General features: G+C 73.2%; 104 protein-coding genes, 3 tRNA genes, 1 pseudogene and 1 riboswitch (2 of these 109 running past the window's edge). Of the genes and pseudogenes, 71 read left to right on the top strand and 37 right to left on the bottom strand.

Going from position 1 to position 113,366, the window contains the following annotated elements; translation table 11 throughout:
- The 12 genes and pseudogenes from dnaN to ABZW10_RS10480 form a co-directional block, all read left to right on the top strand.
- On the top strand, positions 1-600 hold the 3' portion of the coding sequence (gene dnaN / locus ABZW10_RS10535) for a DNA polymerase III subunit beta (RefSeq protein ID WP_355362494.1). 531 nt of this gene lie to the left of the window's left edge; 600 of the gene's 1,131 nt are visible here — the last part of the coding sequence; the start codon falls outside the window, past its left edge; the stop codon is at positions 598-600.
- Positions 601-790: 190 nt separating this feature from the next.
- Positions 791-1,687: pseudogene (gene gnd / locus ABZW10_RS10530) on the top strand (phosphogluconate dehydrogenase (NAD(+)-dependent, decarboxylating)); the annotation flags it as partial.
- Positions 1,688-1,730: 43 nt separating this feature from the next.
- Positions 1,731-2,864, top strand: coding sequence for a DNA replication/repair protein RecF (gene recF, locus ABZW10_RS10525; protein WP_355362492.1), 1,134 nt, complete (start codon positions 1,731-1,733; stop codon positions 2,862-2,864).
- 196 nt (positions 2,865-3,060) lie between these two features.
- On the top strand, positions 3,061-3,582 hold the full coding sequence (locus tag ABZW10_RS10520) for a DciA family protein (RefSeq protein ID WP_355362490.1): 522 nt from the start codon (positions 3,061-3,063) through the stop codon (positions 3,580-3,582).
- A 250-nt stretch (positions 3,583-3,832) separates the two neighbouring features.
- Positions 3,833-5,863, top strand: a complete 2,031-nt coding sequence (gyrB, locus tag ABZW10_RS10515; RefSeq protein ID WP_355362488.1) for a DNA topoisomerase (ATP-hydrolyzing) subunit B — start codon at positions 3,833-3,835, stop codon at positions 5,861-5,863.
- A 55-nt stretch (positions 5,864-5,918) separates the two neighbouring features.
- On the top strand, positions 5,919-8,525 hold the full coding sequence (gene gyrA, locus ABZW10_RS10510) for a DNA gyrase subunit A (RefSeq protein ID WP_355362486.1): 2,607 nt from the start codon (positions 5,919-5,921) through the stop codon (positions 8,523-8,525).
- A 158-nt stretch (positions 8,526-8,683) separates the two neighbouring features.
- The gene (locus ABZW10_RS10505; protein WP_355362484.1) at positions 8,684-9,409 is read left to right on the top strand and encodes a DUF3566 domain-containing protein; all 726 of its coding nucleotides are present in this window, start codon (positions 8,684-8,686) and stop codon (positions 9,407-9,409) included.
- A 278-nt stretch (positions 9,410-9,687) separates the two neighbouring features.
- Positions 9,688-11,082 carry a cyclopropane-fatty-acyl-phospholipid synthase family protein gene (locus ABZW10_RS10500; protein ID WP_355362482.1) on the top strand — a complete coding sequence of 465 codons (1,395 nt, stop codon included), beginning with the start codon at positions 9,688-9,690 and terminating at the stop codon, positions 11,080-11,082.
- Positions 11,083-11,098: 16 nt separating this feature from the next.
- A tRNA-Ile gene (locus ABZW10_RS10495) sits at positions 11,099-11,175 on the top strand.
- A gap of 140 nt (positions 11,176-11,315) precedes the next feature.
- Positions 11,316-11,699, top strand: a complete 384-nt coding sequence (locus ABZW10_RS10490; RefSeq protein WP_355362480.1) for a DUF6191 domain-containing protein — start codon at positions 11,316-11,318, stop codon at positions 11,697-11,699.
- 256 nt (positions 11,700-11,955) lie between these two features.
- Positions 11,956-12,084 (top strand): DLW-39 family protein, encoded by a 129-nt coding sequence (locus tag ABZW10_RS10485; protein ID WP_014137031.1) that lies wholly within the window; start codon positions 11,956-11,958, stop codon positions 12,082-12,084.
- Between the two features lie 190 nt (positions 12,085-12,274).
- Positions 12,275-12,347: transfer RNA gene (locus ABZW10_RS10480), tRNA-Ala, on the top strand.
- A gap of 72 nt (positions 12,348-12,419) precedes the next feature.
- Here the strand turns inward: ABZW10_RS10480 and ABZW10_RS10475 are convergent.
- Complete coding sequence (locus tag ABZW10_RS10475) at positions 12,420-13,091, bottom strand: DUF5324 family protein (protein WP_355362478.1); 672 nt, start codon at positions 13,089-13,091, stop codon at positions 12,420-12,422.
- Positions 13,092-13,389: 298 nt separating this feature from the next.
- Here ABZW10_RS10475 and ABZW10_RS10470 point away from each other — a divergent pair, with 298 nt between their 5' ends.
- Positions 13,390-14,301: a rhomboid family intramembrane serine protease gene (locus tag ABZW10_RS10470; protein WP_355362476.1), complete on the top strand. Its 912-nt coding sequence runs from the start codon at positions 13,390-13,392 to the stop codon at positions 14,299-14,301.
- A gap of 363 nt (positions 14,302-14,664) precedes the next feature.
- Here the strand turns inward: ABZW10_RS10470 and crgA are convergent, their stop codons facing one another.
- Positions 14,665-14,913 carry a cell division protein CrgA gene (crgA, locus tag ABZW10_RS10465; protein WP_355362474.1) on the bottom strand — a complete coding sequence of 83 codons (249 nt, stop codon included), beginning with the start codon at positions 14,911-14,913 and terminating at the stop codon, positions 14,665-14,667.
- A 120-nt stretch (positions 14,914-15,033) separates the two neighbouring features.
- Between crgA and ABZW10_RS10460 the strand changes: the two genes are divergently transcribed.
- From ABZW10_RS10460 to ABZW10_RS10440, 5 genes are all read left to right on the top strand, one after another.
- Positions 15,034-15,792, top strand: a complete 759-nt coding sequence (locus tag ABZW10_RS10460) for a DUF881 domain-containing protein (protein WP_355362657.1) — start codon at positions 15,034-15,036, stop codon at positions 15,790-15,792.
- Between the two features lie 74 nt (positions 15,793-15,866).
- Positions 15,867-16,046 (top strand): hypothetical protein, encoded by a 180-nt coding sequence (locus ABZW10_RS10455; RefSeq protein WP_355362472.1) that lies wholly within the window; start codon positions 15,867-15,869, stop codon positions 16,044-16,046.
- Between the two features lie 55 nt (positions 16,047-16,101).
- Positions 16,102-16,764, top strand: a complete 663-nt coding sequence (locus ABZW10_RS10450; RefSeq protein ID WP_355362470.1) for an aminodeoxychorismate/anthranilate synthase component II — start codon at positions 16,102-16,104, stop codon at positions 16,762-16,764.
- Between the two features lie 14 nt (positions 16,765-16,778).
- A complete protein-coding gene (locus tag ABZW10_RS10445) occupies positions 16,779-18,089 on the top strand; it encodes a class E sortase (protein ID WP_355362468.1) in 1,311 nt (436 codons plus the stop codon).
- A gap of 130 nt (positions 18,090-18,219) precedes the next feature.
- On the top strand, positions 18,220-19,026 hold the full coding sequence (locus tag ABZW10_RS10440; RefSeq protein WP_355362655.1) for a class E sortase: 807 nt from the start codon (positions 18,220-18,222) through the stop codon (positions 19,024-19,026).
- A gap of 248 nt (positions 19,027-19,274) precedes the next feature.
- Here the strand turns inward: ABZW10_RS10440 and pknB are convergent, their stop codons facing one another.
- The 6 genes from pknB to ABZW10_RS10410 form a co-directional block, all read right to left on the bottom strand.
- The gene (pknB, locus tag ABZW10_RS10435; RefSeq protein ID WP_355362466.1) at positions 19,275-21,443 is read right to left on the bottom strand and encodes a Stk1 family PASTA domain-containing Ser/Thr kinase; all 2,169 of its coding nucleotides are present in this window, start codon (positions 21,441-21,443) and stop codon (positions 19,275-19,277) included.
- Between the two features lie 261 nt (positions 21,444-21,704).
- A complete protein-coding gene (locus ABZW10_RS10430) occupies positions 21,705-23,162 on the bottom strand; it encodes a penicillin-binding protein 2 (RefSeq protein ID WP_355362464.1) in 1,458 nt (485 codons plus the stop codon).
- Positions 23,159-24,535: an FtsW/RodA/SpoVE family cell cycle protein gene (locus ABZW10_RS10425; RefSeq protein WP_355362653.1), complete on the bottom strand. Its 1,377-nt coding sequence runs from the start codon at positions 24,533-24,535 to the stop codon at positions 23,159-23,161. Before ABZW10_RS10425 ends, ABZW10_RS10430 begins: the two co-directional genes overlap by 4 nt.
- A 157-nt stretch (positions 24,536-24,692) precedes the next feature.
- The gene (locus ABZW10_RS10420; protein WP_355362462.1) at positions 24,693-26,339 is read right to left on the bottom strand and encodes a protein phosphatase 2C domain-containing protein; all 1,647 of its coding nucleotides are present in this window, start codon (positions 26,337-26,339) and stop codon (positions 24,693-24,695) included.
- Positions 26,340-26,392: 53 nt separating this feature from the next.
- Positions 26,393-26,947, bottom strand: a complete 555-nt coding sequence (locus tag ABZW10_RS10415; RefSeq protein ID WP_355362460.1) for an FHA domain-containing protein — start codon at positions 26,945-26,947, stop codon at positions 26,393-26,395.
- A 13-nt stretch (positions 26,948-26,960) separates the two neighbouring features.
- Complete coding sequence (locus ABZW10_RS10410; RefSeq protein ID WP_355362458.1) at positions 26,961-27,827, bottom strand: DUF3662 and FHA domain-containing protein; 867 nt, start codon at positions 27,825-27,827, stop codon at positions 26,961-26,963.
- Between the two features lie 417 nt (positions 27,828-28,244).
- Between ABZW10_RS10410 and ABZW10_RS10405 the strand changes: the two genes are divergently transcribed.
- A tRNA-Leu gene (locus ABZW10_RS10405) sits at positions 28,245-28,328 on the top strand.
- 101 nt (positions 28,329-28,429) lie between these two features.
- On the opposite strand, the gene ABZW10_RS10400 is transcribed toward ABZW10_RS10405, so the two are convergent.
- Positions 28,430-29,572, bottom strand: a complete 1,143-nt coding sequence (locus ABZW10_RS10400; protein WP_355362456.1) for a histidine kinase — start codon at positions 29,570-29,572, stop codon at positions 28,430-28,432.
- Positions 29,569-30,219 (bottom strand): response regulator transcription factor, encoded by a 651-nt coding sequence (locus ABZW10_RS10395; protein WP_355362651.1) that lies wholly within the window; start codon positions 30,217-30,219, stop codon positions 29,569-29,571. Before ABZW10_RS10395 ends, ABZW10_RS10400 begins: the two co-directional genes overlap by 4 nt.
- 359 nt (positions 30,220-30,578) lie before the next feature.
- On the opposite strand from ABZW10_RS10395, the gene ABZW10_RS10390 reads away from it, so the two are divergent.
- On the top strand, positions 30,579-32,348 hold the full coding sequence (locus ABZW10_RS10390; RefSeq protein ID WP_355362649.1) for a phosphatidylglycerol lysyltransferase domain-containing protein: 1,770 nt from the start codon (positions 30,579-30,581) through the stop codon (positions 32,346-32,348).
- 204 nt (positions 32,349-32,552) lie between these two features.
- Positions 32,553-33,323, top strand: a complete 771-nt coding sequence (locus tag ABZW10_RS10385; protein ID WP_355362454.1) for a hypothetical protein — start codon at positions 32,553-32,555, stop codon at positions 33,321-33,323.
- 198 nt (positions 33,324-33,521) lie between these two features.
- Here ABZW10_RS10385 and ABZW10_RS10380 read toward each other — a convergent pair whose 3' ends face one another.
- A complete protein-coding gene (locus tag ABZW10_RS10380) occupies positions 33,522-36,311 on the bottom strand; it encodes a SpoIIE family protein phosphatase (protein WP_355362452.1) in 2,790 nt (929 codons plus the stop codon).
- 243 nt (positions 36,312-36,554) lie between these two features.
- Between ABZW10_RS10380 and ABZW10_RS10375 the strand changes: the two genes are divergently transcribed.
- The 5 genes from ABZW10_RS10375 to ABZW10_RS10355 all read left to right on the top strand — a co-directional run bounded on the left by ABZW10_RS10375 (position 36,555) and on the right by ABZW10_RS10355 (position 42,284).
- Positions 36,555-37,736, top strand: coding sequence for a rhodanese-like domain-containing protein (locus tag ABZW10_RS10375; RefSeq protein WP_355362450.1), 1,182 nt, complete (start codon positions 36,555-36,557; stop codon positions 37,734-37,736).
- Positions 37,737-37,755: 19 nt separating this feature from the next.
- Positions 37,756-38,013 (top strand): hypothetical protein, encoded by a 258-nt coding sequence (locus ABZW10_RS10370; protein ID WP_355362448.1) that lies wholly within the window; start codon positions 37,756-37,758, stop codon positions 38,011-38,013.
- A gap of 61 nt (positions 38,014-38,074) precedes the next feature.
- On the top strand, positions 38,075-38,842 hold the full coding sequence (locus tag ABZW10_RS10365) for a DUF5819 family protein (protein WP_355362446.1): 768 nt from the start codon (positions 38,075-38,077) through the stop codon (positions 38,840-38,842).
- A gap of 173 nt (positions 38,843-39,015) precedes the next feature.
- Complete coding sequence (locus ABZW10_RS10360) at positions 39,016-40,131, top strand: HTTM domain-containing protein (RefSeq protein ID WP_355362647.1); 1,116 nt, start codon at positions 39,016-39,018, stop codon at positions 40,129-40,131.
- Between the two features lie 5 nt (positions 40,132-40,136).
- Positions 40,137-42,284 (top strand): FUSC family protein, encoded by a 2,148-nt coding sequence (locus ABZW10_RS10355; protein WP_355362444.1) that lies wholly within the window; start codon positions 40,137-40,139, stop codon positions 42,282-42,284.
- On the opposite strand, the gene ABZW10_RS10350 is transcribed toward ABZW10_RS10355, so the two are convergent.
- On the bottom strand, positions 42,281-42,937 hold the full coding sequence (locus ABZW10_RS10350; RefSeq protein ID WP_355362442.1) for a hypothetical protein: 657 nt from the start codon (positions 42,935-42,937) through the stop codon (positions 42,281-42,283). The genes ABZW10_RS10355 and ABZW10_RS10350 overlap by 4 nt on opposite strands.
- 104 nt (positions 42,938-43,041) lie before the next feature.
- Between ABZW10_RS10350 and ABZW10_RS10345 the strand changes: the two genes are divergently transcribed.
- Positions 43,042-43,695, top strand: coding sequence for a helix-turn-helix domain-containing protein (locus ABZW10_RS10345; protein ID WP_355362440.1), 654 nt, complete (start codon positions 43,042-43,044; stop codon positions 43,693-43,695).
- A gap of 5 nt (positions 43,696-43,700) precedes the next feature.
- Complete coding sequence (locus tag ABZW10_RS10340) at positions 43,701-44,465, top strand: TrmH family RNA methyltransferase (RefSeq protein ID WP_355362438.1); 765 nt, start codon at positions 43,701-43,703, stop codon at positions 44,463-44,465.
- Positions 44,466-44,498: 33 nt separating this feature from the next.
- Here ABZW10_RS10340 and ABZW10_RS10335 read toward each other — a convergent pair whose 3' ends face one another.
- The 4 genes from ABZW10_RS10335 to ABZW10_RS10320 form a co-directional block, all read right to left on the bottom strand.
- The gene (locus ABZW10_RS10335; RefSeq protein WP_355362436.1) at positions 44,499-45,857 is read right to left on the bottom strand and encodes a peptidoglycan-binding protein; all 1,359 of its coding nucleotides are present in this window, start codon (positions 45,855-45,857) and stop codon (positions 44,499-44,501) included.
- A gap of 234 nt (positions 45,858-46,091) precedes the next feature.
- On the bottom strand, positions 46,092-47,039 hold the full coding sequence (locus tag ABZW10_RS10330) for a pyridoxamine 5'-phosphate oxidase family protein (RefSeq protein WP_355362434.1): 948 nt from the start codon (positions 47,037-47,039) through the stop codon (positions 46,092-46,094).
- A 24-nt stretch (positions 47,040-47,063) separates the two neighbouring features.
- The gene (locus ABZW10_RS10325; protein WP_355362432.1) at positions 47,064-47,531 is read right to left on the bottom strand and encodes a VOC family protein; all 468 of its coding nucleotides are present in this window, start codon (positions 47,529-47,531) and stop codon (positions 47,064-47,066) included.
- 199 nt (positions 47,532-47,730) lie between these two features.
- Positions 47,731-48,753, bottom strand: a complete 1,023-nt coding sequence (locus tag ABZW10_RS10320) for a hypothetical protein (RefSeq protein WP_355362430.1) — start codon at positions 48,751-48,753, stop codon at positions 47,731-47,733.
- Between the two features lie 315 nt (positions 48,754-49,068).
- Here ABZW10_RS10320 and ABZW10_RS10315 point away from each other — a divergent pair, with 315 nt between their 5' ends.
- Entirely contained in the window at positions 49,069-49,635 is a 567-nt protein-coding gene (locus ABZW10_RS10315) for a CGNR zinc finger domain-containing protein (RefSeq protein ID WP_355362428.1), read from the top strand.
- A gap of 82 nt (positions 49,636-49,717) precedes the next feature.
- On the opposite strand, the gene ABZW10_RS10310 is transcribed toward ABZW10_RS10315, so the two are convergent.
- The 3 genes from ABZW10_RS10310 to ABZW10_RS10300 form a co-directional block, all read right to left on the bottom strand.
- Positions 49,718-51,211, bottom strand: coding sequence for an FAD-dependent monooxygenase (locus tag ABZW10_RS10310; protein WP_355362426.1), 1,494 nt, complete (start codon positions 51,209-51,211; stop codon positions 49,718-49,720).
- A gap of 141 nt (positions 51,212-51,352) precedes the next feature.
- Positions 51,353-53,053: a phenylacetic acid degradation protein PaaN gene (gene paaN / locus ABZW10_RS10305; protein WP_355362424.1), complete on the bottom strand. Its 1,701-nt coding sequence runs from the start codon at positions 53,051-53,053 to the stop codon at positions 51,353-51,355.
- 152 nt (positions 53,054-53,205) lie between these two features.
- Positions 53,206-54,474: a glycosyltransferase family 39 protein gene (locus tag ABZW10_RS10300; RefSeq protein WP_355362422.1), complete on the bottom strand. Its 1,269-nt coding sequence runs from the start codon at positions 54,472-54,474 to the stop codon at positions 53,206-53,208.
- 124 nt (positions 54,475-54,598) lie between these two features.
- On the opposite strand from ABZW10_RS10300, the gene ABZW10_RS10295 reads away from it, so the two are divergent.
- Complete coding sequence (locus ABZW10_RS10295; RefSeq protein ID WP_355362420.1) at positions 54,599-55,180, top strand: TetR/AcrR family transcriptional regulator; 582 nt, start codon at positions 54,599-54,601, stop codon at positions 55,178-55,180.
- A gap of 57 nt (positions 55,181-55,237) precedes the next feature.
- Here ABZW10_RS10295 and ABZW10_RS10290 read toward each other — a convergent pair whose 3' ends face one another.
- Positions 55,238-55,684 carry an Lrp/AsnC family transcriptional regulator gene (locus ABZW10_RS10290; RefSeq protein WP_355362418.1) on the bottom strand — a complete coding sequence of 149 codons (447 nt, stop codon included), beginning with the start codon at positions 55,682-55,684 and terminating at the stop codon, positions 55,238-55,240.
- Between the two features lie 163 nt (positions 55,685-55,847).
- Between ABZW10_RS10290 and pdhA the strand changes: the two genes are divergently transcribed.
- The 4 genes from pdhA to ABZW10_RS10270 all read left to right on the top strand — a co-directional run bounded on the left by pdhA (position 55,848) and on the right by ABZW10_RS10270 (position 61,041).
- The gene (pdhA, locus tag ABZW10_RS10285) at positions 55,848-56,987 is read left to right on the top strand and encodes a pyruvate dehydrogenase (acetyl-transferring) E1 component subunit alpha (RefSeq protein ID WP_355362416.1); all 1,140 of its coding nucleotides are present in this window, start codon (positions 55,848-55,850) and stop codon (positions 56,985-56,987) included.
- Positions 56,987-58,009, top strand: coding sequence for an alpha-ketoacid dehydrogenase subunit beta (locus tag ABZW10_RS10280; protein WP_355362414.1), 1,023 nt, complete (start codon positions 56,987-56,989; stop codon positions 58,007-58,009). Before pdhA ends, ABZW10_RS10280 begins: the two co-directional genes overlap by 1 nt.
- A 5-nt stretch (positions 58,010-58,014) precedes the next feature.
- On the top strand, positions 58,015-59,322 hold the full coding sequence (locus tag ABZW10_RS10275) for a dihydrolipoamide acetyltransferase family protein (RefSeq protein ID WP_355362645.1): 1,308 nt from the start codon (positions 58,015-58,017) through the stop codon (positions 59,320-59,322).
- A gap of 318 nt (positions 59,323-59,640) precedes the next feature.
- On the top strand, positions 59,641-61,041 hold the full coding sequence (locus ABZW10_RS10270) for a globin domain-containing protein (RefSeq protein ID WP_355362412.1): 1,401 nt from the start codon (positions 59,641-59,643) through the stop codon (positions 61,039-61,041).
- A gap of 59 nt (positions 61,042-61,100) precedes the next feature.
- On the opposite strand, the gene ABZW10_RS10265 is transcribed toward ABZW10_RS10270, so the two are convergent.
- Positions 61,101-61,628, bottom strand: a complete 528-nt coding sequence (locus ABZW10_RS10265) for an NUDIX domain-containing protein (protein ID WP_355362410.1) — start codon at positions 61,626-61,628, stop codon at positions 61,101-61,103.
- 328 nt (positions 61,629-61,956) lie between these two features.
- On the opposite strand from ABZW10_RS10265, the gene ABZW10_RS10260 reads away from it, so the two are divergent.
- Both ABZW10_RS10260 and ABZW10_RS10255 read left to right on the top strand, forming a co-directional pair.
- Complete coding sequence (locus ABZW10_RS10260) at positions 61,957-62,757, top strand: helix-turn-helix domain-containing protein (RefSeq protein ID WP_355362408.1); 801 nt, start codon at positions 61,957-61,959, stop codon at positions 62,755-62,757.
- A 215-nt stretch (positions 62,758-62,972) separates the two neighbouring features.
- Entirely contained in the window at positions 62,973-63,392 is a 420-nt protein-coding gene (locus tag ABZW10_RS10255; RefSeq protein WP_355362406.1) for an SsgA family sporulation/cell division regulator, read from the top strand.
- Positions 63,393-63,488: 96 nt separating this feature from the next.
- Here the strand turns inward: ABZW10_RS10255 and ABZW10_RS10250 are convergent, their stop codons facing one another.
- Entirely contained in the window at positions 63,489-63,863 is a 375-nt protein-coding gene (locus tag ABZW10_RS10250; protein ID WP_355362404.1) for a phage holin family protein, read from the bottom strand.
- Between the two features lie 99 nt (positions 63,864-63,962).
- On the opposite strand from ABZW10_RS10250, the gene ABZW10_RS10245 reads away from it, so the two are divergent.
- The 3 genes from ABZW10_RS10245 to ABZW10_RS10235 all read left to right on the top strand — a co-directional run bounded on the left by ABZW10_RS10245 (position 63,963) and on the right by ABZW10_RS10235 (position 65,440).
- Positions 63,963-64,280, top strand: coding sequence for a cupin domain-containing protein (locus tag ABZW10_RS10245; protein WP_344338921.1), 318 nt, complete (start codon positions 63,963-63,965; stop codon positions 64,278-64,280).
- A 36-nt stretch (positions 64,281-64,316) separates the two neighbouring features.
- On the top strand, positions 64,317-64,988 hold the full coding sequence (tenA, locus tag ABZW10_RS10240) for a thiaminase II (RefSeq protein WP_355362401.1): 672 nt from the start codon (positions 64,317-64,319) through the stop codon (positions 64,986-64,988).
- A 251-nt stretch (positions 64,989-65,239) separates the two neighbouring features.
- Positions 65,240-65,440, top strand: a complete 201-nt coding sequence (locus tag ABZW10_RS10235; RefSeq protein WP_350560494.1) for a DUF5326 family protein — start codon at positions 65,240-65,242, stop codon at positions 65,438-65,440.
- Positions 65,441-65,512: 72 nt separating this feature from the next.
- Here ABZW10_RS10235 and ABZW10_RS10230 read toward each other — a convergent pair whose 3' ends face one another.
- The 7 genes from ABZW10_RS10230 to ABZW10_RS10200 form a co-directional block, all read right to left on the bottom strand.
- On the bottom strand, positions 65,513-66,418 hold the full coding sequence (locus ABZW10_RS10230; protein ID WP_355362399.1) for an NAD(P)-dependent oxidoreductase: 906 nt from the start codon (positions 66,416-66,418) through the stop codon (positions 65,513-65,515).
- Between the two features lie 59 nt (positions 66,419-66,477).
- Entirely contained in the window at positions 66,478-67,602 is a 1,125-nt protein-coding gene (locus ABZW10_RS10225) for a cytochrome P450 (protein WP_355362397.1), read from the bottom strand.
- Positions 67,599-69,086 carry a class I adenylate-forming enzyme family protein gene (locus ABZW10_RS10220; protein WP_355362396.1) on the bottom strand — a complete coding sequence of 496 codons (1,488 nt, stop codon included), beginning with the start codon at positions 69,084-69,086 and terminating at the stop codon, positions 67,599-67,601. Before ABZW10_RS10220 ends, ABZW10_RS10225 begins: the two co-directional genes overlap by 4 nt.
- Positions 69,087-69,148: 62 nt before the next feature.
- A complete protein-coding gene (locus ABZW10_RS10215) occupies positions 69,149-69,889 on the bottom strand; it encodes a glycosyltransferase family 2 protein (protein ID WP_355362394.1) in 741 nt (246 codons plus the stop codon).
- Positions 69,886-70,899 (bottom strand): ketoacyl-ACP synthase III, encoded by a 1,014-nt coding sequence (locus ABZW10_RS10210; RefSeq protein WP_355362392.1) that lies wholly within the window; start codon positions 70,897-70,899, stop codon positions 69,886-69,888. The genes ABZW10_RS10215 and ABZW10_RS10210 overlap by 4 nt, the downstream gene beginning before the upstream one ends.
- 79 nt (positions 70,900-70,978) lie before the next feature.
- Complete coding sequence (locus ABZW10_RS10205) at positions 70,979-72,481, bottom strand: SPFH domain-containing protein (RefSeq protein ID WP_355362390.1); 1,503 nt, start codon at positions 72,479-72,481, stop codon at positions 70,979-70,981.
- 125 nt (positions 72,482-72,606) lie between these two features.
- Positions 72,607-72,813: a hypothetical protein gene (locus ABZW10_RS10200; RefSeq protein ID WP_350560485.1), complete on the bottom strand. Its 207-nt coding sequence runs from the start codon at positions 72,811-72,813 to the stop codon at positions 72,607-72,609.
- A 163-nt stretch (positions 72,814-72,976) separates the two neighbouring features.
- A riboswitch (TPP riboswitch) is annotated at positions 72,977-73,111 on the top strand.
- On the opposite strand from ABZW10_RS10200, the gene thiC reads away from it, so the two are divergent.
- The 9 genes from thiC to ABZW10_RS10155 all read left to right on the top strand — a co-directional run bounded on the left by thiC (position 73,107) and on the right by ABZW10_RS10155 (position 77,666).
- Positions 73,107-74,939, top strand: a complete 1,833-nt coding sequence (thiC, locus tag ABZW10_RS10195) for a phosphomethylpyrimidine synthase ThiC (protein ID WP_355362387.1) — start codon at positions 73,107-73,109, stop codon at positions 74,937-74,939. (Overlaps the previous riboswitch by 5 nt.)
- Positions 74,940-75,075: 136 nt before the next feature.
- On the top strand, positions 75,076-75,297 hold the full coding sequence (locus ABZW10_RS10190) for a type II toxin-antitoxin system VapB family antitoxin (RefSeq protein WP_355362385.1): 222 nt from the start codon (positions 75,076-75,078) through the stop codon (positions 75,295-75,297).
- The gene (locus ABZW10_RS10185; protein WP_355362383.1) at positions 75,294-75,713 is read left to right on the top strand and encodes a PIN domain-containing protein; all 420 of its coding nucleotides are present in this window, start codon (positions 75,294-75,296) and stop codon (positions 75,711-75,713) included. Before ABZW10_RS10190 ends, ABZW10_RS10185 begins: the two co-directional genes overlap by 4 nt.
- 15 nt (positions 75,714-75,728) lie before the next feature.
- Positions 75,729-75,908 carry a thiamine biosynthesis protein ThiC gene (locus ABZW10_RS10180; protein ID WP_355362381.1) on the top strand — a complete coding sequence of 60 codons (180 nt, stop codon included), beginning with the start codon at positions 75,729-75,731 and terminating at the stop codon, positions 75,906-75,908.
- A 98-nt stretch (positions 75,909-76,006) separates the two neighbouring features.
- Positions 76,007-76,525: a ferredoxin gene (locus ABZW10_RS10175; RefSeq protein ID WP_355362379.1), complete on the top strand. Its 519-nt coding sequence runs from the start codon at positions 76,007-76,009 to the stop codon at positions 76,523-76,525.
- A 45-nt stretch (positions 76,526-76,570) separates the two neighbouring features.
- On the top strand, positions 76,571-76,723 hold the full coding sequence (locus tag ABZW10_RS10170) for a hypothetical protein (RefSeq protein ID WP_355362377.1): 153 nt from the start codon (positions 76,571-76,573) through the stop codon (positions 76,721-76,723).
- Between the two features lie 110 nt (positions 76,724-76,833).
- Positions 76,834-77,064 carry an antitoxin gene (locus ABZW10_RS10165; RefSeq protein WP_355362375.1) on the top strand — a complete coding sequence of 77 codons (231 nt, stop codon included), beginning with the start codon at positions 76,834-76,836 and terminating at the stop codon, positions 77,062-77,064.
- Positions 77,061-77,468 carry a type II toxin-antitoxin system VapC family toxin gene (locus tag ABZW10_RS10160; protein ID WP_355362373.1) on the top strand — a complete coding sequence of 136 codons (408 nt, stop codon included), beginning with the start codon at positions 77,061-77,063 and terminating at the stop codon, positions 77,466-77,468. Before ABZW10_RS10165 ends, ABZW10_RS10160 begins: the two co-directional genes overlap by 4 nt.
- 45 nt (positions 77,469-77,513) lie before the next feature.
- Positions 77,514-77,666: a thiamine biosynthesis protein ThiC gene (locus ABZW10_RS10155; protein ID WP_355362371.1), complete on the top strand. Its 153-nt coding sequence runs from the start codon at positions 77,514-77,516 to the stop codon at positions 77,664-77,666.
- Positions 77,667-77,724: 58 nt separating this feature from the next.
- Here the strand turns inward: ABZW10_RS10155 and ABZW10_RS10150 are convergent, their stop codons facing one another.
- On the bottom strand, positions 77,725-79,017 hold the full coding sequence (locus ABZW10_RS10150; RefSeq protein WP_355362369.1) for an MFS transporter: 1,293 nt from the start codon (positions 79,015-79,017) through the stop codon (positions 77,725-77,727).
- A gap of 103 nt (positions 79,018-79,120) precedes the next feature.
- On the opposite strand from ABZW10_RS10150, the gene ABZW10_RS10145 reads away from it, so the two are divergent.
- Positions 79,121-80,131, top strand: a complete 1,011-nt coding sequence (locus ABZW10_RS10145) for a DUF5937 family protein (RefSeq protein WP_355362367.1) — start codon at positions 79,121-79,123, stop codon at positions 80,129-80,131.
- 136 nt (positions 80,132-80,267) lie between these two features.
- Here the strand turns inward: ABZW10_RS10145 and ABZW10_RS10140 are convergent, their stop codons facing one another.
- Positions 80,268-80,624, bottom strand: a complete 357-nt coding sequence (locus ABZW10_RS10140) for a VOC family protein (protein ID WP_355362365.1) — start codon at positions 80,622-80,624, stop codon at positions 80,268-80,270.
- Between the two features lie 113 nt (positions 80,625-80,737).
- Here ABZW10_RS10140 and ABZW10_RS10135 point away from each other — a divergent pair, with 113 nt between their 5' ends.
- A complete protein-coding gene (locus ABZW10_RS10135; RefSeq protein WP_355362363.1) occupies positions 80,738-81,523 on the top strand; it encodes an AraC family transcriptional regulator in 786 nt (261 codons plus the stop codon).
- 58 nt (positions 81,524-81,581) lie between these two features.
- Here the strand turns inward: ABZW10_RS10135 and ABZW10_RS10130 are convergent, their stop codons facing one another.
- Positions 81,582-82,007, bottom strand: a complete 426-nt coding sequence (locus tag ABZW10_RS10130) for a nuclear transport factor 2 family protein (RefSeq protein WP_355362361.1) — start codon at positions 82,005-82,007, stop codon at positions 81,582-81,584.
- Between the two features lie 155 nt (positions 82,008-82,162).
- A complete protein-coding gene (locus ABZW10_RS10125; RefSeq protein WP_355362359.1) occupies positions 82,163-82,558 on the bottom strand; it encodes a VOC family protein in 396 nt (131 codons plus the stop codon).
- A 219-nt stretch (positions 82,559-82,777) separates the two neighbouring features.
- Here ABZW10_RS10125 and ABZW10_RS10120 point away from each other — a divergent pair, with 219 nt between their 5' ends.
- Positions 82,778-84,085 carry a hypothetical protein gene (locus ABZW10_RS10120; protein ID WP_355362357.1) on the top strand — a complete coding sequence of 436 codons (1,308 nt, stop codon included), beginning with the start codon at positions 82,778-82,780 and terminating at the stop codon, positions 84,083-84,085.
- Between the two features lie 118 nt (positions 84,086-84,203).
- Here the strand turns inward: ABZW10_RS10120 and ABZW10_RS10115 are convergent, their stop codons facing one another.
- Both ABZW10_RS10115 and ABZW10_RS10110 read right to left on the bottom strand, forming a co-directional pair.
- Positions 84,204-85,337, bottom strand: coding sequence for a metallophosphoesterase (locus tag ABZW10_RS10115; protein ID WP_355362355.1), 1,134 nt, complete (start codon positions 85,335-85,337; stop codon positions 84,204-84,206).
- A 148-nt stretch (positions 85,338-85,485) separates the two neighbouring features.
- Positions 85,486-86,643 (bottom strand): LacI family DNA-binding transcriptional regulator, encoded by a 1,158-nt coding sequence (locus ABZW10_RS10110; RefSeq protein WP_078879728.1) that lies wholly within the window; start codon positions 86,641-86,643, stop codon positions 85,486-85,488.
- Positions 86,644-86,976: 333 nt separating this feature from the next.
- On the opposite strand from ABZW10_RS10110, the gene hisC reads away from it, so the two are divergent.
- The 7 genes from hisC (at position 86,977) to ABZW10_RS10075 (ending at position 95,209) form a co-directional block, all read left to right on the top strand.
- Positions 86,977-88,047 carry a histidinol-phosphate transaminase gene (gene hisC, locus ABZW10_RS10105; RefSeq protein ID WP_355362352.1) on the top strand — a complete coding sequence of 357 codons (1,071 nt, stop codon included), beginning with the start codon at positions 86,977-86,979 and terminating at the stop codon, positions 88,045-88,047.
- Positions 88,048-88,379: 332 nt separating this feature from the next.
- Positions 88,380-89,909 carry a biotin/lipoyl-binding protein gene (locus ABZW10_RS10100; RefSeq protein WP_355362350.1) on the top strand — a complete coding sequence of 510 codons (1,530 nt, stop codon included), beginning with the start codon at positions 88,380-88,382 and terminating at the stop codon, positions 89,907-89,909.
- On the top strand, positions 89,909-90,733 hold the full coding sequence (locus ABZW10_RS10095; protein ID WP_355362348.1) for an ABC transporter ATP-binding protein: 825 nt from the start codon (positions 89,909-89,911) through the stop codon (positions 90,731-90,733). Before ABZW10_RS10100 ends, ABZW10_RS10095 begins: the two co-directional genes overlap by 1 nt.
- Positions 90,730-91,941, top strand: a complete 1,212-nt coding sequence (locus tag ABZW10_RS10090) for an ABC transporter permease (protein ID WP_355362346.1) — start codon at positions 90,730-90,732, stop codon at positions 91,939-91,941. Before ABZW10_RS10095 ends, ABZW10_RS10090 begins: the two co-directional genes overlap by 4 nt.
- A gap of 16 nt (positions 91,942-91,957) precedes the next feature.
- Positions 91,958-92,557: a hypothetical protein gene (locus tag ABZW10_RS10085; protein WP_355362344.1), complete on the top strand. Its 600-nt coding sequence runs from the start codon at positions 91,958-91,960 to the stop codon at positions 92,555-92,557.
- A 295-nt stretch (positions 92,558-92,852) separates the two neighbouring features.
- Complete coding sequence (locus tag ABZW10_RS10080; RefSeq protein WP_355362342.1) at positions 92,853-93,611, top strand: response regulator transcription factor; 759 nt, start codon at positions 92,853-92,855, stop codon at positions 93,609-93,611.
- A gap of 20 nt (positions 93,612-93,631) precedes the next feature.
- A complete protein-coding gene (locus tag ABZW10_RS10075) occupies positions 93,632-95,209 on the top strand; it encodes a HAMP domain-containing sensor histidine kinase (RefSeq protein ID WP_355362340.1) in 1,578 nt (525 codons plus the stop codon).
- A gap of 12 nt (positions 95,210-95,221) precedes the next feature.
- Here the strand turns inward: ABZW10_RS10075 and ABZW10_RS10070 are convergent, their stop codons facing one another.
- A complete protein-coding gene (locus tag ABZW10_RS10070) occupies positions 95,222-95,911 on the bottom strand; it encodes a DNA-binding response regulator (protein ID WP_355362338.1) in 690 nt (229 codons plus the stop codon).
- Between the two features lie 57 nt (positions 95,912-95,968).
- Here ABZW10_RS10070 and ABZW10_RS10065 point away from each other — a divergent pair, with 57 nt between their 5' ends.
- Both ABZW10_RS10065 and ABZW10_RS10060 read left to right on the top strand, forming a co-directional pair.
- Complete coding sequence (locus ABZW10_RS10065; protein WP_355362336.1) at positions 95,969-96,850, top strand: aldo/keto reductase; 882 nt, start codon at positions 95,969-95,971, stop codon at positions 96,848-96,850.
- 97 nt (positions 96,851-96,947) lie between these two features.
- Positions 96,948-98,342, top strand: a complete 1,395-nt coding sequence (locus ABZW10_RS10060) for an EF-hand domain-containing protein (RefSeq protein WP_355362334.1) — start codon at positions 96,948-96,950, stop codon at positions 98,340-98,342.
- 6 nt (positions 98,343-98,348) lie between these two features.
- On the opposite strand, the gene ABZW10_RS10055 is transcribed toward ABZW10_RS10060, so the two are convergent.
- Positions 98,349-99,137 (bottom strand): nucleotidyltransferase domain-containing protein, encoded by a 789-nt coding sequence (locus tag ABZW10_RS10055; RefSeq protein ID WP_355362643.1) that lies wholly within the window; start codon positions 99,135-99,137, stop codon positions 98,349-98,351.
- A 369-nt stretch (positions 99,138-99,506) separates the two neighbouring features.
- On the opposite strand from ABZW10_RS10055, the gene ABZW10_RS10050 reads away from it, so the two are divergent.
- From ABZW10_RS10050 to ABZW10_RS10000, 11 genes are all read left to right on the top strand, one after another.
- The gene (locus ABZW10_RS10050) at positions 99,507-101,051 is read left to right on the top strand and encodes a cytochrome ubiquinol oxidase subunit I (protein ID WP_355362333.1); all 1,545 of its coding nucleotides are present in this window, start codon (positions 99,507-99,509) and stop codon (positions 101,049-101,051) included.
- 31 nt (positions 101,052-101,082) lie between these two features.
- Entirely contained in the window at positions 101,083-102,108 is a 1,026-nt protein-coding gene (gene cydB, locus ABZW10_RS10045) for a cytochrome d ubiquinol oxidase subunit II (protein ID WP_355362331.1), read from the top strand.
- Positions 102,109-102,112: 4 nt separating this feature from the next.
- Positions 102,113-105,604, top strand: a complete 3,492-nt coding sequence (gene cydD / locus ABZW10_RS10040; protein ID WP_355362329.1) for a thiol reductant ABC exporter subunit CydD — start codon at positions 102,113-102,115, stop codon at positions 105,602-105,604.
- A gap of 66 nt (positions 105,605-105,670) precedes the next feature.
- Complete coding sequence (locus tag ABZW10_RS10035) at positions 105,671-107,497, top strand: GAF domain-containing protein (RefSeq protein ID WP_355362327.1); 1,827 nt, start codon at positions 105,671-105,673, stop codon at positions 107,495-107,497.
- A gap of 233 nt (positions 107,498-107,730) precedes the next feature.
- Positions 107,731-108,153: a DUF1508 domain-containing protein gene (locus ABZW10_RS10030; RefSeq protein ID WP_355362325.1), complete on the top strand. Its 423-nt coding sequence runs from the start codon at positions 107,731-107,733 to the stop codon at positions 108,151-108,153.
- Complete coding sequence (locus ABZW10_RS10025) at positions 108,143-108,550, top strand: hypothetical protein (protein ID WP_355362323.1); 408 nt, start codon at positions 108,143-108,145, stop codon at positions 108,548-108,550. The genes ABZW10_RS10030 and ABZW10_RS10025 overlap by 11 nt, the downstream gene beginning before the upstream one ends.
- Positions 108,551-108,928: 378 nt before the next feature.
- Entirely contained in the window at positions 108,929-109,990 is a 1,062-nt protein-coding gene (locus tag ABZW10_RS10020) for a substrate-binding domain-containing protein (RefSeq protein ID WP_355362321.1), read from the top strand.
- A gap of 133 nt (positions 109,991-110,123) precedes the next feature.
- Positions 110,124-111,161 carry a substrate-binding domain-containing protein gene (locus ABZW10_RS10015; RefSeq protein ID WP_355362319.1) on the top strand — a complete coding sequence of 346 codons (1,038 nt, stop codon included), beginning with the start codon at positions 110,124-110,126 and terminating at the stop codon, positions 111,159-111,161.
- 43 nt (positions 111,162-111,204) lie between these two features.
- The gene (locus ABZW10_RS10010) at positions 111,205-112,245 is read left to right on the top strand and encodes a hypothetical protein (RefSeq protein WP_355362317.1); all 1,041 of its coding nucleotides are present in this window, start codon (positions 111,205-111,207) and stop codon (positions 112,243-112,245) included.
- Positions 112,246-112,364: 119 nt separating this feature from the next.
- Complete coding sequence (locus ABZW10_RS10005; protein WP_355362315.1) at positions 112,365-112,964, top strand: hypothetical protein; 600 nt, start codon at positions 112,365-112,367, stop codon at positions 112,962-112,964.
- A 239-nt stretch (positions 112,965-113,203) separates the two neighbouring features.
- A protein-coding gene (locus ABZW10_RS10000) for a hypothetical protein (protein ID WP_355362313.1) crosses the window boundary here: on the top strand, positions 113,204-113,366 show its beginning. It continues 2,600 nt past the right edge of the window; the window shows 163 of its 2,763 coding nt (coding positions 1-163); the start codon lies at positions 113,204-113,206; its stop codon lies beyond the right edge, outside the window.

Genomic DNA, 113,366 nt, shown 5'->3' with positions numbered 1-113,366 from the left:
GAGCTGCTGTGGAAGCCCGAGCAGGCCGACATCTCGGCCGTCGCGCTGGTCCCGGCCAAGACCCTGCAGGACATCGCGAAGTCCCTGGGCAGCGGCGACAGCGTCTCCATCGCGCTCTCCTCGGGCGGCGCGGGCGAGGGCCTGATCGGCTTCGAGGGCGCCGGCCGGCGGACCACCACCCGGCTGCTGGAGGGCGAGTTCCCGAAGTACCGCAGCCTGTTCCCGACCGAGTTCAACGCGATCGCGGCGATCCAGACCCAGCCCTTCCTGGAGGCGCTCAAGCGCGTCTCGCTGGTCGCCGAGCGCAACACCCCGGTCCGGCTGAACTTCGAGGAGGGCGTGCTCACCCTGGAGGCCGGCTCCGGCGACGACGCCCAGGCCACCGAGCGGATCGACGCCTCCCTGGAGGGGGACGCCATCTCGATCGCGTTCAACCCGGGCTACCTGGAGGAGGGCCTCAAGGCCATCGACTCCGCCTACGCCCAGCTGAGCTTCACCACCCCGACCAAGCCCGCGCTGCTCAGCGGCAAGGCCTCGGTGGACGCGGAGGCCGACGAGGCCTACCAGTACCTGATCATGCCGGTCCGCCTCTCCGGCTGAGCCGGCTCCGCTCCCGGGCCGGACCGGCCGCCACCGGTCCGGCCCGGGAGCCTTTGTCCACGGCTCCTTCCACAGCCCTGTGAACAAACCTGTGGAACCCTCCCCCGGTCGGCCCGACCACGAGGAGGCCCTTCCGCTCCAGCACGTAGGCTCAAGGAGGCGCGGCAACGGCGCCGCCCGCAGGGACGTCACCACAGGTAAGGATTTGGCTATGGAGCTCGGCCTCATCGGTCTCGGCAAGATGGGCGGCAACATGCGCGAGCGGATCCGCCGCGCCGGCCACACCGTCATCGGCTACGACCGCAACCCCGACATCTCCGACGTCGAGAGCCTCCAGGAGCTGGTCACCAAGCTGCAGGGCCCGCGCGTCGTCTGGGTCATGGTTCCGGCCGGCGCCGCCACCCAGGCCACCGTGGACGAGCTGGCCGAGCTGCTCTCCCCCGGTGACGTGGTCGTCGACGGCGGCAACTCCCGCTGGACCGACGACGTCAAGCACGCCGAGGCGCTGGCCGCCAAGGGCATCGGCTTCGTCGACTGCGGCGTCTCCGGCGGCGTCTGGGGCCTGGAGAACGGCTACGCGCTGATGTACGGCGGCGACGCCGAGCACGTGGCCGAGGTCCAGCCGGTCTTCGACGCCCTGAAGCCCGAGGGCGACTTCGGCTCGGTGCACGCGGGCGCGGTCGGCGCCGGCCACTTCGCCAAGATGGTCCACAACGGCATCGAGTACGCGATGATGCAGGCCTTCGCCGAGGGCTGGGAGCTGCTGGAGGCCGCCCCCGAGGTCACCGACGTCCGCGAGGTCTTCCGCAGCTGGCAGGAGGGCACCGTGATCCGCTCCTGGCTGCTCGACCTGGCCGTGCGCGCCCTGGACGAGGACGAGCACCTGGGCAAGCTCAAGGGCTGGGCCGCCGACTCCGGCGAGGGCCGCTGGACCGTCGAGGCCGCGATCGACCACGCCGTCCCGCTGCCGGCGATCACCGCTTCGCTGTTCGCCCGCTTCGCGTCCCGCCAGGACGACTCCCCTCAGATGAAGATGATCGCCGCGCTGCGCAACCAGTTCGGCGGTCACGCGGTCGAGTCGAAGTAGTCCCCGCAGTCCCACCCCCAGAAGGCGAGCGCAGTCCACCGTCATGCACGTCGCGCACCTGTCGCTCGCCGACTTCCGTTCCTACGCCCGGGCCGAGGTCTCCCTCGACCCGGGCGTGACGGCCTTCGTCGGGCCCAACGGCCAGGGCAAGACCAATCTGGTCGAGGCGGTCGGCTACGTCGCCACCCTGGGCAGCCACCGGGTCGCCACCGACGCCCCGCTGATCCGGCTGGGCGCCGAGCGCGCGGTGATCCGCACCTCGGTGGTGGACCGCGGCCGCTCCACCCTGGTCGAGCTGGAGATCACCCCGGGCAAGGCCAACCGGGCCCGGATCAACCGCTCCGACAACGTCCGCCCGCGCGACGTGCTGGGCCTGCTGCGCACCGTGCTGTTCGCCCCCGAGGACCTCGCCCTGGTCAAGGGCGACCCGGGGGAGCGGCGGCGCTTCCTGGACGAGCTGCTGACCGCCCGCGCGCCCCGGCTGGCCGGGGTCCGGCAGGACTACGAACGGGTGCTCAAGCAGCGCAACGCCCTGCTGAAGACCGCCGCGATGGCCCGCCGGGCCGGCGGCGGCAAGGGCGCCGACCTCTCCACCCTGGAGGTCTGGGACGGCCACCTGGCCCGGGCCGGCGCCGAACTCACCGCCTTCCGCCTGCAGCTGGTGGCCTCCCTCCAGCCGCTGGTCTCGGCCGCCTACGGACAGCTCGCCCCGGGCGGCGGGGAGACCGCGCTGGAGTACCGCAGCTCCTTCGAGGGCGAGCTGCCGAGCAGCCGCGAGCAGGCCGAGGAGCAGCTGCTGCAGGCGCTGCGGACGGCTCGCAAGCAGGAGGTCGACCGCGGCGTCACCCTGGTCGGCCCGCACCGCGACGAGCTGGTGCTCAAGCTCGGCCCGCTGCCCGCCAAGGGCTACGCCAGCCACGGCGAGTCCTGGTCGTTCGCGCTGGCGCTGCGGCTGGCGTCCTACGAGTTGCTGCGCGCCGACGGGGGAGAGCCGGTGCTGATCCTGGACGACGTCTTCGCCGAGCTGGACGCCGCCCGCCGCGACCGGCTGGCCGAGCTGGTGGCCGGCGGCGAGCAGGTGCTGGTGACCGCGGCGGTGGCCGAGGACGTGCCGAAGGCGCTGGCCGGCGCCCGGTACGCGGTCGCCGACGGTGCCGTCCAGCGCGTCACCGGCTGAACCGCGACCGCCCGGCGGCGCCCCTCCGCCCGGTCCCCGCCCGGCCGGCCCCTGCCCGCAGGGCTGTCGCCGGGGCGGCTCGTACACCCCGTGTCCGTACCCCCGGCGTGGCCCACCCGCGCCGCCGCGCGCCCGCCCGGCTCCCGTACGCTGGACGGCTCACCGTTGTCCACAGGGTGGGGATAAGGAGATCGCCGTGAGCGAGTCGGCGGAGCACCCCGAGCCGACCGGTGCCGACCTGGCGCGCTCGGCGCTGCGGGCGGCCCGGGCGCAGGCCCGCCAGCGCGGTGAGCAGGTGCGCGAGAAGCGCGAGGCGAAGCGGCACGGACTGCGCAGCGGGGCCCGCTCGGACGGCCGCGACCCGGTGCCGCTGGGGGCGGCGCTGACCCGGCTGCTGACCGAGCGGGGCTGGGAGTCCTCGGCCGCGGTCGGCGGGGTGATGGGCCGTTGGCCGCAGATCGTCGGGCCGGACATCGCCGCGCACTGCACGCCGACCGCCTACGACGACGAGGCCGCGGTGCTCACGGTGCAGTGCGACTCCACCGCGTGGGCCACTCAACTCCGTTGGCTGGCTCGGCAGTTGGTGGCCCGTCTGAACCACGAGCTGGGCCACGGCACGGTTCGCACCATCAAGGTGCTCGGCCCCGCCGCCCCGGTGCGCGGCTACGGCCGGCTGCGCGCCCCCGGCAGCAAGGGCCCCGGGGACACCTGGGGATAGGCCCGAGGGCTGCGGGGCGGAGCGGACCGTGATCCTCCGGAACCCCTGACGGCCCTGCCAGGCGGTCTGAGCCCCCCGGTCGAGTATCGGGACATGTCCCGAGGGGATTCAGGGCGGCATTTCTGCCCTCAGAGGCTGCCAAACGCCCATCGATGTCAGTCGTACCGGTAGACTGAAGGGCAAACACTGTTGCTAGTGGCAACCGAGTCGAAACGCCGTGGTCGCACGCCCGCCCGCAGAGGGAGCGGGGATGCGGCCCGCGCTGTGCCAGAGAGGGCGCTTCGTGGCCGATTCCGGCAACCCCAGCCAGACCCCAGACCAGACCGACCAGTCCGACAGGTCGTACGACGCCAGCGCCATCCAGGTGCTGGAGGGCCTCGACGCCGTCCGCAAGCGCCCCGGCATGTACATCGGCTCGACCGGTGAGCGAGGCCTGCACCACCTGGTGCAGGAGATCGTGGACAACTCCGTCGACGAGGCGATGGCCGGTCACGCGGACACCATCGACGTGTCGCTGCTGGCCGACGGCGGTGTGCGCGTGGTCGACAACGGCCGCGGCATCCCGGTCGGCATCATGCCGGGCCAGGGCAAGCCGGCCGTCGAGGTCGTGCTGACGGTCCTGCACGCGGGCGGCAAGTTCGGCAACGGCGGCTACGCGGTCTCCGGCGGTCTGCACGGCGTCGGCGTCTCCGTGGTGAACGCGCTCTCCACCCGGCTCGCGGTGGAGATCCACACCGACGGCCACCGCTGGACCCAGGAGTACAAGGCCGGCACCCCGACCGCCCCGCTGGCCCAGCACGAGGCCGCCGAGCGCACCGGCACCAGCGTCACCTTCTGGGCCGACCCGGACATCTTCGAGACCACGGTCTACTCCTTCGAGACGCTCTCCCGCCGGTTCCAGGAGATGGCGTTCCTCAACAAGGGCCTGACCATCAGGCTCACCGACGAGCGCCCCGAGCACGTCGACGAGGAGGGCAAGCCGCTCTCGGTCACGTACAAGTACGACGGCGGCATCGCCGACTTCGTCGCCCACCTCAACTCCCGCAAGGGCGAGGTCGTCCACCCCTCGGTGATCGACTTCGAGGCGGAGGACAAGGACAAGGCGATCTCGGTGGAGATCGCCATGCAGTGGAACTCCTCGTACACCGAGGGGGTCTACTCCTTCGCCAACACCATCCACACCCACGGCGGCGGTACCCACGAGGAGGGCTTCCGCGCGGCGCTGACCGGCCTGGTCAACCGCTACGCGCGGGACAAGAAGCTGCTCCGCGAGAAGGACGACAACCTCTCCGGCGAGGACATCCGCGAGGGTCTGACCGCGATCATCTCGGTCAAGCTCGGCGAGCCGCAGTTCGAGGGCCAGACCAAGGACAAGCTGGGCAACACCGAGGCGAAGACCTTCGTCCAGAAGGTCGTCCACGAGCACCTGAACGACTGGCTGGACCGCAACCCCAACGAGGCCGCGGACATCATCCGCAAGTCCATCCAGGCCGCCACCGCGCGCGTCGCCGCCCGCAAGGCCCGCGACCTCACCCGTCGCAAGGGCCTGCTGGAGTCCGCCTCGCTGCCCGGCAAGCTCAGCGACTGCCAGTCCAAGGACCCGGCCGAGTGCGAGATCTTCATCGTCGAGGGTGACTCCGCCGGCGGCTCGGCCAAGCAGGGCCGCGACCCGCGCATCCAGGCGATCCTCCCGATCCGCGGCAAGATCCTGAACGTCGAGAAGGCCCGGATCGACAAGGTGCTGCAGAACACCGAGGTCCAGGCGCTGATCTCGGCCTTCGGCTGCGGCATCCAGGAGGACTACGACGAGTCCAAGCTGCGGTACCACAAGATCGTGCTGATGGCCGACGCCGACGTCGACGGACAGCACATCCGCACCCTGCTGCTGACCCTGCTGTTCCGCTTCATGCGGCCGCTGGTCGAGGCCGGCTACGTCTACCTGGCGATGCCGCCGCTGTACAAGATCAAGTGGGGCAAGGACGACTTCGAGTACGTCTACTCCGACCGCGAGCGCGACGCCGTGATCGCGGCGGGCGTGGCCGCCGGGCGCCGGCTGCCGAAGGACGACGCGATCCAGCGGTTCAAGGGTCTCGGCGAGATGAACGCCGAGGAGCTCCGGGTGACCACCATGGACCAGGCCCACCGCCTGCTGCTCCAGGTCACCCTGGAGGACGCCGCCCGCGCCGACGAACTGTTCTCGATCCTGATGGGCGAGGACGTCGAGGCCCGCCGTTCCTTCATCCAGCGCAACGCCAAGGACGTCCGCTTCCTGGACGTGTGACGCCTGCCCGCAGGCCCCGCACGTACCAGTCCGCGTGAAAGGAAACTGACCACCAGTGGTCGACGACAACCGTCCCGAAGGCGAGCAGCCCGAGACCCCCGAGGCCGCCAACGCGGTCGCCCTGCGGATCGAGCCGGTCGAGCTCGAGACCGAGATGCAGCGCTCGTACCTCGACTACGCGATGAGCGTCATCGTCAGCCGGGCCCTGCCCGAGGTGCGCGACGGCCTCAAGCCGGTGCACCGCCGGGTGCTGTACGCGATGTACGACGGCGGCTACCGCCCCGAGAAGGGCTACTACAAGTGCGCCCGCGTCGTCGGCGACGTGATGGGCAACTACCACCCGCACGGCGACACCTCGATCTACGACACCGTGGTCCGCCTGGCCCAGCCGTGGTCGATGCGGATGCCGCTGGTGGACGGCAACGGCAACTTCGGCTCCCCGGGCAACGACCCGGCCGCGGCCATGCGCTACACCGAGTGCAAGATGGCGCCGCTGGCGATGGAGATGATGCGCGACATCGACGAGGAGACCGTCGACTTCGCGCCGAACTACGACGGCCGCTCGCAGGAGCCCACCGTCCTGCCCGCGCGCTTCCCCAACCTGCTGGTCAACGGTGCCACCGGCATCGCGGTCGGCATGGCCACCAACATCCCGCCGCACAACCTGCGCGAGGTCGCCTCCGGCGCGCTCTGGTACCTGGAGAACCCGGAGGTCTCCAACGAGGAGCTGCTGGACGCCCTGATCGAGCGGATCAAGGGCCCGGACTTCCCGACCGGCGCGCTGATCGTCGGCCGCCGCGGCATCGACGACTACTACCGCACCGGCCGCGGCTCGGTCACCATGCGCGCCGTCGTCGAGGTCGAGGAGATCCAGGGCCGGCAGTGCCTGGTGATCACCGAGCTGCCCTACCAGGTCAACCCGGACAACCTCGCGCTGAAGATCGCCGACCTGGTCAAGGACGGCCGGATCGCCGGCATCGCCGACGTCCGCGACGAGTCCTCCTCGCGCACCGGCCAGCGCCTGGTGATCGTGCTCAAGCGCGACGCGGTCGCCAAGGTCGTGCTGAACAACCTCTACAAGCACACCGACCTGCAGACCAACTTCGGCGCCAACATGCTGGCCCTGGTCGACGGCGTGCCGCGCACCCTGTCGCTGGACGCCTTCATCCGGCACTGGGTCAACCACCAGGTCGAGGTCATCGTCCGGCGCACCACCTTCCGGCTGCGCAAGGCCGAGGAGCGCGCCCACATCCTGCGCGCCCTGCTGCGCGCCCTGGACATGATCGACGAGGTCATCGCGCTGATCCGGGCCTCGGCGAGCGCCGACGCGGCCCGCACCGGCCTGATGGAGCTGCTCGCGATCGACGAGCTCCAGGCCAACGCCATCCTGGAGATGCAGCTGCGCCGGCTGGCCGCCCTGGAGCGCCAGCGGATCACCGACGAGCACGACGAGCTGCAGCGCAAGATCGACGAGTACAACGCGATCCTGGCCTCGCCGACCCGCCAGCGCGGGATCATCTCCGAGGAGCTCACCGCGATCGTCGAGAAGTACGGCGACGAGCGGCGCTCCACCCTCATCCCCTCCGACGGCGACCTCTCCATCGAGGACCTCATCGCCGAGGAGGACATCGTCGTCACGATCACCCGCGGCGGCTACGTCAAGCGCACCCGCTCCGACCTCTACCGCTCGCAGAAGCGCGGCGGCAAGGGGGTGCGCGGCGCCCAGCTCAAGCAGGACGACATCGTCGACCACTTCTTCGTGACGACGACCCACAACTGGATCCTGTTCTTCACCAACAAGGGCCGGGTCTACCGCGCCAAGGGCTACGAGCTGCCGGACGCCGGGCGCGACGCCCGCGGCCAGCACGTGGCCAACCTGCTGGCCTTCCAGCCGGACGAGCACATCGCCCAGGTGATGGCCGTCCGCACCTACGAGGACAAGCCCTACCTGGTCCTCGCCACCCGGGCCGGCCTGGTGAAGAAGTCCCTGCTCAAGGACTACGACTCCCCGCGCTCCGGCGGCCTGATCGCGATCAACCTGCGCCAGGACGAGGAGGGCCGGGACGACGAGCTGATCGGTGCCGAGCTGGTCTCCGCCGAGGACGACCTGCTGCTCGTCTCCAGGAAGGCGCAGTCGATCCGCTTCACCGCCACCGACGAGGCGCTGCGCTCCACCGGCCGCGCCACCTCCGGCGTCAAGGGCATGGCCTTCCGCGAGGACGACGAACTCCTGTCGATGAACGTGGTCCGTCCGGGCACCTTCGTCTTCACCGCGACCGACGGCGGCTACGCCAAGCGCACCGGTGTGGACGAGTACCGTGTCCAGGGACGCGGCGGCTACGGCACCAAGGCGGCGAAGATCGTCGAGGGCCGGGGCTCGCTGGTCGGCGCGCTCGTCGTCGACGAGACCGACGAGATCATGGCCATCACCCTGTCCGGTGGAGTGATCCGTACGAGGGTTTCCGAGGTTCGTGAAACCGGACGTGACACCATGGGCGTCCAACTGATCAACCTGGGTAAGCGCGATGCGGTCGTGGGCATGGCCCGCAACGCGGAGGCCGAGGACGAGGAGTCGGCGGAGGACGAGGTGGCGGGTACCGAGTCCACCGAGGTGGCCGAGGGTACGGGGACGGAAACGGGCGGGGACACCGCCCAGGCCTGACCTCGTACCGCGTCGGCCGGTACCGTCACGTCCGTACATCCGTACACGGCGTGGCGGTACCGGCCGCCGACCAGTTCCGGGCAATCCCGCCGGGCGCTGGATGACGAGTGACGAAGCAGGGCGGCGCGTCCGTCCTGGTGGGAAGTGCGGGAGGACCAGTGAGTGGAGCCACGGGTGCTGCGGGAGGCGCCGCCGGCGGCCGTCCGGGCGCAGCACAGGGCGGCGGGGGGTACGGCGGGCCGCAGCCGCCGGAGCACCCGGCCGCGTCCACCTCGCTGATGCCGCCGGTCGGCGGAGCGGGCCAGGGCGGTACGTACGGCGGTCAGACGCCTCCGCCGCCGGGGGCACCGGCACCGGGCGGCTTCTCGCAGCCGACCACCTACGCGAAGGGGCAGCCGACCCCGCCCCGGGGCACCCGGGTCGGCGGCGGCAACACCCCGCCCGGCGGGACGCCCGCCGCGGGCCCCCGCCGTCCGGCCGCCGCGCCGGCCTCCGGCGGCAGCCTGGGCCGGACCAGGAAGGCCCGGCTGCGGGTGACCAAGGCCGACCCGTGGTCGGTCATGAAGGTCAGCTTCCTGCTGTCGCTGGCGGTCGGGATCATCATCATCGTGGCGGCCGCGGTGCTGTGGATGACGCTGGACTCGCTCGGCGTCTTCGACTCGCTCGGCAAGACCCTGAAGGACGTCACCGGTTCGGACACCAACGGCGGCGGCGTGAACATCATGGACTACGTGGGCTTCGGCAAGGTGATGACCTTCACCTCGCTGATCGCCGTGGTCGACGTGGTGCTGCTGACCGCGCTGTCCACGCTCTCGGCGTTCATCTACAACGCGGCGGCCGGTTTCACCGGCGGCATCGAGCTCACCCTGGCCGAGGAGGACTGATCCCCCTGGCGTGACCCGGGATCAGTTCCCGCCGTGCGCGGGGGCCTTCCGTTCGCGGACGGAATCAGCGGGCCCCACCGGTTGTTGCAGCCGGTGGGGCCCGTCGGCATTTCGGGTGACAGCCGTCGGGGGCGGCGTGCCGCCCGGACGGGCCGGGGTCGCGGTGGGCTTAGCTGGGTCCGCTCGTTCCGCGTCACCCGGCCGGCGCAGGCCTCCCCGGTTCCCACCGGACGGGTCCGGGACGACTGCTCTCAGGCACGGCAGGACGGAGGCGCGCGATGGCGGAGCTCGCAAGGCGGCTGGTCGAGGCTCTGGACGGACTGCTGGGGGTCCCGGTGCCGCTGCGGGTGCGGGTCTGGGACGGCAGTGTCGCCGGACCGCCCGGTGCGCCCACCGTGGTGCTGCGCAACCGCCGCGCGCTGCGCCGGCTGCTCTGGCAGCCGGGAGAGCTGGGCCTGGTCCGCGCCTTCGTCTCGGGGGACCTGGAGGTCGCCCCGGACACCGATCTGTACGACGTGCTGCGGGCCGTGGCGCACTTCGCCGAGCGCCCGGAGATCCGCACGCTGCGGCTCGGCCCCGGCGACGTGCTGGGCGCCAGGGGCCGCCGGGCGGTGGGCGCGCTGCTGCGGGCCGGCGTGCTCGGGCCCGAGCCGGTGCCGCCGCCGGAGGAGGCCCCGGCGGGCCGCGGGCGGCTGCACAGCCGCGGTCGCGACCGCGCGGCGATCCACCACCACTACGACGTCGGCAACGACTTCTACGGCCTGGTGCTGGGCCCGTCGATGGTCTACTCGTGCGCCTACTGGGAGCCCGCCGCGAAGAGCCTGGAGGCGGCGCAGGAGGCCAAGCTGGACCTCATCTGCCGCAAGCTCGGCCTGCGGCCCGGGATGCGGCTGCTGGACGTCGGCTCGGGCTGGGGCTCGCTGCTGCTGCACGCGGCCCGGCACTACGGGGTGACGGCGGTCGGTGTGTCGATCTCCGAGGAGCAGGTCGCGCTGGCCCGGCGGCGGGTCGAGGAGGCCGGGCTGGCGGACCGGGTGGAGATCCGGCTCCAGGACTACCGGGAGATCCAGGACGGCCCGTTCGACGCGATCTCCAGCGTGGGCATGGCGGAGCACGTCGGCGAGGCCCAGTACCGCGTCTACGCGGAGGGCCTGTACCGGCTGCTGGTGCCCGGCGGCCGGCTGCTCAACCACCAGATCGCCCGCCGCCCCGACCACCCCGGCGAGCGGTACCGCCCCAGCCCGTTCATCAACCGTTACGTCTTCCCGGATGGCGAACTGTCCCCGGTCGGTTCCACCGTCTCCCGGCTGGAGGAGGCCGGCTTCGAGGTGCGCGACGTCGAGTCGCTCCGTGAGCACTACGGGCTGACCCTGCGTGAGTGGGTGGCCAATCTGGAGGCACACTGGACGGAGGCGGTCGGGCTGGTGGGGCGCGGCCGGGCGCGGGTCTGGCGGCTCTACATGGCGGCCTCCGCACTGGCCTTCGAGGAGAACCGGATCGGGGTCAACCAGATCCTCGCGGTGCGCACCTCCGTCCAGGGCGCGGCACACTTCCCGGCGACCCGCGCGGAGTGGCTCGCCGCCCGCGGCACCGCCTCCGACCTGCCCGTCCCGGAGGACCCCGCCGTGGGCCCGGCCGCAACGGATTTGGGGGATCGGGGATCGGTCCGCTAATCTTTCAGTGCGGCAAGGGGCTATAGCTCAGACGGTTAGAGCGCTTCCCTGATAAGGAAGAGGCCACAGGTTCAAGTCCTGTTAGCCCCACCACCGCGAAGGGCCCGGAGCATCGCTCCGGGCCCTTCGGCGTTTTCCGCCGGATTCCCGGAACCACCGGCGGCGGCCGGGTGTTCTACCGGTGGAGGCCGGGGCCCGCCCCGGCGGTGTCCGACGGTGGAGGCGGTGACCCGATGGGTCTGCTGTTCGCGATGACCATCCCCGGTCTGGTCTGCCTGCTGGTGGCGCTGGCGTTCATCGACCAGCTGGCGCTCCGGGCGCGCCGGTCGCGCCTGGTGCCGTGGCGGGGGACCGGCCGGGAGGGACAGATCTCGGCGACCGGCTTCGAGCAACTGCACGCGCAGTTCGCGGCCGGCAAGCAGCACCAGCTCGACGAACGGCAGAGCACCCTGATGCTGCGCGACGAGGAGGACGACGGGGCGCCGCCGCGCACCCGGGTGGACCTGGCGTCCGGGGTGGCGGTGGTGGTGCCGCCGGCGGGTTCCGCGCCCGCTTCCCCGCAGGCTCCACCGCCCGGTTCGCCGCCCGGTTCCCCGGCGGGTGGGCGGGAACGGTGACGGCTCTGCGGAGGCTCTGCGCCGGGCCGACCGTACGACAGGAGGTGTGGCGTCAATCCTCCGGCCGGACGGGTCGGTTGGAGGCAGCGGTCGCTGGTCACGATTGGGACACCGGTGTGTATCATCGGCCGCAAGGGCAGTCCGGCATACCGACCGCCCGTTCGTGCTCGTAACAAACCACGGACTCGTCGGCCCGATCGGAACGATCGGCGCACGGCTGCTGAGTCCGTCAACGCAAGAAGGACGAGGTCCCGCGGTGAAGAAGCTTCTCCTGGTCGCCCTGGTCGCCCTCGGCGGCTTCTTTGTCTACCGTCAGGTCCAGGCGGACCGCGCCGAGCAGGACCTGTGGACCGAGGCCACCGACCCGGTCCCGGCCGGTCGCTGAGGCCCCCGACGGTCTGACGATCGACAGTCTTCGGAGGCGCCGCGCGGCGCCTCCCGGGCCGGCCGGCCCGGTCGGGTGACCGGGTCGGCCGGAGGTTCCGGCCCCGCACGGCAGGAGTGCCGGGACCAGGCACCGGATTCGTGCCGGGACCGGGTACGCTAGTGCCCGGCGGTGCGTCCGGTGCCGCCCCGGGGCTTTAGCTCAGTTGGTAGAGCGCTGCCTTTGCAAGGCAGATGTCAGGAGTTCGAGTCTCCTAAGCTCCACAGTTCGGTCCACCACGCGTGGACGGCGATCGGCCGCTGACCTGAATCCTGGTCAGCGGCCGATCCGCGTTCTCAGTGCGGTTCGCGCGGGTCCCGCGGCTCGGAGCGGTCCTCGGTGGGCGTGTCGGCCGCGCCGGGGCCGCCGGCCTCCGGCGAGCCGTTCACCGGGGTGGCCGGGCCGGTGCCGGGGCCCGTGGCGCGGGCGTCGGCCGGGGGCTCCACCAGCCATTCCGGGTTGCTGCGGTGCCGCCACCACTGCCAGGTGGCGATGCCGCTGACGATCGCGATCACCCCCGCCACGGCCAGCCCCGTCGCCCAGCCGCCCCGGCACGACTTGCGGGCGTTGCGGGCCGCGAGATCGCTGATCTCCGCCGAGGTGACGTTGCCCCGCATGGCGGTCAGCGCGGCGGCGCCGCGGGTCTGGGCCTCGAGGGCGACCGGGCCGACGGCCGCGCGGGCCTCCTCGACGGCGTGCACGACCTTGGGGGCGACCGTCGAGCGCGCCCGGCAGGCCGCCCGGGAGGCGGAGTGGCGGGCGGCAAGGGCGGCCTCCTGGGTGCGGTGCAGGGCCTTCAGGGTGTTCTGCTGGGCCTCCGGCGGCAGGCTGGCGAAGGCGTGACCGACCTGGGGGGCGATGTGCCGGTCGTACTGGACGCGGACGGTGTGGGCGGCCTGGGAGGCCTGCTGCCGGGCGTTGTCCGCGAAGTTGCCGGCCGTTGCTCGGGCCGAGTCCAAAGGGGTCACGAGTCTCTCCTCCTGGTGGCGTCCTTTGTGCACATATCCACCTGAATGCTGATCATGCATCCGGATTTGTCCGGTGGCATGCCGGAGTGGGCCGGTGGTGGGGTGCGGTGGCCGGGGGCGCGGTGGCTGGGGGGTGCGGTGGCGGGCCGGCCGGCGGTGCGGCGGGCGGCGGTACCGGGCGGGGGCGAATGGGCCGTCCGGTCGGGGGTATGGCCGCAGTAGGCTGGCGGTTCCGGCGGGTCCCCGCCGGGAGCGCGTACGTGTCGTCGCAGCAAGTCGTGGCAGAAGGGGATAGCCGATGCTCCCGGACGAGCCGAGGCCGCCGATCGACCCGACCCCCGGCCCGGCGGGCGGCGGGAACGGGCTGTCCCGCTGTTACCGGCACCCCGAGCAGGAGACCGGCATCGGCTGCTCGCGCTGCGGCCGGCCGATCTGCCCGCAGTGCATGGTGAACGCCTCGGTCGGCTTCCACTGCCCGGACTGCGTCAGCGAGGGAGGCCGCCAGGTCCGGCGGGCGACCACCCGCTTCGGCGGACGCCCGGCCACCGACGGAGCGCTGGTCACCAAGGCGCTGATCGGCATCAACCTGGTGGTCTTCGTCCTCGCCGGCTACGTGCTCACGCCCTGGCTGGCCTTCGACCTCGAACTGCGCAGCTTCGCCCCCGACCACTACTACCCGTTCCCCTCCGGCGTCGCCGAGGGCCCGGGCCAGTGGTACCGGCTGCTGACCGCTGTCTTCCTGCACACCGCGCCCTGGCACATCGCCACCAACATGCTGGTGCTCTGGGTGCTGGGCCCGCAGCTGGAGGCGGCCCTGGGGCGGGTCCGCTTCCTCGCGCTCTACCTGCTCTCCGGGCTGGCCGGCAGTGCCTTCGCCTTCCTGCTGGCCGGCGACGGGATGCGCTCGCTGGGTGCCTCGGGGGCGGTCTTCGGCCTGCTGGGCGCGACCGTGGTGCTCTACCGCCGGGTCCGGGCCCCGCTCGGGCCGATCGTCGCGTTGCTGGTGTTCAACCTGATCGTCACCTTCTCGGTGCAGGGGATCGACTGGCGCGCGCACCTCGGCGGCCTGATCGCCGGGATGCTGACCGCGGCCGGCCTGATGTACGCCCCGCGGGGTCGCCGGGCGGCCGTCCAGGGGCTGACGCTGGCGGGGGTGGCCGGTCTGGTGCTGGCGATGGTGCTCGCCGGGACGGCCGCCTACGGCGGGTGAACCGCCGTCCCGGACCGTCCGCACGGGCGTCCGGTGTCCGCACGGTTGTCCACAGCATGTGCGGGGTTGTGCACAGGCTGTGCGAACGACCGGCCGTGAACGGCTGTTCTACGCGTGTCCTGCTGTGCGGATCCGGCCTTCGAGAGAAGGGCGCGCGGCGGTATGGAAAGCGCCCCCGGCGCGAGTTATCCACAGGCCCGAGTGACTTTTCCCCAGTGTGGATAACCATGTGGATAAGCGTGGTAATCGGATTACCGAGTGCGGAACCACGGCGGAAGCCCGCCGTCCGGGCACACCGGGACGCCGCCCCGGGTCGAGCCGTCCGGGGCGGCGGTGAAGGAGCTCAGGGCAGCAGCCCCGGCGTCACTTCCACTGGGTGGAGACGCCGAAACCCGCCGCGATGAAGCCGAAGCCCACCAGGATGTTCCAGTTCCGCCAGCTCTCCACCGGCCAGCTGCCGCTGGTCACGTAGTAGGTGACGATCCAGATCAGACCGATCAGGAACATCGCCAACATCAGCGGCGCAACCCAGCTGCGGCCCGAACTGATCTTCACCGTCGCCGTGGTCGGCGGGGTGTAGTCGGACTTCTTGCGGAGTCGAGACTTCGGCACGAGGAGCTCTCCTGTCGATGCGCTGTGACCGCGCAGGGGTTCACGGTGGTGTGGCGGCGTCCGTTAGCGTAGTGGTTCGGCGGGTCCGAAGGAGATAAGGGTACGGTGCCTAATTTGTCGATTCCCCCTCGGCCGGCCCGTACCCGCGCCTCCGGCACCCGAATTGTCGGACGTGCCCTGACCTGCGCCGTCTTCGCGCTCGCCGGACTGCTCTTCTACATCAGCGCGCAGACCGCGCGCGGCACCGACCTGCGCACCGACAACTCGCTCCTCAGCCTGTCCGACGTGATAAGGCAGCGCAGCGCGCAGAACCAGCAGTCCCAGGCCCAGCTCGCCGAGCTCCAGGAGCGGTCCCAGCAGCTCACCGGCCAGCAGGGCCGCAGCCCGGCCGACGCCGCGCAGCTCACCGCCCTGGAGCAGGCCGCCGCCCTGGACCCGCTCCAGGGCCCCGGCCTCACCGTCACCCTCAACGACGCCCCGCCGAACGCGACCGCGCGCATCCCCGGCGTGCGCGAGCCGGACGTCAACGACCTGGTCATCCACCAGCAGGACATCCAGGCCGTGGTCAACGCGCTCTGGCGCGGCGGCGCCGAGGGCGTCCAGGTGATGGACCAGCGGCTGATCTCCACCAGCGCCGTCCGCTGCGTGGGCAACACCCTGCTGCTCCAGGGCCGGGTCTACTCGCCGCCGTACGTGGTCAGGGCGGTCGGCCGGACCGACGCGCTGCGCGCCGCGGTGGAGGCGGACCCGACGATCCGCAACTACCAGCAGTACGTACAGGCGTACGGACTGGGCTGGAAGGTGCAGGAGAGCGGGGACCTCGCGCTGCCCGGCTACTCGGGAACGGCGGACCTCCGCGCGGCCACCGGCCAGCAGTAGAGCGGCGGGACACGCCTGGCAGCCGGGGCCCGGGGTCTAGTCTTGACCCCAGTCCGCTACGTCGAGGGAGCACCATGTACGGCTGGATCTGGCGTCATCTGCCGGGGAACACCCTGGTCAAGGCCGTCGTCTCGGTGCTCCTCGTGCTGGGGATCGTCTACCTCCTCTTCACGTACGTCTTCCCGTGGGCGGAACCGCTCCTGCCCTTCGGAGACGTCACCGTGGACGGAGACGGCGACGGCGCCGTCGGCTGACCCGGCGGCTCCGCCCCCCGCCCCAGTCCCCGCACCCACCGGAGAACGCGCGCCCATGACCTCCCGGCCGACCCCGCCCCGCATCCTGGTCGTCGACAACTACGACAGCTTCGTCTTCAACCTGGTCCAGTACCTCTACCAGCTCGGCGCCACCTGCGAGGTGGTCCGCAACGACGAGGTGACCGTCGAGCACGCGGTGCGCCGCGACGGCGACGCCGGTTTCGACGGGGTGCTGCTCTCCCCCGGCCCGGGCGCCCCGGAGGAGGCCGGCGTCTGCATCGAGATGGTGCACCACTGCGCGCGGATCGGACTGCCGGTGTTCGGCGTCTGCCTGGGCCTGCAGTCCATCGCGGTGGCCTACGGCGCCGTGGTCGGCCGGGCGCCCGAGCTGCTGCACGGCAAGACCTCGCCGGTCGAGCACGAGGACGGCGGGGTGTTCGCCGGCCTGCCCTCGCCGCTCACCGCGACCCGGTACCACTCGCTGGCGGTCGAGCCCGGCACCGTGCCGGACGAGCTGGTGGTCACCGCGCGCACCGGGAGCGGCGTGATCATGGGGCTGCGCCACCGCGACCTCGCGGTGGAGGGCGTGCAGTTCCACCCGGAGTCGGTGCTCACCGAGGGCGGCCACCGGATGCTCGCCAACTGGCTGGCCGAGTGCGGCGACCCGCAGGCCGTCGACCGGTCCGCCGGGCTCGCCCCGGTGATCGGCCGGGGCTGAGCGGGGTGACCGCGGTGCGTCCGGAGCGACGCCACCAGCCGGAGGCGGACCCGCAGGGCGGCGGCGCGTACCAGGGCGGGCCGTACCCGCAGCAGTACCCCCACCAGGGTCACCAGGACCCCCAGGGGCACCAGGACCCGTACGGCGGCCACCAGGACCCGTACGGCGGCCGGTACCGCGCGCCGGCGCCGCAGGACCCGTACGGCGGGCAGTACCCGCCGGGGCCGTACCAGCAGGGCCAGTACCAGGGGTACGACCCGTACCAGGAGCAGCAGCTCCGGCAGGGCGGCTTCATCCCCGCCCAGCAGGGCCAGGGCCAGAACCAGGGCTGGACGGGGCCGCAGGACGCCGAGGACGGCTGGGGCGTCTACGAGCAGGCCGCGCCCTCCGTGGCGCCCGAGCGGGCCGAGGAGACGCTCCGGCTGCACCTGGAGAGCCCCGACACGCCCGGAACGGAACGGGAGGTGCTCGCCGCCGCCGAGACGGTCACCATGGACGCGGTGGCCGCCGAACCGCAGCCGGCCGTTCCCGCCGGCGGGCGGGCCGAGCGCCGACGGGCCGCGCAGGGACGCGGACGGCGCCGCGCGGGCGCCCGGACCGCGGCCGGGGACCGGCCCCGGCCGAAGGAGTCGGCGGCGGTGGTCTTGGCCCGGTTCCTCGGCGAGCTGTGCATCACCCTCGGCCTGGTGATGCTGCTCTTCGTCTCGTACCAGCTCTGGTGGACCAATGTGCAGGCCGACGCGGCCGCCGACGGGGCCCGCAGCCAGCTGGAGGAGCAGTTCGACGCGGCCGCCCCGGCCCCGGCGGCCGGACAGCCGGCGCCGGATCCGGCCAAACCGGAGACGTTCGAGCCCGGCAAGGGCTTCGCGATCATCCATCTGCCGAAGCTCGGCCAGAAGTTCCCGATCGCCGAGGGCACCGCCAAGGGCGCGGTGCTCGACAAGGGCCTGGTGGGGCACTACACGGGCACCGGCATGCCGGCCGACAAGGCGGGCAACTTCGCGCTGGCCGCGCACCGCAACACCCACGGCGAGCCGTTCCGGCGGATCAACCAGCTCGGCAAGGGCGACAAGATCGTGGTGGAGACCGCGACCGCGTACTTCACCTACGAGGTCACCGGCGGCATCCCGGAGACCCCGCCGTCCAACGTGAGCGTGATCAAGCCGGTGCCGAACGGCGCCGGGTACAGCGGGGCGGGCCGGTACATCACGTTGACCACGTGCACGCCGGAGTTCAGTTCGAAGTACCGGCTGATCGTCTTTGGCAAGATGATCGAGGAACGGCCGCGCACCCAGGGCAAGCCGGCCGCCCTCACGGGAGGCTGACCGCGAGCGGGTTAGTAGCAAGGGGAGAGATGTGACCCAGGAGACCGAAGCGGTGGCCGAGGAGGCCTTCCCGGGGGCCGGGCCGGAGTCCGGGGACGGGCGTGGGCCGCGGCGCGGGCGGCGGCGGGCGCTGGCCGTGGTGGGGGTCTTCGGCGAGCTGCTGATCACCCTCGGCCTGGTGCTCGGACTGTTCGTCAGCTACTCGCTCTGGTGGACCGACGTGCTGGCGGACCGTTCCGCCGCCGCGGCCTCCGACCAGCTGCGCGACTCCTGGGCGGCCGGCGGACCGATCGCTCCCCCGTCCGGCGGCTCCGCCACCGCCGCCCCGGGCGACCCCGGCGTTCCCGGTGCCCCGGCCACCCCGGGCGATCCGGCGGCGGGCGGTGCGCAGACGGGAACCGGGGGCGGCTCCGGGTCGGGCGGCTCCGGTGGCTCCGGCGGGTCGACGGGCGCGGGGGTCGGCTTCCTGCACGTCCCCGCGATGGGCCGGAACTACCAGGTGCTGATCCGGATGGGCACCGACACGGACACCCTGGCCGAGGGCGTGGCCGGGGTCTACGAGCAGCCGTACCGCGCGGCGATGCCCTGGGACGCGTCCGGCAACTTCGCGCTGGCCGCCCACCGGGACGGCCACGGGGCGAAGTTCCACAACCTGGACGCGCTCAAGAAGGGCGACCCGATCGTCGTCGAGACCCGGGACAAGTGGTACGTCTACCGGGTCGACAGCACCCTGCCGGAGACCTCGAAGTTCGACACCGGCATCGTCGCCCCGGTGCCCAAGGGCTCGGGCTACACCGAGCCCGGCCGGTACATCACGCTGACCACCTGCACCCCGGTCTACACCTCGCGCTACCGGATGGCGGTGTGGGGGAGCTTGGTGCGGGTGGACGACATGGACGCCAAGCGCACCCCGCCCGCCGAGCTGCGGCGCGGCTGAGGGCCGCTGGGGCCGCCGAGGTCCTTGACCCGCGGAGGGCCCCAGGAAGCCCCAGGAAGCCCCAGGAGGCGCCAGGACTCCCCGGAGCCCCCGGAGCCCCCCGGAGGAACCCGCCGACACCCGGGAAGGCCCAGGAGGAACGCCCGAGGGCCCGTCGACACCGTCGACGGGCCCTCGCTGCTGTCCCGGAACAACTCACCCGGCCGGTCCCGCCCCGAGGGGCTCAGAACCAGGGGAGCCAGGGTGGCCTAGTTGTTGCCGTTTGGTCCCCCTTTGGTGTTCGAGGGGGTGGGGAGGCCGGGAATCCCGGGGAGGGTGGGTGTGTCGCCTCCTTTGGGCGGATCCACCGGCTTGGTCTGCAGCCCGACCGTGGTGTTCGGGTCCACCTGGGTCCCGGCCGCCGGGTTCGAGGCGATCACCGTGGAGTTCGGGTCCTGCGGGCCCTGGACGACGGTGTACTTCAGGCCCATGCCTTCGAGGGTCTTGATGGCTTCCCTGAGCACGACGTTCTGCAGCGGCGGGACGGAGACCTTCTCCGGCGCCTTGAAGATGGTCAGGGTGATCTTGGTGTTGGCCGGCTGCTTGCCGCCCGCGGGGTTCTGCGAGGCCACCGTGTTGACCTTGGCCGGGTCGTTGGTCTGGGCGGTCTTCGAGGAGTCCACCTGGAAGCCGGCGCTCGTCAGGGCGGCCTCCGCGGCCTCCTTCTGCTGGCCGACCACGCTCGGCACGTTGATCTTGGCCTTGCCCTGCGAGACGGTCAGCTTGACCGGGGCGGTCGGGTCGGCGCCGCCGCCCGCCGGGTCCTGCGCGATGACCTGGTCCAGCGGGGCGTTGTCGTCGTCCTTGTAGTCGGTCGAGACGTTGGCGAAGCCGGCGTCACCGAGCGCCTTGAGGGCCTGGTCCTTGGTCTTGCCGACCACGCTCGGCACGGTGGCCTTGGCCGGGCCGGAGGACAGCTGCACGGTGATCGTGGCGGCCTCGGCCACCTGGGTGCCGGCGGCCGGGTTCTGCGTGCAGACCTGGTCCTTCTTGATGTTGCTGTCCGGGCAGGCGATCTTCTCGCCCTCGGTCACCACCAGCTTGGGACCGGCCTGGACGGCGGCCGTCCTGGCGTCCGCCAGGCTCTTGCCGACCAGGCTGGGCGCCGAGACCGTCGGCGCCTCCTTCTTCTGGTCGCCCTTCTTGTCGCCGAACATCGCCTGGGCGACGAAGAAGGTGCCGACCAGGACCAGCACGGCGGCGACCGCCAGCACGATCCAGGAGGTGTTGCTCTTCTTCGGCGGCTCCTCGGCGCGCCGACCGCTGCGGCCGTAACCGTCGTCGTAGCCGTCGTTGCCGCCGCCCGGGGCGCCGGCGTAGGTCTGGCCGTAGCCGTCGTCGTAGCCGCCGGCCTGCGGCTGGGCGGGGTAGCCGCCCGGGGCGGCCTGCGGCAGGACGGTGGTCGGACCGCCGGGCGCCTGCTGCGGCAGCACGTTGGTCTGGCCGTACGGGTCGTGCTGCTGCGGGTAGCCGTTCTGGTCGTAGCCGTACCCGGCGCCCATGCCGTACGCGGCGGCCTGCTGGGCGGCGGCCACCGGCAGGCCGTCGAGGAAGCGCTCGATGTCGTCGCGCATCTCGTCGGCGGTCTGGTAGCGGTAGTCGCGGTCCTTGGCGAGCGCCTTGAGCACGATCGCGTCGACCTCGGGGCGCACCTCGGGGTCGAAGACGGACGGCGGCTGCGGCTCCTCCCGGACGTGCTGGTAGGCGACCGCCACGGGGGAGTCGCCGACGAACGGCGGACGGACGGTGAGCAGCTCGTAGAGCAGGCAGCCGGTGGAGTAGAGGTCGGAGCGGGCGTCCACCTGCTCGCCCTTGGCCTGCTCCGGGGAGAGGTACTGGGCGGTGCCGATGACGGCGGAGGTCTGCGTCATCGTCATGCCGGCGTCGCCCATCGCGCGGGCGATGCCGAAGTCCATCACCTTGACGTTGCCCTGCCGGGTCAGCATGACGTTGGCGGGCTTGATGTCGCGGTGCACGATGCCGGCCCGGTGCGAGTACTCCAGGGCCTGCAGGATGCCGATGGTCATCTCCAGCGCGCGCTCCGGCAGCAGCCGGCGGCCGGAGTGCAGCAGCTCGCGCAGGGTGGAGCCCTCGACGTACTCCATCACGATGTACGGGATGGAGATGCCGTCGATGTAGTCCTCGCCGGTGTCGTACACGGCGACGATCGCGGGGTGGTTCAACGACGCCGCCGACTGTGCCTCACGGCGGAAGCGGGCTTGGAACGACGGATCACGGGCCATGTCGGCCCGGAGCGTCTTCACGGCGACGGAGCGGCCGAGCCGGGTGTCATGGCCGAGGTACACCTCGGCCATGCCGCCGCGTCCGAGGACGCCGCCGAGCTCGTACCTGCCGCCGAGGCGACGAGGCTCTTCCATAGATCCGACCCTCTCCCTCACCCGCCGGTGAGGCTGTGAAGTAGGTGTCCCCGCTCACTCCGTGTGACGCCGTCCGGGCCCCGGGTGGTTCTGCGGTCAGGACCCTCCGGCACCGCGCGGACGGCAACGGGCACACCCGTTGCTGCGGATACGCTACCGGTCCGACCGTGCGGGTCCCGAGTCGGCGGCAGGCCGATACCAGACCGGTATCCGGACAGGGCTGCCGATCGTGACATTTCCCTCACCCCGGGACGCATGCGGTCACTTGCCCAGGACGGCCTGCATCACCGACTTGGCGATCGGCGCGGCGAGCCGGCCGCCGCTGATGCCGTCGCGGTTGTTCGAGCCGTCCTCGACGACCACCGCGACCGCGACCGAGCGGCCGTCGGGGGCGTTGGCGTAGGAGGTGAACCAGGCGAACGGCAGGCCCGCGTTGCCCTCGCCGTGCTGGGCGGTGCCGGTCTTGCCGCCGACGGTCAGGCCGGGGATCCTGGCGTTCTTGCCGGTGCCGTTCTCGACCACCGAGACCATGAGGTCCTGGAGCTTCTTCGCGGTCGCCGGGCTGACCGGCTGGGAGAACTGCTTGTCGGTGTGCTTGGAGATGGTGGTCAGCGAGGCGGAGCGCTCCTCGGCGACCAGGTAGGGCTGCATCAGCGTGCCGTTGTTGGCGATCGCCGCGGAGACCATCGCCATCTGCAGCGGGGTGGCCTGGGTGTCGTGCTGGCCGATCGAGTCCTGGGCGGTGCCGTCCGGGGTGGAGTTGGACGGGAAGACGCTCTTCTCCGAGCGGATCGGGGTGTCCACGGTGCTGTTGAAGCCGAACTTCTCGGCCTGCACCCGCATCTTGTCCTTGCCCAGGTCGGCGCCCATCTTGGCGAACACCGTGTTGCAGGACTGGTCCATGCCGGACTTGATGGTGGCGTTGCCGCACTTCTCCTGGTCGGACTCGTTCTTCAGCACGAAGTTGGTGCCCGGCAGGGTGTACGGGTCCGGCGTCTGGGTCTGGTCGTCGATGTTCTGGTACAGGCCGTTCTCGAACGCCGCCGCCGCGGTGACCAGCTTGAAGGTCGAGCCGGGCGGGTAGGTCTCGCGCAGCGCCCGGTTGAGCATCGGCTTGTTGGGGTCGGCGTTGAGGTCGGTCCAGGCCTTCTCGTCCGACTTCTCGTTGCCGGCGAAGCTGGCCGGGTCGTAGGACGGCGTGGAGACCAGGGCGAGGATCGCGCCGGTCTTCGGGTCGAGCGCGACGACCGCGCCCTTCTTGTTGCCGAGCCCGTCGAAGGCGGCCTTCTGGGCCTTGGAGTTGATCGTGGTGACGACGTCGCCGCCGCGCTTCTGCTCGCCGGTCAGCATGTCCAGGGTGTTGCGGAAGAACAGCCGGTCGTCGCTGCCGGAGAGGATGCCGTCCTCCAGCTGCTCCAGCTGGTTGGCGCCGTAGGCCTGCGAGGAGTAGCCGGTGACCGGGGCGTACATCAGGGGGTCGGTCCAGGAGCGCTTGTACTTGTAGCGCAGGCCGTTCACGAAGGTGGACTGGGTGATCGGCTGGCCGTCGACGACGATGTTGCCGCGCGGGTAGGCGTAGCGGTCGTAGTCCTGGCGCTTGTTGTGCTTGTTGCTCGCCCAGGCATCGGCCTGCACGCCCTGGATCCAGTTGGTGCGCACCATGAGGGCCAGGACCAGCACGAGGCAGAAGATCGAGACCCGGCGGATCGGCTTGTTCACGAGGCGTTGCCCCCTTGGATCTCGGGTGTCGGGGTGGGTTCCACCCCGGGGCGGCGGGCGTTGTCGCTGATCTTCAGCAGGATCGCGACCAGCGCCCAGTTGGCGACCACCGAGGAGCCGCCCTGGGCGAGGAACGGCATGGTCATACCGGTCAGCGGGATCAGTCCGGTGACACCGCCGGCGACCACGAAGACCTGCAGCGCCATCGCCGAGGAGAGGCCGACGGCGAGGAGCTTGCCGAACGGGTCGCGGGCGGCGACCGCGGTGCGCAGGCCGCGCTGGATCAGCAGGGCGTACAGCATGAAGATCGCCATCATGCCGGTGAGGCCCAGTTCCTCGCCGAAGGAGCCGAGGATGAAGTCGCTCTTGGCGGCGAAGCCGATCAGCCAGGACCGGCCCTGGCCGAGCCCGGTGCCGGTCGCCCCGCCGGAGCCGAAGGCCATCAGCGCCTGGCCGATCTGCTCGGTGGCGGACGCGGGGTGGTTGGGCTCGAAGGCCGCCATCGGGTTGAGCCAGGCGTCGATGCGGGTCTTCACGTGGCTGGTGGTGGAGGCCACCATGACCGCGCCGCCGACCGACATCAGCAGGCCGAAGACGATCCAGCTGGTCCGCTCGGTGGCGACGTAGAGCATCACCACGAAGAGGCCGAAGTACAGGAAGGACGAGCCGAGGTCGTTCTCGAAGATCAGGATCAGCAGGCTGAGCAGCCAGATCACGATGATCGGGCCGAGGTCGCGCCCGCGCGGCAGGTACAGGCCCATGAAGCGGCGGCTGGCCAGCGCCAGGGCGTCCCGCTTGACCATCAGGTAGCCGGCGAAGAACACGGTCAGGATGATCTTGGCGAACTCACCGGGCTGGATCGAGAAGGAGCCCATCCGGATCCAGATCTTGGCGCCGAAGTCCTCCCTGCGCTCCGGGAAGAACGCCGGGGCGGCGAGCAGCACCAGGGCGACCGCCATCGAGATGTAGGTGTAGCGCTGGAGGACCCGGTGGTCCTTCAGGAAGACCATCACCACGATGAAGAACGCGATGCCCAGGCCGGACCACATCAGCTGGTTGGCGGCGGCCGGGAAGTTGCTGCGCAGCAGCGGCCCGGCCTTGTCGAGCCGCCAGATCATCACCACGCCGAGCCCGTTCAGCAGGGTGGCGATGGGCAGCATCAGCGGGTCCGCGTAGGGCGCGAACCTGCGCATCAGCAGGTGCGCGATCAGCGCGAGGGCGCCCATGCCGAGGCCGTAGCCGAGCATGCCGGCCGGCAGCTTCCCGTCCATCGCCAGGCCCACGTTGGCGTACGCCAGGACGGGCAGCGCCACCGCGAAGGCGAGCATCGCCAGCTCGGTGTTGCGCCGGTTCGGCGTCGCCTGCGGCGAGATGGTGGTGTTGCGGCGGCGCCGAGAGGACGCGCGGTCGGCTGGCACGCCGGTGTCCCGGCGATCGGCGCCGCTGCTCACATCGGATGTACTCACGTTTTAGCCGCTCCCTGACGGCCGGCTGGCCCGCGCCGGGCGGGCCTATGTCGGGTCGCGTCCATCACGGCTTCGGGCAGGAGTCGGCGCGCTGCCGCTCCTCGTCGGTCAGGCCGGGCAGGTCGCCCTGCGGTGCGGCCGGGGCGGCGGCGTTCTGACTGGGGACGGCGGCCGGGGTGGTGGCGCTCGGGGTCGGGGTCGGTGTGGGGACGCCGGCGGCCGGGGCGCGGCCGGTGGCGGCCGGGGTGGGCGTGGTGGCCGTCACGAACCCGGCGTGCGTCGCCACCGTCCCGGCGGCCTGCTGCTGGCCGGGCACCGGGGCGGTGCCCTGGGCGGGCGGGTTGGCGGCGGCGGCCCGGACGTCGGCGACCTTCCGGCAGAACGCGGCCTGCTCGCCCAGCTTCTTCACCTTGTCGTCGGCGTCGCCGAGGCTGGTCGCCGAGATGGTGTTGGTGACGTGGGTGCGCTGGTCCTGCGGGAGGAACTTGAGTTCGATGTCCTTGTACGGGGTGTGCACCGAGGACAGGCTCAGCCCGGCCAGGCTCTGGTTGACGCCCTGGTAGACGGCGATGTGGTCGCCCTCGGCGCCGACGTAGTACTGGCTCTGGGTCCACTGGTAGCCGAAGAAGCCGCCCGCGCCGAGCAGGCCCACGGTGACCAGGCCGACCAGCGAGAAGGTCAGTGCCCGGCTCCTGCGCTTCTTCCGGGGCGGCTCGTCGTCGAAGTCCTCGGTCCCGTGGACCGCGGGCTCGCCGCCGTCCGGGTAGCCATCGGCCGGGCCGAAGCCGCCCTGGCCGTCGGGGTGGCCGGCGCCGTAGCCCTCGGCGGGGCCGAAGGCGCCCTGCGGGCCGCGGCCGAGTCCGGCGGCGCGGCCGGCCGGGGTGTCCGCGATCGAGCGGTCGGCGGCGGTCGAGGACGGCGGGGTCTCGGCGACCGCGCCGACCACCACCGGCACGTCGTTGAACTGGCCGCTCAGGGTGTCCGTGGCACCGACGTCGAGCACGTCCGCCACGATGCAGGTGATGTTGTCCGGGCCGCCGCCGCGCAGCGCGAGCTGGATCAGCTCCTGCACGGTCTGCTCGGGCGAGTAGAAGCTGCCCAGGGTGTCCTGGAGGGTCTGGTGGCTGACCGGGCCGGAGAGGCCGTCGGAGCAGATCAGGTAGCGGTCGCCGGCCCGGACCTCGCGGATCGACAGGTCGGGCTCGACCTGGCCGCGGCCGTCCAGGGCGCGCATCAGCAGCGAGCGCTGCGGGTGGGTCTCGGCCTCCTCGGGCGTGATCCGGCCCTCGTCGACCAGCCGCTGCACCCAGGTGTGGTCCTGGGTGATCTGCGCCAGCGCGCCGTCCCGCAGCAGGTAGGCGCGGGAGTCGCCGACGTGCACCAGGCCCATCCGCCGGCCGGTCCAGAGCATCGCGGTGAGGGTGCAGCCCATGCCTTCGAGCTGCGGGTCCTCCTCGACCATCTGGCGGAGCCGGTCGTTGGCGCCCTGGACCGCGTCGCCGAGCAGGGTCAGCAGGTCGGCGCCGGGCACGTCCTCGTCCAGCCGGACGATCGAGCCGAGCACCTCGGAGGACGCGACCTCGCCGGCCGCCGCGCCGCCCATGCCGTCGGCCACGGCCAGCAGCCGCGGGCCGGCATAGCCGGAGTCCTCGTTCCCCTCCCGGATCAGTCCCTTGTGGGAGCCGGCGGCGAAGCGCAGCACCAGGGTCATGCGACCTGTGCCCCCCTCTGGGTCATGGACGGGATGCTGTCCCTCATGCGCTACTACTTCCGCAGTTCGATGACGGTCCTGCCGATACGGATCGGCATGCCCGGCTGGAGCGGGGTCGGCGCGGTCAGGCGCTGACGGTCCAGATAGGTGCCGTTGGTGGAGCCTAGATCCTCCACCGTCCACTGCCCAGTCTGGTCGGGATAGATCCTGGCATGCCGGGAGGACGCGTAGTCGTCGTCCAGCACGATGGTGGAGTCGTGGGCGCGGCCCAGCGTGATGGTCTGGCCCTGCAGCGCGACCGTGGTGCCGGCCAGCGAGCCCTGGACCACGACGAGCTGCGTCGGGGCGCCGCGGCGGCGCCCGCCGCCCTGGGTCGGCGGACCGCCGGGGGCCGGCTGGCCCTGCGGGGCGCGCCCGGCGGCCGCGGCCGCTCCGGCCGCTCCGGCGGTGGTCGCCGCGGTGGCGCCACCATTGCTCCGGCGGGAGGCCCGCGGGTTCACCCGGGTCCCGAACAGGTCGCTGCGGATCACCTGGACCGCGACGATCACGAACAGCCACAGCACGGCCAGGAAACCCAGCCGCATGACCGTGAGGGTCAGTTCTGACATAACCGCGCCCGCTCTACCCTTCGACCTGTCGGTAGACGATGGTGGTGGAGCCCACGACGATTCGAGAGCCGTCGCGGAGCGTAGCGCGCTGGGTGTGCTGCCCGTCCACCACGATGCCGTTGGTGGACCCCAGGTCCAGCACCATCGCGGGCGTGCCGGGGCGGATCTCGGCGTGCTTGCGGGAGACCCCGGGGTCGTCGATGCGGACGTCCGCCTCGGTGGAGCGGCCGAGCACGCAGGCATTGCCGGTGATCTGGTGGCGGGCGCCGTTGACCTCGATCCAGCGGCGGACCGAGGTGCCGTGGCCGGCGCCCGGGAACGGGCGCACATTGCCGCCGGCCGGTGCGGGCGGGCCGGGGGGCATGGCCGGGGGCGCGGTGGGCGGCGGGGGCGCGCCGTACGGCGCGGCGCCGGGCTGCTGCCACGGTGCGCCGGGGGCCTGGGCGGCCGGCGGGCGGCCGTAGCCGGGCTGGGTCGGCTGCGCCGGGGCCTGCTGCTGCGGCTCCTCGGCGGCGAGGGTGCGGCTGCGCACCCGGTACAGGCCGGTGTCGAGGTCGTCGGCCTTCTCCAGGTTCACCTGGAGCGGGCCCATGAAGCTGTAGCGCTGGGCCTCCGCGTACTCGCGGACCATGCCGGCGAGCTCGTTGCCCAGCTGTCCGGAGTAGGGGCTCAGCCGTTCGTGGTCGTGCGGGCTGAGCTCGACGATGAAGTCGTTGGGCACGACGGTGCGGTCGCGGTTCCAGATGCTCGCGTTGTTGTCGCACTCACGCTGCAGAGCGCCGGCGATCTCCACGGGCTGGACCTCGGACTTGAACACCTTGGCGAAGGTGCCGTTGACGAGACCCTCGAGTCGCTGCTCGAACTTCTTCAGCACTCCCATGGGGCACCCCCTTCCAGGGTTCGTTCGCCTGCCTGCCGACCGGTTCCCGGGGATCCGGTCATGCCTACTTGCGGTACTTCCGTACTGATCGTATCCACGCCGGGGCCATCCGTACGGTTCCCGGACCACGTGGTGCCCGGGGGTGGGCTCGGACACACAGGGTGACGCATCCGGGCGGCAACATGCCAGGGCCACCCGTCCGGCGCGGGGCCGCCACCTGTCGCTCGCCTGTGCGCCGGGCATCCGTTCGGATGCGCTCGGGCCCCCGGGGAACGGATTCGGAGGTGACCCGCAGGTCGTGCTACTGTTTTCCATGTCGGAAGGGGCGCCCACCGGGCGGCCCGATCGAAGAACCGCGAAGGCCACATGGTACCGAGCGGAGCGGCTGATCGACCGGCAAGCGGTGAAAACACCCATGCGCGGGTGGCGGAATAGGCAGACGCGCTGGATTCAGGTTCCAGTGCCCGAAAGGGCGTGGGGGTTCAACTCCCCCCTCGCGCACAGCGAAGCCCCGCAGATCTTCGGATCTGCGGGGCTTTTTTGTTCCCTCCTGCCCTCCACCGCCCCCGCTGCCCCGGGGCCGGTCCTTCCGCCCGGTCGGGTCAGGAGGAAGGGGCCGGAAGGTCCGCGCGGACCTCGAAGCCGCCGTCCGCGGTCGGACCGGCGGTGAGCGAACCGCCGAGCAACTGGGCGCGCTCGCGCAGGCCGACCAGGCCGTGGCCGCCGCCCGGCAGGATCTGTGCGGGGCGCACCGGCGGCGCGTCGTTGCGCACCTCGACCCGCAGCCGCCGCCCGCGGGCCCGGATCCTGACGTGCACCGCGGCCTCGGGCGCGTACTTGGTGATGTTGGTCAGCGCCTCCTGCACGGTGCGGTAGGCGGCCCGCTCGACCGCCTCCGGCCAGGGGCGGTCGCCCGGGACGAGCTCGGCGTCCGCGGCCAGCCCGCTCTCCTCGATCAGCCGGGGCAGGTCGGCCAGCCTGGGCTGCGGGGCCAGCGGGGTGTCCATCCGCGGACCGCCCGCCCGCAGCACCCCGACCATCTGGCGCAGCTCCTCCAGGGTGCGCACGGACAGTTCGCGGATGGTCCGGGCGGCGCCGACGGCTGCCTGGTCCGGGGTGGAGACCTGCAGCGCGCCGGCCTGGATGCTGATCAGGCTGACCTGGTGCGAGACCACGTCGTGCATCTCCCGGGCGAGTCGGCCGCGCTCCTCGCTGAGCACCCGCTCGGCGAGCAGCCGGCTCTCCCGCTCCTGCCCGCGGGTCAGCTCGTCCAGCCGGGAGGCCAGCTCGCGCCTCGTCCGGGCGAGCAGACCGGTGGCGGCCGGGCCGGCCGCCAGCATCACGGACTGGATGGCGTACAGCGCGGTGTCCCGGCTGATGGTGAAGTTCTGCTCGGAGACCGGCCAGTGGAAGAACTCGACCAGGGCGAACAGGGTGGCGCACGGCACCACCACCCGGGGCCGGGGGCGTTCCGCGGCCACCGTGTAGACGGCGGTGATCGGGGCGAGCCAGATGTCGTCGAAGTAACTGCCGGGCATGGTCAGCAGCAGTACGGCGACCGGGAAGCGCCGCCGCCACGGCAGGACGACGGCGGCCAGCACCGACAGCAGGGTCTGCCACGGCGGGGCGTCCCGGGCCACCAGGGCGGCGTCCACCAGCGAGTAGAGGGCGGGCAGCAGGAGCATCAGCCAGGGTGCGGTGAACCCGGGCAGGAGGCGTCGGGCGGCGGTGGCCTCGCCGCTCATGCCCCGTCGCTCGGCTTCGGGCGGACCAGCCCGGCCCGGTGGGCGATCACGGCCGCCTGGACCCGGTTGGCGGCGCCGAGCTTGCCGAGGATCGCGCTGATGTGGTCCTTCACGGTGCCGGTGCCCAGGAACAGCCGGTCGGCGATCTCGGCGTTGGACAGGCCCTCGCCCAGCAGCGCCAGCACGTCCAGCTCCCGGCCGGTCAGCGTGCGGGCCAGGGTGGCGGCCTCGGCGTCCGGTCCGCCGCCGTCCACGTAGCCGCCGATCACGGTGCGGGTCACGGTCGGGGAGAGGATGTTGCCGCCCGCCGCGAGCACCCGGACGGCGTGCACCAGCTGCTCCGGGGCGGTGTCCTTGAGCAGGAAGCCGGACGCGCCGGCCCGCAGCGCGGTGCCGATGTACTCCTCGGTGTCGAAGGTGGTGAGCATCGCCACGGCCGGCGGGTCGGGCAGCGCCCGCAGCCGGCGGAGCACTGAGATGCCGTCCAGGTCGGGCATCCGGATGTCGAGCAGCACCACGTGCGGACGCAGCCGCCGGACGTGCTCCTCGGTCTGCGCGCCGGAGCAGTCGCCGACCACCTCCAGGTCGGGAGCGGAACCGACGATGAGGCCCAGCCCGGACCGGACCAGGATCTCGTCGTCCACGATCAGCACGCGGGTGGTGGTGATGGTCCCTCCTCGGTTCGGCGGCCGGGCCGGGGCCGGTCCGCATGACTGGAATCGAGGGTAGGGCCTGACCGGCGGCTTCGCCGGGCCCCGGGGCCCGGCGACCCCCGCCGAACGGCGGGGGTGTGAATCGGCTACCTGGTTCACGCGATTCTCACGCTGAGTGGGGAACCATGGAATTGGCTGCCGCTCAGTCGGCCTGCGGCCGAGGTGGGCGTCCAGCCGGGCCGTGTGCGGATGCGACCCACCACCTGATCGTTTGGAATTGAGCTGTGTCGTCCACTGTGAAGCCGGAGCCGTCCACCTCCCCCACCGGGTCCGGGTCCGTCCCCGGCGCCGTGATGGCGCGCTGGCGCCCGCGGGCCGCCTCGGCGACGGTCTGGTACCTGCGGCTGATCGCCCTGCTGAACCTCGTCACGGTGCTGCTGGAGCCGTTCCGCGACCAGGTCGAGACGCACAACGAGGGTGAGTACTTCACCCCCTACCTGATGACCGCGGGCCTGAGCAGCGCGGTGCTGTCGATCTTCCTGGCGATCGCCATGCGGCGCCGCAAGCGGGCCGCCTGGATCTTCAACCTCGCCCTGGCCGGGCTCTTCGCCCTGCTCTACCTGATCGCCATGTCGCTGCCCGGCGAAGGCTTCGACCGGCACCCGCTGAACTATGTCTCCACCGTTCTGACCTGCGGCTTCGTGCTGGCGCTGCTGGTCGGCCGGAAGGAGTTCACCTCCAAGGGCGACCGTTCCAACCCGAAGACCGCCGCCGCCACCTTCGTGGCCGGCCTGGGCTTCGGCGGTGTGGTCGGCGCCGCGCTGGTCGCGCTGACCAACAATCTGCCGGCCGCGGGCTTCTGGGACATGTTCCGCTACTCGGTCGGCCGGATGATCACCATCACCCCCTCCGAGCACCTGCGCTCCGTGATCGACGCGCCGACCTGGGTGAACGCGGTCATCAACGCGATGGGCGCGGTGCTCTTCCTGCTCGTCCTCTACGTGGCCTTCCGCAGCCCGCGCGGCACCGAGCTGCTCAGTGCGGAGGACGAGCAGCGGCTGCGGGTGCTGCTGGACAAGCAGGGCGAGCGGGACTCGCTCGGCTACTTCGCGCTGCGCCGGGACAAGGCGGTGATCTTCTCGCCGAGCGGTAAGGCGGCGATCGCCTACCGGGTGGTCGGCGGCGTCACGCTGGCCTCCGGCGACCCGATCGGCGACCCGGAGGCCTGGCCGGGCGCGATCGACGCCTGGCTGGCCGAGGCCCGTGAGCACGCCTGGGCGCCGGCCGTGATGGGCGCCTCCGAGGAGGCCGGTGTGATCTACGCCCGGCACGGCCTGGACGCGCTGGAGCTGGGCGACGAGGCGATCGTCGAACTGGACGAGTTCTCGCTGGACGGCCGGGCGATGCGGGTGGTCCGCCAGGCCTACAACCGGGTCAAGCGGGCCGGGTACACGGTGCGGATCCGCCGCCACGAGGAGATCCCCGAGAGCGAGATGGCCGACCTGGTCGCCAAGGCCGACCAGTGGCGCGACGGCGCGACCGAGCGCGGCTTCTCGATGGCGCTGGGCCGGCTCGGCGACCCGGGCGACGGGCGCTGCGTGATGCTGGAGTGCCACGACGCCGACGGCGAGCTGAAGGCCCTGCTCAGCTTCGTGCCGTGGGGTACGGACGGGCTCTCGCTGGACCTCATGCGCCGGGCCAGGGACACCGAGAACGGCCTGATGGAGTTCATGGTGATCGAACTCCTGCAGCGCGCCCGCGAGGTGAATCTGGCCAGGGTGTCCCTGAACTTCGCAATGTTCCGTTCCGTTTTCGAGCGCGGCTCGAAGCTCGGTGCCGGGCCGGTGCTGCGGCTCTGGCGTTCCGTTCTGGGCTTCTTCTCGCGCTGGTGGCAGATCGAATCGCTCTACCGGGCCAACGCCAAGTACCGGCCGATCTGGGAGCCGCGTTATCTGCTCTTCGAGAAGAGCAGCGAGATTCCGCGGATCGGCATCGCCAGCGCCCGGGCCGAGGGCTTCATCACCGCACCGAGCCTGCCCGCGCTGTTCCGTCGCCGACACCAGGGGCCGCCCGCCGTCGGGGCGCCCCGCGTGCCGGTGGCGGCACGGGGCGGGAAGGGGTAGACCCTCCGCCGGGGGGCGGAGGGGGCCGGTCGCCCGGATGGGGGGATTTCGGGGTGGCTCCTCCCCCCTGAGGATGACGGGGATCGGCACAAATGCCGATGTGGATTCGTTTAGCGGCTTCTAATGTGGGAGTAGTCGGGAAGGCGCTCGCGCCAACGGGGATTTGGAGAACCGGTTGTGATGCGGAGGACCCACGCGGGGGGCGTGCGAAAGGGGCCGCTGGCTATTGCCGGAGAGGCCGCTGTCGCCGAGTGGGGAACGCTGTTCGGCACGGTCCGGGAGCAGGTGGTCCGCAAGAAGTTCGCGGCCGTCCCGCTGGCCACCGTGGCGACCTGCCTGATCCTGCTGTTCAGCATCGTCCAGCACCTGCCGGGCGGGGAGCACTTCGTCACCAGGATCGGGGTGGTGAAGGCGGCGCTGCCGCTGGACGTCTCGCTGCTGCGGACGCCGCTGTCGCTGTACGTGCCGGCCCTGGACCTGCCGGTGTGGGGGGCGCTGGCGCAGGTCTTCGTGGTCTTCGGGATCGCCGAGATCGTGCTCGGCCGCCGACTGACCCTGGTGGTGGCCTACACCTGCACGCTGGCCGGGACGCTGTTCGCCCGGGTCGGCGTGGCGATCGGGCCGGACCACCTCTTCGGGTTCCCGAAGTGGGTCGCCTACGTGCGGGACACCGGGCCGTCGGCCGCGGTGGTCGCGCTGGCGATCTGCATCGCGTTCCGCTGCCGGGCCTGGTTCACCGCCGGTCTGGTGGTGACGCTGATGGTCGGCGAGGCGGTGGTGCTGCCGAACCTGGCGGGCATGGAGCACGTGGTCGCGGTGATCGCGGCGCTGCTGATCGCGGTGTCGGTGGAGGTCTTCGGGGACTTCTGGCCGCGGGTGCTGGCCGGTGTCGGGGCGGCCGACGTGGTGGCGACCGCCACCGCCTCGCTGGAGGCGGCCGCCGAGACCCGCCGCCGCGCCCCCGCCGGCGCCTGAGCACGCCCACCCGAGCACGCAGTCCACGAGCACGCCCACCCGAGCCGCCGCCCTGCGCACCCCGGCACGCAGCCCACGAGCCGAAGGGCCGCCGCCGGTGCCGAAAGGGAGAAGCGAGGACGCCGCGACGAAGGAGGGGCGTTGGAGCGCCGACCGTCGGCGCCGGCACCCAGCGGCCCGGAGGCGAGTGGGCTCCAGCTAAAGGGGCAGTTCGAACCAGACGACCTTGCCGACCGCCTTGCGGGCCGTGCCCCAGCTGTCGGCGAGCTTGGTGACCAGGGTGAGGCCGCGGCCGGTCTCGCCGAGTTGCTCGGCGGGCTCCAGCGACGGCAGGTTGTGGTTGTCGTCGCTCACCTCGACCAGCAGCTTGTCGACCCGGATCAGCTGGAGCTGGACCCGGTCGCGGGCGACCCGGACGGCGTTCGTGACCAGCTCGCTGACCAGCAGCACGACGGTGTCGCTGACCGACTCCAGGTGCCACGCGGCGAGCTGCTCGCGGACCAGGGCCCGGGCCCGGCCGACCTCGCGCTGGTCGACGGTGAGGTCCCAGGTGGCGACCTCGCTCGGCGGGACCCCGTCGAAGCGGGCCACCAGCAGCGCGACATCGTCCTTGCGGTCGTCCGAGTGCAGCCGGTCCAGGACCACGTCGCAGGCCTCTTCGGGGCTCTGCGTGGGGTCGATCAGGTTGCCGCAGAGCGCGGCCAGCCCGGCTCCTATGTCGCCGCCCCGCACCTCGACCAGGCCGTCGGTGCAGAGCACCAGCATCGAGCCGTCCGAGACGTCGATGGTCTTGGCGACGAACGGGACCCCGCCCACGCCGATCGGGGCGCCGGCCGGGATCTCCAGCAGCTCGCCGGTGCCGTCCGGGTGGACCAGGACCGGCGGGACGTGGCCGGCGCTGGCCAGCTCGCAGGTCCGGTTGATCGGGTCGTAGACCGCGTACAGGCAGGTGGCGAGGTGGTCGTCGCCGAGCTTGTGGGCCAGGTTGTCCAGGTGGCGCAGCAACTGGCCGGGCGGCAGGTCGAGGGCGGCGAGGGTCTGCATGGCGGTGCGGAAGCGGCCCATCGCGGCGGCCGAGTGCAGGCCGTGGCCCATGACGTCGCCGACCACCAGGGCAACCCGGCTGCCGGGCAGCTGGATGGCGTCGAACCAGTCGCCGCCGACCTCGGCCCGGGAGTCGCCGGGCAGGTAGCGGTGGGCGATCTGGACGCCGGGGATCTGCGGCGGGCGGGTCGGGATCATCGACCGCTGGAGGGTGGTGGCGACCCGCGCCTCGGCCCGGTGCAGCCGGGCGTTGTCGAGCGAGAGCGCGGCCCGGGCGGCCAGCTCCTTGAGGGTGGCGGCGTCGCACTCGTCGAAGGGGCCGCGGTCGGGGAGCCGGAGCAGCTTGAGGATGCCGAGCACGGTGCCGCGGGCGGAGAGCGGCACCACCAGCATCGAGCGGCCGGAGACCACCGGGACGAGTTCCGGTCCGCCGAGCGCGGCGGCGTAGTCGACGGCGACGTCCCGGGTGACCACCGGGACCAGCACCGGCTGGTTGAGCTGGAGGGCCATGCCGGGCGGGGTGCGGCGGGGCATGGCGACCAGCGAGCCCTCGGCGAGCACGTGGTCCCACTGGCCGGTGGACTCGTTGCGGGCGAGGGCCACCCGGCGGAGCATCGTGTCGTCGTCCGGGCGGGCCTCCGGCAGCTCGGAGTCGGAGATCAGGCCGTCGACGAGGTCGACGCAGGCGAAGTCGGCGACCCGGGGGACGAGCACCCGGCACAGTTCGAGGGCGGTGAAGCCGAGGTCGAGGGTGGTGCCGACCTTGCCGCCGACCTCGTTGAGCAGGGCCAGCTGCTCGCCGGCGTGGCCGTTGGTGAGGAACGGGCCGAGCCGGCCGGCGGTCGGCGCGGGGGCGGGCGGTGGCACGGTGACGGGGACGGCGGGCGGCGGGGTGGCCGGCTCGCCGGGGTGGAGCCGGTGCCCGTTGGCGGGTGGTCCGACGGTGGTCTGCTCGATGGTGGTGCCTCCTCGCGGCGGGGCCGGGACGACCGGGCCGGCGGCCTGTGTGCCGAGGCCGGTGACGGTCGGGCCGGCCACGGCCGGAGTGCCGGTCCGGTCGGCGGCTTGGGCGCCGGCCTGTGGGGCGGCGGACTCGCGCTGGGCGGGCAGCGGTCCGGCCGGGCGGCGGCCGGGCGCGGACTGCTCGGGCTGCGGCGGCGGGCCGAGCCGGGCGGTGCGCTGCTGCGCGGTCGGGTAGCGGCGGCCGATCCCGGCCGCGGCGTGCGCGGTGCCGGCCGCCGGGTCGGCCGGGTGCAGTGGCAGCACGGTGGCCGGGTCCAGCCGGAGGGCGGGCAGCCCGGCCCGGGTCAGGGCGTCGAGCAGCGGTCCGCGGCGTTCGGCGGAGCCGGGCAGCAGGGCGGCGAGCGGTTCCGGGACGGGCCGGCCGGTGGTGGTCAGCGCGGCGGAGAGCCGGTGGAAGCCGCCCAGCGCGCCGGGGGCGGCGGCGAACGGCAGCAGCCGCTCGCCGACGGCCAGCCTCGGGCCGGCGGAGCGCAGTGGGCGGGCGTCGGCGGCGAGGGCCAGCAGTCCGCCGGCCGGGCCGTCCACCGGGTAGGCCCACCAGAGCACGTCCCGCAGGTGCTCCTCGCGGTCGACCACGGGCAGCTGTCCCGCCCAGGCGGCGCCGGCCGCGGTCAGTTCGGCGAGGGTGGCGAAGGTGTCCCGGCGGCGGCCGGCGGCCGGGAGCGCGGCCGGGCCGGGGACGCTGCGCGGCTCGGCGGCGGGCAGCAGTCCGGCGGCCGGGCGGTCGCGGACGGTTTCCGCGCGGTGTCCGAAGAGTTCCTCGGCGGCCCGACTCCACTGGGCGACCCGCCCGCCGCGGTCGACCAGCACGAGGGCGAGCCGGACCAGGGCGACCACCCTTGACGGCTGGTCGCCCGGTGCGGTGCCGGGCACCGGGTCGGTGCCCGCCGGACGCGGTGTGGAGTTGGGGTCGTCCACCATGGATTCGGTCTGCTCCCGCCTGGCCGCCACGCCTGGAGACGGCCGTTTCTCCGGAGGAAGGCATGCTGTGCGGATACCAGCGAAGCACGGACGGGCCGGGAGCCGGTACCAAAACGGGGAGATTCCTCGGTATCAGTTGCGTGTCACATGTCGTGCGCCGGTCCGCACTCCCCTTCCGCCTCGCGGCGGCGGCGCGCGGGCGGGCGGTAGGGTCGCAGGACGGCACGCAGGAGGAGGCGAGAGGTGACCGCGCAGATCCCGGTCCGCTGGACCGATCCGGAGCAGCAGGAGCTCGAGGAGCGGGTCGAGGCCGCCGAACTCGCCTGGCTCACGATGGACGTCGACGTCCGGACGCTGCGCGTCGAGATCGACAACTTCGCGCTGATCCACCACCAGTTGCTCGGACCGCTGTACGCCCGGCTGGACGAGCTGGACGCGCTGCTCGCCGAGGCGGTGGCGGCCCGCACCGGGGATCCGCAGGACCTGCTGCGGGCCCGCGAGGCGCGGCAGCGGGTCGAGGACCTGCCGGACCTGGACGCGCTGTTCGACAGCGTCCGGGAGCAGGGCCGGTCGGAGTCGGACGGGCCGGAGCAGGCCCCGCCGCCGCCCGCCGCGCCCGCCCGGGTGCGGCCCGGCCGGGAGGCCCAGCGGATCTACCGCGAGCTGGTCCGCCGCGCCCACCCGGACCTGTCCACCGACCCGGAGGAGCAGCAGCGCCGGGCGGCGTTCCTGGCCCGGGTCAACGAGGCCTACGCCTACGGCGACACCGGCGCGCTGGAGGCGCTGGCCGCCGAGTGGTCCACCGCGCCCGAGGCGGCTCCCGCCGTCGACTCCCCCGACCGGCTCGGCTGGCTGCGCCGCCGGCTGGAGTGGCTGACCGGCCGGATCGGCGAGCTCGCCACCGAGCAGGTCCGGCTGGAGCGCAGCGCGATGGGTGAGCTGCTGGCGCTCGCCCCGCAGGACCCGGACGGGCTGCTGACCGAGCTGGCCGAGCAGCTGCTGGCCAAGGCCGCCGCCCAGCAGGCCGAGCTGGAGCGGCTGATGGGCCCGGTGGGGGACAATGGCGGGGCCGATCCCGACGCCCAGGAGAACCAGACGATGTTCGCGCAGATCCCCACCATCGACGCCGCCGCCGTGCCCGCCGACGCCGCCCTGCTGGACGTCCGGGAGCAGGACGAGTGGGACGCCGGGCACGTCGACGGCGCGCTGCACATCCCGATCGGCGAGGTGGTCGCGCGGATCGGTGAGCTGCCGGACGAGAAGCTGTACGTGCTCTGCCGGGTCGGCGGGCGTTCCGCGCAGGTCGTCCAGTACCTGGTGCAGAACGGCCGGGACGCGGTCAACGTGGACGGCGGGATGTACGCCTGGGACGGCGCGGGCCGCCCGATGGTGAGCGGCAACGGGCAGGACGCCTTCGTCCTGTAGCGGGGAGAGCGGGGGGACTGTGCGGAGCGAGCCGGAGGGGCGGCCCGAGGGGGCCCGGGAGGTGCCGCGGGCGCTGCGGTACCCGTGGTCGGTGGTGCCGGGGCTGCTGCTCGCGGTGGCCGGCCAGGTGCTGGCGGCGACCGGCCACCCGGTGGCCGCGATCACGGTGGGCGCGGCCGGTGCGGCGGTCGGGCTGACCGTCGTGGCGGTGGTGCTGCGGCGGCGCCGTCGGAGCGGACCGACCGGGTCCGGGGGCTCCGCAGGGCGGCGCGAGTAGGGCAGGATGGGCGCGCGACCGGGCCGGCGCGGTGCCGGCCCCACCCGTCCCGGGGGAGTTCATGGCCGAGAGTGCCGAGGACGCCGATCACGTCGAGCACGTCGAGGACGCCGAGCACGTCGAGGACGCCGAACGCACCGAGAGCACCAAGAGCACCGAGAAGGCCGAGAACGCCGGGAGCACCCAGGCGCCGCCCGTCGGCCGGGCCTGGTCGACGCCCGCCCGGGTCGTCCTGGGCGCGGCGGCCGTGCTGCTGGTGACGGCCACCGGGCTGTTCCTCGGTGCCGTCTTCCTGCACGTGGCGCCCGCCAATCCGCTCTCCCGGGAGTACCGGGAGCAGCTGGACGGCCTGATCTACCCGGAGTTCGAGCAGAACTGGAAGCTGTTCGCGCCCAACCCGCTGCAGCAGAACGTCGCGGTGGACGCCCGGGTGCGCACGGCGACGCCGGACGGGGAGGCCGTGGTGCACGGGTGGGTGGGGCTGACCGCGCAGGACATCGCGGCGATCCGGGGCAATCCGGCGCCCAGCCACGCCGACCAGAACCTGCTGCGCCGGGCCTGGGACTTCTACGACGGCTCGCACAGCGCCCAGGACGAGTCGCCGACCACGGAGCGCGGGCGGCTCGCCGAGCAGTACCTGAAGCGGATCGTGGTGCAGCGGATCGGGAGCAGCGTGGACGGGCGGCCGGTGGTGGCGGTCGAGCTGCGGGTGACCACCGCCACCGTCGCGCCGCCGGAGTGGAGCGGGGAGGCGGCGCCGCCCGCGCCGAAGGTGCGTGAGCTGCCCTGGTGGCCGGTGGCGGACGAGGACCTGCGGGGGCTGCGGTGAGCGGTACGACACCGGCCGGGGCGCCGGAGCGGCTGCGCGAGGGGATCCCGCGTCAGTCCGGACCGGTGGCCGCGGAGGGTACCGAGGGCGCCGCGGGGGGTCCGCGGCGGCCGGGTCCGGTCGGGCCGGCCTGGCTGACCGGGCCGGCCGGGTTCGCCGGGTCGGCCGCGCAGGTGTTCGCGGTCTTCGCCGGCCGGGTGCTCGGGCGCCACCAGGCGGCGACGGTGCGGATCGGCTTCGGGCTGGTCTGGCTGGCGTACCTGCTGCGCGAGTGGCCCAACCGGAGGCTGCTGTACGGCGACACCTCGCCCTGGTCGGCGGACCTGGCCCGGCAGCTGCTGGCCGACAACGGGGCGCTGACCGTGCTGCCCTGGTTCGACGGGCGGCTCTGGTTCGAGCTGGTCTACCACCTGGCGGTGCTGTCGGCGCTGGCGGTGCTGCTCGGCTGGCGCACCCGGGCGGCCACCGTGCTGTTCCTGGTCACCGTGCTGTCGGTGCAGAACCGCAACGTCTTCCTCGGCGACGGCGGCGACAACATCGTCCATCTGATGGCGGTCTACCTGGTCTTCACCCGGTGCGCCGAGGTGTGGTCGCTGGACGCCCGGCGGGCCCGGTCCGGACGGGGCGGGGCGCTCGGGGTTCAGCTCTGGGCGCTGCTCGGGGCGCTGCTGCTGGTCTGTCAGCTGGGCGGTTTCGCGGGGTCGAGCCTGGACTGGACGGTCCCGGCGTTCCCGTACGTCGGCTGGGGGGCGCTGTTCTGGCTGCTCTGGGCGGTGGCCGGGCTCTGGTGGCTGGTGGACCGGCTGGCGCCGCGGGGCGAGACCCGGGCGGTGCTGGACGCGCTGGCGACCATGGTGCACAACTGCGCGATGCTGGTGATCGCCGTCGAGGTGGTGCTGATCTACGCCACGGCCGGCTGGTACAAGGTGCAGGGCTCGCGCTGGCAGGACGGCACCGCGCTCCACTACCCGCTGCACCTGGACTACTTCACGCCCTGGCCGGGGCTGTCCGCGCTGGTCGGCGGGATGCTGCTGCCGGTGTTCCTGATCACCTACGGGACGGTGCTGCTCCAGGTGGCCTTCCCGTTCACGCTGGTGAACCGGCGGATCAAGAACGTGCTGCTGGTGGTGATGATGGCCGAGCACCTGGGGATCGCGGTGCTGCTCGGGCTGCCGGTGTTCTCGCTGGCGATGATCGCGGCGGACGCGGTGTTCCTGCCCACGGCGGCGCTGCTGTGGGCCGGGGAGCGGGTCGCGCGGATCCGGCCGTGGAGGGCCCCACTAAGCTGACCGCTATGTCCTGGTTCGCAGCGCTTCGAGACACCGCGCGGACCGGACTGACCATCGACCGGACGCTCACCGACCCCAAGCGGGCGCTGCGCGGGGCGGTCGCCGTCGCCCTGGTGCTCTTCCCGACCCTCGCGCTCGGCGACGCCCGGCTCGCCACCTCGGCCGCGATGGGCGCGTTCATCGCCGGGACGGCGACCTTCCAGCGCAGCTTCCGGCCCCGGGCCACGCTGGCCGTCGCCGCCGGGGTCGGACTCGGCGTCAGCACCTGCCTCGGATACCTGGCGGCCGGGGTGACCGGGCTGTTCCCGGCGCTGCTGGCGGTCTGGGCCTTCGGCGCCGGGCTCGCCTGGGCGATCGGGCCGACCGCCGGGGTGGTCGCCGCCAACACGCTCTCGGTGATGCTGATCGTCGTCCAACTGCCGGTCAGCCCGCTCACCGCGCTCGGTCACGGGCTGGTCTGCTCGCTCGGCGGCGCCGTCCAGGCCCTGGTCATCACCGTCTGGCCGATCGGCAGTTGGACCGCCCAGCGCGAGGCGCTCGCCGACACCTACGCCGAGCTCGCCGACTACGCGCGCCGGCTGCGCCAGGACCCGACCGCGCACATCGACCCCGAGCCCTTCATGGAGGCCCGGCATGCCGCCGCGCTGACGCCCTGGCAGGACCGGCACCGGCCGGCCGAACTGCGCGGCCTGCGCGGCCTCGCCGAGCGGATCCGGCCCACCCTGGCGGCGATCGCCGACCCCAAGGTCGGTGCCCCCGAGGAGGGCCCGGAGCGCGACCGGGCCCGGGAGGTGCTGGCCGCCTCCGCCGAGGCGATGGACGTGCTGGCCCGGGCGATCCGCACCGGCGAGCCGGTCCGGCTGCCGCGTTCGGCGCCCGCGCTCACGCTGGTCGCCCGGACCGAGGGACCGGAGCTGCGCGGTGCCGCCCGCCGGGCCGCGCGCCGGCTGGCCGGACTGCTCCGCAAGGCCGCCGACGCGCTGGACCGCAGCTCCGAGGACACCATCGACACCCCCGTCCTGCAGCCCGGCGGGGCGCTGCGCAAGCCGCCGCTGGTCAAGATGCTGCCGACGGCGCTGCGCGCGGTGCGGCGGCAGTTCCATCCGCGCTCGGCGGTCTTCCAGCACGCCGTACGGCTGTCCGGTGTGGTCACCGTCGCCTATCTGCTGGCCCGGCTGGTCGGCTTCCACCACGGCTACTGGGCGCCGATGACGGCCGCGATGGTGATGCGGCCGGACTTCGCGCAGACCTACAGCCGCGGCGTGGCCCGGCTGGCCGGGACGGTCGTCGGCGTGGCCGTCTCCACCCTGGTGGTGCAGCTGGCCCGGCCCGGGGAGTGGGTGCTGGCCGCGCTGGCGGTGGTCTCGATCGGCGGCGCCTATCTGACCTTCCGCACCGGCTACGCGGTGATCACCGTCTGCATCTCCTCCTACGTGGTCTTCCTGCTCGGCCTCCAGGAGGGGAACCCGCTGACCACGGCGGTGGAGCGGGTCGGTCTCACGCTGCTCGGCGGCTCGGTGGCGCTGCTCGTCTACGCGCTCTTCCCGACCTGGCAGACCGCCCGGCTCGGCGAGCGGCTGGCCGAGTGGCTGGCCGCCGCCGGGCGGTACGCGGCCGAGGTGGTCGCCGTCTACGAGCGGCCGGCGGCGCCGCGCGGACGGGAGGTCCGCTCGGCGCTGCTGGACTCCCGGGAGGCGCGCTCGGAGCTGCTCCAGGCGATGCAGCGGGCCGACGCGGAGCCCGGCCGGCACGCCTCCGGGCTGCCCGGGGTGAGCCGCCGCCAGCTGGACCGGGCGCGCGCGGCGGTCGGCCACCTCGGGCGGGTCGCCGTCCTGCTGGAGGCCCACCTGCCCGGGGCGGACGCCGAGCCGGTGCCGGGTGCGGCCGAGTTCGCCGAGGAGCTGCGACTGGCCACGGCGCTGGCGGCCGGTGCGCTGCTGACCGGTCAGCCGGTGGAGTTCGGCGCCGTCCGGGAGGCCCAGGAGCGGCTGGAGCGCCGGCTCGCCGAGGAACCGGCCGGGGTGCAGCGGGACGTGGTGCGCTCCGGCACCCGGCTGCTGCTCCAGGCGCTGAGGGACCTCGAACGGGCGCTGCGCGGCGGCGGCACGGCGGCTGCCGCCGGGCGGCGCGAGCCGGAGCCCACCGGGCGCTAGGCGCCGGCTGCCGCGGCCTCCAGCCAGTTGGCGAACTCGCAGGCGAAGTGCCACTGGTGACCGGTGGACAGCTCGGCCGGGGCGGCGGCCGGGAACTCGACGGTGAGCCGGATCCGCAGGCCCTCGGGGGTGTCGGCGAACTCGTGCATCACCCGCAGCACCTCGGAGCCGTCCGCCAGGTGGCCGGTGCCGCCGATCCGGACCGGGTAGCGCGGGGTGGCGGGGGTCGGGTGGAAGCGCAGGAAGAAGCGGAGCGGACCGCTGCCGACCGTCTCGACGATCTCGACCGTGCCGCCGGTGGAGTCGGCCAGGTAGTGCTCGGGGTTGGCGGCGAGCAGGGCGGCCCGGTCGGGGGCCCGCAGCCGGCCCTGCCACCAGGTGAGGAAGGTCGTGGCGTCGATGCCGGTGGCGGTCAGCTCGGTGACGGCGGCGCGCCACTCGCCGTCGGAGGCGCGCAGCCAGTCGGCCATGGCGGCGTCGGCGGCGGCGGTGTCGGGGGCGAGCAGGTCGCGGACGCGGTCGTCGCCGAGGCGCTGCTTCAGCAGGCGCAGGGCGGCCCGGCCGCGTTCCAACTCCCAGCCGAGCACGGCGGTGCGCTCGTGCCGGACGCCGTCGATGTGGGTGCGGATGTGCAGGGGGGTGGTGGTCGTCATGGCGTTGCTCCTCGGAGGGTGCCCGACTTAAACGGAGAGATTTTCTCCGTCTTTGCCGACGCTAGCATAGGAGGAGGAAAGTTCTCCGGTTAAGGGGTTGGGTGATGAGGGCGGACGCGGAACGCAGTCGGCGCAGGATCCTGGACGCCGCCTGCGAGGTCTTCCTGGAACGCGGCCCGGACGCCCCGCTGGACGCGGTGGTCCGCCGGGCCGGCGTCGGGCCGGGCACCCTCTACCGGCGCTTCCCCGACCGGACGGCCCTGGTCAGGGCGTTGGTCACCGACCTGCTGGCCCGGCTCGCCGAGGCCGCCGGACAGGCCCGGGCCGCCGAGCCCGACCCCTTCCGGGCGCTGCGCCGCTTCGCGCACGCCGCCGCCGACCTGCGGATGGGCGCGGCGATCGTGGTGCTGCTGGAACGGCTGGTCGTCGACGCGGACCTGGTCGCCGTCCGCTCCCGCGCGGTCGCCGAGGTCGAGGCCCTGCTGCGCGCCGCCCAGGACGCCGGGCAGCTGCGGGCGGACGTCGGCATGGGCGACCTGGTGCTGCTCTGCGTACGGGTCTCCCGGCCGCTGCCGGGCGGCCTGGCCGCGCTGGACGCCGACGGCACGCTCGTCCACCGGCACCTGGACCTCGCGCTGGCCGGTCTGCGGCCGGGCGCCGGGGACGGGGCCGGCGGTGCGGAGCCGCTGTCGTTCGAGCAGCTGATCGCGGCCGCCGGACGGCCGGGCGAGCCGTCCCCCACCGGAGTGGCAGAGTGAGCCGGATGAACGAGGAACTGCTGCGGGCCTGGCGGGCCGGGGCCGAGGAGCCGGGAACGGTGCTGCTGGACGGGTTCCACCCGCTGAAGCACGCGCTGCGGTTCGGCGGCGCCGTCCGGCAGGTGCTGACCGCCGACCGGGCGGCGCTGCTGGCGCTCGCCGCCGAACTCGCCCCGGACGTGGCCCCCGCGCTGGACGCGCTGGCCGCCGAACTGCCGGCGGACGCGCTGCGTTCCCTCGCGCCCCGGCTGCACCCGACCGGGGTGATCGCGCTGGCGGTGCGGCCCACCGCCGAGGCCAACCGCGCCGCGCTGGCCGTCCGGCCCCGCCCGGCCCCCGTCGTGCTGCTGGAGAACCCGCGCAACCTGGGCAACGTCGGCGCGGTGATCCGGCTCGCGGCCGGCTTCGGCGCCGCGGGTGTGGTCACCACCGGCGAACTGGACCCCTGGCACCCGGCGGTGCTCCGCGGCAGCGCGGGCCTGCACTTCGCCACCGCCGTCGAGCGGCTGACCCTGCCGGAGCTGCCGGCGGGCCCGCTCTACGTGCTGGACCCGGAGGGCGCGGACATCCGGGCGACGGCCTTCCCAGACGACGCGGTGCTCGCCTTCGGCACCGAGCGGCACGGGGTGACGCCGGAGCTGAAGGCCCGGGCCGACGAACTGGTCGCGGTGCCGATGCGGCCCGGCGTCTCCAGCTTCAACCTGGCGACCAGTGTGGCGATGGGGCTGTTCCACTGGATGTCCGGGCGCCCGCCCGGCGCGCCGGCGTGAACCGGCGGCCGGGCGGAGCCGGATGACTCGGCGTCAGGAGAACAGTCGCCTCCAGGTGTCCGGACCGGGGTAGCCGTCGGCCTCGGCGCCGCGCCAGCCCTGTGCCTCCTGGAAGGCCTGGACGTTGCGGCGGTCGGACTCCGTCCAGCGCGGGCCCGGGCCCTGGGTGTAGGAGGCGCCGTAGCCCTTGCGGACCAGCTGCTCGCCGAGCTGCCGCACGAAGTCGTTGTTGGCGCCGGGGCCGAACTTGTCGGCGCCCGGGAAGGCCGGCACCCCGGTGCCGGGGTTCACCGGCGGGGGCGGCTGCGGGGTGCCTCCGGTGCCGCCGTCGATGTTGCGGCCCTTGCCGTTGACCAGGTAGTCCCAGGTGGCCTTGCCCGGGATGCCGTCCGCCTCGCTGCCGCGCCAGCCCTGGGCGAGCTGGAAGGCCTCGGTGGCCCGCCGGTCCGCCTCGCCCCAGCGCGGGCCGGGGCCCTCGCTGTAGAACCGGCCGCCGCCGCGCTGCACCAGCATCTGGCCGAGCCTGGTGACGTCGGCGTTGTTGGCGCCGGGGCCGAACGCGCCGGCGCCCGGGAAGGCCGTCGACGCGGAGCCGCCGCCGCTGCTGCCGCCGTTGGAGGTGGAGAGCCCCTTGTAGCGGTACGGGACGTAGGAGGCGGAGTTGTTCCAGTACGCGTACGGGGTGGAGCGCTTGAGGGTGCTCGGGGAGGTCTGCTCGTACGCGATGTAACGGGTGCGGGAGGAGTCGGTCCAGCCGCCGAAGATCGTCACGTGCGAACCGGACTGCGGGCTGGCCGGGTTGTTGTAGACCAGGATGTCGCCGGGCTGCAGGTCGGCCTTGGTGATCCGGTCGGCGAAGTCCGGCAGGGTCCAGGTGGTCTGGCTGCTGCCCAGCCCCCAGGCCATCGAGACGAAGCCGGAGCAGTCCTGGCGGTAGCCGTCCGACCAGTAGCGGCTCATGCTGTACGGGACCTTCTGGTCGACCCAGCGCTGGGCCCGTTCGATGATCTGGGCCCGGGTGACCGGCGCCGCGGTGGCGCGCGGGGCGGCGAAGGAGCGGGCGGTGGGGGACTCGCCGTAGAGGCCGCTGACCTCGCCCTGCGGGGTCTCGCCGCGCGGGGCGGCCGGGCCGCCCGGGCTCGGGGTCGGTGCCGGGGCCGCGACGGCGGTGGCCGCGCCGGCCGCGCCGCCGCCCAGGGCGGTGCCGACGGCGGCCATCAGCACGGCCGCCCGACGGCGGACGCTGCGGGCCGCCGCGTGTCCGCCCTCGTGCACCGGCGCGGAACGCAGCCTGGCCCGGCGGCGGGCGCAGCAGCCCCCGCATATGCAGTCGTCGTCCGGCTCTATCTCGTCGAATTCCAGCAGGGGGGCCGACTGGTCTGTTCGGGTCATACTCCGCCTCTTGTTTCTCCTGGTGGGGGACGGTGCGGGTCGCGCCGCTGACGGCGTGACAGCACGGTCCTTCCCAGGGACACACTGCTTGTTATCGGGACCAAAGTCCCAAAGCGGACCGCCGAGCGCCATGGCGGATTACGCCGAACGGGTGACGGCCGTTCGGCGCCCGGTCGGTGGCACCGTGTCGGAGGGGGAGGTAGAGGGCGCTCCCGGCAGGGAAATGTCGGGAGGTCAGCAGACGGGGCGTCGGACAGCCGGCGGGTTGGCGGGCGAGTACTCGGGCTCGGTCCAGGCCAGCGGGGTGGCGTCGGCCAGTTCGACGACACCGGTGACGGTCAGGTCGACCACCCGCTCGGCGCCCGGCAGGCCGGCGGCGGCCGGTCCGGACCAGTCGGTCCTGGCCTCGCCGGTGATCAGCAGCGCGCCGCCGGTCTCCCAGTCCGGGACGAGCAGTCCGGCCCGGGGGTCGAGCTCCAGGTTTCCCAGCGTCATGAACATGCTGTTGCCCGCGTAGTCGGGCCAGCGCAGCCGGTCCGGTCCGAGCACCCGCAGGAAGCCCGGGGCGCCGCCGCGGTGCGAGGCGTCCATCGCGCCGTCCGGCCCGGCGGTGGCGACGAAGAAGGTGTCGGCGGTGCTCAGCCACAGCTGCTGGACGGTGCTCAGCGCGGAGCCGGCCGCCACCCGGCGCGGGGCGCCGGCCTCCGGACGGTCCGCCGGGTGGCGGCGCTGGATGTACTTCGGGCAGTTGGCGTAGACCTGGTCGGCGCTGATCACCAGGCCGCCCCGGCCGTCCGGTGCGGAGCGGCCGTTGACCCGCATCCGGCGCCGGCCGGCCGGGTCCAGGGCGATGGTGCCGACCTCGGCGGGGCCGGCCAGGGCGGCCGCCAGCGGGTCCTCCCCGGCCGGGCGGGCGGCCACCGTCACGGTCCGCTCATCGGCGGCCCGCAGGAAGCCGGCCGGGCCGCTGAGCTGGGTGGCCCAGAGCCGGCCGTCGGCGTCGGCCGCGCCGGCCACCAGCACCCGCCGCTCGGTGAGGAAGCGGGCGGCCACGGCCGGGATGGTGCTGCCGACGGCGCGGCCGGAGTGGTCGGCGCGGTCCGTCCGGCCGGCCCGGTGCTGCACGGTCCGTTCGCCGGGGTGGTACGGCCCGGGTCGGTGGGCCGGGCCGGCGGTGCTCATCGCGGCTGCCTCCCTCGGGGGCGGTTAGAAGAAACCGCAGGTCGGGGCGGACTCGGTGGGGGCCGGGTTGCCGGTGGTGTCGACCCCGGCCGGGGTGTGGATCTCCAGCCGGATGCCGTCCGGGTCGGTGAAGAAGATCCCGCCGGAGGCGGCGCCCTCGCGGTGCGGGACGACGCCGTCGTAGGTGAAGGAGGCGCCCAGCTCATGCAGCAGGGCTTCGGCGGCGCGGACCTCGTCGAGCGAGTCGACCTGGAAGGAGAGGTGGTGCAGGCCGGGCGCGCCGGTGGGGAAGGAGCCCTCGCTCTGCTGCCAGAGCGTCAGCACCGGGCGGCCGTCGCGGCCGAGGAAGGCGAAGCGGCGCTCCGGGTCGGTGCCCTCGTCGACCAGCTCCAGGCCGAGGACGCGCCGGTAGAACGCGGTCGAGCGGGTCAGATCGGTGACGTTCAGCCCCACGTGGCCGGTCTGCAGGGTGCTGCTGCTGGTGCCGGACATGCCTGATCACTCCCCTGGTCAGGACGCCTCTGGGCGCCACATGTAACCGTTGTGATTGACGGTAGTGGTTAGGTCGAGAAGGGGTCAACCAGTACTGGCATCTTCAATGGTTAGATTTTCCGGGCATGGCTATGCCATGACAAGGATGCCGAAGGGCCGTGCGAGGGAGCGGGCGCGCGGGCGCCGGGCCGCGGTGCGGCTACTCCCACTCCCAGCGGACGCCGATGTGGCCCGGCTGCTGGTCGGGGGCGAGCACATGGGCGCTGGCCGAGGCGCCGATCCAGAGCTGCTCGCGGCGGCGGTCGACGTCCGCCCCCGGGTCGCGGTCGTAGCGCTCGCAGTGCACCGGCACGGTCGCCGGGTCGAAGTGCACCTGGAGCACGTACTCGCGCACCGGCGTGGCGAAGCGGCGGCTGTACTCGGTCGTCTCGGCGCCGCCGGACGGGATCTCCACCTCGTACTCGAAGACGGTGCTGTCACCGAGGCCCAGCGGGCGGTCCAGCATCACCTCGCCGATGATCAGTCCGGACTCCGGGCGGCGGCGCACCCGGCCGAGCCGGCCGTGCCGCACGTCGGTGAGCTCCGGACAGCCGGTCGCCTCCTCGTCGGCCTTGTGGACCACCAGGCAGCGGGTCACCCCGGCCACCGTGGCGCGCACCACCAGGCGGATCCGCATCAGGTTGCCGCGGCGGTCGGCGTCGACGTAGTACGAGTCGTGGACCGAGAGCCGCTCCAGCTCGCCGGCCGGCGGCGCGTCCAGTTCGGCGAAGACCTCGGAGAGCTCCTGCTCGCCCGGCCAGACGTCCTCCAGCCGCAGATGGCTGGTGCTGGCGTTGGCCGCCCAGCGGCCGCGCGGGCGCGGCGGGCCGAGCAGCGCGGACAGCGTGGAGTGCGGCAGACCGAGCAGCTCCTCCAGCAGGTGCACGGCGCGCAGCGAACTGGCCCGCTCGGGCTGGCTGCGTCCGCGCCGCCAGTAACTCAGTGTCGTGACACTGACTCTGACGCCCCGTTGGGCGAGCGCCGCGCGGATCCGGTCCAGGCTGAGGCCGCTGGCCTCGATCGCCACGTGCAGGGTGTCGGCGAAGCCCCCGGTGGGGCTCGGGCGCCCGGGCGTCGGGGCGGGAGACAGTGGCGGAGCGGGTGGCCGGGGGGTGGGCGCGGGCGCGTCCTGGCGCGGCCCGACCAGTCTGAGTCGTGCGTCCTGGGGGTGCTGTGAGGCCATGTGGTTACCTTCCCCACCGAGCGGGTTCGGCAGACCCGGTGCGGCGCCGGAACGCGCCGTCAATGGCCTCGCCGAGCTGTGGGGAACCCTATGCACGGTCGAGAGGCTACGTCATCAGTCGTGCGTATGACAGTGGTCACGGGGGGTGGGCCGCCGAGTGAGCGATCTTGAAACAGTACGGAAACACACCGCCCTTTCCCGGGGCGGGCGGCGCGATCCGGCCGGTCCACTGTCCTGTTCCGGCCAGGAACCGCCCGGGCGGGGCCGGACGTAGACTCGGGGACCGTTCGAGAGCGAGGGAGCGAGGGAGCGACGATGACGGAGCGGACGGCAGACCCGCGGGACCCGCGCCCGCTGCTCGGCGAGCCGCTCGCGCTCGACCTGCTGAACACCCGGTGGGCCGGTGTGCCGGTCAACGACCTCTTCGCCGCGCCCGAGGGCCACGCGATCTGGCTCTCCTCGGCCGGCCTGGCGGGGCGGTGCGCGGCGGACCCGGCCGGGCTGGCCGCCCTGCTGGAGGCCCGGGAGGCGCTGGCGGCGGCGGTCCGCGAGCTGGACGCCGGCCGGCTGCCCGGGGCCGGCGAGCTGGCCGGGCTGGACGCGGTGCTGCGGCACGGGCGGGTGCGGCGGGAGGCCTCGGCGGCCGGGCCGGTGGACCGGGTCGAGGTGGACGAGCCGCACCGGCTGGCCGCCTGGCTGGTGGTGGACGACTTCCTGGGGCTGCTGGCCCAGGGGCCGGGGCGGATCAGGAAGTGCGCGGACGAGGCGTGCCTCCTGCACTTCTTCGACACCTCGCAGAACGGCCGCCGCCGCTGGTGCCGGATGGCGGTGTGCGGCAACCGGGCGAAGGCGGCCCGGCACTACGAGAAGGCGAAGGCCTGACCCCGGGGTTGTGAAGCCCTGGGCCGGAAGCCCGGGGCCGTGGAGCCCCGGGGCCGGGCGGGGTGGGGGTCGGGCCGGCGGGTCAGGCCTCGCCGAGCCACTCGGTGAGCGCGGCGCGCAGCTCGCCGGCGCCCGGGTCGACGGCGGCCCAGGCGGCGTAGCCGTCCGGGCGGATCAGCAGCACGGTGTCGCGCAGCTTGCCGTGCGGATCGGCCGGGGCGGCGGTGACCAGGCGGTCCGCCCACGGGTCGGCGGCCGTCACCTCGTCATTGCTGACCAGGACGAACTCCCCGGCCCGCAGCGCCTCGTAGAGCCGCTGGGGGGCGGCCGGACCGCCCTCGCGGGGCTGCTCCAGGGCGGTCAGCCGCAGGTCCGGGACGCGCTTGCCGACCAGCGGGTGGGCGTCCTTGGGCGCCGGGTAGGCGATGCCGATGCCGGAGATGGTGCGGGCGCCGCGGTCCACGACCAGGTCGACGTGCTCGGCGATCGAGGCGAGCGCGCCGCGCAGCGCCCGGGTGGCGGCCGACTGGGCGAGCGCGAGCCGGATCAGCGCGCCGGAGGTGCGCAGCACCGTCCGGCCGACCGGGTGGCGCTCGGTCTGGTAGGTGTCGAGCAGCGCGTCGGTGGCCCGGCCGCGGACGGCGGCGGCGAGCTTCCAGGAGAGGTTGGCGGCGTCCTGCAGTCCGGTGTTCATGCCCAGACCGCCGGCCGGGGAGTGGCAGTGGGCCGCGTCGCCGGCCAGCAGGACCCGTCCGGAACGGTAGTTGGGCACCTGCCGCTCGTCGCTGTGGAAGGTGGAGCTCCAGCGGACGTCGTGCAGGCCGTAGTCCTCGCCGAGGGTGTCGCGGGCGATGTCGGCGAGCACGTCGAGCGGGGGCGTGGTGCCGTCGGTGAACCGCTCGGCGCGGTCCCAGGCGATGATCCGGTACCAGCCGTCGCCGAACGGCACCAGGAAGGAGAAGCCGTGCTCGTTGGCGCCGACGCTGACCGCCTCGTCGGGCTCGCGCTCCAGCCGGACGTCCGCCAGCAGCACGGAGTCGACCACCGACTCGCCGGGGAAGGGCAGCCCGAGCAGCTCGCGGACGGTGGAGTGCACGCCGTCGGCGCCGACCGCGTAGCGGGCCCGGCGGGTGGTGGCGGCGCCGTTCTCGACGGTCTCGACGGTGACGCCGTCGGCGTCCTGCTGCAGGCCGGTCACCTCGGCGCCGCGCACGATCGTGGCGCCGGCCTTCACCGCCCGGTCGAGCAGCAGCTGTTCGGTGCGGTACTGCGGGGTGATCAGGACGAAGGGGAAGCGGGTGGGGAGGTCGGTGAGCTCGACCCGGAGCTTGTTGAAGAGCCGCAGGTGGCCGAGCGGGCGGCCGGTGGCGATGAGCTCGTCGGCGAGGCCGCGGGCGTCCAGGAGCTCCAGGCTGCGGGCGTGCACGGCGAAGGCCCGGGTGAGGTCGGACTCGGAGGTGCGCTTCTCCAGGACGGTGACGCCCACCCCGGCGGCGGCGAGGTCGCCGGCCAGCAGCAGGCCGGTCGGTCCGGCGCCGACCACGATGACGTCGGTGACGGTCTGCTTCTCGGTCATGTGTCAGCTCCCGGTGCTCGAACAGCGGATGGACGCCGGTGTGGCGTTTCCCCGCCTCCATCATCGCTTCCCGGGCGTGACGTTGTGAATCTCCGGTCCCCGGCGAGTGGCCGGGGACCGGAGGCGAGCGGGTGACGCCTCTCAGCTGTGGCGGCGGATCTCCACGGTGCGGAACCGGTTGGCGACGAAGGCGCCGTCGCAGTAGGCCGAGTTGGCGGCCGGGTTGGCGCCGGTGCCGTGCAGGTCGGAGAAGGCGGCGGTCTGGTTGGCGTACACCCCGCCGGTGAGGTTGAGCGAGAGCGAGACGCCGGAGTCGAGCGCGGCCTCCACCAGGGCGGCCTCGACCTCGGGCGAGGTGGTGTAGCCGGAGGCGGTCATCGCGCCCCGGCTGCGGACGGTGTCGCGCAGCAACTCGACCGCGGCGGCGGTGCTCTCGACCGCGACGGCGAACGAGACCGGGCCGAAGCACTCGCCGCGGTAGACGGCGCGGTCGTCCGGCTTGTCGGCGTCCAGCTTGACCAGCGCGGGGGTGCGGACCGTCGCGCCGGGGAACTCCGGGTGCTCCACCGCCCGCGGGGCGAGGGCGAGTTCGCCGTACTCGCCGCCGGCCGCGGCGGCCGAGCGCTGCAGCACGCCGGGGTTGACCACGGCGCCGAGGACGGCGGTGGCGCGGGCGTCGTCGGAGAGCAGGCCCTCGATGGCGGCGGCGAGGTCGCGGACCACCTCGTCGTAGGACCTGGCGCCCTGGTCGGTGTCGATGCCGCCGCGCGGGATCAGCAGGTTCTGCGGGGTGGTGCACATCTGGCCGCTGTACAGCGAGAGCGAGAAGGCCAGGTTGTTCAGCATGCCCTTGTAGTCGTCGGTGGAGTCGACGACCACGGTGTTGACGCCGGCCTTCTCGGTGTACACCTCGGCCTGCCGGGCGTTCTCCTCCAGCCAGTCGCCGAAGGCGGTGGAGCCGGTGTAGTCGATCAGCTTGATCTCCGGGCGCACGGCCAGGGTGGCGGCCACGGTGCCGCCCTCGTGCTCGACGGCCAGGCAGACCGCGTTCGGGTCGAAGCCGGCCTCGGCGAGCACCTCGCGGGCGACCTCGACGGTGAGCGCCAGCGGGAGGACGGCGCGCGGGTGCGGCTTGACCAGCACCGGGTTGCCGGTGGCCAGCGAGGCGAACAGGCCGGGGTAGCCGTTCCAGGTGGGGAAGGTGTTGCAGCCGATCAGCAGCGCCAGGCCGCGCGGGACGACGGTGAACTCCTTGGTCATCACCAGCGGGTCGCGCTTGCCCTGCGGCTTGGTCCAGCCGGCGCTCTCCGGCAGCCGGGTCTGCTCGGTGTACGCGTAGGCGACGGCCTCCAGGCCGCGGTCCTGGGCGTGCGGGCCGCCGGCCTGGAAGGCCATCGCGTAGGCCTGGCCGGTGGTGTGCATGACGGCGTTGGCGAACTCGTGCGAGCGGGCGTTGATCCGGGCCAGGATCTCCAGGCAGACGGCGGCGCGGGCGAGCGGACCGGCGGCGGCCCAGGCCGGGCGGGCGGCGGTCAGCGCGGCGATCAGGGCGTCCGGACCGGCGTGCGGGTAGCCGATGCCCAGCTCCAGGCCGTACGGGGAGGCCTCGCCGCCGACCAGGTCGCCGTCGACGGGGTGGCCGGGCAGCTCGAACGGCCGGTTCAGCCGCGACTCGAAGGCGGCCCTGCCGTCCGCGGCGGCGCTCTCGCCGTAGGCCTTGGGGAACTCGGGGTAGGGCGACCAGTAGTCGCGCTTGGCGGCGGCGTCGACGGCGGCCTCCAGGGTGGCCCGGTGGCGTTCGACGAGCTCGGCGACGTGGGGGTGGGTGACCGCTGCGGACATGGTGTGCGCTCCTCAGAGGGGAGGACGGGACACGTCACAGAGTAACCGAACGATCGGTCGGCTCAAGAGGGCGAACGGCGAACAAAGGCCAGGGGCGCGTCCGATCACGGACGCGCCCCTGGCCGGGTCGTGGCAGCGGGTGGCGGCGGGGCCTACGGGATGCCGAGCTCGAAGATCACGTAGCCGGCGTACCAGCCGGAGGCGACCGCGCCGGTGCCGAGCACCCCGGCCAGCACCGGCCAGCTCAGCCTGCGCATCGCCACCGCGAGCGCTATCAGCAGCGGGAAGGCCGGCAGCAGGTAGCGCGAGGTGTTGCCGAAGATGCCCAGGCTGCCGAGCACCGAGACGATGGTGGCCAGGGTGTAGGCGGTCAGTACCAGCGGCGGGCGCAGCCGGACCAGCAGCACGATCAGCACCGGCAGGCTCAGGACCAGCAGCGTCGCCAGCATGTCCGAGGTGTGGTAGGCGAAGGGGTAGTCGTTGCGGCCCAGCAGCACGCCGCGGATCGCGTTCCAGGTGCCCTGGCCCCAGTCGAAGTAGTGCAGCCAGGCGTCCCGCTGGAGCGTGAAGTAGCCGCCCCAGTCGCCCATCCGCCAGCCCACCCAGCCGACGTAGCCGAGCAGTCCGAGCGGGGCCAGCAGCAGGGCGGTCAGCGGGCGCAGCACCCCGCTGTCCCGCCGGTACAGCTCCACCAGCGCGGCCAGGCCGACCGCGCCGATCAGCGCCGCCGAGGTGGGCCGGTTGAGGCCCGCGACCAGGGTGATCACCCCGGCCGCCACCCACTGCTTGGTCATCACGCAGTAGCAGGCCCAGGCGGCCAGCGCTATGAACAGCGAGTCCGAGTAGAGCGCCCACTCGGCGCCGGAGCCCGGGGCGATCGCCCACAGCCCGGCCGCGATGACGCCGGCGCGCGGGCCGGCCAGCTTGTCGACCACCGCGTAGATGCCGGCCGCGGCGAACAGCGAGGCGACCACCGAGACCAGCATCCCGGCGCCGTACAGGCCGAACGGGCTGATCTCCGAGACCAGCCGCATCAGGCCGGGGTAGAGCGGGAAGAAGGCGGCGGAGTTCTGCTCGATGGTGAAGCCCGGGGTGCCGCCGGGGACCGGCACCAGCGCCGGGTGGTAGCCGAACTGGGCGACCTGCTGGTACCACCAGCCGTCCCAGCTGGCCAGCACGTCCCAGGGGTTGGCACCGCCGCCGAACCGGGGGTGCTTCTCCAGGTAGTCGCCGGAGAAGGAGAGCAGCTTCATGAAGACGGTGAAGCCGACCAGCTTCAGCACCGCGTAGCACCACACGGCCGGGCCGAAGCGCAGCACCAGGTCGCGGCCGCGGTCGCGCCAGTCGGCGGTGGTGCCGGTCGCCGATCCGTCGCTGCGCTGCTCGGGCAGATCGGATTCGACTGCCGGTATTGCGCTCATCGACTACCCCACCTGGTCGGCCACGGACGGATCGTCCGCCGAGTCTAGGGCGTGGGCCCGCGATTTGGTGTGGACCAGGGCACCCGGACACCGCCGCACCGGGGCGGGCGGGGATACTCGGAGGATGGCCGATCACACCACGCGCACCGCCTACACCGTGGAGTCCCTGCTCGCGGTGACCGTCGACGTCTTCAACGAGCGCGGATACGACGGCACCTCGATGGAGGACCTGTCGCGCGCGGCCGGGATCTCCAAGTCGTCGATCTACCACCACGTGCGCGGCAAGGAGGAACTGCTCCGGCTCGCCGTCGGGCGGGCGCTGGACGGACTGTCCGCGATCCTGGCCGAGCCGGGCGCGGTGGACGGGCCGGCGGTGGAGCGGCTGGAGCACGTCGTACGGCGGACCACCGAGGTGCTGCTGACGGAGCTGCCCTACGTCACGCTGCTGCTGAGGGTACGCGGCAACACGGCCACCGAGCAGTGGGCGCTGGAGCGCCGCCGGGAGTTCGACCACCAGGTGGCCGAGCTGGTGCGGGCCGCGGTGGCGGACGGCGCGCTGCGGACGGACGTCGAACCGCGGCTGGCCACCCGGCTGCTCTTCGGCATGATCAACTCGATCGTGGAGTGGTACCGGCCGGGCAAGGCCGCCGACGGCATCGCGGACGCGGTGGTCCACCTGGCCTTCGACGGCCTGCGGGCCCGCTGAGCCGGTCTCGCTGAGCCGGTCTCGCCTAACAGGGCCCGCCGGACCGGGAGGGCCTGGTCAGTCCGGCGGAACCTGGTCGGTCTCCTCGAAGACCAGCATGGTGCGGGTGCCGAGGACCTGCGGGATGGACTGGATCCGGTTGAGCACCAGCTCCCGCAGGGCGTGGTTGTCGGCGGTGTGCACCAGCAGCAGGACGTCGAAGTCGCCGCCGACCAGGGCGATGTGCGCGACCCCGGGCAGCGCCAGCAGCTGCTCGCGCACGGTGCGCCAGGAGTTCTGCACGATCTTCAGGGTGATGTAGGCGGACGCGCCCTGACCTGCCCGTTCGTGGTCCACCCTGGCCGTGAAGCCGCGAATGACGCCGTCCTCGACCATCCTGGAGATCCGGGCGTACGCGTTCGCCCGGGACACGTGCACCCGCTCGGCCACCGAGCGGATCGAGGCGCGGCCGTCCTGCTGCAGCAGCCGCAGGATCGACCGGTCGACCCGGTCGAGTCTGGACATCTGTTCAGCCGACATGACCCCCCACCCCCACCGATTGGACGCACTGCCACCAGTCGACCGCCACCCGGACCGATTGTCCACCACCTTCGCACGCTTCTGGTCAAGATGAACAGACGACCGAACAATCGGTAGGGAGCCCCCGCCACCCCTGGAGGTGCCCGAGATGACCGTTCTCGACCACAGACACCACCCGGCGGTGCCCGGTTGGCTGCCCGGGGCCACCGCCCCGCGCACCGACCCGGCCCCGCTGCTCCCGGACCCCGCTCCCGTCCGCGTCCTCGGTACCCCCGCACTGGAGAAGTACGACCCCGCCCTGCTCCGCGAGCTGTACCGCCGCCTGGTCGTCGGCCGCCGGTACAACCAGCAGGCCACCACCCTCACCAAGCAGGGCCGGCTCGCCGTCTACCCGGCCTCGACCGGGCAGGAGGCCTGCCAGGTCGCCGCCGCGCTGGTGCTCGGCGAGCGCGACTGGCTGTTCCCCAGCTACCGCGACACCCTGGCCGTGGTCTCGCGCGGCGTGGACCCGCTGGAGGCGCTCACCCTGCTGCGCGGCAACGCCCACACCGGCTACGACCCGCGCGCCAGCCGGACCGCCCCGCTCTGCACCCCGCTCGCCACCCAGGGCCCGCACGCCGTCGGACTGGCGCACGCCGCCCGGCTGAGCGGCGACCCGGTGGTCGCGCTGGCGATGCTCGGCGACGGCGGTACCAGCGAGGGCGACTTCCACGAGGCGCTGAACTTCGCCGCCGTGCTGCAGGCACCGGTGGTCTTCCTGGTGCAGAACAACGGGTACGCGATCTCCGTCCCGCTGAGCGCGCAGTCCGCCGCCCCGACGCTGGCCCACAAGGCCGTCGGCTACGGGATGCCCGGCCGGCTGGTGGACGGCAACGACGCGCCCGCCGTGCACGGCGTCCTGGCCGAGGCCGTCGAGCGGGCCCGGACCGGCGGCGGCCCGACCCTGATCGAGGCGCTCACCTACCGGGCCGAGGCGCACACCAACGCCGACGACGCCACCCGCTACCGGACCGAGGCCGAGGTCACGGCCTGGCGCGAGCACGACCCGATCCTGCTGATGGAGCGGGCGCTGCGCGAGCTGGGGGTGCTGGACGATGCCCTGGTGCGGGAGGCGGCCGAGGAGGGCGAGGCGCTCGCGGCCCGGATGCGCGCCGAGTTCCACGCCGACCCGGAGCTCGACCCGATGTCCCTGTTCGCCCATGTGTACGCCGAGCCGACCCCGCAACTGCGCGAGCAGGCGGCGCGGTTGGCCGAGGAGCTGGCCGCCGAGGCCGAGGTGCAGCACTGATGTCGACGGCCGCCACTCCCACTCCCACCCCCACCAGCGTCGGCGCACGGACCGCCAGCATGGCGCAGGCGCTCAACTCGGCGCTGCGCGACGCCATGCGCGAGGACCCGACGGTGCACGTGCTCGGCGAGGACGTCGGCGCGCTCGGCGGCGTCTTCCGGATCACCGACGGGCTGACCGCCGAGTTCGGCGCCGACCGCTGCCTGGACACCCCGCTGGCCGAGGCGGGCATCCTCGGCACCGCCGTCGGCATGGCCATGTACGGGCTGCGGCCGGTGGTGGAGATGCAGTTCGACGCCTTCGCCTACCCGGCGCTGGAGCAGCTGTTCTCGCACGTCGCCAAGATGCGCAACCGCACGGCCGGCCGGCTGCCGCTGCCGATCACCGTCCGGATCCCCTACGGCGGCGGCATCGGCGGCGTCGAGCACCACAGCGACGCCTCCGAGGCCTACTACGCCTCGACCCCGGGCCTGCACGTGGTCACCCCCGCGACGGTGGCCGACGCGTACGGGCTGCTGCGGGCCTCGATCGCCTCGGACGACCCGGTGGTCTTCCTGGAGCCCAAGCGGATGTACTGGGGCAAGGCGGAGTTCGACCCCGCCGTGCCGGTCGAGCCGGCCGGTCGGGCCGTGCTGCGGCGCACCGGCACCTCCGCGGTGCTGATCACCTACGGCCCCTCGCTGCCGGTCTGCCTGGAGGCGGCCGAGGTGGCGCGGGCCGAGGGCTGGGACCTCGCGGTGCTGGACCTGCGCACCCTGGTGCCGTTCGACGACGAGACGGTCTGCCGGGTGGTGCGCTCGCTGGGCCGGGCCGTGGTGGTGCACGAGGCCGGCGGCTTCGGCGGCACCGGCGCGGAGATCGCCGCCCGGGTCACCGAGCGCTGCTTCCACCACCTGGCCGCGCCCGTGCTGCGGGTCACCGGCTTCGACATCCCGTACCCGCCGCCGATGCTGGAGCACCACCACCTGCCCGGGGTGGACCGGATCCTGGACGCGGTCGCCCGGCTCCAGTGGGAGGACTGAGGATGATGCCCGTCGTGCGCGAGTTCACCCTGCCCGACCTCGGTGAGGGGCTCACCGAGGCGGAGGTGGTGCGCTGGCTGGTCGAGGTCGGCGAGGTGATCGCGGTCGATCAGCCGGTGGTGGAGGTGGAGACCGCCAAGGCGGTGGTGGAGGTGCCCTGCCCGTACGGCGGGGTGGTGACGGCGCTGTTCGGCGAGGTGGGCCAGGAGGTCGCGGTCGGCGCGCCGCTGGTGACGGTCGCGGTGTCGCCGGGCGAGGGCGAGAAGCCGCTCGCGGCGGAGGTGGAACGGCCGCTGGTCGGGTACGGGATCGCCGAACCGGCGCGGGGCGGACGGCGGCGCCGGGTCGGGGGCGGGACCGCGGTGGCGGCTCCGGTCGCCTCCGTTGCCCTGGCTGCTCCGGCTGCTCCGGCGGCCGTGCGGGTGTCGGCCGTGCCGGCGGTGATCTCGCCGCTGGTGCGGCGGCTGGCCCGGGAGCAGGGCGTCGACCTGGCGGCCGTCACCGGCAGCGGGCCGGACGGGCTGATCATGCGGGCGGACGTCGAACGGGCGGTCGCGGCGAAGATCGCCGGGCCCGTCACCGCGCCCGTTGTCGCGCCCGTTGTCGCGCCGGCGCCGTCCGCCGCCGGGGAGGTCGTTCCGCTGCGCGGGCTGCGCAGGGCGGTGGCCGAGAAGCTCGGCCGCAGCCACCGCGAGATCCCGGCCGCGACCTGCTGGGTGGACGTCGATGCCACCGAACTCATGGCCCTGCGACGGCAGTTGAACTCCGCGCCAGGGCCGAAGGTGAGCGTGCTGGCACTGCTCGCCCGGATCTGCACCGTCGCGCTGGAGCGCTTCCCCGAACTCAACTCCAGTGTGACCGAGGACGGTTCGGGGATCCGCCGGCACCCGTCGGTGCACCTGGGCTTCGCGGCCCAGGGCGAGCGCGGGCTGATCGTCCCGGTGGTACGGGACGCGCAGCGCCTCACCACCGAGCAACTCGGCGTCGAGCTGGGCCGGTTGACCGAGGCCGCACGGACCGGGTCGATCGCCCCGACCGAGCTGACCGGCGGCACGTTCACCCTGAACAACTACGGGGTCTTCGGGGTGGACGGTTCCACCCCGATCCTCAACCACCCGGAGGCGGCGATGCTCGGGGTCGGCCGGATCGTCGGCAAACCCTGGGTCCACCAGGGCGAGTTGGCGGTGCGCGAGGTGACCCAGCTGTCGTTCACCTTCGACCACCGGGTCTGTGACGGCGGCACCGCGGGCGGGTTCCTGCGGTTCGTCGCGGACTGCGTCGAGCAGCCTGGCCTGCTGCTGCGGCAGCTCTGAGCGGGTCGGGCGGGTCGGGCGGGTCGGGCGGGTCGGGCGGGGTCGCCCCGGGTGGTGGAGTCGCCACCCGGGGCGCCCCGGGGCGGGGGAGAGTAGCGCGTCCCGGGGGCGGGTGTCCGGGCTTCGCGCGATTCGTGGGATGAGCACTCCGGGCGTGTCACGCTTCCTGGGCGTCAATCGAGACAAGCCAGGTGGTGGCGAAGGCCGGCCGGAGGCGAAACGATTCTCTTGGGTACACGAAACGTTGCGGTGAAATCCCGCAGGACACTCCTGGTCCGGACCGGGCACGGCTCGGCGGCGGCCTCGGCCGTTCCGCCGATGCCGTCGGACCCCCCGGACCTGCCGCCGGCCGCGCCCCCGGTCACCCCGCCGGTCGTGCCGGTGGCCGTGCCGCCGATGCCGGTTCGGCCGCCCGCGGTGCCCGCGCCGAGCCGGCCGGACGCCGCCGCGCCGGCTCCGGTGATCGAGCCGCTGTTCACCAGCGCCCCCGGTCTCAACTGGGCCGTCCCGCCCCTCGCCCCGGTGCCGCCGGCCCCGCTGCCGCCCGCAGCGGACCCCCGCACCTCGGCCGAACTGCCCCCCACCGCCCGGGACCTGGAACTGATCCGGACCAGCCTGGCGGTCGTCGAGCCGGTCGCCGACCGGGCCACCGCGCACTTCTACGCGCTGGTCTTCCTCGGCCACCCGGAGATCCGGGCGCTCTTCCCGGCCGCCATGGACGTCCAGCGCGACCGCCTGTTCCGCGCCCTGCTGATGGCCGCCCGCGGCGCCGGTGACCCGGAGGGACTGCGCACCCAGCTGCGCGCGCTGGGCTGCGTCCACCGCCGGTACGGCACGCTGACCGGCCACTACGGCCCGGTCGGCGAGTGCCTGGTGGCCACCCTGGCCAGGTACACGGGCAGCCGGTGGACCGCCGAGACCGAACTGGCCTGGCGCCGGGTCTACCGGCTGGTCTCCTCGATCATGATCGAGGCCGCCGAGGAGGACGCCCGCAGCTCGCCGCCCTGGTGGCAGGGCGAGGTGGTCGCCCACGAGCGCCGCACGCCGGACGTCGCGGTGCTCACCGTCCGCCCCGACCAGGCCTACCCGTACCGGGCCGGGCAGTACACCAGCCTGGAGACGCCCTGGTGGCCGCGGGTCTGGCGGCACTACTCGTTCGCCTCCGCGCCCCGGTCGGACGGTCTGCTGACCTTCCACGTCAAGGCGGTGCCGGCGGGCTGGGTGAGCAACGCGCTGGTGCACCGGGCCGCGCCGGGGGACGTGCTGCGGCTCGGCCCGGCGGCCGGCGGGATGACCCTGGACCACGCCGACGGCGCCGACCTGCTGCTGGTGGGCGGCGGCACCGGGATCGCGCCGCTGCGGGCGCTGGTCGAGGAGGCCGCCGGGTACGGCGCGGCGGGCCGCTCGGTGGAGCTGCTCTACGGGGCCCGGCGCGCCGGCGAGCTGTACGAACTGGACGGGCTGCGGGAGTTGGCGCGGCGGCACCGCTGGCTGTCGGTCCGCCCGGTGCTGTCCGGCCCGGGGGCCGGGACGGCCGAGTCGGCCGCGGCCGGTCTGCTGGCGGGTGAACTCCCGGAGGCGGTGGCCCGGTTCGGGCCGTGGACCGGACGGACGGCCTGCCTCGCCGGGCCGCCCGCGATGGTCCGGCGGACGAGCGGGGTGCTGCTGCGGGCCGGTCTGCCGGCGGAGCGGATCCGGCACGACCTGGCCGCGCGGTGAGCGCGGGCCGCTGAGCCGGGCCCGGCGCCGCTGAGCCGGGCCCGGCGAGGTGGCCGGCGTCAGCCGAGGTCGGGGGCGAGCAAGGCGCGGATGCCCTCGATGTTGGCGGCCAGGTACGCCCGCAGGCTCGGCGGCACCACGTTGACCGCGGTGACGCCCTCGCGGGTGAAGGGCACCCGGACCACCTCGTAGCCGCCGTTGGGCTCGTCGACCTCGGGGCCGTGCCGGCGGTCGAGGTCCATCGACGCGAGCCGGCAGACGAAGAAGTGCTGGACCTTCACCCCGTGCGGGTGGAGCAGGGTGCCGTCGTCGTGGTGGGTGTGGCTGATGGTGTCCACGAAGGCGGGGACCACGTCGACCACCTTGCCGCCGAGCTCCTCGTCCACCTCGCGGTGCAGGGCGTCGACCACGGTCCGGTCGCCGCGCTCGACGCCGCCGCCGGGGGTGATCCAGTACGGATGCGGGGAGCCCGGCCGGGTGCGCTTGATCAGCACCAGCGAGGCCGGTCCGTACGGGTCGTTCGGGTCGACCTCCAGCAGGATCGCCCGGGCGGTGCGCTTGACGACGGGGCGGGGCGGGGTGCGCATGGCGACCTCCGGGGCTGGAGCGTTGTGCGGGAGTCTCCCGCGGCCCGGCGCGCCCGAAACGCGGCCCGCCCACGGGTGCGTCCGTTCGTGATCGGTTCGTAGTGACGAAAGATCTTGGATAGCGAAGATGAACGTTAAACGGCTCTTCGAAAGTTAGATTTTGCGATCAGGTGACCTTTGATTCAAAGGATTTTACCGATTGAATGGTGTGAGAGTCATTGCCACCTTGCCGCGCCTGTGCTGCAATGGGCGACTATCGGGCGAATCGGAGTGATTCACTCCGCATGCTCTTCTGTGTCATGTCTCGGGCTGGGGGCTGGCTGTGGCCATGGATCGGATCGCGGAGCGCACGTCGACACCGGCGCGGCCGGCGCGGACCTCGCGCCTGGAGCGGCAGCCCACCCTGATCTCCTCCGTCCAGCGGGCGCTGCGACTGCTGGAGGCCGTCGGCGGGTTCCGCCACGGGGCCACCGCCAAGCAGCTCGCCCGCGCCGCCGGCCTCCCGCTCGGCACCGCGTACCACCTGCTGCGCACCCTGGCCCACGAGGGCTACCTGCGGCGGGCCGACGGGCGCTTCTTCTACGGTGAGGCGGTCGACGCCATCGTCGGGGCCGACGACCGGCAGAACGAGCGGCACGGGCTGCGGGAGCGGATGGAGCGGTTAAGCGAAGAGCTCGGCGCGGCCGTCTACTTCGCCCTCTACCAGGACGGCGAGGTCACCGTGGTGGACTCCGTCGACGGCGCCCACCAGGCGGCCGTCGAGCCGTGGGCCGACTTCCGGGCCACCGCCCACGCCCACGCGATCGGCCAGTGCCTGCTGAGCCAGCTCCCCGAGGAGGCCCGGCGCGACCACCTCGCCCGTCACCCCCCGGTGGGCCTCACCCCGTCCACGCTCGTCGACGAGTCGGCCGTGCTGCGCCGGATCGCCGGGGTCCGGCACACCATGCCGGTGGTCGAGCGGCAGGAGTACGCGATCGGCACCGTCTGTGCGGCCGTGCCGATCACCGTGGGCTCGGTGGTGGCCACCATGGCCCTCTCGCTGCCGGTCGAGCAGGCCGACCGGCTCGCCGCGGTCGCGGGCCAACTGCGGCGCAGCGTCGGAGCGATGACACCGTCGTTCGTGCTCTGACCGCCCCGGCGGACCAGGCGGCTCCGGGATCGGGCCGGTCAATCCCGCTCGTTCACCATTTGAAAAAGCACATCTTGTCCACTACGTCCGCAAACGGGGACGATGAAGCTCGGACGTAGCGCACGCAAATCCCTCCCCCGTCAGCCAACAGCCCTGTCCGGTACCCGCGAACCCTCACCCACGCGCGGCCGGGCACAACGAGAGGTGTCGGTGCCATGCAGCACAGCACAGTCCAGGGCCACCTGACCATGAACCTCGTGGTCTCGTCCGAGTTCACCCTCAGCATCGTGGTCGACCTCGACTACGACCCCGCCGACCCCTACGCGGTCGGCTTCACCTTCCACCTGCCCGGTGACGAGCCGGTCACCTGGGTCTTCGCCCGCGATCTGCTGCTCGACGGGCTGGCCCGGCCGTCCGGCGAGGGCGATGTGCACATCCACCCGGTGGGCGGGGAGCTGGGCGAGGTCTGTCTGGTGCTGCGCTCCCCCGAGGGTGACGCCGTGCTGTGCGGCGCCGCGCCGCCGCTGATCGCCTTCCTGGCGCGCACCGACCGGCTGGTGCCGATCGGCGAGGAGACCGCGGCCGGGGACCTCGACGCCCAGCTCGCGCTGATCCTGCACGAGAACGCCGGGTGAGCCGCCGGCGGACGCGGCACGCGCATCGAAAGGGGCCCGTACCCGGGTGGTTCACCGGGTACGGGCCCCTTCCGCACGGGCCGGCACGGATGCCGCTCAGTCCTCGTCGAGGGCGAGGCTGAGGCCCCAGGACACCAGGCTGACGATCAGCGCGCCGAACAGGGCCGACCAGAATCCGTCGACGTGGAAGTCCAGGTCGAGCTTGTCCGAGGCCCAGGAGGTCAGCCAGAGCATCAGCGCGTTCACCACGAAGGTGAACAGGCCCAGGGTGAGGATGAACAGGGGGAGCGAGAACAGCTGCACCACCGGCTTGATCAGCCAGTTGACCACGCCGAACACCAGCGCCACGGCGAGCACCGTGATCGTCTTGTGCTGCCAGTCGTCCCCGGTGAGCGTGATCCCGGAGACGATCCAGGCGGCGACCCAGATGGCCGCCGCGTTGATCAGTGTCTTGATGACGAAACCCTTCATGGGGCCAGCGTCCCAGGTCGGTCAAGGGGAGGCGAGGTTCCGTCGGGCACGGTGGTGTTGAATGCCGGTGACCCGAGGCCCTACGAGGAGGGTGCCCCGATGAAGCTGTTCCGGCTGGACCGCCTGGACGCCGAACGCGCCGCCAACGACGGCGCGTACCTGCGCTTCCTGCGCGAGCCGCGGATGTCCGCAGGCCTGTACGCGCTCTCCCCCGGCGACACCGACACCCAGACCGCGCACGCCCAGGACGAGATCTACCAGGTGATCAGCGGCCGGGCCGAACTGACCGTCGGGGACGAGACCGCCACGGTGGGCCGGGGCACCGTCGTCTACGTCCCGGCCGGGACACCGCACCGCTTCCACCACATCACCGAGGAACTGCGGGTGCTGGTGGTCTTCTCACCGCCGGAGGACTGATCCCGGCCGCGGTGGACCTCCGGTTAGGGTCGGGGCATGAGCAGCCTGAGCCTGACCGAAGAACTCTGGGCGGCGATCGAGCCGGTCTACGCCGAGATCCTCGCCCACCCCTTCCTCGCCGGCCTGACCGACGGCACCCTGCCCCGGGAGGCGTTCCGCCACTTCGTCGTCCAGGACTCGCACTACCTGCGCGACTACGCCCGGGCGCTGGCCGTCTGCGCGGCCAAGGCGCCCGGCGAGGAGGAGGTGCGGGCCTTCGCGGACGACGCGATCGGCGCGCTGGCCGCCGAGCAGGGGATGCACGCCGAGTTCCTGGACGCCTTCGGCGACACCGCCGAGGGCGCCGCCGCCGAGCCGGTGCTGCCGACCACCCGCGCGTACACCAGCTACCTGCTCGCCACCGTGTACGGCGGCTCCTTCGCGGAGGCGGTCGGCGCGGTGCTGCCCTGCTACTGGATCTACGCCCGGGTCGGCGAGCGGCTGCTCGCCGAGGGCTCCCCCGACCCGCTGTACGCCAAGTGGATCGCCACCTACGGCGACGAGGCGTTCCAGTCGGTGGTGCGGCGGGTGCTGGCGCTGACCGACCGGCTCGGCGAGGAGATCTCCCCCGGCGAGCGGCGCCGGGTGATCGAGCACTTCGTCACCACCTCGCGCTACGAGTGGATGTTCTGGGACGCCGCCTGGCGTGGGGAGACCTGGCCGGTCTGACCGGTCCGGGCACCGCCGCGTGGCCGTACCGGGGACCGCGCCGGGGGTCGTACCGGGGGCCGGGGTCGGGGGCGTTCCCCGAGGTCGGGCCGGGGGTTCCCCCGGGGTCCGGGGTCGGGGGGATCTCCGGGTTCTCTCGGGGCCGTTGGGCCTCGTTCCGTCCCTCGCGTCACCGTACGATCGAAGTACCGAAAACGAACGGGATGCGGCACCGGACGGCAGCCGACCCCTTGGGGAGAGAAGGAACGGACATGGCTGAGCTCTGGAAGTCGCTGCCCTCGTGGGTGCGGAACATCGTCGTGCCGGTGCTGGTACTGGTGCTGGCCTGGAACCTGCTGATGTTCGTCTTCGGCGTGGTCGGCGCACTGCTGGCCTTCGCCGTCAAGGCGCTGGTGGTGGTCGGCATCGCCGCCGCCGTGGTGGTCCTGGTGAAGAAGGCCGCCAAGAACTGACGGACTCGTGGCCCGGCGCCCGCGCCCCCCGGTGGGGGCGCGGGCGCCGGGCGTTTCCGGGTACGGGAGCGGTCAGGCGGTGGTCCCGCGCAGGAAGGCGTCGAGGTCCCGGTGCGGTCGCCAGCCCTGGGAGCGGGCGCGGGAGAGGTCCAGCACCACGCCCCGGGAGAGCTGGTCCACCGCGTACGGGGTCAGGCCGGGCAGCCGTCCGGTCCGGGCGGCCAGCCGGGCCAGCGGGGCCGGGACGTGGTGGATCCGGACGTCCACCCCGTGCGCGGCCAGCACCGCGCGCACCACCGCGTCGCGCCGGTAGGGCCGGGCGTCGGCGATGTTGTAGGCGACCGGCGTCCACGGGCGCTCGCCGGTGCGGCCCGCGCCGACCGCGGACAGGCAGGCGTCGGCGAGGTTCTGCACGGCGGTGAGGCTGAGCCGGACGTCGCCGCCGGGCAGCAGCAGCCGGCCGTGCCGCACCCGCGCCAGCAGCCGGGGCACCAGGTGCGGGTCGCCCGGGCCGTAGACGGCGCGCGGGCGCAGCACCACGGCGCCCGCCGCCAGCGCGAGCCGTTCCCCGGCGGCCTTGGTGCGGCCGTACGCGTTGAGGTGGCCGGCCTCGGTGGGGTGGTGCTCCTGGACGGCCGTGCGGACCGGCCGGGGGTCGTAGACGCTGGCGCTGGAGACCCAGGCGAGCGGCCGGTCCCCGGCGGCGCGCAGCAGGTGCTCGGTGCCGGTGACGTTGACGGCGTGCTGGGCGGCCTCGGCCCCGGCTCCCGGGGGCAGGTCGGCGACGGCGGCGGCGCAGTGCACGATCGCGTCCGCGCCGCCGAAGTCCGGCTGCCCGGCGGTGGCGTCCCAGGGGACGTGACGGCCGGCCGGGCCGGGGCGGCGGCCGTAGCAGAGCACCTCGTGGCCGGCGGCGACGGCGGCCCGGACGACGTGCGAGCCGCAGAAGCCGCTCGCGCCGGTGACGGCGATCCGCATCGGAGGTCTCCTCGGGTGGTTCGGGGCGGTTCGGGGCGGTTCGGCCGGACGGACGGGGTTCAGCCGGGGGTACGGGTGGCGCGCAGGGTGAGCGCGGCCCAGCCGGGCAGGGCGGCCCGGCGGTCGGCCCGGGCCGCGGTGACCGCGGGGGCGTACGGCGCGAGCGCGAGCAGCAGGTCGGCGAGCAGGGCGCGGGCCACCCCGGCGCCGGGGCAGGCGTGCGGGCCGGCGCCGAAGACCGCCTGGGTGGCGGCGGGTCCGGGGGACGGTCCGCGGCGGTGCGCGCCGGCGGCGTGCCGGGCGACCAGGATCAGCCGGTCGCCCCCGCGCACGGTCCGGCCGGCCAGTTCGGCGTCGGCGGCGGCCACCCGGGGGAGCAGCGGCGAGGGGGCGGTGAGCCGGAGCAGTTCGGCGGCCAGCGCGGGTGCGCCGGCGGCGTCCACCGAGGGCCAGAGGCCGGCGTCGGCGCACCAGGCGGTGGCCCGGGGGAGCGCGGCGACCGTGGTGTTGACGGCGGCCACCGCGACCATCGCGTCCCGGGGGTCGGGCAGCAGCGCGGCGAGTTCGGCGGCGCGGACGGCGGCCGTCCGGGCGGCGCCGCGTGGGCGGGGGCCGGGCAGGTGGTCGCGGGCGGCGGCCGCCGCGGCCTCGGTGGCGGCGCCGGCCAGGGTGTGCGGGCAGCCGGTCGCGCCGGTCAGTCCGGCGGCCGTCACTCCGGCCAACTCGCGGGCCAGAGCGACGAGTTCCAGCTCACCGGTGGCGAGTACGGGGATCCGGGCGGCGAGCACCGCCCGCCAGTGCGGGCGGAGCCGCGCCACCGCCGCCGAGTCCAGCGCGGCGGCCAACTCCCGTCGGGCGGACCGGTGATCGGCACCCTCCTGGTCGAACAGCACGCCGCCGTGGGTGAGTTCGGCAGCCGCGCCGCCGGTGGTGCCGGGTGCGGTGCGGTCCAGCGGGATCCGGGTGAGCGCCTCGCGGTACGCCTCGGCGCCGTGCACCAGCACCGTGCGGCCGAGCCGGGCCACCGGGCGGCGGCGGGTGACGGCGAGCAGCGCGAACAGCAGCGGGTGGCTGCGCAGATAGACCCGGCGGTCCCGGCGGCGGGCCCCGGGGTGCCCGGCCGGCGCCGGTCCGGTCCGTTCGGCCCGGCCGGACCGTTCGGTCCGTTCGGATCGGCCGGTCATATCGCCAACTCCCGTGCGCAGTAGGCCGAGGCGGCCTCCCGGTCGGGCTTGCGGGAGCGGCCGGCCAGCGGCACCTCGCCGAACAGCAGGGCGTCCGGGCGGGCCGAGCCCATCCGGTCCAGCGGACCGGCCAGCGCGCCGCGCAGCCGCCGGGGGTCGGTGCCGGGCGAGGGCTGGACGAGCGCGACCAGCCGCTCGTCGCCCTGGCCGTCCGGGACGCCGACCAGCACCGCGAGTTCGACGCCCGGCAGGTGCAGGGCGGGCTCGTACAGACCGGGGTAGATGTTCTCGGCACGGCGCAGCACCATGTCCTTGAGCCGGCCGGCGAGCACGATCCGGCCGTCCGGGCCGAGCGTGGCGCGGTCACCGGTGCGCACCCAGGGCTCGGGTTCCTCGCCGAGGTAGCGGTGGCGGGCGCCGGGGCCGGTGAGCAGCAGTTCGCCGTCCTCGCCGAGCGCGGTGCGAACCCCGGGCAGCGGCGCGCCGACCAGGTCGCCGGGCCCGGTGAAGGCGCTCTTCTCGGCCTCCTCGACGGCCGCCGCCGGGAACAGCTCGGTGAGCGCGTAGACGCCCCAGGCCTGCTCGGCCCCGGCCTGCTTGACCCGGCGCAGCAGGGCCGCGTCGGCGGGCGCCGAACCGGTCCAGACCCGGCCGGTGAAGCGGGCCCCGGCGGTGAGCGCGGCGCGCAGCTGCGGCGGGGTGAGGTAGCTGTGGGCCGGGGCGAGCCGGTCGAGCTGGCGGGCCAGCGCGGCGGGTTCGCGGGCCGGCAGGGCGACGGCGGCGCCGGCAGCGAGTGCGGGGACCAGGACGAAGAAGGTGCCGCCCAGCACCACCGTGCCGGGGCGCGGGTCGACCAGTTCGGTGACGGTGCCCAGCCCGGCGGCCAGACCGCTGCGGGAGTGCACCACGGCGCGCGGGCGGGCGGTGGTGCCGGAGGTGAAGACGATCACGGCGTCGGCGTCGCGCCCGGGCGTGTCGTGTCCGGGGACCCTCGGCACCGACGCGCCGAAGGGGTTGGTGTGCATCCGGGGCGCGCAGCCGGGCAGCCGGCGTCCCAGCGTGGCGACCGGGCCGAGGGTGCCCAGCGGGGGCAGCGCGAGGTCGGCGCGGCGGGCGAGCGGCCGCGCCCAGCCGGCCACCGCCTGGGCGGCGGCGTCGGCGAGCACCAGGTCGGGCCGGGCCAGGGCGAGCCGGGCGGCCAGCACGTCGGGGCCCGCGGTGGGGTCGAGGACGGCGGTGCGCAGGCCGAGCCGGTGCGCGGCCATCAGCACGGCGAGGGCGCGCGGGCCGGGGCGGACGGCGACGCCCAGGGTGGTGCCCTCGCCGAGGCCGCGGGCGTTCAGGGCGACGGCGTAGTTGTCGGCGAGGTCGGCGAGCTCGCCGCGGCGGATCCGCACCCGGGTGGTGCCGAGCCGGGTGTGGCGCAGGACGGCGGGGCGGTCGGGGTGGACGGTGCGCAGGGTGTGGGCGAGCCGGTCGAGCACGGGCTGTCCTCGGGTTTCGGCGGGTGGTCGGGTTTCGGTGGGCCGCTCTTCGGGGGCGGCGGTCAGCGGACGTCGACGGCGCGGGCGCCGGCACCGCGCTCCAGGTACCAGCGGGCGGTGCCGACCACCCCGTACGCGCGGATCCGCCGGGTCGAGTTCTGCACCACCATGTCGCGGCGGTGGACGATCGCGGTGGTGTGCCGGCGGACCCGGTTGATGAACGTCCGGTCGGTCGGCGAGGGCCGGCGCGGCATGCCGCCGACCGCCTGGTACAGCTCGGCGGTGATCGCCATGTTGTTGCCCGCGTGCATCCGGTACCGGGTGAGGTAGCCGTGCCGGCGCCGGTGCGCGGGCCGGATCCGGCCGAAGAACGCGCCGAGCGCGACCAGCACCAGGAAGACGGCGCGCCCGGCGGGCCCGTGCTCGTCCCGGCGGGCGGTGACCCGGCCGCAGACCAGTCCGCCGCCGCCGAGCATCGCGGCCCGGGCGGCGGCCGTCCAGCCGGGCTCGGGCAGGCAGTCGGCGTCGGTGCGGGCGAGCAGGGTGGCGCCGTGCGCGATGGCGTGCCGGAACGCGGTGTCGACGGCGGAGCCGACGCCCTTCTCCGGCTCGACCAGCACCTCGACCGGGAACGGCGCGCGGGCGGCGAAGGCACGGACGGCCGCCACGGTGCCGTCGGTGGAGCCGTTGTCGGCGACCAGCAGGGTGAAGTCCCGGTCCCGCTGGGCGGCGAGGGCGGCCAGGGTGCCGCCGATCCGGGCCTCCTCCCGGTAGGCGGGGACGACCACCCACAGCGCGGTCACGACGCCTCCCAGACCATCGTCATCAGGCTGACGCCGCCGCCGAGGCCGAGCATCAGAACCTTGTCTCCGGGCGTCAACTCCCCGCGTATTCGTTCGAGTTGGATGCCTATCGTGGCGCTGGCGACATTGCCGAGCTCGGGCACGGTGACCACCAGCTTCTCCTCCGGGACCCCGGTGGCCTCGACGAACCGCTCCAGGTAGGGCACGGTCACCTGGTGCACCAGCACCCGGGCGTAGTCGTCCCAGCCGAGGCCGGTGCGGGCGGCCACCCGGGCCAGGATGTCCAGCCCGATCTTCTCGAAGACCCCGCGCAACTCCTTTCCACCGCCCCGGAAGTAGCTGTACTCGTCGCCGCGCGGGTGGCGCGAGCCGCCGCCGGGGATGCCGCCGATCCGCCAGTGCTCGGAGGCGGTCTCGGTCTCGACGTCCAGGATGCCGCCGCGCTCGACCGCCTCGACGACCACGGCGGCGCCCGCGTCGCCGAAGGTGTAGCCGGCGAAGCCGTCGCGGAACTCCGCCGCTCCGCCCGGGTCGCGGCGCATCGCCCGGCTGGGCGTCTCGCCGGTGACCACCAGGGCCCGGCGGGCCCGGCCGGCCAGGATCATCGCCCGGGCCAGGTCGATTCCGTTGAGGAAGCTGTTGCAGGCGTTGCTGACGTCGAACGCGTGGGCGCGGGAACCGAGTTCGGCCTGCACGAGGTGCGCGGTGGCGGGCTCGGCGACGTCCCGGGTGGCGGAGGCGAAGAGCAGCAGGTCGACGTCGAGCGGGTGCAGCCCGCGGGCGTCCAGGGCGCGTCGGGCGGCGCCGAGGGCCAGCGTGGAGGCGTACTCGCCGTCGGCGGCGAAGTGCCGGGTGAGGATGCCGGTGGCCTTCTCCAGGGTCCGCTCCGGCAGGTTCAGCCGGCCGCCGGCGGTGATCTCGTCCTGGAGCTGCCGGGAGGTCAGTCGGCGGGCGGGGAGCTGGGCTCCGGCGGCGGTGATGCCGATCCGCGCGATGGCTGCTGGTTGCATGGCCCCATCGTCCGGCGCGCCCGGCCGCGCCCGCCTGAGTACGGGTACTCAGGCGGGCGGGACCGGGCTACCCAACCGCTCAGTCCTCCTCGGGGACCGCGTCCACCGGCACCGCGTCCGCCGGCACGGGCACCGCGTCCACCGGAACCGGGACGGCCGTCGGGGCGGCGGTCGCCGGGGCGGCGGCGCCGTCCGGGCCGACGGTGGACAGCAGCTGGCGGGCCAGTCCGAGCCCGGTGCCGCCCATCGCCAGCGCCTTGGCGAACAACTCGCCCATCCCGTCGGCCCCGTTGAGCAGCACCATGTGCTCGACATTGCCGAAGGACTCCGCGGCGGCCCGCACGATCTGCGGCCACTGCTCCGCCAACTCCTGTGCCACCACCGCGTCCTGGTTCTCGGCGAGGGCGGTGGCGCGGGCCTTGATGCCCTCCGCCCGGGCCAGCCCGATCGCCCGCGCCGCCGAGGCGTCGGCCAGACCGCGCGCCTCGGCGGCGGACGCCTCCGCCTGTCCGGTCGCCGTGGTCGCCTCCGCCTGAGCCAGCCCGCGCACCCGGGTGGCCTCGGCATCCGCCTCGGCCGCGACCCGCACCCGGCTGGCCTCGGCGGCCGCCGCCAGCTCGGTCTCCCGGGCCTGCGCCTGCGCGGCCGAGATCCGCGCGTCGCGGGCCGCCTCCGCGCTGGTGCGGGTGTCGTACGCGCGGGCGTCGGCGGGCTTGCGCACGTCGATCTGCAGCTGCTGCTCCTTGCGCTGCGCCTCCAACTCGGCGACCCGGGTCTCCTGGACCACCACCTGCTGCCGGGCGGCGGCGTCGGCCAGCGGTCCGGCCTGCCGGGCGCGGGCGGTGGCGGTGTCCATCTCGGCCTGGTACGAGGACTGCTGGATCTCGCTGTTGCGGGTCGCCTCGGCCTTGCGGGCGGCCGCCTCCTGCTCGGCCTCGGTGGCCAGCCGGTCCGCCTCGGCCTGGGCGATCCTGGCGTCCCGCTGGACGGCGGCGGCGTGCGGGATGGCGAGGTTCTTGATGTAGCCGGTCGGGTCGATGATCTCCTGGATCTGCAGGGTGTCGATGATCAGCCCGAGCTTCTCCATCTCCAGCCCGGAGGCGGCCCGGGTCTCGCCGGTGAGCCGCTCGCGGTCGCGGATCATGTCCTCGACGGTGAGTCCGCCGACGATCGAGCGCAGGTGGCCGGCGAAGACGTTGTGCACGCGCTGGCTGATCAGCTTCTGCTGGTCCAGGAAGCGGCGGGCGGCGTTGGCGATCGAGACATCGTCGTCGCCGACCTTGAAGATCACCACGCCCTTCACCCGGACCGGGATGCCCTGCGTGGTGACGCACTCGACGTTCAGTTCCGCCTCGTTGAGGTCCAGCGAGAGCCGCCGGACCCCCTGAAGGCCGGGGGTGACGAGGGTGCCGCGCCCGGTGACGATCCGGAAGCCCAGGCCGTCGCCGACCCCCTCGGTGCGGTGCCGGGAACCGGAGATGATGAGCGCCTCGTTCGGCTCGGCCACCCGCCACATGAGTTTGAAGAGCGTGATTCCGGTGATCAGTGCCGCGACGGCTGCCCCGGCGATGATGAGTCCCATGCTTCAACTCCCCCTTCGAGCGCAGGAGATGCGCCGAATCGGATTGTCCGCCCCGGCCGATCCGGAGGAAAGGGACGTGACATGACCGGCCGTCACAAGGTCGTCACCGGGGGGTCATCGGTGTGTCACGGCCCGATCGGCGCCACGTACACCGTCCGCGGCGGCTGGTACTCGATCACCACCACCGGCGTGCCGACCGTCAGCCGCTCGCCCGGCACCGCCAGGTAGGCGAGGAACGCCTCGGTGCCCTGACGCTCCGGCACGTGCACCATCACCTCGCCGACCAGCCCCGCGCCAACCGCCCCGGTGACCCGCCCCGTGCTCCCGACCACGCCGGCCTCCTCGCCCTCGTCCGCTACGGAGCCAGTCTGCCCGCAGCGGCGGCTCCGCGCCCCCCGTTCACCGTCCGGACCTCGACGTTCCCCCTCCCGGACCCGCTCTGGACCTCCGGCGATCGGCTCGCTACGGTGTTGGACGTCATGCGCGGGCAACACCGCCTGCGGACGCGGGAGCTCGGAGCACCGGGCTGAGAGGGCGCTGAACGGGACGTCGACGGACGGACCGGCGGCTGCGTCGACCGCAGGAACCTGACCGGGTAATGCCGGCGTAGGGAGTTTGAGGTCCGATGACCACCTTTGAGGCACAGCCGCAGTCTGCCCGGCCCCAGTCCGGCCCCGGGGACGCCGTCACCAGCGCGGGCAGCGGCTACCCGGCCCCGGCCTGGCGCAAGGCCCACCGCGAGGGGTCCCGCCCCGACCTGCGCGTGCCGTACCGCGAGGTCGTGCTCACCAACGGGAAGACCGTCCCGCTGTACGACACCTCCGGGCCGTACACCGACCCGGACTACGAGCCGGACGTGCGGCGCGGCCTGCCCGCCCTGCGCGACCCCTGGATCCGCCGGCGCGGCGACGTCGAGGAGTACGACGGCCGCGAGGCGCGCCCCGAGGACGACGGCATCCGCCACACCTCGCCGCGCGGCGGCGACCTGCGCAACCTCGACGCGGTCTTCCCCGGCCGCCCGCGCCGCCCGCTGCGCGGCCGCGACGGAGCCGCGGTCACCCAGCTCGGGTACGCCAAGCGCGGCGTCGTCACACCCGAGATGGAGTTCGTCGCCCTGCGCGAGGGCCTGGCGCCCGAGTTCGTCCGCGACGAGGTCGCCCGTGGCCGCGCCGTCATCCCGGTCAACGTGAACCACCCCGAGGTCGAGCCGGCGATCATCGGCACCAACTTCCTGGTGAAGATCAACGCCAACATCGGCAACTCCGCCGTCACCTCCTCGATCGAGGAGGAGGTGGAGAAGATGACCTGGGCCACCCGCTGGGGCGCCGACACCGTCATGGACCTCTCCACCGGCCGCAACATCCACACCACCCGCGAGTGGATCCTGCGCAACTCCCCCGTGCCGATCGGCACCGTGCCGCTCTACCAGGCGCTGGAGAAGGTCGACGGCAAGGCCGAGGAGCTGAGCTGGGAGGTCTACCGCGACACGATCATCGAGCAGTGCGAGCAGGGCGTCGACTACATGACCGTGCACGCCGGCGTGCTGCTGCGCTACGTGCCGCTGACCGCCCGCCGCAAGACCGGCATCGTCTCGCGCGGCGGCTCGATCATGGCCGCCTGGTGCCTGGCGCACCACCGGGAGAACTTCCTCTACACCAACTTCGAGGAACTCTGCGACATCCTTGCCCGCTACGACGTCACCTTCTCGCTCGGTGACGGCCTGCGCCCCGGCTCGATCGCCGACGCCAACGACGAGGCCCAGTTCGCCGAACTGCAGACCCTCGGCGAGCTGGGCCGGATCGCCCGCGCCAGGGACGTCCAGGTGATGATCGAGGGCCCGGGCCACGTCCCGATGCACAAGATCAAGGAGAACATGGATCTCCAGAAGGAGATCTGCGACGAGGCCCCCTTCTACACCCTGGGCCCGCTCACCACCGACGTCGCGCCCGGCTACGACCACATCACCTCGGGCATCGGCGCCGCGATGATCGCCTGGTGGGGCACCGCGATGCTCTGTTACGTCACCCCCAAGGAGCACCTGGGCCTGCCCAACCGCGACGACGTGAAGACCGGCGTCATCACCTACAAGATCGCCGCCCACGCCGCCGACCTCGCCAAGGGCCACCCCGGCGCCCAGGCCTGGGACGACGCCCTCTCCGACGCCCGCTTCGAGTTCCGCTGGGAGGACCAGTTCAACCTGGCCCTCGACCCGGAGACGGCCCGCGCCTTCCACGACGAGACCCTCCCCGCCGAGCCCGCCAAGACCGCCCACTTCTGCTCGATGTGCGGCCCGAAGTTCTGCTCGATGAAGATCAGTCAGAAGATCCGCGACGAGCACGGCGACGGTTCCTCCGCGGTCCAGAGCGACTTCGACGCCGAGGCCCTGGCGGGCATGGCTGAGAAGTCCGCCGAGTTCGCGGCCCAGGGCAACAAGGTCTACCTCCCGCTGGCGGACTGACGCACGCACGCGGTCGTGGCAGACGCCGCTCCCGGAGGCTGACCTTCGGGGGCGGCGTCCGGTGTTCTCCGGCTCGGTCCCGGTCGGGCGCTGCTATATTCAAAGGTGTTGTTGGCCTTATATATCGGAGGCATGTATGAGCGTGACGACCATCGATCTGGACGATGACGCGCTGGCGAAGGCTCTGCGATTCTCCGGAGGCGCGACCAAGAAGGACGTGGTGAACACCGCACTCCGCGAGTACGCCGACAGACACGAGCGTGCTGCCAGGCGTGCTCGGCACATGCAGGCTGCCCAGGAGTGGGACTACGAGGGCTGGCAGCAGCTCCATGACGCCGAGAAGCGGGGAGCGGAGTGATCCGGTACCTCGCGGACTCCACCGCCGTATGGCGCCTGCTCCGCGAGCAGCACCTGAACGACGCGTGGGGGGAGGACATCGACCTGCGCGTGATCGGGTCCTGCGCTCCCCAGCGCACCGAATTCCGGCGTTCCGCCCGCAACCTCGTCCATTACGAGCAGATGGGCGAGATGTTCGCCGATCTGTACCCCGACGTGCCCCTGCCGAAGAACATGTGGGGCTGGATCGAGTCCGCCCAGTTCCGGCTCGCCCAGAGCGGTGGAGCTGTCCGGGCGCTGTCCACCGTCGATCTGATGATCTGCGCCACTGCGGCCCACCACGGGCTGATCGTCCTGCACGACGACAATGACTTCGCCACCGCTGCCGGGGTGCTGACCGACGTCCTTCAACGCAACGTCCGCGATGCTCCGCGCTAGGCGTCCGCTCGACGTGTGGCGCTTGTGTTCATGTTCTGCTCGATGAAGATCTCCCAGAAGATCCGCGACGAGCACGGCGACGGCTCCACCGCCGTCGAATCCGGCTACGACGCCGAGGCCGAGGCCGGCATGCAGGCCATGTCCGAGGAGTTCAAGGCCCACGGCAACAAGGTCTACCTGCCGATGGCCGACTGACGCACCACCCTCGTGGCGCCGCCCCGGTCGACCCCGGGGCGGCGCTCGGCTCCGGAGTCCCCGGTGGCTGATGGAAGGCGTCGTCCTATGCTCGGCCCGTGACGCTCTACTTCGACCCGGGTCCGGTACTCGGCGAGGACCGTGAAGCATTCCGAGGCCGCTGGGAGGACCGCCTCTGGCCGAATGTTCCCGGGCCCTTCTACGGAGGCGAGACCGACACCTGCCGAACAGGCCGGATCTCCGCGCCCCAGCACGTCCTCTACGGGGGCGAGCACCTGACCGAGTACGTCTACCGCCAGCCCCGGACCCCGGCGGAGGTCGCTCGGCTGGTCGAAGCGGCCGACTGCGACCCGTTCCTCGGCTACGGCTGTGACGGGGACGCGCACTGGACGCCGGAGGCGGTCCGGGAGTGGTGGCGTGACCGCGGTCGGATCACGCAGTACCTTTCCGAGCACGACTGGGACGGCATCGACTGGGCCCGGCAGGAATTACGAGCCGCCGTCCGGGACTACGAGTCCTACATTGCCGGTGGCCTCGCGATGGACCTGCGGATCTACCTCTACTGGCTGGAGGAAGGCAGGTCTCCCGCCCCCGACGACCAACTGCCCCAGCTGTAGTTGACAACGCTCTGATGTGGTGGCTTCGGGCTGATGTTGTCGTCGATGAAGATCAGTCAGAAGATCCGCGACGAGCACGGCGACGGCTCCACCGCTGTCTCCAGTGAGTTCGACGCGAACGCCCTGGCCGGCATGGCCGAGAAGTCCGCCGAATTCGCAGCCCAGGGCAACCGGGTCTACCTGCCGCTGGCGGACTGACGCTCCTGCCCATGGACGAGCCCTCTCCCGGATGCCGGGGGAGGGCTCGTCGTTTGATCGAGCCGACATCGATGCCTGCATTTTGCAGCGAATGATGCTAGAGTGCAGATATGACAGCGCTCACCATCCGGGATGTCCCGGACGATCAGATCCAGACTCTGAAGGTCCGCGCCGCCCAGGCCGGCAAGTCGCTCCAGGCATTCATGCAAGACCTGATCGCAAGAGAAGCGTCTAAGCCCACGATGGCGGAGATGATGGAGCGGCTGAACCGGGAGACCACCGCTCGCATCAGCACCGCCGACATCGTCTCTGCCATCGACGAGGGGCGAGCCGGGCGTTGATCGTTATCGACTGTTCCGCTCTGGTTCTGGTCCTCACAGCCCACAGCCCCGATGGAGAACTCATCCGGAGCCGTGTGGCCGAGGCAGGGGACGTCTACGCTCCCACCCTCCTGGACTACGAGATCCAGTCGGCCCTGCTCGGCATGCAGCGTGGCGGCAAGCTGACCGAGAAGGAGGTGGAAAGGGCGGTCGTCGCATACCGGATGCTTCCCATCGCCAAGCGGGAGACGCTTCCGTTCTGGGACAGAGTGAAGAAGCTGCACGCGAACCTCAGCGCCTACGATGCCCAGTACGTCGCCCTGGCGGAAGCCCTCGGCGTACCGCTGATCACCAGCGACGCGAGGATCAAGCGCAGCGGGGCGGCAAAGTGCGACATCGAGGTCTTCGCCTCGATCCGCCCTTAGCCGGCGCAGCGCGTCCCCGTGGTGCCTTCGCCGAAGTTCTCCTCGATGAAGATCTCCCAGAAGATCCGCGACGAGCGCGGCGACGGCTCCACCGCCGTCGAGTCCGGCTACGACGCCGAGGCCGAGGCCGGCATGCAGGCTATGTCCGAGGAGTTCGCGGCCCAGGGCAACCGGGTGTATCTGCCGCTGGCGGACTGACCGCGGTCCGAGCGCCGCCCCGAGGCGATCGGGGCGGCGCTTCGTCGTGGTCACCCGTTCACCGCAGGGCGCCGGGACCGGAGAGTTCGCGCCGGGTGCGCAGCGGTGAGAAGAAGATCGGTACCCAGACCGTGGCCAGCCCGGCCGCGCCGACCCACAGGGCGGTGCGGACCGAGGCGAGTTCGCCCAGCAGACCGGCCAGGGCGGCGCCGACGGCGAGTGAGCCGGTCAGGACGACCCGCATGGTGGCGTTCATCCGGCCGAGCAGGTGGTCCGGTGTCACGCTCTGGCGGAAGCTGACCGTGATCACGTTGTCGATGCCGACCTTGCACGTGGTGATCAGCCAGGCCGCCGCGGCGAGCCAGAGCGCCGGGCCGCGATCGGCCAGCGCCAGCAGGACGCCGAACGGCGCGACGGCCAGGCCCATCAGCCACAGCACCCGACCCGCGCCGAGTCGGCGAGCCAGCCGGCGGGCCGACTGCGAACCGATGAACACACCGAGGCCACCGACCGCGAAGTACAGGCCGATGACACCGTCGGAGAGGCCGAGTTCACGGGTGAACAGCACCGGCAGCATGGTCTGGCAGAGCTGGATGGACAGGTTGGCGCAGGCTCCGGCGAGCGCGACGGCCCGGAGGGTCGGGTTGCCGAACACGAAGCGCAGGCCCTCCCGGATCTCGCCGCCGAGGCGGGCGTCGCGCCGGGGCTGCGGTTGCGGCTCCGTCCGGCGGATGCGCAGCAGGAGGATCGCCGACCCCAGGTAACTGGCCGCGTCGACCACGACCGCTGTGGGAGCGGACAGCAGCGCCACCAGGAAGCCGCCCACGCTCCGCCCGCCGATCTGGGTGATGGCGTCCACCGTCACCAGGTGGGCGTTGGCCCGGGTGAGCCGGTCCCGCCCCACCAGGTCGGGCAGTTGGCTCATCGTGGCCACGTCGAAGAAGACGGTGGCCACGCCCGCCAGCAGGACCACCAGGTAGAGCTGGTGGATCGTCAGGCAGTCGAGCAGCCAGGCGGCCGGCACCGACCCGAGGAGCGCGAACCTGGCCAGGTCGGCGGCGATCATCACGGGTCGCTTGCGGATCCGGTCCACCCAGGCTCCGGCCGGCAGACCGATCAGGAGGAAGGCGAGGGTGCTCAGCGCCGCCAGCAGGCCGACCTGTCCGGCCGAGCTGTGCAGGGCCAGGACGGCGGTCAGCGGGATCGCCAAGGAGCTGACCGCGGTGCCGAGTTTGCTCACCGCGGCGGCGCCGACGAGCAGGCGGAAGTCGGGGCTCCGGAGGACCGAAGGATGCGGATCGGGCGTGGGAGCGGCCGTGTCCGGCCCGTGGGCGATCTCATTGCTGGTCATGGAGCGAGGTTCCTGCCGCGCCGCCCGGCGGGCGAGGAATTTAGGCTGGGCTGAATCCTGACCCGCCGGCCGCCGGGTCTTCCGCCGCAGAGGGGGCTGCACCGTGCTGGACCTGGCGTTCTCCGTCCGTGACCTGGCCCGCACCCGGTTCGCTCTGTCGCCGCTGTGGGAGGTGGTGGCCAGTGTCAGGGTGCTGAAGCATCCGGCCGAGCACCCGCTGCACCGCCCGTGGACCGATCAGGCCCGTCGCCGGTTGGCCGCCTCGGAGCTGGACTGGCGCCTGCTCGCCGATCTGGTCCCGGACCCGCCCCGGTCGATCCCGGTCTTCATCGCACCACCACCGACAACCTCGGTCGCCGACCTGGGACTTGAGCTTGCCGTTCTGCGCGCGACGCCACCCGAGAAGGTCCGGTCCGGCCTCAGCGGCCAACGCGCGCCGCGCTCCGAGCGGATCGATCGGCTGCGCGGCGATCCGCGCCGCGGTCTCGGCGAACTCGCCGAACTGGTGGAGAGCTACTGGGAGATCGCACTCGCGCCGCACTGGCCCCGGATGCGCTCCCTCCTGGAGGGCGACGTGCTGCACCGGGCCAGGCTGTTCGCCGAGCACGGAGCGGATCAGCTGCTGGGCGACCTGGCGTCCGACGTGGCCTGGGACGAGGACACCCTGTACGTCGGGCACCACCATGTCCGCGGCAGCCGGCAACTCGGCGGGCGCGGGCTGCTCCTCGTTCCGTCGGTGTTCGTCTGGCCCCGGGTCTTCTCCGTCGTCAGCCCGAACTGGCAGCCCACCCTGCGCTATCCGCCGCGCGGCGTAGCCACGCTCTGGGAACGGCGATCCGCCGTCCCGCAGGCACTGGCAGCGGTCATCGGCCGGTCCAGGGCCCGCCTGCTGGCCGGACTCGACACCCCCGCCTCGACGACCGACCTGGCCCACCGCACCGGGATCACCGCCGGAGGAGTCTCCCAACACCTGACCGCTCTGCGCACTGCCGGCCTGGTCGACGCACACCGCAGCGGCCGGTACGTGCTGTACGTCCGCACGGAGGCGGCGGAAGTCCTGGTGGCCGCTGCGCAGGCCCGGCGCGACGAGGCGGACGTGCCGCCTTCCGGCTGAGACTCTCCGCGACGGAGATCGGTCGGAAGACCCCCGCTCGCCGACTGACGCACCACCTTCGGCGCGCCGCCCCGAGATGGTTCCGGTCCCGGGGCGGCGCTCGGTCGTCGCGTCAGCCGGTCGGGGCCGAGGCGGGTCAGACCGAGGTGAGGCAGAACAGGTGTCCCTCGGGGTCGGCGAGAACGGTCCACTGGCCTTCGCCGGGCTGGAACTCGGGCAGGGTCGCTCCCGCCGAGAGCAGTTCCTTGACCGTGACCTCCAGGTCGGCGGTCGTGAAGTCGAGGTGGGCGTGCTTGGCGGTGTCGGGCCAGCCCGGTCCCCGGTAGCCGGCGACCCGCTGGAAGGCCAGCTGGATCGGCCCCTGGCCCAGCTGGACGAAGTCGTCGTCGGCCTGGGCGATCTCCCAGCCGGTGACCTTCCGGTAGAAGTCGGCGAGTGCCCGGGGATCGGCGCAGTCGACGGTGATCGCGGCGAGTTCCGCGTGGACGGCCATGGGTGGCTCCCTTCGTGTCATCACGTGACCCCAAGCATTCGGGGCGGTGGCGCGGAAGGTCTTGAAGATCCTTGCGGGCCGTCCTGTCGTACCCGGCGCGTACCGTGCGCAGCATGCTGTCCGCCTCGACCCTCGCCGTCCGGCCCGAGTTCACCGTGACGGTGGTGGGGTGCCGTTCCGACCACGTCCGATGGTCGGAGCCGGAGCGGCGCGACGACCACCGCCTGGTGCTGGTACGGCGCGGCAGGTTCCGGCGATGGGCCGACGGCGCCGATGCCGATCTGGACCCGACCATGGCCTACCTGGGCGTGCCGGGCGAGGAGGAACGCTTCGCGCACCCGGCCGGTGGCGACGTCTGCACGTCGGTCGGCTTCGATCCCTCCCTCCTGGGGCGCCCGCTCGCCGCGACGACGCTGTACGTGGACGCGCGCGTCGATCTCGCCCACCGTCGTCTCGTCGCCGCCGCAGGCACCGGCGACATCGACTACGCGCTGTCGGAGGAGCTGCTGGGTCTTGTCGCCGTGGTGACCGGCGAGCCGACCGTACGCCCCGGACCGGCCGACCGGGCGTTGGTGGCCGCGGCACGTGAGGCGATCAACGAGGAGGCTCCGGAGGCCGGGCGACTCTGTGATCTGGCCGCGCTGCTGAAGGTGTCGCCCTACCGGCTGAGCCGGCTGTTCTCACGGGAGATGGGCGTCTCGCTGACCCGCTACCGCAACCGCGTACGGGTCACCCGGGCCATGGACCGACTCGCCGAGGGCGCACCCGCTCTCGCCGACCTCGCCGCACAGCTCGGCTTCGCCGACCAGGCCCACCTGACCCGCACCATCCGCGAGCACGTGGGACACACCCCCACCGCCCTGCGCCGGCTGCTGGTCCCCGGTTCGCCCGTGCCATGAGAGCCGAGGGGACGAGCGCCGCCCCGAAGGCCTCGGGGCGGCGCTTCGCCGTTCCCGGTCACTGCTCGGCGGGGCCGAAGACCATGCGGTGGCCGCGTGCGGTGTCCATGTACTCGCGGACGCGGTGGATCAGGCCGTCGCGGAGCTCGAAGACGAGGCAGTAGTCGTTGGTGTAGCGGTTGCCGTTGGCGAGCGTCGCGGTCATGGTCTCCTCGACGACGACGCGGTCGCCGTCGACGTGGAAGCCACGGAACGTGACGTCGACGTCCCGGGCGAACAGCCGGCCGAAGTCCTCGGCGAGGAAGCGTGCGATCGCCTCTCTGCCGATCATGTGGCTGGGGCAGTCCAGCGCGACGGCCGTCGCGTTCCCGGCCGGTGCCAGCCACTCGGCGTCCTCGGTGAAGACGGCGGAGATCCTGTCCGCGTCGTGGCTGGCGAACGCCTTCCAGGCGTGCTGGACGATGTCGCGGCTGCGTTGTGACATGCCCGCGAGGCTAGGCGCGGGCAGGCCCCGGCACTGGCGGATTTCCGACGTCGTCATCCGGTACGGGTCCGGCCGGGCGACTGCCATATTCAAAGATGCTGTTGGCCTTATATAGCGGAGGAATAGATGAGCGTGTCCGCTGCGCCGCCGGTGGCCTAGCGGGTGGCGTCCTTGGGGTACCAGCGGAGTTCGACGGTGTTGCCGTCCGGGTCGCGGACGTAGACGGAGGTGGCGTTGCCGCGGGCGCCGTAGCGCTGGACCGGGCCCTCCAGGACGGTGAAGGTGCCGGCGTCGAGGACCTCCTGCCAGTCGAGCGGGTCGACGGTGAGGCAGATGTGGTCGACGTTGGACTCGCCGCGCGGTCGGACCGTCAGGTCGATGATCGTCTCGGGGGTGATCCGGATGGACGGGAAGGGGGCCTTTCCGTCCCGCCACTCGTCGACGCGGACCGGCTCCAGGCCGAGCAGGCCCTGGTAGAACGCCAGCGAACGTTCGATGTCGCGGACGTTGAGGACGAGGTGGTCGAGGGCCTTCACGCGGAGGGGGGTCATGGTGGCTCCAGTCGGGAGGGGCACGCTGTGGCGACACCTTCCACGATCCGTCGCGAGGCCGCCGCGATCAAGGCCGTATTTGTCGACTTGTATCGAATTTCTGCCGCGAATTAGTTGGTTGACATCCCGATCCGGTGATCGGATAGTCTGCGCCTCCGCGGTGGGGAAACCCCGCGCGGCCGCCGAATCTCGCGGCCATTTCGGACCATTGAGGTAAATGTGAGAATTCGCCATGCGCTCATGGCGGCGGCGCTGGTCGCGTCGCCGATCGCGCTGACCGCTCCCGCTGCCCAGGCTGCCGGCAACGACCCGGCCCACACCGTCCGGATGGACGGATTCGACTCCGTCGAGCCCGGTGGCGGCTGGTCCGAGGGGTCGGTGACGGTCAAGAACGACACCGACCGGCTCTCCGCCGACGAGCACGTGCTGGTCTACTTCGGCTCCCAGATGATCGGCCTGGACGAGATCGTCGCCGAGTACGCCGACGGGGCCTCCGGAGCGTGGCAGCCGGTCAAGCTGGTGGCCCAGGACCTGGGTGCGAAGACCGGCGGCCACGAGGGCACCGCCGCCGACCTCACCGGAGGCGCGGTCGAGGTGCAGCCGCACTCCGAGCGGACCTTCAAGCTGCGGTTCAAGCTGGTGCAGTCCGGCCAGGAGGGTCCGGCGACGGACTTCGGGGTGGAGGCCTTCATCGGTCTCGGGCTGGGGCCGGACGGCCAGGCGAAGGACGTGGTGGCGCGCACCGGCCGGGTGGCCAAGGTGAACGGCCTCACCACCACCATCGAGGGGCTGCCGAAGTCGATCCCCGCCGACGGCAGGCCGCACCCGTTCAAGGTCTCGATCAAGACCGCCAACAAGTTCGACTGGCACCTCACCACGGCCTCGTTCTTCCTGTGGGCGGGCCAGGGCGTCGGATCGATGGACGGTCCGGCGCGCTGCGACGCCGAGGTGGACGTCCAGGACCCCAAGGACGGCAGCTGGCACCGGGTGGACCTGGGCGCGGTCGGCATGGGCGACGGCACCGTCGACGTGGCGAAGTGGGCGACCGGCCCGGTCGACGACAAGGTGCTCAACGCCCGGATCACCCTGGGCAGGAACTTCAAGCTCGACCCCTCGGACCCGAGGCTCGGCTTCGGCTACTTCCCGGGCGCCGGCCCGATGCTCTTCTGGACCACCCAGCCGCTCGCCACGACCCCGGTCGACGGCGCGCCCGACTGCGTGAACCCGAACGCGCCGGTGCCGACCACCGCACCGAGTGCGACGCCGAGTGCGACGCCGAGCGCCACGCCGAGCAAGACCCCGACCGCCGTCCCGAGCACGGCCGCCACCGCGACCGCCTCGCCGACCGCCACCCCGTCGGTGGTCAAGGCCGCCGCCAAGCCCTCCCCGACAAAGACCGCCGCCGCCGCGCAGGGCGAGCTGGCCGACACCGGCTCCGACCCCGCCGTCCCGGCGGGCATCGCCGCCGCGCTGCTGGCGGTCGGTGCCGCCGCCGTCGCGCTGGCCCGCCGCGCTCGCCGCAGCTGACCCGCGCCGGCTGAACCGCTCCGGCCGACCCGCCCCGGAAGGTCCCCCCTTCCGGGGCGGGTCGCGTTCCGCTCCGCGCTGTGCGCCGCGTCCCGGCCGGTCCCGGTGGGCCCGTGGTTCAGATCGGCAGGCGGGAGACCAGCAGCCGGCCCTCCATCGTCACGCCGCCGTCCATGGCGACGGCCAGCTCGTCCGCGTACACGTACGGCCCCGGCACGTGCGGCGGCATGCCGTCGTCGGCGTGCACCGCGCCGGTGAGGTACGGGATCGGGCTGTGCCCGTGCACGACACGGGTCCCGCCGTAGGTGTCCAGCAGCTCGCGGACGGCCATCGGCCCGGCGTCGCCGCGGAAGGCGAACCGCTTGGTGAAGCGGCGGAAGCAGTCCCACCACTCGTCGACGCCCTCGTCCGCGAGCAGGACGTGCACGGCGTCGTTGACCTCGGCGATGGACTCGCCGTACTCCAGGTACGCGGTGGTGTCGGAGTGCAGCAGCAGGTGGCCGTCCTCCAGGGCGATCGCCGGGAGCCGGGAGAGCCAGCTGATGTGGTGCGCCTCCAGGCGGTCCAGGTCGCTCTGCTGGCCGCCATTGAGCCGCCAGGCGGCGAGGAAGGAGGCGGTGCCGGCGGTGGACTGGACCGGTTCGTCGCCGTACCGGGCGGCGCCGAGGAAGAGCAGTTCGTGATTGCCCATCAGGGCGCGGCAGTAGCCGCCGGCCGCGGCCGCCTCGGCGGCGAGCTGCATGACCAGGTCGATGACGCCGATGCCGTCCGGGCCGCGGTCGGTGAAGTCGCCGAGGAACCAGATCCGGGCGCGGCCGGCCGACCAGTGGCCGTCGGCGTCGATGATGCCCTGGTGGCGCAGCTCGGCGCGGAGCTCGTCGAGGTAGCCGTGCACGTCGCCGACCACGTAGAGCGGGCCGGGCGGCTCGCCGGGGCCGGGGGCCGGGTACGGGTGGTAGGGGACGCCGGGTTCGGCGAGCGGGGGGCCGAGCTCGATGGTCGGCGGGTCGTCGCTGCCGGAGGGGGCGTGCACGGTGTGGCCGTGCTCGGGGCCGGCGGCGGGCCAGTGCTGTTCGAGGTAGCGGGCGCCGCCGTAGCCGCTGTAGGTCTCGGCCTCGTACCCGCCTCCGGAGTAGTCGGCGACGGGTTCCGGTTCGTAGTAGGTGCCGTACGGCAGCACGTCGAGGTCCGGCTGGTGGCGGGGGCCTGGGTCCGGGTGTTCAGGCCCGGGGAAGCGGTCCTCGGGTGTCATTCGCCCATCATAGGAAGACCACTCTCCCGGCGTCGTCACCTGGTGGGTATCCAATCCTCCGGAGCGTCAGCCGGTCGGTCCGTCAGGTCCGATTTGTCCTGACTCGGTAGGGGGGGAGGGCCGCACGTGCGAGCCGTGCGGCCCGGGGTCACACCTCGCCCGGCGGGCGGGGCGGGCTGACCGTGGTGCGCGGGCTCCGCCGTTGGGAGGAGGCCCGGACGATGAGTTCGGTGGGCATCAGGGTGCCGGGCGGCGGGCCGGTGCCGGCGGTGCGGAAGCGGGGCGGGAAGAGCCGGGCGATGTCGACGCCGGTGCCGGAGTCCACCCCCTCGATGGCGTCGATCAGCAGGTTCACCACGGTGGTGCCGATCCGCCGGGGCTTGAGCGACAGGGTGGTGATGGGCGGCTCGGTGGTGGCGTAGACGTCGCTCTCGCTGCAGCAGACCAGCAGCAGGTCGTCGGGCACCCGCAGGCCGTAGCGGCGGGCGGCGGCGAGCAGGTCGGTGCCGTTGGGGTCGAAGAGGCCGTAGACGGCGTCCGGACGGTCGGGGCGGGCGAGCAGCCGGTCGGCGGCGACGGCGCCGGCGGCCGGGTCGTGCGCGGGGTAGGTCTCGTAGACCGGCTCCTGGCCGACCTTGGCGCACCAGCCGAGGTAGGCCTCGGTGGAGAGCCGGGTGTAGGTGTCGGTGCTGGTTCCGGTGAGCAGGCCGATCCGGCGGGCGCCGGCCTCGGAGAGGTGGTCGAGGATGCCGAGCACGGCGGCCTCGTGGTCGTTGTCGACCCAGGCGGTCACCGGGCAGTTGCCCGGCTTGCCGTCGCTGACCACCGGGACCCCGGACCGGTACAGCTCGCTGACCAGCGGGTCCTGGTCGGGCGGGTCGATCACCACCGTGCCGTCCAGGGCGATGTTGCCCCAGACGTCGTGCCGGGAGGAGGCGGGCAGCACCACCAGCGCGTAGCCGCGGCCCAGGGCGGCGCTGGTGGCGGCCCGGGCCATCTCGGCGAAGTAGGCGAACTCGGTGAAGGTGAACGGCTCTTCGCCGTAGGTGGTGACGGTCAGCCCGATCAGTCCGGAACGTCCGGTGCGCAGGGTTCGGGCGGCCGCCGAGGGGCGGTAGCCGAGGCGCTCGGCGACTTCGCGCACCCGGCTTCTGGTCTCGTCGGGCAGGCGGCCCTTCCCGTTCAGCGCGTCGGAGACGGTGGTGATCGACACTCCGGCGGCTGCTGCCACATCCCGGATGCCGGCCCGCTCCAGACGCCGTGAGGTGGTGGGTCGCCGACCGCTCTGGTTGGCTGCTGCTGTCATGGCGGACCGATCGTATGGCTCCTGACAAGGGTCTGTGACCGGCGCATTGGGAGCCTATGGAGATACGTTTCTCCATGAGTGAGCCCGTGCGCGCCCCTTCGATCCCCGTACGAAACCAGCCGGTTCACCTCTGACATGTGCCAAAGGAACCCGGCAGAATGGCTGATCTGCACCTGTAACCCGACCGGGCATCTCACTCCTACGGGTGAGCGCGGATCGGTATCGTTCAGGGCACCCGACCGGGGTGGACCGGGTGCGTTTCCGAATCCCGGACACGGCGGCGATCCCGCCCGTGACGGGCGAACGCAGCGGAAAGACAGAAGGAGACCGACCGTGACCGCAGCACAGGGCCCTCGCCTCAGGCCGACCCTGGACGGCATTCCCACGTACAAGCCGGGCAAGCCCGCCGGTGCCGACGCATACAAGCTGTCGTCCAACGAGAACCCCTACGAGCCGCTCCCCGGCGTCCTGGAGACGGCGGTCGCGGCGGCCGGCAAGCTCAACCGCTACCCGGACATGGCCGCCACCGAGCTGACCGCCGTGCTGGCCGAGCACTTCGGCGTACCGGCCGAGCACATCGCCACCGGCACCGGCTCGGTCGGCGTCGCCCAGTCGCTGATCCTGGCCACCGCCGGCCCCGGCGACGAGGTGATCTTCGCCTGGCGCTCCTTCGAGGCCTACCCGATCATCACCCAGATCGCCGGCGCGACCCCGGTCCCGGTGCCGCTCACCGCGGGCGGGGACCACGACCTGGACGCGATGCTCGCCGCGGTCACCGAGCGGACCCGGCTGATCTTCGTCTGCAACCCCAACAACCCCACCGGCAACGTGATCCACCGCGCCGAGCTGGAGCGCTTCCTGGATGCCGTCCCGTCCGACGTGCTGATCGTCGTCGACGAGGCGTACATCGAGTTCATCCGCGACCCCGAGGTGCCCAACGGCATCGACCTCTACCGCGACCGCCCGAACGTCTGCGTGCTGCGCACCTTCTCCAAGGCCTACGGCCTGGCCGGGATGCGGGTCGGCTTCGCCATCGCGCACGAGCCGGTCGCGGCCGCCCTGCGCAAGACCGCGGTGCCGTTCGGCGTCACCCAGCTCGCCCAGGACGCGGCCGTCGCCTCGCTGCGCGCCGAGGACGCCCTGATGGTGCGGGTGGACGCGCTGGTCGAGGAGCGGAACCGGGTGGTGGCCGGGCTGCGCGCCCAGGGCTGGGAGATCCCGGACTCGCAGGCCAACTTCGTCTGGCTCGAACTGGGCGAGCGCTCCGCGGAGTTCGCGGCGGCGTGCGCCGAGGCCGGGGTGATCGTCCGACCGTTCCCGGAGGGCGTGCGGATCTCCATCGGCGAGGTCGAGGGCAACTCGATCTTCCTCGCGGTGGCGGAGGCGTTCCGCAAGGAGCTGTAACCCCTTCTCCGATTCGCGGCGGAGCGGGAGGCCCGGTGGGGCCGCCCGCTCCGCCGCGGCGTTTCCGGGACGTCTTCCAGGACGTCTTCCGGGACGTCTTCCGGTGCGTCTCCCGGCGGGCCGTCCGGTTCGCCTTCCGGTTTCGCGGTGGATCAAGGAGTGCCGGGGGATCCCTGGGAGCCGGCTGGGAGAACGGTCAACGCTTCCCCGGGTGTCCGCCAAGCCGTCGGCCGGCACTGGGCGGAGCGTGACCATATGCCCGGTTCGGCCGGTCAGCCACCTCCCAGCCGGTGTCCAGGACGGTGCAAGAGCGCCCCGGGAAGCTGTCCGCCATGAAGGTGTTCCCGCGACGGCGAGGTGCCGTCCTCGTCAACTCCGCGCTCGGCGTGGCCCTGCTCGGTGCCGCCGCCCTGGCGTACACCGTGCTGGACGACGGCACCGGCACGGCGGCCGCCAAGGCGCCGGCCCGGACGGCCACCGTCACCAAGGGCACGGTCCTGGCCACGGTGTCCGGAACCGGCACCCTGGCGTCGCCCACCGACGCGGCCCAGGATTTCAGCACCGGAGGGCGGCTCACCGCCGTCGAGGTGGCCGTCGGTGACACGGTGACCAAGGGGCAGGTGCTCGCCACCGTCGACACCACCGCGACGCAGCAGCAGGTGGACGGCGCGCAGGCCGCGTTGAACACCGCCACCGTCAACCTGGCCAAGGCGCGCGCGGGGGTCACCACGACCACCGTCCAGCAGCTGCCGGCCAGGGCCAACGGCTCGTCCGGCGCGTCGGGATCCTCCGGCGCGGGCGGGTCGAGCGGCCGCGGGGCGGACGGGAGCAGCGCGTCCGCCCCGCAGGCCGACCCGTCGTCGGCGACCGCTCCCTCGGCGACGGCCGACCCGTCCGCGCAGACCAGCCCGGCCGCGCGGGCCACCGTCCCGGCGGCGCCGACGACCAGCGTTCCCGAGCCGCAGACCACCACCATCACCACCACCAAGGTCGACGACGCGGCGGTCGCCCAGGCCGAGCAGCAGCTCGCCACCGCGCAGACCAACCTCGCCAACGCCCAGGCGGCGCTGGCCGGCACCACGCTCACCGCCTCGGTGGACGGCACGGTCGCCTCGGTGGCGGGCCGGGTCGGCGACACTGTCGGATCGACCGGCGGCTCCTCGTCCTCCTCCGCGGGCGCCAAGTCGTCCACGGGCGCCTCCGCCGCCCCCAGCGGCTTCATCGTGCTGACCAACCCGACCGGGATGCAGGTCACCGCCAACTTCTCCGAGCTGGACTCGCTCAAGCTGAAGAAGGGCGAGGCCGCCACTGTCACGCTGAACGCGCAGTCCGACAGCAAGTTCAACGCCTCGGTGCTGTCGGTCAGCCCGCTGCCGGTGAGCGGCTCCGGCGGGGGCTCGGCCGCCGTCCAGTACGCGGCGACGCTGCAGCTCTCCGGGGACACCGGCAAGCTGCGCACCGGTCTGAGCGCGACCGTCTCGGTGGTCACCGGCGAGGCGGACGACGCCCTGTCGCTGCCGACCGCCGCGCTGTCCGGCACCGGCGCGAGCCGGACCGCCACCGTGGTGCACCCGGACGGCAGCACCGAGCGGGTCACCGTCGAGGTGGGCGTCGAGGGCGACAGCACCGTGCAGGTGGTCTCCGGGCTGGCCGAGGGCGACAAGGTCGAACTGGCCTCCACCAGCGGCTCGAACGGCTTCCCCAACGGCTCCTTCCCGGGCGTGAACGGCGGCCAGGGCGGCAACGGCAGCCGGGGAGGCGGCGCGGGAAGCGGCGGCGCGGGGGTGGCCGGGATCGGCGGTGCTGTCGGCGCCGCCGGAGGTGCCGGTGGCACGGGCGCCGGCCGGGGCGGTGGCCGCTGATGCCCCACCGCCTCCCCTCGCGCGCCGACGCCCCCGCCCACCCGCACCCCGTCGCGCCGGTCCCGGTGATCCGGATCCGCCGCCTCACCAAGTCCTACGGCCACGGCGACGCCACCGTGCACGCGCTGCGCGGCCCCGACGACCCGGCCACCGGCGCCCCGCTGGGCGTCGACCTGGACGTCGAGCAGGGCGACTACGTCGCCGTGATGGGCAGCTCCGGCTCCGGCAAGTCCACCCTGATGAACATCCTCGGCTGCCTCGACGTGCCGACCTCCGGCCGGTACCTGCTGGACGGCATCGACGTCGGCCACCTGGACGAGCAGCAGCTCGCGCTGGTCCGCAACCGCAAGATCGGCTTCGTCTTCCAGTCCTTCAACCTCGTCCCCCGCACCACCGCGCTGGCCCAGGTGGAGCTGCCGCTCGCCTACGCGGGCGTGCGGGCCGCCGAGCGCCGCCGCCGGGCACGCGCCGCGCTCTCCCTGGTCGGCCTCGCCGAGCGCTCCGGGCACCGGCCCAACGAGCTCTCCGGAGGCCAGCAGCAGCGCGTCGCGGTGGCCCGGGCACTGGTCACCGCGCCCGCGATGCTGCTCGCCGACGAGCCCACCGGAAACCTGGACAGCCGCTCCACCGAGGAGGTGCTCGCGCTCGTCGACGGCCTCAACGCCACCGGCCGCACGGTCGTGCTGATCACCCACGAGGACGAGGTCGCCCGGCACGCCAAGCGGGTGCTGCGGCTGGTCGACGGCGCGATCGTCGCCGACGTCCGGCAGGCCCCGGTGGACGGGCCGCCGCCCGCGCTGCTCCGGGCGGGGGTGCCGGCGTGATCCTCTGGCAGACGCTCCGCTTCGCCGCCGGCGGCCTGGCCGCCAACAAGGTGCGCTCCGCGCTCACCATGCTGGGGGTGCTGATCGGCGTGGCCTCGGTGATCCTGCTGCTGGCCGTCGGCAACGGCTCCTCGGTCGCGGTCAAGGAGTCGATCACCTCGCTCGGCACCAACGCGCTGACCGTGACCTCCGGGTCCGCCACCGGCGGCGCCCGCTCCGCCGGCACCGCCAGGAAGCTGACCGTGGCCGACGCCAGGGCCTTGGCCACCGAGGCGGACGCCAAGGCCGTCCGGTCGGTGGCGCCGGTGGTGACGGCGAGCGGCACCGCGCTGTACGGGGACATCTCCTACAGCCCCGGCTCGATCGTCGGCACCTACCCGGCGTACTTCGAGACCGCCAACCAGCGGATCGAGCACGGCGAGTACTTCACCCAGGACGACGTGCTGGCCTCCCGCAAGGTGGTGGTGCTCGGGGCGACCACCGCCAAGCAGCTGTTCGCCGGCACCGACCCGGTCGGCAGGTCGATCACCGTCGGCGGCACCCCGTTCACCGTGGTCGGCGTGCTGCGGGCCAAGGGCGGCACCGGCTTCACCGACCCGGACGACGTACTGATCGCCCCGCTGCCGACGGTGCAGAACGCCTTCACCGGCTTCGGCTCGGTCAACCAGATCCTGGTCCAGGCCGGTTCGGCGGACGACACGGCGGCGGCCCAGGCCGAGATCACCCGCGTCCTGCTCGCCGCGCACGCGATCACCGACCCGAGCCGGGCGGACTTCCGGATCAGCAGCCAGGCCTCGCTGCTCAGCACCCGCGAATCGACCACCAGGACCTTCACGGTGCTGCTCGGCGCGGTGGCCGCGATCTCGCTGCTGGTCGGCGGGATCGGCATCACCAACATCATGCTGGTCACGGTCACCGAGCGGACCAGGGAGATCGGCATCCGCAAGGCGCTGGGCGCCCCGCGCGGGGTGATCCTCGGGCAGTTCCTCACCGAGGCCACCCTGCTGTCGGTGGTCGGCGCCGGGCTGGGGGTGCTGGCCGGGATCGCCGGCGCGCACTTCAGGATCGTCGGCATCGAGCCGGTGGTGATCCCCGAGTCGGTGCTCGGGGCGTTCGGGATCGCCGTCGCCATCGGTCTGTTCTTCGGCAGCTACCCCGCCAACCGGGCCGCCTCGCTGCGCCCGATCGACGCCCTCCGCCACGAGTGAGCAAGGACCGCAGACCATGAGCAACGAGATCGAGCCGCGCACCCCCGCCGAGCAGGTCGCCCTGCTCTCCACCGCGCCGGACGCCCGGGACGTCACCGCCGAGCTGGCCGCGCCGCCGCGCCGCCGGCTGCCGTGGCTGTCGCTCGCCCTGGCCGGGGCGGTGATCGCCACGGCGGCGTTCGCCGGCGGTGTCCGGTACCAGAAGGACAACGGCTCCGACCGCGCGGCCGGGTCCGGGCGGACCACCGCCTCCGGCGCGCAGCAGCCGCGGGCGGGCGCGTCCGGCTACCCGGGCAACGGCAACGGCACCCGCCGCAACGGCCAGGGCGGCCAGGGCGGTCAGAACGGCACCCGGGGCACGGTCAAGGCCGTGGACGGCACCACCGTCTACCTCACCGACAGCAACGGCAACACGATCAAGGTGACCACCGGGGACGGCACCAAGGTGCAGCTCAACAAGGAGGGCAAGGTCGCCGACCTGCAGCCCGGCCAGAGCGTGACCGTGATGGGCACCCCCTCCGGCGACGGCGGCTACGCCGCGACCCAGCTCGTCGAGGGCACCACGGGCTTCGGCCCCGGCCCGGCCGCCGCCTCCCGCCCCGCCTCCACCGGCTGACCCGGCCGCCCACCCGGACACCCGCGCGGCCCGGCCCCACCTCCCCGGGGGCCGGGCCGCGCACCCCTCCCGCTCCGCTGTTCCGGGGTCGCGGTGGTCCGGGGTGGAGGCCGTGCGCACACCATCCAGCCCCGCCCTGCGGGACTGGGCACCTGAAACCGCCCGATAAGGTGTTAATCCAACATTCATCGATGGCCCATAGCCTCCCCGGGCTAGCCTCGAGCTGAACGCCATCGTCCGACCGGGAGGCGGAACCCCCGTGCAAGGCACTGTGTCGACACCAGGAACTCCGGCGGTGAACAGCGGCGGCGGCCAGGGGGAGGCCTACCTCCTCGTCGTCGACGACGAACCGAACATCCGCGAGCTGCTGTCCGCCTCGCTGCGCTTCTCCGGCTTCCGGGTGGCGTCGGCCGCGACCGGTGCCGAGGCGCTGCGGCTGGTCGCCGCGGACCGTCCGGACCTGGTCGTGCTCGACGTGATGCTGCCCGACCTCGACGGCTTCACCGTCGTCGAGCGGCTGCGCGAGCAGACCAGCCGCGGCCTCATCGCCGGACCCGCCCACGGCCACCCCGGCGACCACCTGCCCGTGCTCCTCCTCACCGCCAAGGACGGCGTCGGGGACAAGGTGCAGGGCCTCGCCGCCGGGGCCGACGACTACGTGACCAAGCCGTTCAGCCTGGAGGAGCTGATCGCCCGGATCCGCGCCATCCTGCGCCGCTCCGGCGGACCGGCCGAGGACGGCCGGCTGATGGTCGCCGACCTCGTCCTCGACCCGATAGCCCACGAGGTCACCCGCGGCGGCGGTGTCGTCGCGCTCTCCCCGACCGAGTTCAAGCTGCTGCACTACCTGATGGCCAACGTCGGCCGGGTGGTCTCCAAGGCGCAGATCCTCGACCACGTCTGGGCCTACGACTTCGGCGGCGACCTGTCCATCGTCGAGTCCTACATCTCCTACCTGCGCCGCAAGCTGGACTCCGGTCCGGCCCACGGGCCCAAGCTGATCCACACCGTGCGCGGCATCGGCTACGCCCTGCGCCGCCCGCCGCAGGGTTGAGCGGTACGGAGCCGTCCGCCGTGGAGCCGACCGAGCTGCCCCCGGTGGGGCCGGGCACCACGGCGGCGTCGGACCCCGCCCCGCGGCGCCGCCGCCGCGGGCGGCTGTCGCTGCGCGCCCGGCTGCTGGTGCTCGCGCTCGTGCTGGTCACCACCGGGCTGGTGGTCAGCGACGCCGTGGTGGTCGGCACCGTCCGGCACCAGCTGGTGCAGCGGCTCGACGAACAGCTGGAGCGCTTCGGCGAGCCGCTCGCCCGCCGGGCCCCGTCCCGGCTCAACTGGCCGGACGCCAAGCAGCAGCCGCCGTCCCTGGGCGGCAAGCGCGGCACCTCCCAGTACCTGGCCGCGCTGCCCAGCCAGTACCTGGTCCAGTACCTGTCCGCCGACGGCAAGGTGCAGTTCGTGGTGCGCCAGCCGGTCTCCGAGAACGACCCGGCGCCGCAGCTGGCCGGCTTCGACCCGGCCAAGGTCGGCTCCGACACCCCCTTCGACCTGCCCGACCAGCGCGGCGGCCGGTACCGCTGGCGGGTGCTGGTGCTGCCGGTCCAGCGGCAGAACGCCCCGGCCAGCGTCTTCGCCGCGCCCATGCCGAACTCCGCGTACGTGATGGTCGCCGTCTCCCGGGAGGACGTCGACGGCACCGTCGCCCGGCTGCGCACCGCCTTCCTCGGCATCGGCGGCGCCGTCCTGGTGCTGATCGCCGCGCTCGGCTTCTTCGCGGTGCGGGCCGGGCTGCGGCCGCTGCGCCGGATCGAGGAGGGCGCCCAGCGGATCGCGGCCGGCGAGCTCTCGCACCGGATGCCCGTCCTGCCGCCGCACACCGAGGTCGGCCGGCTCTCCATCGCGCTGAACGGCATGCTGGCGCAGATCGAGTCCGCGTTCGCCGCCCGCGCGGAGTCCGAGGCCCGGATGCGGAGGTTCGTCGCGGACGCCTCGCACGAGCTGCGCACCCCGCTGGCCGGCATCCGCGGCTTCGCCGAGCTGTACCGGATGGGCGCCCTGCCGTCCGAGGCCGACGTGGCGCGCACCATGGACCGGATCGAGAACGAGGCGGTGCGGATGGGTGCCCTGGTCGAGGACCTGCTGGTGCTCGCCCGGCTCGACGAGGAACGCCCGCTCGACCTCGCCCCGATGGACCTGCGCACGCTCGCCGCCGACGCCCTGCACGACCTCACCGCGCTCGACCCGAGCCGCTCGGTCGCGCTCACCGGCCCGGGCGGCAGCGGCCCGCCGGGGCCCGCGCCGGTGCTCGGCGACGAGGCGCGGCTGCGCCAGGTGATCACCAACCTGGTCGGCAACGCGGTCAAGCACACCCCGCCCGGCACCCCGGTGCGGATCGGCGTGGGCACCGACGGCGGCCAGTGCCTCCTGGAGGTCGCCGACTCCGGCCCCGGCCTCACCGCCGACCAGGCCGCCCTGGTCTTCCACCGCTTCTACCGCGTCGACGCCTCCCGCAGCCGCAACGACCGCCGCGGCGGCGCCGGCCTCGGCCTCGCCATCGCCACCGCCCTCACCCACGCCCACGGTGGCGCCCTCACCCTCCACACCGCCCCGGGCACCGGCGCCACCTTCCGCCTGGAGCTCCCCCACCAGCGCTGAGGCGCGAAAGGATCACCGGAGGGCGGCGGGGGCGGCGGGGGCGGCCTCCTCGTCGAGCAAGCCCCGGGCGAGCAGACCGGCCTGGAAGCGGGATCCCGCGCCGAGGGCGGCCATGAGTTCGGCGACGCGGCGGCGGTAGGTACGCAGGGAGACACCGAGCAGGCGGGCGCCGGTCTCGTCGGTGTGGCCGGCGGCGAGGGTGCGCAGGGTGTCGCGGGCCTGCCCGGTCAGCGGGGGCGGCGAGGCGGTGCAGTCGGCGAGCTCAGTGGCGGTCTCCCAGCTGGCGCGGAACAGCGAACGCACGCCGTCGACGACTTCCGGGGTGTGCACCACGGTGTAGGTACGGACGCCGCGCACCGGGACGCCGGCCAGGATCGCGGTGCGGCGGTCGATGACGATGGCCTCCCGGGTGATCGGCCCGTCGGAGATCCGCACCTCGATGCCGCTCGCCGCGATCCGCCGCAGCCGACGCAGCGACTCGGGTTCGGCGAGGGCTCGCCGACTGTACAGCTTGCGCATGGTCAGGCCGGGGACGACGTGCGGCCGCTTCCCTTCGCGGAAGGCCGCGTTGACGCCCGCCGACCAGGTCATCAGATCGGCGGCGGCGACCAGGAACTCCTCGCGCGAGGCGACGAAGAGGTGGCCGGCCCGCTGGACGAGCTCGTCCTCGCCGTGCAGGGTGATGATCCGATCGAAGGTCATGGCAGCAAGCTGCCAGATCGGACGGCGCCGCGGCGAGCCCGGGCGAGGCTGAACACCATGACGACTCCTCAGGCCTCCGCGGCCGGCTCCTTCCTCCTCGGCGGCGAGGTGCCGGTCTCCCGGATGGGCTTCGGCGCGATGAAACTGCCCTCCCGCGACTGGGGCGGCCCCGCCTGCGACCCCGAGCAGAGCCTGCGGGTGCTGCGCCGGGCGGTGGAGCTGGGCATCGACCACATCGACACTGCCTGGTTCTACTTCTTCCGCGAGGTCTCCGCCAACGGACTGATCCGGCGGGCCCTGCACCCCTACCGGGACGAGCTGGTGATCGCCACCAAGGTCGGCCCCGGCCGGGAACCGGACGGGTCGTGGATGGACCCGGCCGACCGGGACAGCGTGCGCGCGGCCGTCCACCGCAATCTGCGCGAGCTCGGGGTGGACCACCTCGACCTGGTCTACCTGCGCCGGATGCCCAGCCAGTCCTCGATCGCCGAACCCTTCGCCGAGCTGGCCGAGTTGCGCGCGCAGGGGCTGATCCGGCAGCTGGGCGTCAGCAATGTGGACGCGGCGCAGCTGGCCGAGGCCGAAGCGCTCGCCCCGGTGGTGGCGGTGCAGAACAAGTACAGCGTGCTGGAGCACGACGAGGCCGACGACCGGCTGCTGGCCGACTGCGCCGAGCGGGGCATCGCCTTCGTGCCGTTCTACCCGCTGGGCGGCACCGGCCTGCCCGACCACCCGGCCCTGCGCCGGGTCGCCGAGCGGTACGGCGTCACCCGGGCCCAGGTGATGGTGGCCTGGCTGCTGGCGCTCTCGCCGGTGATCCTCGCCATTCCGGGCACCTCCTCGCCGGCGCACCTGGAGGAGAACACCGCCGCCGCCGCGCTGCGCCTGGACGCGGCCGACCTGGCGGACCTCGCAGAACTGACAGCAGCTGCTAAGTAGCACTGTCTGACCAATCCAGCGTCTGGTTTCCCCGCCGGACGGCCGGGAAGGGCCCCGCCCGTACGCGAAGGTCCCGCAACTCCCAGGAGATTCCCGGATGGCAGCGTCAGCAGCGTCGGCACCCTCGGCGGCACGTTCCGAGGTGTCCTTCCGCCGGGACCTCTCGGAGTGGCGGATCGTGCTCGTCGCCTGGCGGCTGCTGGTGCTCCAGGCCTCCCATCCGGTGGTCGCGGCCGGGATGGAGGAGCACTCCACCTACCGCGGCCACCCCTGGCGCCGGATCGAGCACACCCTCGGCAGCGGGCGCCGGCTCTTCCAGGCCGACCAGGAGCAGCTCTGGCGCGAGGTCCAGCGGCTCGACCGGGCGCACCGGCGGATCCGCGGCACCACCGAGGACGGCCGGGCGTACGACGCCCAGGACCCGGCCACCCGGGCCTGGGTGCTGCTCACCCTCTTCGAAGCCGTCGTCGCCATGCGGGAGTTGAGCGGCGATCCGTACACGCCGGACGAACTGGAGGAGCTGTACCGGGAGTTCGCCGAGATCGCGGCGGTGTTCGGGCTGCCCGCCGGGGAGTTGCCCGCCACCGCCGCCGAGCTGCCCGGCTACCTGCGGCGGACGACCGTCGAGCGGCTGGAGTTCACCGGGACGGCGCGGCACCTGCTGTACGACATGCTGCACGAGGCGCCCTGCCCGCGCCGGCTGCGCTTCCTCGGGCCGGTGGGCTGGCGGGTGCTGCGGTCGCTGGTGGCCCGGGTGGTCACCGAGCTGACCGTCGCGGACCTCCCGGCGGTCTACCGGGAGCGGTTCGGCCTGGTCCGCACCCGCCGCGGGGCGCTGCTGTCCGGGCTGCTGCACCGGGGCGGCCGCGCGGTGCTGACCGGCCTGCCGGACCGCTACCGCTACCGCGCCCCGGGCGTGCGCCCGCCGTCCCGGCCCCGCCGGATGCCGCGCCAGGACACCCGGCCGCCCCGGCTGGAACGCTTCTTCCGGGAGGTCCTCGACCAGACCGGCGACGGCCTGCTCACCGCCCGCGACCTGCAGGCGATGGCGCACAACGTCTGCTGGCAGCTGGAGCTCTCCGAGGAGGGCGAGGGCCGGGTGTACGCCGCGTTCGAGGCGTGGTGGGAGCAGCTGCGGGCGAGCATGGACACCGACGGCGACGGCCGGATCAGCCGGGACGAGTACGTCGCCGCGACGCTGGCCGGCTGCGACCGGGACCCGGCCTACCTGGAGGGCGGCCTGCTGCCCGCGCTGCGCGCCGTCTTCGCGGCGGCCGACACCGACGGGGACGGCCTGCTGGACTTCGCCGAGTACCGGGTGCTGTTCGACGGCCGCCGGGTGCACCCGGCCGAACTCTCGCACGGCTTCCGACGCCTGGACACCGACGGGGACGGCGTCATCACCGTGGCCGAGTTCCTGCGCGGCTTCGTCGACTTCTTCACCGCCCGCGCCCCCTCCGCCCCCGGCACCCAACTCCTCGGCCGGGCATAGACGTGCTCAGCCGGCCCGCAGCGCGGCCTCGGTGTCGGCGACCAGGGCGCGGGCGGCGGTCACGGTGGCGGTGAGCGCCGCCGGTCCGTCGCCCGGGGCGGCGAGCAGGGCACGGGCGCGCGGGCCGAAGCCGTCGGGGGCGGCGGGCAGCGACTCGGCGACGGCGAGGGCGCCCTTCTCGTTGAGGCACCAGCGGCGGTCGGCCGCGAACAGCGCCTGCACCAGGATGCCGACGGCGCGGGAGAGGCAGAGCACGACGTACAGGGTGTCGCCGCGGGCCGCGCCCTTGGCGGCGCCGTCGAGCAGGAACCCGGCCTCCCACGTGCTCCCGGTCAGGGCGGCCCGCAGCGGTTCCGGGTACGGCGCGTACGCGGCGCGGCGCTCCGTCAGCGCGCCGGACGGGTCGGCGAGGACCTGGCCGAGCGCCAACTCCCCGACGTAGCAGGGCGACCAGAAGCCGAGCGGGTGGCCGGCCTGGACGCCCACCTCGTAGCGGCCGACCAGGCAGTCGGCCCGGACCCGGTCGACCCGGTCGAGGTCGCGCAGGATCCAGTCCACCCGGCCGAGGCCCTCGACGGTGAGCCAGGCGCCGCCGTCCACCCACGGCCCCCAGCCGCCCGGTCCGGTCACCTCGACGCCCGGGCCGGCCAGCGCGCGCAGCGCGTCGAGGTCGGGGGTGCCGCGGTAGTAGAGACCGAGGTCCCAGTCCGACTCCGGCCGGTGCTCGCCCCGGGCCCGGCTGCCGCCGAGCATGACGCCCACCACCCCCGGCACGGAGGCCAGCCGCCCGGCCATCGCTTCGACGATCGTCTGCACGGGCCGAGTCTGGCACGGCCTCGGGGGAGGGGGCCCGCATGGGCCGAATGGGCCGCCTTGGAGGATCCGGTGGCTGTCAATGTACGGATCGTCCAGATTTTCCGCGGCGCGCGCCCGGGCGCTCGTTGTGGTCCGACGGCCCCCTTCGCAGACTGTGCGCACGGCATCGCTGCCGGTCAAACCCCACCCCGCCGGTGAATCGCCTGTAAGAGTGATGGATACTGATGCTTGTGAACGTGTTCACGTTCACAAGCGGACAAGCTTGCGCGCTTGAGCAGCGGTCTCCGGCTATAGATGAAGTTTGTCCTGAAATATGACCTCGACAGGGTCGGTTGGAGAGAGGGCGACGTGGAACTGGCAATCGCTCACGAGACCATCGCGCGATGGCAATTCGGCATCACCACCGTCTACCACTTCCTCTTCGTCCCGCTCACCATCAGCCTCGCGGCGATCGTCGCCGGGCTGGAGACCGCGTGGGTGCGGACGGACAAGGAGAAGTACTTCCACGCCACCAAGTTCTGGGGCAAGCTCTTCCTGATCAACATCGCGATGGGCGTGGTCACCGGCATCGTCCAGGAGTTCCAGTTCGGCATGAACTGGTCCGACTACTCCCGCTTCGTCGGCGACGTCTTCGGCGCCCCGCTCGCGATGGAGGCGCTGATCGCCTTCTTCTTCGAGTCGACCTTCATCGGCCTGTGGATCTTCGGCTGGGACAAGCTGCCGAGGAAGCTGCACTGCGCCTGCATCTGGATGGTCGCGCTCGGCACCGTGCTCTCCGCCTACTTCATCCTGGCGGCCAACTCCTGGATGCAGCACCCGGTCGGCTACGCGATCGACCCGGTCACCGGGAAGGCCCAGCTCAACGACATCGCGCGGGTGCTGTTCCAGGACACCACCGTCACCGTCGTCCTGCACACGCTGACCGCGGCCTTCCTCACCGGCGCGGCGTTCGTGGTCGGCATCGCCTCCTTCCACCTCTGGAAGGCCAAGCGCAAGCCGGAGGGCGCCAACCCCAAGCGGGTCGCCGCGATGCGCACCTCGCTGCGCATCGGCCTGGTGCTCGCCGTCGTCGCCGGCCTCGGCACCGCGCTCAGCGGCGACCAGCTGGCCAAGGTCATGTTCCGCCAGCAGCCGATGAAGATGGCCGCCGCCGAGGCGCTCTGGGACACCAAGGCCCCCGCGCCGTTCTCGATCTTCGCGGTCGGCGACGTCAGCAAGGGCCACAACTCGGTCGAGCTGGAGATCCCCGCGGCGCTGTCCTTCCTCGCCAACAGCGACTTCAGCTCCTCCGTCCCCGGCATCAACGACACCGCCGCCGCCGAGGCCGCTAAGTACGGCGGCGACCCCAAGGACTACATCCCCAGCATCTTCGTCACCTACTGGGGCTTCCGCCTCATGATCGGCTTCGGGATGACCTCCTTCGTGGCCGGCCTGATCGGACTCTGGACCACCCGGAAGAAGCGCTTCCTGGCACCGGAGTTCCGCACCGGCGACGACGAGGTTCCGCGCCTGATGCTCACCCCGACGAAGGAGCTCGGCCCGTTCCTCACCAAGTGGAGCTGGCGGATCGGCATCCTCACCATGGGCTTCCCGCTGATCGCCAACAGCTTCGGCTGGATCTTCACCGAGATGGGCCGCCAGCCCTGGGCCGTCTTCGGACTGATGACCACCGCCAGCGCCGTGTCGCCCAACGTCAGCATCGGCACCCAGATCGGCGCGCTGACCACCTTCACCACGCTGTACGCGATCCTCGCCGTCATCGAGGTGAAGCTGCTGGTCAAGTACGCCAAGGCGGGCCCGGCCACCGACGAGCAGCCGCCCGCCAAGGACCCGTCCCTGCGCGGCCCGGCCGCCGACGACGACGCCGACAAGCCGCTCGCCTTCGCCTACTGAGGCCCCCGAGGATCGATAGGACCGACACACCATGGAACTTCACGACGTCTGGTTCGTCCTGATCGCCGTCCTCTGGATCGGCTACTTCTTCCTGGAGGGCTTCGACTTCGGCATCGGCATCCTGACCAAGACGCTGGCCAGGAACACCACCGAGCGGCGGGTGCTGATCAACACCATCGGCCCGGTCTGGGACGGCAACGAGGTCTGGCTGCTGACCGCCGGCGGCGCCACCTTCGCGGCCTTCCCGGACTGGTACGCCACCCTGTTCAGCGGCTTCTACATCCCGCTGCTGATCATCCTGGTCTGCCTGATCGTGCGCGGCGTCGCCTTCGAGTACCGGGCGAAGCGGCCCGAGCCGCGCTGGCAGCGCAACTGGGAGGAGGCGATCTTCTGGACCTCGCTGATCCCGTCCTTCCTCTGGGGCGTCGCCTTCGCCAACATCGTGCGCGGCGTCGACATCGACGCGCAGAAGAACTTCGTCGGCGGCTTCTGGGACCTGCTCAACCCGTACGCGCTGCTCGGCGGCCTGGTGACGCTCGCCCTGTTCGTCTTCCACGGCTCTGTGTTCGCCGCGCTCAAGACGGTCGGCGAGATCCGCGACCGGGCCCGGGCCACCGCCCTGCGCACCGGCCTGGCGACGGCGGCACTGGCCGCGGCCTTCCTGATCTGGACCCAGGCCGACCACGGCAACGGCTGGAGCCTCGCCGCCCTGGTGATCGCGGTGCTCGCGCTGGTCGGCGCGCTCGCCGCCAACCAGGTGGCCCGCGAGGGCTGGGCGTTCGTCCTGTCGGGCGTGACGATCGTGGCCGCCGTGGCCATGCTCTTCCTCTCGCTCTTCCCCGACGTCATGCCGTCCACGCTCAACCCGGACTGGAGCCTGACCGTGAGCAACGCGGCCTCTTCGCCCTACACGCTCAAGCTGATGACCATCGTGGCGGTGATCTTCACCCCGCTCGTGCTGCTCTACCAGGGCTGGACGTACTGGGTGTTCCGCAAGCGGATCGGTGTCCAGCACATCCCCGGGCACGACCCGGCCGCCGCCCTCGACCAGGCCTGACGCCGTGAAGCCGGTCGACCCCCGACTCCTCGGGTACGCCCGCACCACCCGGGTCTTCCTCGCCGGGACCGTCCTGCTGGGCGCGGCGAACGCGGCCCTGGTGGTCGCCCAGGCGGGCCTGATCGCCGAGCTCGTGGTCCGCGGCTTCCAGCAGCGGACCGGGCTCGACGAGCTCACCGCGCCGCTGGCGCTGCTGGTGCTCACCGCGATCGGGCGCGGGCTGGTCGGCTGGCTCACCGAACTCACCGCGCACCGGTCCGTCGCCCGGGTGAAGTCCACCCTGCGGCGCCGGCTGCTCGACCACGCCACCGCGCTCGGCCCGGCCCACCTGGCGGGCCGGCGCACCGGCGAACTCACCGCCCTCGCCACCCGGGGCGTCGACGCGCTCGACGACTACTTCGCCCGCTACCTGCCGCAACTGGCGCTCGCCGTGGTCGTGCCGGTCACCGTGCTGCTGCGGATCGTCGGCGCCGACGTCACCTCGGCCGCGATCATCGCCGGCACCCTGCCGCTGATCCCGCTGTTCATGGTGCTGATCGGGATGGCCACCCAGGCCCGGATGGACCGCCAGTGGACCACCCTCGCCCGGCTCTCCCACCACTTCCTGGACGTGGTGGCCGGGCTGCCCACCCTCAAGGTCTTCAACCGGGCCCGCGCCCAGGCCGCCACCATCGCCCGGATCACCGCCGACTACCGCCGGGCCACCCTGCGCACCCTGCGGATCGCCTTCATCTCCTCCTTCGCCCTGGAACTGCTCTCCACCCTCTCCGTCGCGCTGGTCGCCGTCTCGATCGGCTTCCGGCTGGTGAACGGCGGCCTCGACCTGGAGACCGGGCTGCTGATCCTGATCCTCGCCCCCGAGGTCTACTTCCCGATCCGCCAGGTCGGCGCCCTCTACCACTCCAGCGTCGAGGGCCTGACCGCCGCCGACCGGATCTTCGAGGTGCTGGAGACGCCGCTGCCGGCCGCCGGCACCGCCCCCGCGCCGGACCTCGCCGGAGCCGTCGTCGAGGCCGACGGCCTCACCGTGCGCTTCCCCGACCGGACCGCGCCCGCCCTGGACGGTGCCGCGCTGGTGCTGCGCCCGGGCGAGACGGTCGCGCTCACCGGCCCGTCCGGTGCCGGCAAGTCCACCCTGCTCGGCGTCCTGCTCGGGCTCACCGCCCCGGACGCCGGCACCGTCCGGATCACCGCCGCCGACGGCCGCACCCACGACCTGGCCGACCTGGACCCGGGGAGCTGGCGGCGGCAGATCGCCTGGGTGCCCCAGCACCCGCACCTGTTCGCCGGCACCGTCGCCGACAACCTGCGGCTCTACCGGCCCGAGGCCACCGACGACCAGCTGTGGACGGCGCTGCGCTCGGCGCACGCCCTCGACTTCGTCACCCGGCTGGACACCCTCCTCGGCGAGGACGGCGCCGGGCTCTCCGCCGGCCAGCGCCAGCGGCTCGCGCTCGCCCGGGTGCTGCTCGCCGACGACCGGCCGCTCGTCCTGCTCGACGAGCCCACCGCCAACCTGGACGGCGCCTCCGAGGCGGCCGTGGTGGACACCGTGCGGGCGCTGGCCGCCGACCCGGCGCGCACCGTGCTGCTGGTCGCCCACCGGCCCGCGCTGCTGGCCGCCGCCGACCGGCGGGTCCGGCTGGACGGCCCCGCCGCTCCCCCGGCCTCCCCGGCGGCCGTCCCGGTGCTCTCGCACCGCGGCCGGCCCACCCCGCCGGCCCCGGAGGACGCGCCCGCGCCCGGCCCGGACGCGGCCAGGCCCCGCCTCGCCCTGTCCGTCCTGCTGGGCGCGCTCGCGCTCGGCTGCGCCGTCGCCCTGATGGCCACCTCGGGCTACCTCATCTCCTACGCCTCCGAGATGCCGCCCGTCCTCTACCTGATGATGGCCGTCACCTCGGTGCGCGCCTTCGGCATCGGCCGCAGCGTCTTCCGCTACGCCGAGCGGCTGGTCTCGCACGACGCCGTGCTGCGCACCCTCGGCACCCTGCGCGCCGCGGTGTACCGCCGGCTCACCGCGCTCGCCCCGGCCGGGCTGCCCGCGTTCCGGCGCGGCGACCTGCTCTCCCGGCTGGTCGCCGACGTCGACGCCGTCCAGGACCACTACCTGCGCTGGCGCCTGCCGGCCGCGGTGGCCGCGGTGGTCTCGCTGGCCGCCGCCGTCGCGATGGGCGCCTTCCTGCCCGCCGCCGGGCTGGTGCTCGGCGCCGGCCTGCTGCTCGCCGGCCTGGTGGTGCCCGCGCTGACCGCCCGCTGGTCGGCCGCCGCCGAGCGCCGCCAGGCCCCGGCGCGCGGACGGCTCGCCACCACCGTGCTGGACGCGTTCAGCGGGACGGCCGAGCTCACCGTGGCCGGCGCGCTGCCCGCCCGGCTCGCCGCCGTCCGCGCCGCCGACACCGCGCTGACCGGGCTGGCCGCCCGCTCGGCCACCACCGCCGCGCTCGGCACCGGGCTGATCACCCTGCTCACCGGCCTCACCGTGGCCGCCGCCGCGGCCGTCGGCCTGCGCGGCGTCGAGTCCGGGGCGCTCGCCCCGGTCTGCCTGGCCGTCGTGGTGCTCACCCCGCTGGCCGCCTTCGAGGCCGTCACCGGCATGCCGCTCGCCGTCCAGGCCCGCCGGCGCAGCCTGGCCGCCTCGGAGCGGCTCGCCGAGGTGCTGGACGCGCCCGCCGCGGTCGCCGAGCCCGCCGCGCCGAAGGCCCTGCCCGAGCAGCCGCTGCCGATCGCTGTCCGCGGCCTGACCGCCCGCCACCCCGGCCAGGAGGCCGAGGCGCTGTCCGGCGTCGACCTCGACCTCGCCCCGGGCCGGCGGATCGCCGTGGTCGGCCCGTCCGGTTCCGGCAAGACCACCCTCGCCCAGGCGCTGCTGCGCTTCCTCGACCAGGACGCCGGGAGCGTGGTGCTGGCCGCCGGCCGTCCACAGGCTGTGGACAGCCGGGAGCTCGCCGGGGAGGACGTCCGCCGGGTGATCGGGCTCTGCGCCCAGGACGCGCACGTCTTCGACAGCTCGCTGCGCGAGAACCTCCGCCTCGCCCGGCCGGCCGCGGACGAGGACGAGCTGCGCGCCGCCCTCGCCGCCGCCCGGCTGCTGGACTTCACCGAGACCCTGCCGGACGGCCTGGACACCATGGTCGGCGAGCACGGCGCCGCCCTCTCCGGCGGTCAGCGGCAGCGGCTCGCGCTCGCCCGGGCGCTGCTCGCCGACTTCCCGGTGCTCGTCTTGGACGAGCCCGCCGAGCACCTCGACCTGCCCACCGCCGACGCCCTCACCGCGGACCTGCTCACCGCCACCGCCGGCCGCACCACCGTCCTGATCACCCACCGCCTGGCCGGTCTCGACGACTCCACGGTCGACGAGGTGCTCGTCCTGGACGCCGGCCGGGTCGTCGAGCGCGGTGGCTGGTCCGAACTGCTGGCCCGGCCGGCCGGTCGTCTGCGGGCCATGCACGCCCGGGAGCGGGAGGCCGACGGCCTGTTGACGCCCGCGATCGGCTGACCGGAGCGGACCGCCGCCCTCGCGTCGTTCCTTATGTCTAAAACCGTACAAACTACGCTCTTCCTCATGGACCCCACGCCAGAGCCGCCCGACGCCGCCACCCCCGGTGAGCCGGAGCCCGACCAGGCCCCGCACCGGGTGCCCGAGATCTCCTCGCTCGGGCTGGACACGCTGGTCACCGAGGTGTCCGAGCGGCTGCAGTCCGCCGCCGCCGTCACCGACCGGATGCAGCGGCTGCTGGAGGCGGTGGTCTCGGTCGGCGCCGGGCTCGACCTGCACGCGACGCTGCACCGGATCGCCGCCGGCGCGGCCGAACTGGTGGACGCCCGGTACGCCGCGCTCGGGGTGGTCGCACCCGGCGGCCAGGGGCTGCAGGACTTCATCCACGTCGGCGTCGACGACGAGACCGTCCGCGAGATCGGCGAGCTGCCGGTCGGCCGCGGGATCCTGGGCGCGCTGATCGACCGGCCCGAGCCGCTGCGGCTGAGCGACCTCACCGCCGACCCGCGCTCCTACGGCTTCCCGCCGCACCACCCGGGGATGAAGACCTTCCTCGGTGAGCCGATCCGGATCCGTGACGAGGTGTTCGGCAACCTCTACCTCACCGAGAAGCGCAGCGGCGGTGCCTTCACCCCGGAGGACGAGCAGGTGGTGCACGCGCTGGCCGCCGCGGCCGGCGTCGCGATCGAGAACTCCCGCCTCTACGAGGAGGGCCGGCGCCGGGAGCGGTGGATCGCCGGCGCGGCCGCCGTCACCACCGCGCTGCTCTCCACCGACGAGGCCGAGGTGGCGCTCACCGTCGCCGCCGAGCAGGTCCGGGAGCTGGCGGACGCCGCGCTGGGCATGATCCTGCTGCCGGTCACGGACGGGGACGCGGGCACCGTCCGGATGCGGGTCGCCCATGCCTCGGGGGAGGACTCCGAGTTCGTCCGCGGCGAGCTGCTGCCGCCGGACAGCTTCGCCTCCCGGCTGCTCCAGCGGGAGAGCGTGCACCTCGACGACATGTCCACCGACCCGACCGTGGTGATCCGGCTCGCCCGCCGCTTCGGCCCCTCGCTGGCCGTGCCGATGGTCGCCGCCGGCCGGGTGCTCGGCGGGCTCTGCGTCTGGCGCTCACGCGGCGCGGTGCCGTTCTCCGAGGCTGAGAAGCAGCTCGCCGAGACCTTCGCCTCGCAGGCCGCGCTCGCGCTGCGGCTCGCCGAGGGGCAGCGCGACCAGCAGCGGCTCGCCGTCTTCCAGGACCGCGACCGGATCGCCCGGGATCTCCACGACCTCGTCATCCAGCGGCTGTTCGCCACCGGCATGATGCTGGAGGGCGCCGCCCGGCGGGCCGTCGTGCCGGAGGTGAAGGTCCGCATCGGCGAAGCGGTGGACGAGCTGGACGCCACCATCCAGGAGGTCCGCACCACGATCTACGCGCTCCAGCACGACGATCACGGTGACGCGCCCGACACCCTGCGGACCCGGGTGCTGCGCGAGTGCAGCCAGACCGCGGCGGCGCTCGGCTTCAAGCCCTCGGTCTCCTTCGTCGGTCCGGTGGAGAGCCTGGTCGGCGAGAAGACCGGACGTCAACTGCTCGCCGCCCTGAGGGAGATGCTGTCCAACACGGCCCGGCACGCCCGGGCCTCCCGGGTCGGCGTCGAGGCCGACGCGACCGTGCACCTGGACGACGGCGGGCGCCCGGTCGGCGGCGATCCGGAGTCGCTGGACCGGGGCGGCCGGCCCGGCGTGCTGCTGACCGTCACCGACGACGGCGTCGGCATCCCCGTGGGCGGGCGGCGCAGCGGACTGCGCAACCTGGCACGGCGGGCCGAGGCGCTCGGCGGCGACGCCTGGCACGAGCCCGGCCCGTACGGCCGGGGGACCAGGGTGCTTTGGACGGCGCGGCTCTGAACACCCGTCCGGGCGATGGGTTCGCCACCGGGGACTCTTCGAACGGTTCGTGAACGACGGGGATCCGGGGCGGGGTCGGTTGGCGCGCACTTGGTGTGCACCTGGTGAAAGTTTAACGAGAGAGAACTTCCCGGCCAACGGAGCAAGTTGTGTATTTCGTGCCCTTCCGGCGCTCTCGTGTGCACACATAGCTTTACTCCCGTCTCGGAGAGGAACCGGACGGTGGGGGAGCAGTGGACGCGTCGAGCCGCGGTCACACCGCAGCAGGGGCAAGTCGTGGCGGGTTCCGGGCCGAACGGGCACCGGACGGGCGGTACCGCTGGCAGTTGAAAGCACCGAACGGACGCGTCGTCGCGGTCACTCCGGCCGCGTACGAGACGGCCGGGGACGCGGAGCGCGGCTTCGACGGCTTACGGGCCGTCGCGGAGGGGCTCACGGCCCGGATCACGCACGTCCGGGACGGCATCGGCTGGGTCTGGGTGATCCCCGGCTCGCGCAACCTGCCGGAGGTGCGGTCCAGCCGCGCCTACGAGCGGTACGCCACCTGCCAGAACGCCTTCCGGCGGTTCGTCGTGCTGCTGGCCAAGCAGCCGGCCCTGGAACGTCCCGAACTCTCCGAACGGGGGCCGTCCTTGAGAACCTCAGATGTCCGCTGACCGGCGCGGGCCGCGCCTGCTGACCGTCCCGGTCGGCGACCGCTCGCTGTCCTGGGCGCTGCGCGCGGCGAACGGGCGGCAGCTCGGCGTCGGCGTGCGCACCTATCGCGGCGAGCCCGAACTCGCCGAAGCAGTAAGAGAGTTGATCATCGAGCGGACCTCGCTGCGATGTACCGTCGGCCAGTCCGAGGCGCGCCTGTGGGTGTGGACGGCCTTCCTGCCGGTCCGCTCCACCCGCCCGGGGGCCGCCGACGCCGCCGGACCGGTGGCCCGCAGCGCCCGCGGGTACCTGCGGCGCGACCAGTGCCAGGCCGGCGTGACCGGCTTCCTGGCCGGACTCCATCGGCTGGGGCAGGAGTTGCGACGCCCCGGCCGGGAGGACAGCTGGCCCTTCTGACGGTCCGTCCGCCGTCGCCCCCAGCCGCCTTCGGGCGGCTTCTCGCGTTGTCCCCCGGCGCGGTCCCCGTTTCCCCCTCTTCCGGTGAAGCGCAGGTATCCGGCAACCCCCCGAGCCGCCACCTGGAGAAGAACGTCACCGGCCCCTGACCTGCGACTTTTCACCCCTCCACGGCCGCGCTGACCTGTTGCTAAACCTCTCCGAACCGAGAAATCGACAATTGCCGGCACCGGCTGTCGGCCCTTCCGACGGAACCGCGCCGACCGACAGGATCGGCACTGCCGGAACGGGCCGCCGCGGACGCGGCTCACGGCCCCGGGACTGACGACCAGTACCCGGGCAAGCGATGTACGTCTCTCCCACCGGAGGAACAGGAACATGCGCAAGACCGCTGCCAAGCTGCTCGCCGCCGCCGCCATCGCCACCTCGGTCGCCACCGTCGCGAGCGGCGTTGCCGTCGCCGACCCGGCCGCCGGTGTCACCCCGGCCGCCCAGGACATCGTGGGTGTCGGCTCGGACACCACCCAGGAGGTCCTGAACGGTCTGTCGGGTGGCTACAACGCCGCGCTGACCGCCGCGGGCGACACCACCTCGCCGCGTCTGTACAGCTTCGACGCCACCGGCTCGGCCCAGATCACCACCAAGGCCAGCACCTCCCCGTTCGACCGCCCGAACGGCTCCGGCGCCGGCATCAAGGCCCTGGAGACCCGCACCAGCACCCAGGTCGACTTCGCCCGCTCCTCGCGTGGCCCGGCCAACGGTTCGGACCTGACCACTGACGTCTTCGTCGCCTTCGCGAAGGACGCGGTCTCCTGGGCGGCCAAGGCGGGCGGCAACGCCCCGGCCAACCTGACCACCGCGAACCTCAAGGACATCTACACCTGCGCCAAGACCAACTGGCAGCAGATCAACCCGGCGCTGCCGAACGCGACGATCAAGCCGTACCTGCCGCAGACCGCCTCCGGTACCCGTGCCTTCTTCCTGAAGGCCATCGGCGGCGCCGTCGCCGTCACCCCGGGCGCCTGCGTCGTCTCCGGTCTCCAGGAGAACACGGGCACCGAGGCGGCCCTGAACGACAACAACGCGCTCGTTCCCTACTCCGTCGCCCACTACATCGGCCAGGTCTACTACGGCCACACCAGCACCAACGACGCCGCCGGCCCGGTGACCATCCGCAACGTCAACGGCCTCGTCCCGGTCACCACCAGCCCGGTTGCCGTCATCAACGACACCTTCTCGGCCACCCCGTACGGCCGCAACGTCTACAACGTGGTCCGCAACGCGGAGTGGACCGCCACCGACGCCCACGGTGTCGCCCTGCGCAAGATCTTCAGCGGTACCGGCTACATCTGCAGCACCGCCGGCTCCGCGATCCTGAAGAACTACGGCTTCGCGCCGCTTCAGGACGGTGCCTGCGGCACCGAGATCTCGCCGGTCTGATCAACCCCGCCCCATCTGCTCCACCCGTAGCAACCGGCGGCCACGGGCCTCGTGCCCGTGGCCGCCGGCCCGGTGGTCCACCGGGAGCGCTCGCCGACACACCGTCACTGCCGCACAGGAAGCAGGGGAAACGATGCGAAAGACCATGGGCAAGCCGCTCGCCGTCGCCGCGCTCGCCGCCTCGCTGGTCGGTCTGACCGCCGGTGTCGCGCTCGCTGACCCGCCCGTCGTGCCGAACCCCGGCGACATCGTCGGCGTCGGCTCGCAGACCACCGCGCCGCTGTTCAACCAGTACTCCACGGACTACAACGCCGCCCTGACCGCGGCGGGTGACACCACCTCGCCGCGGCTGTACAGCTTCGACGCGGTCGGACCCTCGCCGATCGTCCTGAAGGCCGGGACCGGGTCCGTCGCCCGGCCGGCCGGGAGCACGAGCGGCCTGGCCTACCTGCACGCCGTCCCGAGCTCGGTGGACTTCGTCCGCATGGACCGGGGCCGGCTGACCACCGACCCGCTGTCCGACACCTTCGTGGCGTTCGCCAAGGACGCGGTGTCCTGGGCGGCGCAGTCCGGGGGCCACGCGCCGGCGAACCTGTCCACGGCGCAGCTGAAGAACATCTACACCTGCGTCTCGACCAGCTGGGCGCAGATCGATCCGACGCTGCCGAACGCGACGATCAAGCCGTTCCTCCCGCAGCCCGGCTCCGGTCTGCGCGACTTCTTCCTGAAGGCCCTCGGAGGCGGTACGCCGATCACCCCCGGTGCCTGTGTGACCAGCGGCGTCGAGGACAACCAGGGCACCGACCCGGTCCTGAACGACGCCGACGCGCTGGTCCCGTACTCGGTGGGCCACTACATCGGCCAGGCCTTCTTCGGCCGCAGCACCGGCTCCGACGCGCCCGGAACGCTGACCGTCCGCAGCATCAACGGCATCGCGGCGGTGAACACGGCGACCCAGACCATCAACGCCCCGTTCGCCGCGACCGTGTACGGCCGGGTGCTCTTCAACGTGGTCCGCGGCGCCGACTGGACGGCGACGGACGCGCACGGGGCGGCGCTGCGGAACATCTTCGGCCCCAGCGGCTTCATCTGCCGCAGCGCGACGGCCATCGCCGACCTCAAGAGCCACGGCTTCCTGACCCTTCCGAGCGCCGTCTGCGGCACCAGCTGAGCCCACGGCCACAGACCGTCACCGACACCGGAGAACCCCGAACATGCGCAAGGCTTTTGCCCGAATCACGGCGAGCACCGCCCTCGCCGCCGCCCTCGTCATGGGGGGAGGCCCGGCCACCGCCGACCCGGCCGTGCTGCCGAGGGCCGAGGACATCGTCGGGATGGGGGCCGAGAGCACGGCGCCGCTGTTCAACCAGCTGTCCACGGACTACAGCGCCTTCCTGGCGGCCGCCGGCGACAGCACCTCGCCGCGCCTCTACAGCTGGGACACGAAGGGCAGTCCGTCGATCGTCCCGAAGGCCGGAGCCGCTGAACTCTTCCGGGCGGGCACCTCACGCGGCGGCATCAGCGGCCTGGAGAACACCACGACCGAGCTGGACTTCGCCCGTTCCTCCCGCGGCCCGGAGTCGATCGACCAGCAGTCGAATGTCTTCGTCGAGTTCGCCAAGGAAGCGGTCTCCTGGGCGGCGAAGGCGGGGGGCCACGCGCCGGCGAACCTGACCACCGCTCAGCTGAAGGACATCTACACCTGTTACAAGACGAACTGGCGGCAGATCGACCCGTCGCTGCCGGACGCGACGATCAAGCCGTTCCTCCCCGAGGGGTGGCAGATCGCCGAACGCTTCCTGAAGGCCGTTGGCGGACCTGTCCCGGTCGTCCCGGGCGCCTGTGTCACCAAGGCCACCCTGGAGAACACGGGTACCGATCCGCTTCTGAACAACGACGACGTCGTCATCCCTTACTCGGTGAGCCGCTACATCTCCCAGACGTACTTCGGCCACGCGTCGGGCGCCGACGCGCCGGGGCCGCTGACCGTCCGGAGCATCGGTGGGAAGGAGCCGGTGGACGTGATCGAGAAGACCATCGGTGCGGCCTTCCTGAACTCGCCCTACACGTTCCGCGTCTACAACGTCGCGCGCAACGACCAGTTGTGGGCCGCCGACACCCGGGGCGCCGCGCTGCGAGCCATCTTCGGCATCAATGGATGGCTCTGTACGGATCCGGTTGCCCGGGCGACGGTCAAGAGCCACGGCTTCACACCGACGTCGAACTGCGGGACCTCGACGCAGCCCGTCGGCTGATCCCCGCCGAGATCTTCGGCCGCCGTCACCCGCCGGGCAGTGCGGGGCGGCCGGCCGCGGGGGCGACCTTCTCGGGTCGCCTGCACCACCCAGCACACACCTCTCCCAAGGAGCACAGCATGTCCCGTACCCGCGCCCGTCTCGCCGCGACCGGCACCGCCGTCGTCCTCGCCGTCACCGGTATGAGCGGTGTGGCTGTTGCCGACACGGACCCGGCGAGCACGCCGTCCACCGGCAGCGCGGTGGTCAACTCCAGCACCACCTTCCTGAAGGACCAGGCGCTCAACGGCATCGTCGTCATCCCGCTGCCGTCCGCCACCCCCTCGTACGACAGCACCACCGGCATCAACACCACCTTCCAGGTGACCGGTGGCAGCGCCGACCTGCTCAACTTCTACGGTGACATCGAGCTCGGCGGTGGCCTGCTCTTCGTCAACGTCTTCACGGGCAAGAGCGTCACCTTCAACCAGCTCCACTTCAACGTCAACGCCTGGTCGCTGACCGGGGTTCCGGTGGGCTCCACCGACGCGGTGAAGCTGCTGGACCCGAGGGGCCGCATCCAGCTCGGCGGCAACAGCGCCAACTCGACCCTTGCCTCCTCGGACCTCCAGCTGGACGCGGCCGGCGCGACCTACCTGGACAGCAAGCTGAAGACCGACTTCTTCAAGGGCGGCCAGTCGGTCGGTTCGTTCTCCCTGAAGTTCACCCAGGGCAGCTGATCAGCCGTCAGCTATCTCTTCGGGTAATCACGACGGACCCGCGCCACGGCGCGGGTCCGCTCGCATGCGGAGTTCCCAACTCCGCTACGGAGTAGTTGCGTTGTGTTCTCGTACACCCTGGCGACCGGATTCGGCCATGTCGGGCTGGCCGAATAGTAGGCAACCGGAGCCGTCAGCCTGAGCGCGACCATTCCCTCGTGCCGCCCCCTGGCGGCTCGCACATCCCGGAGGTGCCCGCCATGAGATTCCGCGTACCCGATCCGAGAGAACGAGGGCGGTGGCGCCGGCGACTACCTCCGCTGGCCCTCGTCCTGGCCGTGGTGGGCGCGGTGGTGACGGTGCCGATCGGGCTCGGCGCCGTCACCGAGGCGCATGCCGCCTCGTCGAAGACGGTGACGGCGA

Origin of the sequence: Kitasatospora sp. NPDC004723 (assembly GCF_040609255.1) — a bacterium.
GTDB lineage: Bacteria > Actinomycetota > Actinomycetes > Streptomycetales > Streptomycetaceae > Kitasatospora.
The sequence above is the reverse complement of the archived record's forward strand: the minus strand, read 5'-3'. Positions and strand labels throughout refer to the sequence as shown.

Coding starts and splice junctions, on each gene's coding strand:
- ABZW10_RS10010 (WP_355362317.1), top strand. CDS start 111,205: ATGCGCAAGGCTTTTGCCCGAATCACGGCGAGCACCGCCCTCGCCGCC.
- ABZW10_RS10125 (WP_355362359.1), bottom strand. CDS start 82,558: ATGACCCCCCTCCGCGTGAAGGCCCTCGACCACCTCGTCCTCAACGTC.
- ABZW10_RS10290 (WP_355362418.1), bottom strand. CDS start 55,684: ATGTCCAGACTCGACCGGGTCGACCGGTCGATCCTGCGGCTGCTGCAG.
- gyrB (WP_355362488.1), top strand. CDS start 3,833: ATGCGGCCCGCGCTGTGCCAGAGAGGGCGCTTCGTGGCCGATTCCGGC.
- ABZW10_RS10190 (WP_355362385.1), top strand. CDS start 75,076: ATGAGCGTGACGACCATCGATCTGGACGATGACGCGCTGGCGAAGGCT.
- ABZW10_RS10335 (WP_355362436.1), bottom strand. CDS start 45,857: ATGACCCGAACAGACCAGTCGGCCCCCCTGCTGGAATTCGACGAGATA.
- ABZW10_RS10245 (WP_344338921.1), top strand. CDS start 63,963: ATGAAGCTGTTCCGGCTGGACCGCCTGGACGCCGAACGCGCCGCCAAC.
- ABZW10_RS10255 (WP_355362406.1), top strand. CDS start 62,973: ATGCAGCACAGCACAGTCCAGGGCCACCTGACCATGAACCTCGTGGTC.
- ABZW10_RS10315 (WP_355362428.1), top strand. CDS start 49,069: ATGACGGAGCGGACGGCAGACCCGCGGGACCCGCGCCCGCTGCTCGGC.
- ABZW10_RS10020 (WP_355362321.1), top strand. CDS start 108,929: ATGCGCAAGACCGCTGCCAAGCTGCTCGCCGCCGCCGCCATCGCCACC.
- ABZW10_RS10420 (WP_355362462.1), bottom strand. CDS start 26,339: ATGACCCTGGTGCTGCGCTTCGCCGCCGGCTCCCACAAGGGACTGATC.
- thiC (WP_355362387.1), top strand. CDS start 73,107: ATGACCACCTTTGAGGCACAGCCGCAGTCTGCCCGGCCCCAGTCCGGC.
- ABZW10_RS10230 (WP_355362399.1), bottom strand. CDS start 66,418: ATGCGGATCGCCGTCACCGGCGCGAGCGGCTTCTGCGGCTCGCACGTC.
- ABZW10_RS10320 (WP_355362430.1), bottom strand. CDS start 48,753: ATGGCCTCACAGCACCCCCAGGACGCACGACTCAGACTGGTCGGGCCG.
- ABZW10_RS10060 (WP_355362334.1), top strand. CDS start 96,948: ATGGCAGCGTCAGCAGCGTCGGCACCCTCGGCGGCACGTTCCGAGGTG.
- ABZW10_RS10500 (WP_355362482.1), top strand. CDS start 9,688: ATGGCGGAGCTCGCAAGGCGGCTGGTCGAGGCTCTGGACGGACTGCTG.
- ABZW10_RS10155 (WP_355362371.1), top strand. CDS start 77,514: ATGAAGATCTCCCAGAAGATCCGCGACGAGCGCGGCGACGGCTCCACC.
- ABZW10_RS10310 (WP_355362426.1), bottom strand. CDS start 51,211: ATGACCGAGAAGCAGACCGTCACCGACGTCATCGTGGTCGGCGCCGGA.
- ABZW10_RS10035 (WP_355362327.1), top strand. CDS start 105,671: ATGGACCCCACGCCAGAGCCGCCCGACGCCGCCACCCCCGGTGAGCCG.
- ABZW10_RS10260 (WP_355362408.1), top strand. CDS start 61,957: ATGGATCGGATCGCGGAGCGCACGTCGACACCGGCGCGGCCGGCGCGG.
- ABZW10_RS10110 (WP_078879728.1), bottom strand. CDS start 86,643: ATGACAGCAGCAGCCAACCAGAGCGGTCGGCGACCCACCACCTCACGG.
- pdhA (WP_355362416.1), top strand. CDS start 55,848: ATGACCGTTCTCGACCACAGACACCACCCGGCGGTGCCCGGTTGGCTG.
- ABZW10_RS10225 (WP_355362397.1), bottom strand. CDS start 67,602: ATGACCGGCCGATCCGAACGGACCGAACGGTCCGGCCGGGCCGAACGG.
- ABZW10_RS10365 (WP_355362446.1), top strand. CDS start 38,075: ATGGCCGAGAGTGCCGAGGACGCCGATCACGTCGAGCACGTCGAGGAC.
- ABZW10_RS10135 (WP_355362363.1), top strand. CDS start 80,738: ATGCTGTCCGCCTCGACCCTCGCCGTCCGGCCCGAGTTCACCGTGACG.
- cydB (WP_355362331.1), top strand. CDS start 101,083: ATGGAACTTCACGACGTCTGGTTCGTCCTGATCGCCGTCCTCTGGATC.
- ABZW10_RS10470 (WP_355362476.1), top strand. CDS start 13,390: ATGCTCCCGGACGAGCCGAGGCCGCCGATCGACCCGACCCCCGGCCCG.
- ABZW10_RS10235 (WP_350560494.1), top strand. CDS start 65,240: ATGGCTGAGCTCTGGAAGTCGCTGCCCTCGTGGGTGCGGAACATCGTC.
- ABZW10_RS10065 (WP_355362336.1), top strand. CDS start 95,969: ATGACGACTCCTCAGGCCTCCGCGGCCGGCTCCTTCCTCCTCGGCGGC.
- ABZW10_RS10250 (WP_355362404.1), bottom strand. CDS start 63,863: ATGAAGGGTTTCGTCATCAAGACACTGATCAACGCGGCGGCCATCTGG.
- ABZW10_RS10490 (WP_355362480.1), top strand. CDS start 11,316: ATGGGTCTGCTGTTCGCGATGACCATCCCCGGTCTGGTCTGCCTGCTG.
- ABZW10_RS10340 (WP_355362438.1), top strand. CDS start 43,701: ATGAACGAGGAACTGCTGCGGGCCTGGCGGGCCGGGGCCGAGGAGCCG.
- ABZW10_RS10400 (WP_355362456.1), bottom strand. CDS start 29,572: ATGAGCGGCGAGGCCACCGCCGCCCGACGCCTCCTGCCCGGGTTCACC.
- ABZW10_RS10270 (WP_355362412.1), top strand. CDS start 59,641: ATGCCGTCGGACCCCCCGGACCTGCCGCCGGCCGCGCCCCCGGTCACC.
- ABZW10_RS10275 (WP_355362645.1), top strand. CDS start 58,015: ATGCCCGTCGTGCGCGAGTTCACCCTGCCCGACCTCGGTGAGGGGCTC.
- ABZW10_RS10350 (WP_355362442.1), bottom strand. CDS start 42,937: ATGACGACCACCACCCCCCTGCACATCCGCACCCACATCGACGGCGTC.
- ABZW10_RS10070 (WP_355362338.1), bottom strand. CDS start 95,911: ATGACCTTCGATCGGATCATCACCCTGCACGGCGAGGACGAGCTCGTC.
- ABZW10_RS10130 (WP_355362361.1), bottom strand. CDS start 82,007: ATGTCACAACGCAGCCGCGACATCGTCCAGCACGCCTGGAAGGCGTTC.
- ABZW10_RS10085 (WP_355362344.1), top strand. CDS start 91,958: ATGAGCAACGAGATCGAGCCGCGCACCCCCGCCGAGCAGGTCGCCCTG.
- ABZW10_RS10005 (WP_355362315.1), top strand. CDS start 112,365: ATGTCCCGTACCCGCGCCCGTCTCGCCGCGACCGGCACCGCCGTCGTC.
- ABZW10_RS10345 (WP_355362440.1), top strand. CDS start 43,042: ATGAGGGCGGACGCGGAACGCAGTCGGCGCAGGATCCTGGACGCCGCC.
- ABZW10_RS10205 (WP_355362390.1), bottom strand. CDS start 72,481: ATGGGACTCATCATCGCCGGGGCAGCCGTCGCGGCACTGATCACCGGA.
- ABZW10_RS10330 (WP_355362434.1), bottom strand. CDS start 47,039: ATGAGCACCGCCGGCCCGGCCCACCGACCCGGGCCGTACCACCCCGGC.
- pknB (WP_355362466.1), bottom strand. CDS start 21,443: ATGGAAGAGCCTCGTCGCCTCGGCGGCAGGTACGAGCTCGGCGGCGTC.
- ABZW10_RS10165 (WP_355362375.1), top strand. CDS start 76,834: ATGACAGCGCTCACCATCCGGGATGTCCCGGACGATCAGATCCAGACT.
- ABZW10_RS10095 (WP_355362348.1), top strand. CDS start 89,909: ATGCCCCACCGCCTCCCCTCGCGCGCCGACGCCCCCGCCCACCCGCAC.
- ABZW10_RS10170 (WP_355362377.1), top strand. CDS start 76,571: ATGAAGATCAGTCAGAAGATCCGCGACGAGCACGGCGACGGCTCCACC.
- ABZW10_RS10390 (WP_355362649.1), top strand. CDS start 30,579: ATGGCGCGCTGGCGCCCGCGGGCCGCCTCGGCGACGGTCTGGTACCTG.
- ABZW10_RS10055 (WP_355362643.1), bottom strand. CDS start 99,137: ATGGCCGGGCGGCTGGCCTCCGTGCCGGGGGTGGTGGGCGTCATGCTC.
- ABZW10_RS10325 (WP_355362432.1), bottom strand. CDS start 47,531: ATGTCCGGCACCAGCAGCAGCACCCTGCAGACCGGCCACGTGGGGCTG.
- ABZW10_RS10015 (WP_355362319.1), top strand. CDS start 110,124: ATGCGAAAGACCATGGGCAAGCCGCTCGCCGTCGCCGCGCTCGCCGCC.
- ABZW10_RS10455 (WP_355362472.1), top strand. CDS start 15,867: ATGTACGGCTGGATCTGGCGTCATCTGCCGGGGAACACCCTGGTCAAG.
- ABZW10_RS10140 (WP_355362365.1), bottom strand. CDS start 80,624: ATGGCCGTCCACGCGGAACTCGCCGCGATCACCGTCGACTGCGCCGAT.
- paaN (WP_355362424.1), bottom strand. CDS start 53,053: ATGTCCGCAGCGGTCACCCACCCCCACGTCGCCGAGCTCGTCGAACGC.
- ABZW10_RS10295 (WP_355362420.1), top strand. CDS start 54,599: ATGGCCGATCACACCACGCGCACCGCCTACACCGTGGAGTCCCTGCTC.
- ABZW10_RS10115 (WP_355362355.1), bottom strand. CDS start 85,337: ATGACACCCGAGGACCGCTTCCCCGGGCCTGAACACCCGGACCCAGGC.
- ABZW10_RS10300 (WP_355362422.1), bottom strand. CDS start 54,474: ATGAGCGCAATACCGGCAGTCGAATCCGATCTGCCCGAGCAGCGCAGC.
- ABZW10_RS10150 (WP_355362369.1), bottom strand. CDS start 79,017: ATGACCAGCAATGAGATCGCCCACGGGCCGGACACGGCCGCTCCCACG.
- tenA (WP_355362401.1), top strand. CDS start 64,317: ATGAGCAGCCTGAGCCTGACCGAAGAACTCTGGGCGGCGATCGAGCCG.
- recF (WP_355362492.1), top strand. CDS start 1,731: ATGCACGTCGCGCACCTGTCGCTCGCCGACTTCCGTTCCTACGCCCGG.
- ABZW10_RS10025 (WP_355362323.1), top strand. CDS start 108,143: ATGTCCGCTGACCGGCGCGGGCCGCGCCTGCTGACCGTCCCGGTCGGC.
- ABZW10_RS10415 (WP_355362460.1), bottom strand. CDS start 26,947: ATGTCAGAACTGACCCTCACGGTCATGCGGCTGGGTTTCCTGGCCGTG.
- ABZW10_RS10265 (WP_355362410.1), bottom strand. CDS start 61,628: ATGCGCACCCCGCCCCGCCCCGTCGTCAAGCGCACCGCCCGGGCGATC.
- ABZW10_RS10280 (WP_355362414.1), top strand. CDS start 56,987: ATGTCGACGGCCGCCACTCCCACTCCCACCCCCACCAGCGTCGGCGCA.
- ABZW10_RS10210 (WP_355362392.1), bottom strand. CDS start 70,899: ATGCAACCAGCAGCCATCGCGCGGATCGGCATCACCGCCGCCGGAGCC.
- ABZW10_RS10410 (WP_355362458.1), bottom strand. CDS start 27,827: ATGGGAGTGCTGAAGAAGTTCGAGCAGCGACTCGAGGGTCTCGTCAAC.
- ABZW10_RS10380 (WP_355362452.1), bottom strand. CDS start 36,311: ATGGTGGACGACCCCAACTCCACACCGCGTCCGGCGGGCACCGACCCG.
- ABZW10_RS10355 (WP_355362444.1), top strand. CDS start 40,137: ATGTCCTGGTTCGCAGCGCTTCGAGACACCGCGCGGACCGGACTGACC.
- ABZW10_RS10450 (WP_355362470.1), top strand. CDS start 16,102: ATGACCTCCCGGCCGACCCCGCCCCGCATCCTGGTCGTCGACAACTAC.
- ABZW10_RS10100 (WP_355362350.1), top strand. CDS start 88,380: ATGAAGGTGTTCCCGCGACGGCGAGGTGCCGTCCTCGTCAACTCCGCG.